Here is a 115,343-nt window from a genome sequence, read left to right on the forward strand (position 1 = left end):
ACCTAACTTTATACATAACAAAAAACCAGAGAAGCTAGCTTCTCTGGTTTAATATTAATAATTTAAAAACTGTCAACCTATTTTAGGACGACTCACATGTTAAAAGCTGAACCTAAACTTCAGGTGCTTTTTTGAGATTGTTGGCGATTGCGGACAGGTGCATGACCTTGTTCGCCTGTGCGAGTCCGATTGTCTTTATTTTTCGCATTCCCATGAACTAGGCAAGTATGAAAATATGAATAGATCAAGGCAATACCACTGCCCACAAGGCACTTGCTCCCTTTAGATTAATAGCATACCTTAGGTATAATAAAGCTGCCGATAATGGGCATATGACGTTAATAAACAATTGTGGTTTTATGCTTGATCTAAAGACTGTTGCAGACTTTATTATATTTAACTTCTAAAAATTATTGAACATAAACCCATAACTGTTCCTATACATAAACGATAACATTCATAAAACAAAAACAATGAAGAATCTACTTTACCTTGTATTTATCTTACTAACATTAAATGCCTGCAATAAAAATTATGACAAGGGAACATTTGGATACGATGTAGACTTCCTAAACAAAAATCTAAAAACAGTTGTTCTTAAAAACAATAATGATAAACGTCAACTAGTAGTGGTTCCTGATTATCAAGGTAGGGTAATGACCAGCACTTCAAATGGTTTAAATGGCAAAAGTTATGGGTGGATTAACTATGATTTAATATCATCTAACAAATTAGAAGAGCATATAAATATTTTTGGAGGAGAGGATAGATTTTGGTTAGGTCCAGAAGGAGGTCAATATTCTATTTTCTTTAAAAAGGGAGATGACTTTACCATAGACAAATGGTTTACTCCCAAACCCATAGATACAGAATCTTTTTCCTTAGTAAAAAATACGGATACTAGTGTAACTTTTAATAAAGAGATGCAATTAACTAATTACCAAGGATATGAATTTGATATTAATGTAGAAAGGACTATATCGCTATTGGAGGTAGATAAAATACAAGAAAATTTACAGATTGATATTAACGACAATATATCGTTTGTAGGGTTCCAATCCGAAAATAAAATGACCAATCTAAGTGAAACTTGGTCTAAAGACAACGGACTTCTATCTATTTGGATATTAGGTATGTTTGTTCCATCTGAAAACACAACCGTTATTATTCCCTACAAAGATTCCTTAGAGTTAAATACTCGTTATTTTGGGGAAATTAGTTCAGATAGACTAGCAATTACCAACAATGCTGTATTATTTAAAGGAGATGGAAAATACAGGTGTAAAATAGGTCTTCCGGCAAAAAATGCCTTATCCGTTTTTGGAAGCTATGATGCCAAAAACAATGTGCTTACCATTGTCAAGTATTCCAGAACAGAAGAAACTTCTTATGTAAATTCATTATGGGAATACCAAGATAATCCATATGAGGGCGATGTCATCAACACCTACAATGACGGAGCCATGAAAAACGGGGAACAGTTAGGTCCTTTTTATGAACTAGAATCTTCCTCTGCCGCCATAGCATTAAAAAGAGGTAATGCTATTAAGCATATTCATCAAACCTATCACTTTGAAGGGGACTTTGAAAGTATCAATAAAATAGCAAAAAAAATATTGGCGATTGATTTAGATGAAATAAGTTTCCAAAAATAAAGCACGAAATTTGGCTCGGCTTATCCGTATTACAAGCTTTTAATTTGAATTATCTACCATCATGGCAAGCCTCTCTACCGGGCTTTTATTATACTACTTTAATAACTGAACGCAAATTTAGAATCTCCTGTAGAAATATTTTCTGGGGTTAAACCCAGCTTTTTTTACAAATGATGCTAAGGCAAGTCTATATCTATAGTGTTAGCTAAAAATAACCAATGCATAATAAACCCGATGAAAAAGCGCATTTTAGTAGTTGCCCGTATTTAAAATTAGCTTTTATAATAACAGCTATACCTTCCCAAAACCAAGTAACAAACACCAGTAATTAAAAGTTTTGACTTAACATACTAACGAAAAATTCATGATAAATGGACCTCTATATGACTCTTATCCAAAACCTTGAATATGTGTTTTAGCATCTCATTAATCATTTAACAAAACATTGACGACCAAAATTAAAAAGGACCTTATTATTTAATATATTTCTACGGAAAATAAATTCTTTGTTTTCTTTTTAATTAACTCAAAATGCAATGGTTACAGATAAACAAAAAAATCTTGTAATCATTTTAGTATCAATTCATTAAACTTTACAAATAGCAACATTTAAAATGAACAAAATTTTCAAAACAACATTATTAATTTTAACTATCGTTTTTATGAATAACATTCAAGGGCAAGAAGCCAAAATACTTGTCTTAATTCATTCGGATAATGGCGGAACGTATACCTTAGCACAGGAAGTCGCAAAAGGAATTGAATCAAAAGGAAATGCTAAAGCCTTTATAAAAAAGGTAAAACCATCAGATAATCCTTCTTTAAAAAACGTACCTCTGGCTACAGTTGAAGAATTGACATCTTATAATGGAATTGCTTTTGGTTCTCCCGTATATTTTGGAAACATTAGCACACCAATGAGTGAGTTTTTTTCCAAAACAGTTGATTTGTGGAGCAAACACGCCTTAGAAGGAATGCCTGCAACGGTATTTATGTCTGCAGGTAGTGGAGCTGGAAAGGAGCTGGCCATACAATCTTTTTGGAACACCTTGGCCGTACACGGCATGGTCCTAGTTTCTAATGGCATTATGGGTAACGATACCATAGATAAAACTGTACCACAAGGCAATACGGTTCTGGGGGTAACTAGTTTAGCATCCTTAAATAACATAAAAAGACCTACCAAAAGCGAGCGTCATCTAGCAAAACTTCAAGGAGAAAATTTTGCCAACGTAGCAAATGCATTAAAGGGCACTTTCCCTACCCATAAAAAATCAATAGAAAAAAAAGAAGAAGTAGATATAAACACGGTGCTAAAAGAAAAGCAAATAAAATTACCCGAAGTCCCTAAACCTGCGGGAAGTTACCAACCCTATGTGCGTTCCGGGAATTTAATATTTATCAACCAAGTAGCGCTTAAAGATGGAAAAATTGTACATCCCGGAAAACTAGGACAGGATATTAATGAGGAGCAAGTAAATGAAGCTACTACAGCTACGATACTTAATGTTTTGTCTGTATTGCAAGACGCTGTTGGGGGAGATTTAAATAAGGTAAAAAAATGTGTGCAGTTAACCGGAATTTTTAATACCAAGGACGACTTCACTAAACACGCAGATTTAATGAATGTAGCATCTAATTTAATGGTTGACATTTTTGGCGAAAAAGGGAAACATGCTAGAGCAACCTATGGGGCTTCCTCTATTCCCGTAAACTCTTCTGTGGAAATTCAAGCAATTTTTGAAGTAGAATAAATATTAAAATATGGATAGTAAAAAACAATAAAATACAGTACTCAATTTAATTAGGATAAAGGCCGGTCACTAACAAAAACAAATTCATATTTTTCTTTAATTAATACCATTCTATTCTTAGCTCATAGATTCTACAACTAGATTCTATGAGCTTTCTTTTTAAATTTTGCCTCATTTATTCAGATAATTTAAATAGGAACTCTTCTTTAGTTATGAAAAGCTTTAATTGGGCTAGAATACATAATTCTCTACAATGGCATTGATAGACCTCATCAAAAAAAGTTACTTTTTAGTAGCTAAATTGTTTAGTCAACCATCTAAAACACATGCTATAGCAAACAAATAAGAAAAAACTATAAGTATTATAACATGTTAAAACAACGTGTGTAGATGTAATCACTTTAAACCTAAACAAATATCCTACGAACTAATACTTATTTTACTACAATTTTACTTCTGGTATTTCACAAATTATCTAAAAATCTAACAGATTCCTGTTAGTTCTCTATGGAAGAAATTTCTAATAATCACTTGATAGAAAAATACACAAAACAAACTTGAAGTACCTAAAGGGTAACCAAAATTATACTCAATTTTTTTAAAAACATATACTTTAAAGTAGTTGCAATCACTAGATTTTTATATCCAATAAATCTAGTTTACATAGGAGACAAAACTGCTTAGACATTCCTTTACTATTATGTAGGTTTCTTTTTCTTAAGAAAATCTTATGTAATTCTCTATTCCGTTTTTATTAGCTAAATTAGTTGTTTAATCCACACAACAAATCATATGCAGCCCCCTAATGCTAAATCTTGTTCTACATATTACCCTACAAGCATATTTATAACTTAATAACGGAAATTAAGAAGATTACACAACCATTTAAAATAGACATCAATTTAAAAATTGACGTGAAAGCAAGCATAAAATAGTTAACCACAATGAACAAACTACTTACCATCCTTTTAATAGTATTTTTAATCTCGTGCCACACAGAAAAAAGTAAACGAGAAATAACCAATGCTCAAAATCGCACTATAAAAAATAGCCTAGATGATACCCCAAAGCCTCCAATTATGGGATGGGCTAGTTGGAATAATTATAGAATACATATCAATGAGGAAATCATAAAATCTCAAGCTGATGCCATGCTAAGTACCGGCCTAAAAGAAGTAGGTTATACCTATATAAATACCGATGATGGCTTCTTTGGCGGTAGAGATGAAAATGGAAATATCTTACCGCATAAAGAACGTTTCCCTAACGGAATGAAATCCCTGGCAGACTATATTCATTCTAAAGGATTAAAAGCAGGCATCTATTCGGATGCTGGAATAAACACATGTGCTTCTTACTGGGACAAAGATACTATTGGTTCCGGCATGGGGCTATATGGTCATGAGAACCAAGATTTAAAATTGTTTCTTAAGGAGTGGGACTATGATTTTATAAAAATAGACTGGTGTGGAGGTGAATGGCTAGGGCTGGATGAGCAAACCCAATATACCGAAATAAGTAGACAAATAAGAGAAATTAAACCTAGCGCAATCTTTAATGTTTGCAGGTGGAAGTTCCCTGGTAAATGGGTTACGCAAGTAGCAGATTCTTGGCGAATATCTGGTGATATCAGCAATGACTTCAATTCAATATTACATATAATAGATTTAAATGCCGATTTATGGAAATATGCTTCGAAGGGCAATTACAATGACATGGATATGCTTCAGGTAGGTAGGGGAATGAGCTATGAAGAAGATAAGACTCACTTTTCTATGTGGAGCATGATGCACTCGCCACTTTTACTTGGCAATGACCTCACAAATATGAGCGACGAAACTATTGATATTATTACCAACAAAGATATTATTGCCTTGAACCAAAGCTCATATGTATATCAAGCTAGAAGATTAATTGATTATGGAGACCTAGAAGTATGGGCAAAACCACTGGTTTCAACAATGAGTGGCGAAATTGCAGTTGCATTATTGAATAGATCCGAAAAAACCGAAAGCATAACATTCAACTTAAAATCAGTAGGCTTAGACGCTTCTAAAGAATATACAATGAAAGATTTATGGACAAAGGAATCTTTTACAGCCTCTACTGAAGAAAAAGTGTCAAAAGAGGTTGCACCACACGGTATAGTTGTGCTTCAAATAAAAGGTAAGTCACTACCATTTAATGTATTTCAATATAAAGACAAAGATTAATCTTAAAAACCCTAATCATCTCATTCTAATTAAAATATACCAAAATGACTTCTCCTATCTATTGATTACAGCAAAACTTTTCTGCCATAGAAATAGTTGTTGTTTATCAAGTGGAGCTCACTTCAAGAATATAGCACATCAAAAACCATTTTATGTAAATGACCAGTCCCATAAAATGGTTTTCTGATTATAGCTAATAGCGTATGCCATGACAAATGCATACCTAAAAGTTAAGGGTTCAGTTATTCAAAAACTTCCTTATGCCTGCCCTAAAAACTGGGTACAAAAAAATAGCTTCTAGCACACAAATTGCATGAAAATTGTGACGATAATTACAATAGATGCAACACGACCAATATATACTTTGAACTTGTGTTTTATATGTACAGTCTGTGTATATTTAGCTTATCTTGATTACAAGAATTAATTTTTACCCTAAACCATTTTTTAAAAAATACATTATCAACTAAACTAAGGAGGCTGAATATTATGAAGATTATTAAATATGCCATTATAACTTTACTGATCTTAACGATGACCAGTGGTTCTAAAATTAAAGATAATAACTTATGGAAAGTTGTACCTTATCCTAACTTGGTTTCTACTACCTCTGGTACATTTAACTTTAATAAAGAAATTAAAATTTCATCAACCGATGAAAGTGTAAAACAAACCATAAAGTTCTTTGAACAAAAATTTAACGATTTAGACATAGCCATTGATAATCAATCTAAAAAAACCATCAAAATTGAGATTTCTCCATCAAGCAACTTAGATCCAGAATCTTATGAGCTGAATATTTCTAAAAAACAAATTACGTTAACTGCGCCAGATTCTAAAGGTGTATTCTATGGCTTAATGACTATTTGGCAACAACTAAAATTTTCAAAACGTAAAACAATACCCTGTGGCACTATAAAAGATGAACCTCGTTTTGCCTATAGAGGCTTTATGCTTGATGAGTCTAGACACTTTTTTGGAAAGAAAAAAGTAATGGAAATTATTGACATGATGGCTACCTTTAAAATGAATAAATTTCATTGGCACTTAACAGATGCCACCGGTTGGCGAATTGAAATTAAAGCGCTCCCTAAGCTTGCTATTATAGGCGGTCAAGGTAACCATACCAATGATAAAGCTGAAGCAAAGTATTATACACAAGAAGAAATAAAAGAAGTTATCACTTATGCAAAAGAACGATTTATAGAGATTATACCTGAAATTGACATGCCAGGACATGCCACTGCTGCCAATAAAGCATATCCTGAATTTTCAGGCGGAGGCAGTGATAAGTATCCTGAGTTTACCTTTAACCCAGGCAAAGAAAGCACATATGATCACTTAAGCAACATCTTAAAAGAGGTAGCAGAACTTTTTCCTTCTCAATATATTCATTTAGGCGGTGATGAAGTTCATTTTGGAAACGAGAGTTGGAATACCGATGATGCTGTACAATCCCTTATGAAAAGAGAAGGTTATGAAACCCTTGTAGAAGTAGAGCACCATTTCATGCGCCGAATGCAAAAAATTCTCAATGATATGGGGAAATCACTAGCTGGTTGGGATGAAATTATCGAATCAGGAATTAATAGTGATAATACCGCAGTGTACTGGTGGCGCCATGATAAAGAAATGCTACTGGAAAAATCGTTAGAAAATAAATTCACCACCATCCTTTGTCCACGTATCCCTCTATATTTTGACTTCCTTCAACATGATATGCACAAAAATGGCAGAACTTGGAATGGTATTGCCGAAATTGAGGGCGTTTATAAATATCCAGACAGCACACATCTATTTTCGGAGAACGAACTACACTTGGTCAAGGGTATTCAGGCCAATTTGTGGACAGAGAAATTTGACAGTGAAGAATGGGTTGATTTTATGACTTTTCCAAGATTGTTGGCTCTTTCAGAAACTGCTTGGACCAAAAAAGACCATAAAGATTTTTCACGTTTCAATAAGAATATGCCTGTATTGTTTGAGTTTCTAGAGGAACAAAATCTATACTATTTTAATCACTTAAACCCAGAACTTAGTGCTGAACCAACTACACACTAACCCTAAATTAAAGGTGTTACATCACCTATATTTAAAATAGGTATTATAAGTAGGCTATTGGAAATCATTGAGCATAAAACGTTCATTTTAATTTTCAATTTAACGAATTGGTTATCCATCCCAAAAACTGTTTATATGTAACAGGCGAGATGTAGGCTCACCCACAAAGGGTATGCTACATTTCGCCCATTACAGTAAAGCGTACGCTGCAACCTCAGTTACCTAACGTACCAAATAAACAAAACCTAAAGTGTATTTCTAAAACATTTTTATTTTTTGTAACAAATTTTAGATTCGACTACTTAACCCGCATAATCTAAAAAAATGAAAATGATATTTTTAAAATTACCTTCTATACTATTACTGTGTGTTCTTGTATGTAGCATAGCTACAGCGCAAGAAAAAATAAACATAGAAAATTCCGTGTTATGGAAAGTAGAACTCCAGGATCTTAATACACCATCATTCATTTTTGGGACTTTGCATATTATGTGCGAAGATGATTTTATGATTCCTGAGAAAATTCAAAATGTTCTTAGCAATGTTAACGCATTAGTTTTAGAAATCAATTTATCTGATTCTAATGAAATACAACAACTTCAAGAAGCTACAAGCAATCCTAAAATATGGCATTAGCGGTATTTGTAATCACATTTACCGTTAGTAAGAATACCCTAAAAATAGTACAGATTCCGAAATCGATACTACTTTAAGAGGGAACTACATTTACACGATAATCAAAAAATTTTAATGCTCCCACGTTTGCTTCAAAATGTCAACTATGCTTTCCATTCAATGCTTCGTAAACCTGCCCCGGGGTTATTACTTAAAAAGGTAAATTGTTCAAAGACCTACCCCACACTCGTCCAATCGCTATTTGGACTTTTGAATGTACCAAGCAAGCGTCTATAAAAAGTAGGATAGCGAAAATGACCTGTGAACTAAACAACCATCTAAAAGGTCTGCTTGTTTTGAACTACCACTATTAAACAAATTAACCTTTCGCTATCCTCTTTTAAAAAACTTCGCGTTTACTTAAATAAACGTATAGATGACTCTTTTAAATTCAATTTTGCCGGTTGCGGAAATTCGGCATGTACTATCAATACATTTTCATGGTGCTGCTCTAGTTCACTCAACACATTTCTGTTCAGTAATAAAATGGTTGAATGACCGTAATGATCTAGTTTATCTAAAATGGTTTTTCCGTTAAATTCACATACCCAATGCGTTTCTGACATATTCTCTTCGTAAAATAACTCAATAGTAGGCACCTGATAATAATTATGTTCCCCAATACCTTCTAAATCAAAAACCAAGCGAAGCAAACCACCTTCTAACTTGGCTCCCTCACTAGAAACCCCTAATTGCTCAAAAGATAACTTACCAGAAGTTGGTTCATTAAATTTTACTTTTATCTCTCCTTGATTTATCTCTACTTTGCTCATCCCTTTTTTTGTTTATATGATCTCATCAAAGCTAGAGAACAAGGCTAATGTATGCTATGACATTTATCAGCATAGCCAAATCATTCCAACCTATACAACCACGTTACAATAACACCATGTTCATCTACAACTCTTAGCAACTCTTGTTCTTCTAAAATTTTTAAATTAAATGGAGGTTCAAGAAGTAAAATGCCGCTGTTCTTTTTTAAACGGGTTCCCTGACCTGAAATAATATCTAAATTGGGTGTAAAATCTTTATTGGGAAGATGCTCTGTAACTATCACGTATTTATAACCGCACAACCTATTGGCTACTTTCTTTACCTCTTCATTAGATATATGCTGTAACACTTGACGAAGAATGGCACAATCTGCGTTAGGTAGTGCCTCTTTGGCGATATCTACACATAGAAATTCTAAATTAGAAATGTTATACTTTTCCTTATTGCGTTCAATAAGTTCCGGAACAATATCTACGGCTATGGTTTTCTTGGTGTAACCAACTAGTTCTTTACCTACATTAAAATCCCCACAACCTAAATCGCATACAGATATTGGATTGTTATGAGAGCTTAAAAATGCAATTATAGCTTGTATATAAGGCGCTACGATCTCTGGATTATGAGAACCCTCACCGGAATAAAAATCTGACCCACCACTACCCCACAGGTTTTTCTCATAGACCTGCTGCATGGCCTCTTTTGTTGGCCATGGTCTTTTATTTCGTTTTGTTTTATTGTCTTTACTATTCACCGCTATTGTATTAAAAAAAACACGTTATAAACTTTCGTTTATAACGTGTTAATATACTTTAAAATGATAAATTCTATTTATTGCTGTGTAGCTACCCAAGCTTTTACCCTACGTTCCAATAGGTGCAAAGGTAAAGCACCACCACCAAGAATAGTATCATGAAAACCTTTAATATCAAACTTATTACCCAATTCGGTCTCAGCCATTTTACGCAATTCTTGAATTTTAAGCATCCCTATTTTGTATGAGGTTGCTTGCCCAGGCATGACCATATAGCGTTGTACTTCTGCCTTAATAGCCCCTTGAGAAATTGAAGAATTTTCAGTGAAATATGTAATGGCATCGGCTTCTGTCCAACCTTTTGCGTGTAAACCTGTATCCACTACCAAGCGAATAGCTCTCCAAATTTCATTTACCAAACGACCAAAATCATAGTACGGATTCTGGTATCCGCCCATTTCTTTTGCCAATGCTTCTGAATACAAACCCCAACCTTCACTATACACACTAAAACCTGCCTGTGTTCTAAACTTAGGCACTGCCTCTAATTCTTGGGCTATAGAGATCTGCATATGGTGACCAGGGTTACCTTCATGATAGGCAACACCCTCCATTGTTGTTTTTGGCATTGCGTTCATATCTGATAAATGCACATAATAGGTCCCTTTTCTAGAGCCGTCTGGCGTACCCGCAGAATAATGTTGTGGCGCACCATCTTGCTCACGAAATGCTTCTACCCTTTTTACCTGCAACTTAGCTTTTGGTAAAATACCAAAGTAGTCCGGCAATTTTTTGATTAAATCATCCAAGTATTTTGTAGACTCATCTAAATACCCCTGTCTACCTTCATCAGTATTTGGAAAGAAAAATTGAGGGTCTGTATTTACAAATTTGAAAAAAGCGTTTAGATCTCCATCAAAACCAACTTTCTCCTTGATCGCCATCATTTCGCCCTTGATTCTAGCTACTTCTTGTAATCCTACTTCATGGATTTCCTCTGCAGTCATATCCGTGGTTGTAAAAACCTTTAACCTATGGTTATAAAATTCCTTTCCATTCTCATGGCGACTAACTCCCGTTGGGGTTTCTTCAGCGTTATCAACTTCGCTTTCTAACCAAGCCAAAAGCTTTTCATAAGATGGTATAAAATAATCACTCAGCGCTTTCTCTGCTTGTACTTTTAGTGATGTAGCCTGTTCTGCCGTTATCTTTTTTGATGTAACTAGGGCATCGATTTTACCAGACATATCATTTAATAATGGCGCACCATCTTCTAATGATTTGGTTTGAGCGATTACCGTATTAAATGCAAATTTTGGAGGAAGATTACCGGCCGCAGCTTGTTCTTTAGCTCTTACTACCAACTGATCTATACCCCTAGATGCTTCTTTAATTCTAGAAATATAAGCGTTCATATCTGACAGACTGTCTACCTTATGAAAATTGATCAAATAACTTGGCAATCGGGTATGCATACCTCGCATCTGGTCAAAGACATAATCTAAATTCTTAAACTTGGAACCTTCTTTTAATGTTTCGTATTGATATACCCATAAATCATAAGACGTTTTATCGGCATCGTTCAGCTTATCATAATCAAACTTCTCTTTTAACTCTTTCGTAGCATTTGCGCTCCAAGCCAACTCTTTTTCTTCTGCAGCTTTACTTAGATCATCAATTTTATCATACTGATCTTTGCGCCCTTGAGCTGTTAAACCTAAAGGACTCATCTGTAATTGTTCTTCGTATTTTTCATTGAACCATTTATTCAATGCCACTGTTTGATCTACCTCAACTTTAGGCTCTTCTTTACAAGAAGCGAGCAGCAAAAAACTAATAAAAAAACTAGTTGCGATACCGGTGGTAATATTTTTTTTCATAATAACTGAATTTGAGTTTAGCATGTTAGAATTCTGCTGTTATTCTTTAACTCAAAACAGCAGTTAGGAAAGAATTAAAGATACTGATTTTACTAAACTAAAACTTCTTTTTATGATTCCCTTTTTACCTGATGCAATACCATAAACGCCTATAATGATTATTATTTCTATGTACTACCAAAAATCATTCGACTTCTAAAAACAGTAACCTGAGCTCATGAAGTTGGTTGGCCTAAAAAATTTCCCTGCGCATAGTTTCTATACATCGTTATCCACTAGAAGTAATGATAAAAACAATTTTGCCCCGCCTTATTACGTGAGCGCTATTTTAATTCCCATTAAAATAAACACTAAGCCACCAAGCTTATTCAACATTTTACCCGTATGCGGATTACTCTTGATCCGATTTGAAAAAACACTGGCAAATAAGGACAAAACTATATACCACACCACGCCTATTACAGCAAAGGTAACACCTAACAAAAGGTATGGTACAGGGTTCATTTTTTCACTACTTGAAATAAACTGTGGAAAAAAAACAATAAAAAATAATGCAACTTTCGGATTTAATGAGTTTGCAAAAAAACCAGACCAAAAATCACTTTTTGTCTTCCTTTTATCTATTTTGTGTTCTTTAAACGCCCCTACATCACTCTTTTTCATAAAGGTAGAAACCCCTAAATAAATAATATAAGCGGCACCTAAATACTTAATTGCGGCAAATGCAAAATTAGATTTTGCCAACAATACAGATAAGCCCAAAGCAGCAAACAAAGTATGCGTTAATACACCGGTATTTATACCCAACGCTGCTTGTATTCCTGCCCTTCTACCTTGACCTATAGCCTTGTTCAAGATAAAAAAGGTATCTAACCCCGGTGTCATTGTAAAAAATAGTGCTGAAACCATAAACGTTATATAATTTTCTATCCCCATAATTTCTAATTATTAAAAAATCATACGGCAAAGAACCTATTTTGACACCTGACCTAAAATACATATTTTTAAGTTTTTAATGCATAAAACGCATTAGTAATGACAACACAACAAATAAAATACTTTTTAGTACTTGCCGGTGAACTTCATTTTTGGAAGGCTTCTGAGAAAGTTTATGTTTCTCAGTCTACTTTAAGTAGACAAATTCAATCACTTGAACAGGAGATAGGAATTAAACTCTTTGAACGAGATAAAAGAAATGTGAAATTAACTGATGCCGGCAAATTTTTACAGGAGAAATGGACAGTTGCCATAAATGAACTTGATCATATTCAAAAGCAAGCAAAAAAAATTGATCAAGGCACATCTGGCTTTATCTCAATTTCTTACCCAGGGTCAATTGCTTTTAGCTATTTACCGCTGTTCTTAAACGTTATAAACGAAGATTTACCGGACTTAAAATTAGAATTGACAGAACCTACAGATGAGCGTCATGAAAAGTTATTACTCAACTATGAAACAGATATTGCCTTTAATAGAGATGTAATTAACAATATACACATCTCATCTTTTAAAATTAATACAGAACCTATCTGTTTAGTTACTTCAGAAAAACATTGGTTAACAGAAAAAACTATCATAAATCTTAAAGACTTAAAAGATGAAAATTTCATAATAGCAGGCTTACATAAAACCACCTACTTCTCCTCCCTTCTAAGAAATCTATTTTTAAAAAACGAATTTGAACCTAAAACAGTTATCGAGTCTGACTTTGGCGGTATGATCTTAAACTTGGTAGCACAAGAATTGGGTATTTCAATACTGCCCTATTCTTACAAGTTCTCAAATGTTCCCGGTGTACAATTTATTGAATTGAATGAGAAAATAGACCTTTTTATAAACTGGAGAAAAACTGACCCTAATAAAACTACACAAAAGGTAATTGAACTAGCAAAAACAATTAATTCTTATAAAAAATATAAATCCAAATAGATCTGGAAAGCCTAAAATTAATAGTACTTAATAACACAGCTATAGCCGCAATTATAGCGTATACTCTTACAGGCGACAAATCTACGAAGTACCAAAAGAGCACCAAGCTAACAATCATTTGCGCCACGGCCAAAGCATAGCTCACGAACATAGCACCGAAAAAGAAACCTGTTTCCTTTTCAAATTTAAAATTGCATTCAGCACACCTTTTATCCATTTTAGGCATTTTAAACAAAAAAATGTTTCCGGCATCACTAAAAACATCTCCTTTTCTACATTGGGGACATTTACACTTTAATACATCTATAATTAAGCTCATGATTACAATTTATGATACCACAAAATTAAGACACAATGAAAGCGTTTCCATTATATCATTAGCTCCATTATTTGTACTTTTAGGACATTAATATGAAAATACCTGCTTTAAATATTCATCAATTTTTAGAAAACAAGCCTTTAGACAGCTTGTACGTGAACTCTTTCTCTACCCATATTGCACTTAATCAAAGTTTAATAAATAGACCACATAGTCATAACTTCTACTTATGTGTGTTATTCACAAAAGGTTCCGGCACCCATGAAATTGATTTTAACAGCTATACTATTGAACCCGGAATAGTTTTTTTCTTAAAACCGGGTCAAACGCATTCTTGGAAATTTGACTCATCACAGCCAGAAGGATTCATTTTTTTCCATTCCCAAGAATTTTATGAACTAAAGTTCTTAGACCATGCACTGAATTCATTTCCTTTCTACTATTCAAATCAAAATCCGCCATTTCTAAAACTATCCGAAGAAAAATTATCTGCTATTTCATTTCATTTTATTGAACTGTTTAAAGAATATCAAGAAAGCAATTTTCTACGTGAAGCCAAAATCACTAATCTTATTAATTGTATTTATATTGAATTGACCCGAGTGTATACGGCTGATACTACGATAGAAAAATTTGGATCTAGCAGCTACTCAAAAATACTTGAACATCTAGAAAAGCTAGTAAACACCCACTTTTACACTGAAAAATTACCTAATTTCTATGCGGACAAACTTAGTATTACCACAAAGCACTTAAATAGAGTAGTCCGCAAGACAATTAATAAAACTACGAGCACATTAATCTCTGAGCGTATTATACTAGAAGCTAAACGATTAATAGTACATTCTGATGACAATTTAGCCGGTATTGCAAATACGTTGGAGTTTTCTGATTATGCCTATTTCTCAAAATTTTTTAAATCAAATACAGGAATGACCCCTATGGAGTTTAGAAAAATGTATTTTCACTAAACCATTCAACTTTACTCAATACTCCCTACTAAATATGGAACAGATAAAAGTTATATTCTTTCTATTAGCATCATTCTTTGGCATTGAAGAAAGTAAAATTGCGGCAGACAAAAACACCGTAACGATTTACCCAAAAGATCATAAAATTGAGATTGTTCAAGAACATCTTTTTACCATCATACAAACAGAAAAAGATACCGCACTGACCTTGGCACAATGGGAACAATTATCAAATTGGAAAGAAAACAAACTACAATGGGCTAAAGAGTTAGAAAATTTCACCAACAAAAATATGACTATTGAAAATAATGAAGGAGTTATTGTCCCACGCATATCTTTCAATTATACTGACGAAAAAGACCTACGTGCCCTGGGTATTTGGTATGACCAAGAGAAAAATCAATATTCAATTAATAATGTGCCAAGAGAGCATACCACTAGTGAAAACGGTAAATTAGAAGGTAATTACTGGTTTTTTGACGGAGACAACACATATAGCTTTACTAATGAGGCTTTTGTTGACCTGCCTAATGAGTATAAAAAATTAAAACTTCCGATTTCTGAAATCTTGAGGGACTAAATTTCAAATTATGGACTTACAGAAAAACAAAGAAAATGCCATTGCTTTTTACAAAACAGCTTATTTAGGACATCCAAAACTAGCTATAGAAAAATATGTAGGTAACGAATATATTCAGCACAACCCGGCAGTAGCGAACGGTACACAAGGTTTTATCGATTACTTTGAACGTATGCAAAAAGAATACCCTGAAAAATCTATTGAATTTGTGCGCAGTATTGCAGAAGGTGACCTTGTTGCCTTACACACGCACCAAACATGGCCTGGTAACGACCAATATATTACTATGGATTTTTTCAGGTTTGATGACAACGGTAAAATTTGCGAACATTGGGATTCTATTCAGCAAATTCCCGAAGAATCAAAGAACCCGAATACGATGTATTAATTTAATATTAAGACCTAATACGTTATTATGAAAGATATTGTAATTCAAGGAATTAATTGGGATGCCAAATCTTCTTTTCAAAGAGGTCCTGCAAAAGCTCCTGACCTCATCAGAAAAGCATTGTACAGCGACTCTATGAACTTGTATACAGAACTTGGGGTATCTATAGAAAATGATGCCATTACCGATAAGGGTGATTTTGCCATTAACGAGTATTTTGATATTGAAACTATTACCAAAAAGAATATTGAATCTGGTTCTAAACTGCTGACACTTGGCGGAGATCACTCGATTACCTTCCCCATTATAAAAGCTTTTAACGAGCACTACCCAAAACTAGACATTTTACATATTGATGCCCACGCAGATCTGTACCATGACTATGAAGGCGACCCCTTCTCTCACGCATGCCCTTTTGCACGTATTATGGAAAATGGTTTCGCCGTAAAATTGGTTCAAGTTGGGATAAGAACTCTGAATCCGCATCAAGCTGCACAAGCAAAAAAGTATAATGTAGATGTTCACGAAATGCGGAATTTAGATTTAAACGCTATTCCTAAATTCGAGAATCCGCTTTATATTTCTTTAGATATGGATGGCTTTGACCCCGCCTTTGCCCCGGGAGTATCTCATCACGAGCCTGGCGGACTCTCATCTAGACAAGTTTTAGACTTAATTCATAGCATAGATACCGAAGTAGTAGGTGCAGACATTGTAGAATATAACCCTGATCGAGACTTTCATGACATGACCGCTTACTTGGCCGCAAAAATGATGAAAGAATTTTTAGGAAAATTGATGGGCAATTGAAATCATTTTTCAATAAAAAACCAGTAAATTGACCTGTTACTAAACCCAAACCCCTAATGCCCATTACCTTTAAAAATTTTCTGAAACTCCACAAAGTTTCCTTGACTTTAGCGGTATTAAGTTTTGTGTTTTATTACACCTTCGCCTATCATTTAGACCGTTCAGATTTTATAAAGTTGCTCTCCCTTTTTGTAGCTCTTTTCTTTTTTTGTTTTAAGCTGATACAATTTGAAAAACTAAATTTCAGGTTCTTATTAAGCATCGGTGTTATTTTTAGACTCATTTTTCTATTTACCGAACCTAACCTTTCTCAAGATTTTTATCGTTTTATATGGGACGGTCATTTGGTCTCTAGCGGTGCCAACCCCTATTTACACACACCCAATCAGTTAATTGAAAACATCGCATCTATAATACCAAATGCCAATATTTTATATGAAGGCATGGGTAGCTTAAGCGCACGCCATTACAGCAATTACCCACCCCTGAACCAGCTCATTTTTGCCTTAGCAGCACTATTAGGCGGCAAAAGTATCTTTGGTTCTCTATTTACCATGCGTGCCATTATTATTCTTGCAGACGTTGGCATATTCTATTTTGGCAGAAAGTTGCTGAAAAACCTGAATAGATCTCCGCATTTAATTTTCTGGTATTTTTTAAATCCGTTAGTTATTGTAGAACTCACGGGCAACCTTCATTTTGAGGGCGTCATGCTGTTTTTCTTCATTCTAGCCCTGTTTTTACTATCCTTGGATAAATGGAAAACTGCCGGTATTGTTTTAGCATGTTCCATATCTATAAAATTGGTTCCACTTCTATTCTTACCACTGTTCTTTAAATATTTAGGCTGGAAAAAGAGTATAGTATTCTATACCATTATAGGCATAACATCCATTATGCTATTTCTACCGTTCAACACCCCAGAATTTATAGCTAATTATAGCAAGACTTTAAAACTATGGTTTTCTAATTTTGAGTTCAATTCTAGTATCTATAACGTCGCTAAAAAAACTGCTATTTATTTTGATGCAAAGCCTTGGGAGTTCATCAAGGAATATGGTAAAATTACACCAATGCTCACTATTGCAACAGTAGGCCTATTTACATTTTTACCTAAAAAATATGACCTAAACAGAGTGCTTTGGTCTATTATGTGGGTTTTGACCATCTATTATTTCATATCTACTACCGTGCACCCATGGTATCCCATATTTCTAGTATTACTTTCCATTTTTACTACCTATAGATATGCCATTATTTGGTCTGCGGCCATTGTATTAAGCTACTTTGCTTATTCTCAGGCAGATTTCAAAGAAAACCTATGGCTTTTGAGTATTGAGTATATTTCAGTGTATGGCTATTTGTTTTATGAAATTGTTTCACATAATAACAAAAAGTGAAGTTTTTGTAAAAATTATACTATGGGTGATGTCAAATAAATATAATTTGTACATTTACCCCATAATGAACGAAAAAAACTACTTTTTATATAGCACCATGAGCCCAGTTGCTCTTGCTCGCCCGTTCACATCTCGCCGTCGTCGCCCGTAAGGGTAAGATATAATTATGGAATTAGGTGAGTCCATTTCCGCACAGAAAATCAAAACTTTTTTTACACTTTTAAATCTAACTGGCAATGAACTTAATTGTTGCTAACGAATCACATTTTAAATACGCTGAGGATATCTGTGATACCATAGCTGAATCTGCCAAAGTACGCGGTACCGGTATTGCAAAACGTACTCCTGAGTATATTCAAAGAAAACTGTCTAACGGCAATGCAATCCTAGCTTTGGACGGAGATAAATTTGCGGGCTTCTGCTACATTGAGGTTTGGGGACATGAAAAATTTGTTGCCAATTCCGGACTCATAGTACACCCAGATTATAGAGGTCAAGGTCTTGCCAAAAGTATTAAGGCAAAGATTTTTGAGCTTAGCAGAGCGAAGTTTCCAGATGCTAAAATTTTTGGTATCACCACTGGTTTAGCTGTTATGAAAATCAACTACGAACTTGGTTATAAGCCCGTTACATTTTCTGAATTAACGGATGACCCAGAATTCTGGAAAGGCTGCCAAACTTGTAAAAACTTCGATGTTCTTACAAGAACGGAGCAAAAAATGTGCTTGTGCACAGGTATGCTATATGATGGGGCTACCAAGAAAAAAGCTGAAGAGACCAAAAAAATGAACGGTAAGGCATTCACAAGATTAAAAAGTATTAAAGAGAGTTTATTTCTGAGAAGAAAAGAAGAAAAAAGTAAACCATAGCAATTAAATATATGGGTTGAATGATGAAAACAACAATCTATTTTCTCTATTCTAGCCCTATCAAACCAAAATAATAATTACCCGGCATCACCGGAATTGAACTTATTACAATGAAAAAATTAGTACTAGCATACAGTGGCGGATTAGATACATCTTATTGCGCTAAACATTTATCAAAAGACAAAGGATTTGAAGTTCATGCTGTAAGTGTAAATACCGGCGGATTTACTTCAGATGAAATAAAGGAAATTGAAAAAAAATCTATAGAACTAGGTGCAACCTCTTACACTTCTATAGATGCTGTACAGATCTTTTATGATAAAGTGGTCAAATACCTTATTTTCGGTAACGTATTAAAAAACAACACCTACCCTCTTTCTGTAAGTGCTGAACGTATTGTACAGGCTATTGAAATTGTAAACTATGCCAAAAAAATAGGTGCTGGTTATATTGCACATGGTAGTACCGGTGCAGGTAACGATCAAGTTCGTTTTGATATGATTTTCCAGATCATTGCCCCAGAAATAGAAATCGTTACGCCAATTAGAGATAACAAACTAGCTAGAGAAGAAGAGATCGCATACCTAAAAGAAAACGGTGTAGACTACCCTTGGGAGAAAGCTAAATACTCTATAAACAGAGGACTTTGGGGAACATCGGTTGGTGGTGAAGAAACCTTAACTTCTGAAAAAGCATTACCTGATACTGCTTACCCAAGCCAATTACAGGAAAAGAACCCAACAGATGTAAAACTTACTTTTGAAAAAGGTGAACTAATTGCTATTGATGGGGAAAAAGATACTGCCGTCGCGAACATTGAAAAACTAGAAGCATTAGCTTCAAAGTACGCTATTGGTAGAGATATTCATGTTGGTGATACAATTATAGGTACAAAAGGTAGAGTTGGTTTTGAGGCACCAGCTTCATTAATCATCATAAAAGCACATCATTTGTTAGAAAAGCATACGCTTACAAAATGGCAACAATACCAGAAAGAACAACAAGGTAACTTTTACGGAATGTTATTGCATGAGGGTAATTACCTAGATGCCGTAATGAGAAATATAGAAACTTTCTTGACCGATACCCAAAAAACCGTTTCTGGAGATGTTTTCGTTGGCTTATATCCTTTTCAGTTTAGATTGCACGGTATTTCATCTAAACACGATTTAATGACCGATGCCTTTGGTAAATACGGAGAAGTAAATAAAGGATGGACCGCTGATGACGCTAAAGGATTTATTAAGATACTATCAAATTCCGGAAAAATATATAACCATGTTAATGGAGATAAATAGATAATTAGGAGTTAGGAAAAATAGTATTAAGTAATGGGTACAAAGTATTAAGTTAAAAGGTTCAAGGCAAGCCTCTGAGCATTAAAATCTAGATTATTGAGTAAACCAAGTACTTCGTACTAATTACACAAAAGAAAATTATGATTAAAACAGGTATTATTGGTGGTTCTGGTTATACGGGCGGGGAGCTTATTCGCATCTTATTGAATCATCCGGCAACGGAAATAGATTTTGTTTTCAGCACCACAAGGGCTGGAAAAAAGGTAACTACTGCACATCCGGATTTATTAGGGATTACTGACCTAGAATTTACGGGAGATGTCAACCTTAATGTTAATGTTGTTTTTCTATGTTTAGGCCATGGAAACTCCACCGCATTTTTAAAGGCTCATGATTTTTCATCCGATACTGTAATCATTGATTTAAGTAATGATTTTAGATTACATGCCGATGCCGATTTTAATGGAAAACAATTTGTGTACGGTTTACCAGAATTATTTAAATCTGATATTGAAAACGCAAAATATATAGCTAATCCCGGTTGCTTTGCTACGGCAATTCAATTAGCGTTATTACCGTTAGCGAAAGAGAACCTTTTAGAAAATGAAGTTCATATCAATGCCGTAACCGGTAGTACCGGCGCAGGTGTTAGTCCGTCTGCAACTTCTCATTTTTCATGGAGAAATAATAATGTGAGTTGGTACAAGCCTTTTACCCATCAACATTTGGGAGAAATTAATGAAAGTCTTCATTCTTTCCAAGAAAATACGGGCAAGCTATTTTTTATGCCCAATAGAGGAAACTTTACGCGTGGAATCCTAGCCACTTCTTACACCAAATTTGATGGTAGTATAGCCGAAGCCAAAAAAACCTATGAAGATTTTTATAAGGATGCTGTATTCACCCATATGTCTCAAGAACCTATAAATCTAAAACAAGTGGTCAATACCAATCAGTGTCACATACATTTACACAAACATGAAGATATATTGTTGATTACATCTGCCATTGACAATTTATTAAAAGGTGCATCTGGACAAGCGGTACAGAATATGAATTTAATATTCGGGCTAGAAGAAAATCTAGGCTTGAATTTAAAGGCAGGTGTCTTTTAGAAAAAAAAGTAAAAAGTACTATGTAATTGGTACAAGAAAAATATAAAAAATGAAAATAGCGATTATAGGTGCAGGTAATTTAGGACTTTCTATTGCAAACGGAATTCTAAAAAGTAATGGTGCCACTAGCATGTACCTTACCAAAAGAGATACAAAATCTATTGCCAATTTTGAAAAATTTGACAAGGTTACGGTTACTGATGATAACCGCTTGGCCGTACAAAATTCAGACATTTTAATTTTTGCAGTGCAACCGGTTCATTTTGTCGCAATTTTAGAAAGCATAAAAGACCTATTGACCGAAAATCACGTGGTAATATCTACCATAACAGGTTTCAGTATCGAAAAAATGGAAGCGGTTATTGGTAAGGACAACTACATTGTTAGAAGTATGCCCAATACTGCTATTTCTGTTGGTAAATCTATGACCTGTATCTGTAGTAATGAAAAAGGGAAAAAACGTATTGACCTAACTAAGGCAATTTTTAATAGAATGGGACATTCTATGGAAATACCCGAAAACCAAATGCAAGCTGCAACTGTTATTTGCGCAAGTGGCGTAGCGTTTTGGATGCGCTTAATACGGGCTACCACCCAAGGCGCTATACAACTTGGCTTCGATGCCAAAGAGGCACAAGAATTAGCGATGCACACTTGTAATGGCGCCGCAGGCTTACTTATAGAATCTGGCAACCACCCAGAAGAGGAGATTGATCGTGTTACCACACCTATGGGCTGTACCATTACCGGATTGAACGAAATGGAACACCAAGGGCTAAGCTCATCATTAATACAAGGTATTATTGCCTCTTACGATAAGATTACCGAATTTAAAACAAAGTAAATAACCTTAGAGAAAGTTCGCGGGGTCTTGAATTGAAAATATAATTATTATTTAGAAGCAACTATCACAGAATTTTAACCTCGATTTTCGAGTAAAACAAGCTACTGAACCCGTTCACTTTTGAACTTGAACCTATTGAATTATGAAATTATTTGACGTTTACCCACTATATAATGTTACTCCCGTTTCTGCGAAAGGAATTGTTGTAACCGACGATAAAGGACAAGATTACTTAGATTTTTACGGTGGGCATGCCGTAATTTCTATTGGTCATACCCACCCACATTATGTACAGCGTTTAAAAGATCAACTGGATAAAATAGGATTTTATAGTAATGCGGTACAAAATCCTTTACAAGTAGAACTTGCCGAAAAATTGGGTGCGGCTTCTGGTTGCGAAGATTACAATTTATTTTTATGTAACTCTGGTGCCGAGGCTAATGAGAATGCACTAAAAATGGCATCTTTTGTTACCGGAAAATCTAAAGTTATTGCCTTTAACAACGGGTTTCATGGGCGTACCTCTGCTGCAGTTGCAGCAACGGACAACCCCTCTATAAACGCTGAACTTAACCAGCAACATGAAGTTGTTTTTCTTGACCTCAACGACATCAAAGGTTTTGAAAGAGAAATTTCAAAAAATGTATGTGCCGTAATTATCGAACCTATACAAGGTGTAGGCGGATTAGATGAACCTACTACCGCATTTATACAGCAAGTAGCATCGCTATGTAAAGAAAATGATGCGCTTTTAATTGCCGATGAGGTACAATGTGGCTTTGGCAGAAGTGGAAAATTCTTCGGATTTCAACATCATAACATTCAACCGGATATTATCAGTATTGCAAAAGGTATGGGTAACGGCTTCCCTGTAGGCGGTGTTCTTATTCAAGAGAACATTAAAGCAAAATACGGAATGTTGGGTACTACTTTTGGCGGAAATCACTTAGCATGTGTTGCCACCATGGCTGTACTTGAAGTTATAGAAAAAGAAAACCTGATTGCCAATGCGCAAGAATTAGGAGTTTACTTTAATGAGAGAGCAAAAGAAATTCCGCAAGTAAAACGTGTAAAAGGAAGAGGTTTGATGTTAGGGTTGGAGTTCGATTTTCAAGTTGCCGATCTACGCAAAAAATTAATTCATGAACACTTCCTTTTTACAGGTGGGGCAAAAGACAAAACCGTTCTTAGAATTTTACCGGCATTAAATATTACCAAACAAGATTTAGATGTGTTTTTCACCGCTCTTAAGACTGCTTTATCATGAAAACAACACTAAGCTTAGCAAAAAGAAATGCCGTATTAAAACGTATGGCAGAATTGGTTCAACAAGAAGAATCAATGCTAATGTCTGCCAACGAGAAAGATTTAAATTCTTTTGAATCTGGGGACATTGCCATGATCGATCGGTTAAAAGTGAATAAAGATAAGGTAGCTGAAATGGTATCTTCCTTAAAAAAATTAGCGGCGCTACCAGATCCTTTGCATGTAGAACGTTTTCAATTTACACATGATAACGGATTAGAAATCAGTAACAAAACGGCTCCGTTTGGCACAATCATGATTATTTATGAATCTAGGCCAGATGTTACTATTGAAGCTGCCGGAATCGCTTTTAAATCTGGAAATAAAATATTACTGAAAGGTGGTAAAGAGTCCCTAAACTCCAACTTAGTTCTGGTCAATCTATGGCATAAAGCATTAGAATCTTGTGACTGTGCTACAGATTGGGTTAGCTACCTAAACTATTCTAGAACAGAAACACAACAGTTTTTAGAAAATCCCACGCAAAAGCTCGATTTAATAGTTCCTCGCGGTGGCGAAAAACTAATTGCTTTTGTTAAGCAACATGCTCAGTGCCCTGTAATTGTAAGTGGTCGTGGCAATAACTTTGTCTATGTTTCTCATGAGGCAGATTTGCAAATGGCTTTAGATGTTATTGTGAACGCAAAGACGACTAAAATATCTGCTTGTAACGCAGTTGATAAAGTAATTATATCTAGAGATTTACCCCGTAAAGCAGAATTTTTAAGTCACTTGATTCAGACTTTAAAAAAACATAATGTAGAAATCTTAACCGATGCCAAATTAGCCGGTATGGATGGTACTTCTGAAATGCAAAACGAATCTGTTTGGTATGAAGAATTTCTAGATTATAAAATAGTACTTGGGCAAGTGCCTGATTTGGATGAAGCCATACAGCTAATCAATACCTACGGTGGCGGACATTCAGCTTCCATCATTACAAAAGACGAGGAAGAGGCAGACATTTTTATGCAGTCAGTAGATACGGCAGCTGTGTACCATAATGCATCTACCCGTTTTACCGATGGCGGACAATTTGGTTTAGGCGGTGAACTTGCTATCAGTACCGATAAATTGCACCAACGCGGACCAATTGGCTTACAACACCTAGTGACCAATAAATGGTATGTAAAAGGGAATGGGCAGGTTAGATAGGTAATTGGTTGTTCGTTTTTCGTAAAATAAATAATAATAGTGTCGGGTTGTGCGCAATCAAAACTTAAAAAAGGGCTAATAGTTAAGACTAAAAGCAAACAAGCATGTTGAAAAAGAGAATTTTATTGAAATTAGGTTCCAATACCTTAACTAAAGACACTGACCATATTTCTCGTGGTAAAATAGAGGATATTGGCAGGCAAATAGCTGCTTTAAAAGATCAATATGAATTTATCATTGTGAGTTCTGGGGCTATTGCTGCTGCTAAACAATTTGTAAAAATTGAACATAACGGAGAGGAAATCAATGTAAAACAGGCATTGGCATCTATTGGCCAGCCACATCTAATGCGTATTTTTCAAGAGAATTTTAGAGAACTAGGGCTTTTTACATCGCAGTGTTTGTTATCCTATTCCGATTTTGAAAATGAACAGACCAGAGTGAATATTAAAAATACGATAAATGTTCTCGTTGCCAATAACTTCATCCCTATCATCAACGAAAACGACACCGTAGCCACTGATGAAATTAAATTTGGAGATAACGATAAACTAGCAGGTTTAACGGCATCGCTTTTATCAGCAGACATCTTAATTATTGCCACCAATACGGACGGAATTTATACAAAAATGTCATTAGCCACTTCTTCTCCTAAAACCATAGTATCGGCATCGGATTTAAGTGAATTACTAAAAGAAATTGGTGCATCTACATCTACCCATGGCACTGGCGGTATGCAATCTAAAATAGACGCAGCCACCATTGCTCAAAAAGCAGGTATTGAAACTTGGATTACCAATGGTTTAAAAGATCACTTTATTACTGACGCCCTTGAAAATAAAAGCACATTTACAAAAATTAAAGCATCATGAATTATCTTTCTATAAATGATATCGACTCTTTATCTACCTGGGTAAAGGAAGCTATATCGCTTAAAAAACAACCTAAAAAACACAAAGCTCTTGGTAGCGATAAAACTATTGGGCTCCTATTTTTTAACAACTCGCTTCGTACACGTTTAAGCACCCAAAAAGCGGCTATGAACTTAGGCATGGAAGTCATTGTTATGAATTTTGGTAGTGAAGGCTGGGCTTTAGAATATGCCGATGGTACCATTATGGACCAAGGTACTTCTGAGCATGTTAAAGAAGCAGCACAAGTAATTTCTCAATATTGTGATATTATTGCCATTCGTGCTTTTGCAGGTTTAAAAAACAAGGCATTAGATGAAGCCGAAGAAGTCTTGAGCGGGTTTAAGACATACGCATCTGTGCCTATCGTTAACATGGAAAGTTCCGTAGGGCACCCGTTACAAGCACTTACAGATGCCATAACTTTAGAGGAACATAATTTTAAAAACAACCCAAAAGTGGTTTTATCATGGGCTCCACACCCAAAAGCTTTGCCACATGCGGTTGCTAATTCTTTCATACAAATGATGCAAAAGCAAAACGCTGAATTTGTGATAACTCATCCCAAAGGATATGAGCTAGACCCAAACATCACAAAAGACTGCACTATTGAGCACGATCAAGAAAAAGCTTTAGAAAATGCAGACTTTGTGTACGTAAAAAACTGGAGTAGTTATACTGATTATGGTCAAATAAAATCTCAAGATTCTAATTGGCAAATGACCCTTGAAAAATTAGGGAATGCTAAATTTATGCACTGCTTACCAGTTCGTAGAAATGTAGTAGTGGCTGATGAAGTTTTAGATAGCGAACAATCATTGGTCATTGAACAGGCGAACAACAGAACCTTTGCCGCACAATTGGTGTTGAAAAAAATTCTGGATAATTTAAAATAGATAGAAGTGCAAAAACTTGAGAATAAAGTAGCCATAATTACAGGTGCAACAAGTGGTATGGGCAAAGCCATTGCCATTAATTTTGTAGCCAATGGCGCAAAGGTTATTCTCTCTGGTCGTGATACCACCAGAGGTAACGCGTTAGTTACGGAACTAGGTGATAATAGTATATTTATAGCCGGTGACATAAGAAGTGCCTCGTATAATGAACTACTAGTGCGCAAAGCAATTGAGCACTTTGACAAGCTAGATATTCTTTCCCTAAATGCCGGTATACTAGGTATTGGCAGTATTACTGATTTACCAGAAGATTTATGGAAAAGTACATTGGACACAAATTTGTCCTCTATTTTCTATTTATCTAAATATGCGATACCCGAGCTTCAGAAAAATGAAGATGCCTCTATATTAATCAATGCTTCGATTGCCGCTTATAAAAGTTTTCCAAATCATCCGGCATATTGTGCATCCAAGGCAGGTTCGTTAGCCTTAATGCGACAAATGGCAGTAGAATATGCTCCTGAAATTAGAGTCAATGCCATTTGCCCAGGACCAGTGGACACTCCCTTGCTTTGGAATTCTGCAAAAGCATTTAACAACCCAGAAAAAGCTGTAGAAGAGGCTGGAGAAAAAACACTATTAAAAAGATTAGGAACTCCTAAAGACATTGCTAGCCTAGCTCTGTTTTTAGTATCGGAAGATGCTTCATGGATTACCGGAACCGCAATGACCATTGATGGTGGTATATTAAATGTTTAATATGAAAGAAAAATTATCCATTATAAAAATTGGCGGCAATGTCATTGAAGATACAAATGCTTTAGATACATTCCTTACCGCTTTTTCCAAAATTGAAGGCTTAAAAATATTAGTACATGGTGGTGGTAAACTAGCAACACAATTAGCTACCAAACTTGGTATTGAATCTAAAATGATAGATGGCAGACGTATTACCGATGCCGAAACAGTAGATATCATTACCATGGTGTATGGCGGATTGGCAAACAAGAAAATTGTTGCACAACTTCAAGCTAAAAATATAAATGCCATTGGATTAAGCGGTGCAGATGGCAATAGTATACAGGCACATAAACGCCCTGTAAAAGAAATTGATTACGGATTTGTTGGTGATATTGATAGTATAAATTCAGAATTGCTAACAACGCTTCTGTCTACCAATTTAACACCTATATTCTGTGCCTTATCTCACGATGGCGCTGGGCAATTATTAAATACCAATGCAGACACTATTGCCTCTGAAATTGCCATTGGCATGGCATCTACCTATGAAACCACTTTGTATTATTGCTTTGAAAAAAAAGGGGTTTTAATGGATATCGCTGACAACAATAATGTAGTTAAGCACATCAACACTAATACATATAAAACACTTTTATCTGACGGAATAATTGCTGACGGAATGCTACCAAAACTTCATAATTGCTTTCATGCATTGAACAATAGTGTTGCAAAAGTATGCTTGGGCGATGTTACCATGCTCGATAAAAAAACAGAACTGTTCACTACAATACAACTTTAAGATGACCCAAACAGAACTTACAAAAAGTGCCATAGCCTTATTAAAAGAACTCATTTCAATAGAGTCCTTTTCTAAAGAAGAAGATAAAACCGCTGATGCCATACAAGCCTGGCTGGCAAAATATAACATACCGACCAAAAGGGACGGTAATAATGTTATCGCGAAGAATAAATTTTGGGACGATGCTAAACCTACCTTATTATTAAACTCGCACCACGATACGGTAAAACCAAATTCTGCATATACCAAAGACCCTTTTCATCCACACGTGGAAGATGGTAAATTATTTGGATTAGGAAGTAATGATGCTGGTGGACCATTGGTATCACTGCTTGCTACCTTTGTTCACTATTATAATGCTGAAGATAATAATCATAATATTTTAATGGTGGCATCAGCTGAAGAAGAAAATGCCGGTGAAAATAGTTTACGCGGATTATTACCAAGACTTCCGCATATAGATGTTGCCATTGTAGGCGAGCCCACACTTATGTTGCTCGCTATTGCAGAAAAAGGATTGGTTGTTTTTGATGCGGTTGTTAAAGGTACTCCCTCTCACGCTGCACACCCTAATGATAATAATTCCATTTATAATACTATTCAGGTTTTAGAATGGTTCAAGAATTATACCTTTGAAAAAACTTCTGACGCATTAGGCGATGTCAAAATGACCGTTACTCAAATTAGTGCAGGAACGCAACACAATGTAGTACCGGCACAAGTAGATTTGGTAGTAGATGTTCGTGTTAATGACTGCTATAGTAATAAAGAAATTGCAGATTTACTGAAGAAGGATGCGCCATGCGAATTAAAGGAACGATCTTTACGTTTAAATTCATCGAAAATAGATAAAGACCATCCGTTGGTAAAATCCGGTATTGCCTTGGGCAGAACCACATATGGCTCTCCTACACTATCAGATCAAGCGGCATTAAGCTGCCAATCATTGAAATTAGGACCAGGAGACAGCACACGCTCCCACTCCGCCAACGAGTTTATCTATGTTCATGAAATTGAAGAAGGCATAGATTTGTATATTAAACTATTAAAAGGCTTCCTTTCAATTAACAATTAACAATAACCAATTACCAATAAGCATTGTTCATTACTTAATTGATAATTGATAACTGACAACATATGAAACTCTGGGATAAAGGATTTAGCACTGATAAAAAAATTGACCATTTCACGGTTGGTAATGATAGGGAATTGGATCTGCATTTGGCAAAATATGATGTAATAGCATCTAAAGCACATGCCAAAATGCTAGGTGAAATTGGTTTAATAACTCCTAAAGAAACCAAAGAACTGGTTAATGAGTTGAACAATATTGGGGCGCGTATAGAAAAAGGAACTTTTTCTATCGAAAATTCTTTTGAAGACATGCATTCTAAAATTGAATACATGCTGACCTTAAGCTTAGGTGATACGGGTAAAAAAATACATACGGCACGTTCAAGAAACGACCAAGTTCTTGTAGCAATGCATTTATATTTAAAGGATGAATTGACCGAGATCAAGTCCATGACAAAATCACTTTTCAACCTCTTAATTCTTAAAGCACAGGAGCATAAAGATGTATTACTACCAGGTTATACGCATTTACAAATTGCCATGCCATCTTCATTTGGGTTATGGTTTTCCGCCTATGCCGAGAGTTTAATAGATGACTTATACTTTATAGAAGCTGCATATAAAGTTGCAGATCAAAACCCTTTAGGAAGTGCAGCAGGTTATGGAAGTTCATTTGCAATTGACCGTAGATTTACAACGAAAGAAATGGGCTTTAGTACACTAAAATACAATGTGGTCGCCGCACAAATGAGTAGAGGAAAAGCAGAAAAAGCAACTGCCTTTGGTATTGCTAATATTGCCGCTACCCTTTCTAAAATGGCCATGGATATCTGCCTGTACATGAGTCAGAATTTTGATTTTATCTCATTCCCAGATGAGTTGACCACAGGTTCTAGCATTATGCCACATAAGAAAAACCCTGATGTGTTTGAGTTGGTTCGTGGTAAGTGCAACAAGCTACAGTCTATTCCTAATCAATTGACTTTAGTGATCAATAATTTGCCAAGTGGATATCACCGAGATTTACAATTAGTGAAAGAAATTATTGTACCTGCAATTCAGGATATGAAAGCTTGTTTAGAGATTTTAACTTTTAGCCTAAAAGAAATTAAGGTCAACAAAAACATTCTAGATGATCCAAAGTATGATTATCTATTCAGTGTAGACACCTTAAATGAATTGGTACAAAATGGAATGCCTTTTAGAGATGCCTATAAAAAAATGGGTATGGAAATTAACGAAGGTACGTTTACACCAAAAAGAGATATTCACCACTCTCATGAAGGTAGCTTAGGTAATTTATGTTTGAAGGAAATTAACGATAAGATGAAAAAGCTTAACTAATCTTCACATACTTATCCGAATAAATCTTGGTAAACTGCGCCCCAAAGGTGACAATTAAGCTAGAATAGGACACCCAAAGCATTACTAAAATAATACTCCCGGCCGCGCCATACGTTGAGCCGGGCTCTGCCTTACCAAAATAGAAAGCTAAAGCATATTTACCAATTAAAAATAGTAGTGCAGTAAGTGCTGCGCCAACCTTAACCGCTTTCCAGCGTACATGGGTACTAGGTAAATACTTAAACATAGCCCCAAATAACAAGTAAATAAATCCTAGGGATAATAGTAGATCCAATACAAAACTAAGTTCTAACATTCCTTCTGGCAATAAGCTAGAAAGTTGGGTTGAGAATGCAGACAATAATGAGGTCAACACAAAACTTACCAATAACAAAAAACCTAATATTAAAATAAATCCGAAGCCTTTTAAACGCATAAATAATGTTGAAAGAAACTCATTTGAGTATTTCGGTTTTGCCTCCCAAACATCGTTCAATGCATTTTGTAATTGATAAAACACCCCTGTTGCACCATAAATTAGCACTCCTACTCCTAATAATGTAGCCACCAAAGAAGTTTGTTCATTCCCCTGATTTTTAATAATATCTTGGATAGATTGTGCTGTATCCGGACCCATTGCTGATGAAATTTCAGCATACAATTCTCCCTGAACAATCTCTTTTCCCCATATACCACCAACCAACTCTAAAATTAAAATCAACAAACCAGGTAAGGAAAGGATAGCATAGTAAGCAATTACAGCACTAATTTGAAATGGCTCTTTATCTATCCATATATTAAAGGTTTTTCCCAATAATTTAGGTAGATGCGTAAGCTTGAATTTATGATGCTGTTTATTTTCCGTTGTTTTAGTCATACGTACCCGAAATAGATTCGAATAAAATTACCCGTACATCCTTTAACTTAATAGTTCTAAACCTTAAAATACTAGCTCTTTTCTCAAGTTAAGATTGAAATACAATTAAAAATCTCTAAATAAATTGTGTATGAATTCTAAATTCTTCTTTACTGATTTAGAAATTATAAATGAACAAAGCTCTGTTTCTAACATAAAGCGAAACTATTCCATGCAAATAATAAAGGAATACCAGTATTCATAATTTTCTTGAACTTGATTTCTTTGTAAGGGTCAAAAACCGCACTGATCTTCAGATTTTTCTTAACAGTGATTTTTAGACTGATTAAAGTTGAAAATTACGGACCCAACACCACTTAGCTAATCTTAAAAGTCAATGCCAAACTTCATGCCTAAAATGACCCAGAAAGGCTCTATAACGCTCTGCCGTTCGTTGTTAGATCTGCTCAAATAGACTCTGCCACTAGTGGTGTACTTACAACATTGGCATGCCAACTTTTTAAATAATTGAAACAAGAATCTTATGATTCGTTTAACTTTTCTTCCTGCAATGTAACGATTAAAAAGCCCTCTGCTAATTTAGCCTAGGACATTCTAATATGCTACAATTATTCTAATTTGTCTTTATCTAAAGTTCTGGAATTGTTCAGTTCAGCCTATATGCCAAACAAAATATTTTTCTATTACTTCATCTATCCTACACTAGTAGCATGTTTAAGGTTTTTGAAAGATTTGCTTGTTATGACAACACGCATTGTAAATCCCCGTATTCTTAAACTTCATGTGCTGAAATACCTTCTTGTTCTACAGTTTTGAAAGTAGCCAGAAACAATATATTACTTGATCATCTTAAGATTTATAACCTCTTGATCTGTTAAATACCTCCAGTGCCCCCTTGGTAAATCTTTTTTAGTAAGACCACCATAAACAACCCTATCCATTTTTTGGATCTTGTACCCTAAACTTTCAAAAATACGTTCAACAATCTTATTTCTAGAACTATATATTTCAATACCGACTTCTCTTTTTGGAGCATCAGCTATAAAACTTACATCTTGTACACGAACTGCCTTTTCATCAATGACTACACCTTCTTGTATCTTCTTGAGATCAGCACTTCTTAATTCTTGATCTAAAACCAAATGATAGATCTTACGCATACCGTTTATAGGGCTTTTCAAAACCTTGGTCATGCTACCGTCATTGGTAAATAATAGCAAACCTGTATGCTCTTTTTCTAATTTATCTACTGGTAATAATTTTGACTTGGATGCACTAGATATTAATCCGGAAACATGTCTTTTACCCCGTTCATCTCTTATCGTCGTCACAAAATCTTTGGGCTTGTTCAGCAATACATACTCTCTCTTGACAGGATTTAATAATTGACCATCGAATTTAACCTCATCGCTCAATTTTACCTTATAACCCATTTCTGTAATTGGCTTTCCATTTACAGTTACATTACCGGCAGCAATGTATATATCTGCATCTCTACGAGAACATACTCCAGAGTTGGCAACATATTTATTTAATCTAATAGAATTTGGATCTTGGGGTTTGGCGGGCGTCACATTTTTCTTAATGGGCGCATTACCACGAGCATAGCTCTTCTTCTTGAAATTACCACCTTGCCTACCTGAAGCATTTTTTCCTCTACTAGAATCATCCCTACTCATAACTGTACTAATTTTGTGCAAAGGTAGCAAATTGCATTGCGCTTCAAATAGTTATATGTAACATATTACGAACAACTATAATATTCTGTTTAAAACCAGGTGCACGTCTATAAGAAGAATACTAAAAACACCCATTACTATGATCAGTTTAAGAATATTATGAAGCCAAACATAATCTTTTCGGACATTTGCCTTAAAAAGTAGCACTATAAACAAGACCATTAATAATATGGAAAGCATAAAATAATAGTTCATGTAGCCTACATCAAACTTAAAAATCAACAATAATGAGGGCACAAGGGTCAAAAAAACCAATAAACTAATAATAAGTTTAGAAGTTTGTGCACCATATAGTATTGGGATAGTCCTATAATTTTGAGCTAAATCTCCAGAGATATTCTCCAAATCCTTGATCATTTCACGTGCAAGTATTAACAGGAACAGAAATACCGCATGAACAAATATGACCGTCTGAATATTCTTGTAGTATATAAATACTACAAAAAACGGTGTAATGGCCAATGTAGCAGAAATGAAATTGCCTAAGAATGGAATTTTCTTCAGTTTATGTGAATAGATCCAAATACCGAAAATATAAGATGAGAAAAAGAAAACTGCTTTAAAAGAAACATAGCTTGCAACGACTACTGCTAAAAAATTAAGCACAAAATAGGTCGTTAACTTAAACCGTTGACTTACCAAACGATCTAACATACTTTTTCGTGGTTTATTAATAAGATCTTTCTCTGCGTCGTAGAAATTATTAATAATATAACCTCCGGCAATAACCAAAGCAGATGCCAACACAATAACAAAAAGACTAATATCAAATACTACTTTACGCACCGGAAGCTCTGGCGCAAGGATATAAATAGACGCTAGATATTGAGCTAGAGCGATAACTAAAATATTATACCCTCTAACCACGGAAAACAGACTCAGCACTTTTAAAAGTAAGAGTTTATTTCTTCTACTAAGCATTTATGAAAATTACCTAAAAATTATAGACTACTTCTAGTTTATAGTCTTTTAACGCAGTTTTAGCTTTTTCAAAATCTTCTGTAAAACCTAAAATATAACCACCTCCACCTGAGCCACAAAGCTTTAGATAGTAATCATTAGTATCTATTCCGTTTTTCCATAAGGCATGGAATTTTGCAGGAATCATAGGTTTAAAATTATCTAAAACAACGTGTGATAGTTGTTTTAAATTGCCAAACAAAGATTGAATATTACCATTTACAAAATCTTCTACACAAGCGTCTGTATGCTTTATGAATTGATTTTTCAGCATTTTACGGAACCCGTCATTTTTCATTTGTTCCATGAAAATCTGAACCATAGGTGCAGTTTCTCCAATAATACCACTATCTAATAAAAATACAGCTCCTTTACCTTCTGCATTTTGAGAAGGAATACTGGTAGATTCAATACTGTCTTTTGAATTTATAAGAATAGGAAGACTTAAATAGCTATTTAAAGGGTCTAAACCAGATGATTTACCGTGAAAAAACGATTCCATTTTACCGAATATCGTTTTAAGTTTTAATAGTTTTTCTCTGGTTAAATTCTCAAGGACCGTTATTTTATCTTGTGCATATTTATCATAAATAGCCGCAACTAAAGCACCACTACTACCTACACCATACCCTTGCGGTATAGAACTATCAAAATACATACCCTCTGAAACGTCTGCTTTTAAAAGGTCTAAGTCAAAAGAAACCAAGCTTGGTTCTTTTGTGGTAAGCTCTTCTAGGTAAATGGCAAATGACCCTAGACTTTCATTAGATTTTGTCGCCTCTTTAGAAACGCTGGCATTAGATTTCAAAGCTCCCTTATAAAAATTATAGGGTATTGATAATCCTTTGGAATCTTTGATGATACCATACTCTCCGAAGAGAAGAATTTTTGAATAAAAAAGAGGTCCTTTCATTTTAAAAACTAAGCTAACATTGAAACTTATATAAATATAGTCAAAGATCTACATAAAGTTGAACGTTTAACCCTAAAAGGTTAAACAAATTACATAAATCACTCCTTTATAAACGTTTATTATAAAGAAATAGTACCTAAATCACCTACAACTTCTTAGCACCCAGACCAATTCGATCACAAATATACTGCCCATTTTGACAAAAAGGAACCAACTTCTCTTTTATAAATGGAAAAACGACATCTTTTTCATTTTCAGGGTATAACACATGTACATTGGCTCCTGCATCTAAAGTAAAGCAAACATGAGTTTTAGATGCCTCCCTAAATTTCCATATCTCATTGATAATAGAAAGCGTATTTGGCTTCATTAATATAAAATACGGATTGCTTGTCATCATCATAGCATGCAATGTAAGCGCCTCACTTTCAATTACACGAATAAAAGCATCTAAATCACCTTCTAATAAAACCGATTTCAACTTCTCTAAATTGTTATGTGCCTGATCAAATCTTTGAGTTGCGAACGGGTGCCCGTACATTAACTCATGACCAACCGTACTACTCACCTGCTTTTCTCCCTTATCTACTAATAATATGGTATCATGAAAATTATTGAATACATTATGTACTGCATAAGGATATTTGATCCCGAACAGGTTAGAACTTCCTTCAATAGAATTGGTTTCTCCCCATTGCACTAAAGGTCCTTCAATACTGCGACAAGCACTACCTGAACCCAAGCGGGCTAAAAACGAGGCTTTTCTTTTGAAATCTTCATCAGAAACAAACTCTGAGAATGACCTTTCCATCTGCATAAAACACAATGCCAAAGCAGACATACCACTCGCTGATGATGCTATACCACTACTATGCGGAAAAGAATTTGATGTATTTATAACAAAATGATACTCTTTTAGAAACGGGAGATAAGTCTCTATCCTTTTTAGAAATGTACTTATTTTTGGCTTGAACTCTTCCTTTGCCTCGCCTTCAAACAAAAGATCAAATGAAAACTCATTACTTTTTTGATTCCTTTTTTTATACTGAACACTGGTTTTAGTAACACATGCCGCCAAAGTAAAACTAATAGATGGGTTTGCAGGAATCTGATTCTCCCTCTTTCCCCAATACTTTACCAAGGCAATATTACTGGGCGAAGCATACGATACCGTACCTTCTTCTTTCAATGTGGTATATGCTTCTGGAATAAAATCTTTTTCTGACATTGAATTTTCAATTTGTGCAAATATAGTTTTTAGGGCAATCAATTAAAATAAATCCTTATTTTAGGGTTAAACACCTAGCAATTGAAAAGAAAGCTTACATATATAATTATTGGTATTTTCATATGCTCTACCATAGGATTTTTAAGCAGTGTAGTTACTCAAAACTCAGTAAATGATTGGTATTTGACATTGCACAAGCCAAATTTTAATCCCCCAAACTGGATTTTTGCCCCTGTTTGGACCGTATTATATATTTTGATGGGTGTTTCTGTTGGTTGGGTGTGGGCTAAAGGTTTTCATCATAAATGGGTAAAAACCGGATTGTATCATTTTGGGCTTCAGCTGCTTTTAAATGCACTTTGGAGTATTATTTTTTTTGGACTCAAACAACCCTTCTTCGCACTGCTAATTATAATTACTCTAGTAATAGTGCTTTCATTGACCATTAAGTGGTTTAAGGTAGTTAGCAAATTTGCTGCTTACTTATTAATCCCTTATTTAATTTGGGTGTGCTTTGCCACAGTTTTAAATTTCAAAATTTGGGAGTTGAATTAACTCCCCATTTCTAACAATTTATTCAGTGTCCTATAATTTCTGGTAGTTGCCAAAACCTTTAGCTTTCGCTCAATGAGGTTATTGTTCAATTTTGCTTTACCATACCCAATAGTACACTTTAAGTATATACAATTGTCTGAAACCGAAAACTCTTCATTTTCAAAAGATTCGGTTTTAAAGGTATTCAGCATCTCGGTATTAGGAAGGTGAGCAATTAGAACAAAATAGAGCTGCTTTCTAATGGTTTCATCACTTGTTGCAAACGGATTACCATGTAATACCTCAGCCACTTGATCAATAGTTTTTATAAGTACAGGTATCTGAAAACCAAATTGCTTTAAAATAGCCTTAGACAATAATTCTTCTAATTTGGAAGTATTGTGAACTGCGCTTTTAAAAACTATATTACCGCTTTGAATGTATGTTTCAGCATCTTTCAGATGTATACTTTCACATAATTCTCGCAGTTCAGCCATTGGAATTTTATTTTTTCCGCTGACATTTATCCCTCTTAAGAATGCAATGTATGTTAGCATTTTAATACGTGTTTGCGTTCAACTCGTCTACCACTCCGTTGGCAGCAATATAACCACCTGTCCAGGCATTTTGAAAATTGAATCCGCCCGTTATGGCATCTACATTTATAATCTCACCTGCAAAATACAGGTTAGGTAGCATTTTGCTTTGGTAAGTTTTAAAGTTGATTTCTTTTAAATCTACACCACCGGCAGTTACAAACTCCTCTTTAAAAGTACTTTTTCCATTTACTTGAAAAATACCCGCAGTTAATTGCTCTGCCAAAGATGTTAATTGTGGTTTTGATACTTCTGGCCATGTTATTGTATCATCTATACCAGCTGCTTTTACCAAATTTGCCCATAAACGTTTTGGAATATCCAACACCTTGGTTCTTAGAACAGTTTTCTTTTCAACTTGCTTTACCTTTAAAAACAACTCCAATAATCCGTTTTGGTGATAATCCGGAACCCAATTCACTTGAATTTTAAATTGATAGTTATAGGCTTCTAGGCTTCTTGCTCCCCATGCAGAGAGCTTTAAAATAGCTGGTCCGCTCATTCCCCAATGCGTAACCAACAGTGGCCCTTCCGAAAACAAACCCGAAACATCTGATTTTGTTTTTGAAGATTTTTTACCAAAATTCTTTTTCGGTATTACCTTTACCTCGGCATGTGTAGCTACACCCGGTATTTCAGAAATACGCTCATCTTTTATATTGAACGTAAATAAGGATGGTACTGGCGAAACAATGGTATGTCCTAGTTCTTCAATATATTTCCACATTTTAGGATTGCTTCCAGTGGCCAAAATGAGTTTTTTGCAGTACATAAAACTCTCGCCTACGGCAACCTTCCACTTTTTTATTCCTTCTTCATCAATTTGCTCAATTCCCGCTACAGCACAAAGTGTCTTTATCTGAATTCCCAATCTATCTGCCTCTGAAATAAAACAATCTATTATGGTCTGAGAAGAATTACTAACAGGGAACATTCTGCCATCTTCCTCTATTTTTAAAGCAACACCACGTTCTTCAAAAAAACCCACGGTATCACCACTTGCATAGGTATGAAATGGACCTAAAAGTTCTTTTTCTCCTCTTGGATAGTTCTTGCTTAAATCTGCAGGGTTAAATTCTGCGTGGGTAACATTACAACGTCCTCCTCCAGATATTTTTACCTTGTTAAGCACATCTTTTCCTCGTTCTAAAATTGCAATCTTTGTGTTTGGTCTCTTCTCTGCTATATGTATTGCGGCATAGAAACCCGCTGCACCGCCACCAATTACTAAAACGTCATACATTAGTTTACCCGTTCAGGAAAGTTTGTAATAATACCATCTACAGAAATACGTTTCATAGCTTCTATATCTGCAGGTTCATTAACCGTCCATGTATATATTTTAAATCCCGCATCTTTAATCGCATTTGCCTTCTCTACATCTAGGTTTTTAAAATACGGATTAATGGCTACGGCATTCAATTCTTTGGCTACAGGTATAGCATCAACAGGATTTTTATCTGTTAACACTGCAATAGCCACATTTGGGTTATGCTTGCGCATTTCCTTAAGCTCGTCCCAATTAAAGCTAGAAATGATAAAGTTTTCTGGTGACCAGTTTCTTTGTTCGATATAGTAATTCATGATATGATTTACCTTATCTGCTGTTCCGGCACCTTTCAACTCTATGTTTAGGGCTACTTTATTATCAATTAATTTTAAGACATCTTGTAGCATCGGTATTTTATGACCACCTTCAACAATGACCTTCATTAAATCAACTATGTAATAACCTTCAATATTACCGGGTGCATTGGTTAATCTATCAAGTGTATCATCATGGAAAACAACAATCTCACCACTCTTAATTTTAAAAACATCGACCTCTATCATATCTACACCAAGATCCATTGCCTTCTGTATAGACGGCAAGGTGTTTTCAGTTTCATGCCCCATAGCTCCTCTATGACCAATTACTAAGGGTTCTTCTTTCATATGACAAGATGCTAGGGTGAGACAAATAATGACTAAGGTAATTCTGCTAAACATAGGCTATATATTTAATTCAAAAATAAAGGATTCTAAAGGATTTAAGGTGATGGCAATATGACCTTCTCCGTTTACTACCCTCAAAGTAGCATCATGACCATATAGCGCATCATTCAATAAATAACTACCATCTTTTAATTTCCACAAATTCACTAAATCTACCGGTATTTTTAAATCGAATGAAAAGTGGTCGTTGACATCAAAATTTGAAACTATAATCAGTTTTTGATGCTCGGACCAGCGAACGTATGACAACACCCGGTGATTGTAATTTTCAGTAATTTCTTTATTATAAAAATGAATCTCCCTATAAGCCCCCATTAAAGCTTCACTACTAATGGTGAAATTCAACAATCGCTTATAGAAATCTCGTAAAGATGCTTCTTCTTGGGTAGATTGACCGCCATCGAATTTTTTGTCATTTACCCATCTTTGGTGATGGGGAACACCTATATAATCGAAAATGGACGTTCTTGACGGACTCCCAAATCCTGCATGTTCTGCAGCAGGCTCACCTACTTCTTGCCCAAAATATATCATGGTCGGTGATGTACTGATCGTAGCAGAAACCACCATTGCAGGCCTACCAATCTCGGCATTGCCTACAAACTCCGGACTGGCAATACGCTGCTCATCATGATTCTCTAAAAAGTGAAGCATGTTATGCTCAATATCTTTTAAATTATTCTGGACAACCGGCAAATGATCAGACCAACCATAGCCTTTCATAATATGCTTTATACCATCATAAAAATCTACCTTATCATATAAATAATCCATTTTACCTTTATGGATATAGGTTCTATATAAATCTGGATTATACACTTCTGCCATGATAAAAGCATTGGGGTTTTTCATTTTGATGGATGAATTCATAAAGCTCCAGAACTCTACAGGAACCATTTCTGCCATATCATATCTAAAACCGTCAACCCCCATTGCCAACCAATACAAGGCAATATCCCTGAATTTACGCCAAGAACTAGGCACCACTCTTTTTTTCCAAAAATTAAAATGCTCTTTGTAATCTTTATCACCAAAATCATTTGGTAGCATATCAAAATCTAACCTACCATCTGGTCTTACCCCGTAATTTATTCTAACGGTTTCATACCAATCATTCATATCTGGTTGCGGGCTACGAGAACCATTACCGGTCCACTTTGCAGGAATCTCTTTTAATTCAGCATATGAAAAATCTGGAACATCCCCACCTAACGGAACATAACCATGTCGCCATATTGGAGTTTGAAATTCCGTTCCCGGGATGTAATAAAAATTATTATCTTTTTGATATTCTACTGAAGTATCATCGCCATACCCAAAATCAGAAACACCCTTTGGGTTTGTCTTACCTTCATACTTTCTAGCTACATGATTAGGTACAATATCTATAAGTACCTTCATACCCGCTTCATGCGTGCGATCAATCAACGATTTGAATTCCTTTAACCTTTTTGAAGGGTCTTTAGCCAAATCTGGGTTAACATTGTAATAATCCTTAACCGCATATGGCGATCCCGCCCTACCTTTAACCACTGCCGGATCATCATTAGAAATACCAATTTCAGTATAATCATTGATAACCGCATGATGCGGAATACCGGTAAACCAAATATGGGTAATACCCAAATCTTTAATTTCTGCGAGTGCCTTTTTATTAAAATCGGCAAATTTACCTACTCCGTTTTCCTCAATAGTGCCCCACGGCTTGTTATTAGTATTCGTATTACCAAAAAGCCTGGTAAAAACATGATAAATTACAATCTTACTATTCATGAGGCAATCAGATTTTAAACTTTAAAGTACTAAACTAAAGACTTATTACACAGTAGTCAATTCATCTGGTAATAAAGCTACTTTCTTTCCATTTACTCGAATGGTCACTTCTTCGGTTCCTTTCAAATGAAAAGTAGTCTCCTTGGCAGTGACATTTACTTTAATAATTCTATTTCTAAAATTGACCTTAAATGAATATGCCTTCCACTGATTTGGTATTTGAGGCTTGAACGATAATTTATCATTAACAACTCGCATGCCACCAAAGCCTTCAACAATACTCATCCAAGTACCGGCCATAGATGTAATATGCAAACCTTCTTCTACCTCTTTATTATAATCATCTAAATCTAATCTAGATGTTCTTAAGTAAAAATTATAAGCCTGTTCCATTCTACCCAATTTAGCCGCCTGAATACTATGCACGCATGGCGACAATGAGGATTCATGAACGGTGAAAGGTTCGTAAAAATCGAAATGCTTTTCTAAATCTTCCGTAGAGAAATCTTCTTCAAAAAAGTAAAAGCCCTGCAGAACATCAGCTTGTTTTATATACGGAGATCTTAAAATTCTATCCCAACTCCATTTTTGGTTAATTGGTCTTTCTGACTTTGGCAGTTCATCTACCCGTACCAAATCTTTATCTAAAAAGCCATCTTGCTGTAAGAACACCCCATGTTCTTTGGAATATGGAAAGTACATTTTATTGGCTACTTTCTTCCATTTATCACACTCCCTATCCGTAAGTTTTGTTTTACCTATTATTCTATGATAATCATCTGGATATCCGTTTTTAACCTTATCTAATTGCGTTAGCGTATAATTAATACACCATTTCGCCAAATAGTTGGTATACCAGTTGTTGTTGACATTATTCTCATATTCATTAGGTCCCGTAACCCCAAGCATTACATATTTGTTCTTATCCTTGGATAAGTTTACACGCTGATGCCAAAATCTAGAAATACCAATAAGCACCTCTAACCCCATTTCTGGTATGTAGCTATAATCACCTGTGTACCTAAAGTAATTGTGAATTGCAAAAGCAATGGCTCCGTTTCTATGAATCTCTTCAAAGGTGATTTCCCACTCGTTATGGCACTCTTCACCATTCATGGTTACCATGGGGTACAATGCCGCACCATTAGAAAATCCTAATTTCTTTGCGTTTTCTATAGCCTTTTCCAAATGGTTGTATCGATATTTCAACAACTTTCTAGCTACCTTATCATCCTTGGTAGCCATGTAAAAGGGTATACAATATGCTTCGGTATCCCAATAGGTACTACCACCATACTTTTCACCGGTAAAACCTTTAGGACCAATATTTAGTCTAGAGTCTGTTCCTAAATAGGTCTGGTTTAATTGGAAAATATTAAAACGAATACCTTGTTGCGCCTTTGTATCGCCTTCAATAACAATATCGCTCATTTCCCATATAGCAGCCCAAGCATCTTTTTGTTTTTGCATTAATCCATCAAAACCAATAGCACTAACTTCACTTAAGCTATTTTTGGCAACCTGTACCAATTCTTCATTTGGGTGATTTCTTGAAACTACATAACCACCAAACTTCGTTAAGGTAATAGAAGTATTGGCTTTAACGTTTTGCTCAAATTTTAAAGACACAAAATTATCTGTCTTTTCTAAAGGCACACCCGTTACTTCATGGCCATCATACTCCAAAGAGGCCTGCATAAACGTACAGGTCTTAAATTCAGTTTTCATGGTATGCGCCTCTATAAAGGCACGATTATCATCAGCATTAACCTTTGTGGTGTTCCAGAATTTATCATCCCAGTTGCTATCCTCATTGGTTATACCACTATCCAAATAAGGCTCAAATACTACAGAAGCATCTGAATTTAAAACCTTTACAGAATATGAAATGGCACCTACGGCATCAATATCTAAACTTAAAAATCGTTTTACTACTACATCGATTTCAACATTGTTTGCCGATACCGCTTGAAAGCTACGGGTATAAATACCCTCTTGCATATTCAACTCCCTTCTAAATTTGGATACTTTTTTACACGTAGCTAAATCGAATTCTTCTTCATTTAAATAAATCTTGATTCCAATCCAATTTGGAGCGTTCAACACCTTTGCGAAATACTCTGGATATCCATTTTTCCACCAACCCACACGGGTTTTATCCGGATAGTAAACACCCGCAATATAACTACCTTGAAAAGTCTCTCCTGTATAGGTTTCCTCAAAATTGGCTCTTTGCCCCATGGCACCGTTACCAATACTAAAAATACTTTCAGAAGATTTCATGTTTTCACTGTCAAAGCCTTCTTCAATAATGGACCAGTTATCTGGTTTTATATAATCTTGATTCATTAATTTAATATTGAGTTGAAATCAAAAATAGAATAAGAATAAATAGGTATCCTTATTTATTTTTTATGATTTTTATTAAGTAATAATTCTAAAAAACTATCGTCTATTTCTGTAAAATCCTTGAAATTATAATCGGCCTCATATAGTATCTCGGCATCACCAATACCAATACTTACCATACCTGCGGCATTGGCTGCTTGTATACCCGCAACCGCATCTTCAAAAACCACACATGAAATTGGCGTAACACCTAAATTTTCAGCTGCAATTAAAAACACCTCTGGATCCGGCTTTGCTTTTGTAACATTATTACCATCCACAATACTATCAAAATATGGTAATAAGTCAACTTTCTTTAAAATAGGTTTTGCATTTTTACTTGCAGACCCCAATGCAATAGGCATATTCTTTTTCCTTAAATACTCTAGCACTCGTGGAACATCTGGCAGAATTTCACTGGCATCCATCTTTTCAATGTAAGCAAGGTAATCTACGTTTTTCTCTACCATCCAAGTATTAAACTGCTCTTGGGTCGCTTTTACATTGCCTATATCTAAAAGAATTTCCAAGCACCTTTTTCTACTTACTCCTTTAAAAAGTTCATTTTGTTCTTTTGTAAATTCAAAACCTAATTCGTTGGCTAGTTTACGCCATGCTAAATAATGGTATTTTGCGGTATCGACGATGACACCGTCCAAATCAAATATAAATCCTACTTTATTCATTTTCTTACTCCTATTAATTAATTGTAGAACCGCGTTTTATTAAAGTAGCATTGATAACCTCGGTTCTAAAAGGTTCTTCTTCCATTTCTGCAGATTCTATTCTATCTATTAACAATTTTGCAGCTTTTTCTCCCATTTTTTCACCATGTTGGGCTACCGTACTTAATTTAGGCGAAGAATTTTGCGAGAGTATGCCATCTGTAAAACCAATTATAGATATATCATCTGGAACAGTATACCCTAAATGCTGAATTATACCCATACATTGAACGGCAAAAATTTCATTAACACACAATACCGCTTCAACCTCATTATTTTGAAAAAATTTGGTAATAAGATCCGTATTGTCTTTATTATGGGGCAATGTCAATATTAAATTATCATCTGCCTTTAAGTTATTTAATTTCAACCCTTCTAAATAACCATTTTTTCTATTCTCACTAACATTGAAATACCTTTCTGTGGTTATTAACGCTATTTTTTTAGCTCCAGATAGTACAAAGTGACTTACCGCTTCACTTGCTATTTCAAAATCATTCAGTATTACTTTATCACAAGCTATTTCCTGGGTTATACGATCAAAAAGGACAATAGGTATACCCTGATCTAACAATTCTTTCAAATGGGTAAAGTCATTCTTTTTTTGTGTTTCAGCACTTAAGGAAAGTATAAACCCGTCTATACTACCGTTAGCCAACATTTCCATATTAATAACCTCTTTATCAAAAGACTCATCAGAAATACAAATAATAACATTGTATCCCATACTATTGGCATACTTCTCTATACCCCTAAACACGGTGGTAAAAAAATGGTGTACAATATCAGGTATTACTACGCCAATATTTTTGGTTCTCCTGTTCTTAAGACTAAGTGCTATATTATTAGGACGGTAGTTATAGAATTTGGCAAATGCTTTTATTCTATCTTTAGTTTCCTTACTAATTTCCTTACTATTTTTTAAGGCTTTTGAGACCGTAGAAATAGATACATCTAGTTCTTTAGCAATATCTTTTAATGTTATTTTAGATTTCAATAAAGAGGTTTTAAGTTTTAAGATATGAACTTAAATTATTCAAAAAGTTAAAGTTCCGTAAAGACCGGTAATTGGTAAATATATAGAAAAAAGTATTTTTTATATATTTGCTATATTATTATATATTCATATTTAATCCTGTACTTAATTGAGAATATAATAAAATCACCCTGTATCATTCAGTATACTCTCAAAATTAAAAGTTATTAACACGAAACCGTTTTCGTAACTTTTTAACATTGCTTAAACGACCTTCGACACGCCTTTTTACATATTTTTAACAATTGAAATTAAATTAACTCAACTTAAATTAACAATTTATGAAGATTACATTCCTAAAAAGTTTGTTTGTTCTAGGAGCATTTTTGTGCTTTGGGGCCATACAGGCACAAGAAGTATCTGGAACGGTTTCAGATGCAAGTGGACCTTTACCAGGAGCTAGCGTTCTTGAAAAAGGGACAACGAACGGTACCCAAACCGATTTCGATGGTAATTATATATTATCAACGGAAGAAGGAGCCGTACTTATAGTAAGTTACATTGGCTACAAAACCCAAGAGGTAGCGGTAAACGGTAGAACTTCAATTAATTTTACCTTAGAAGAAGATGCACAGGCACTGGAAGAAGTAGTCATAATTGGTTATGGTACTACCACAATCAAAGATGCTACTGGCTCTGTATCTGCAGTTACTTCAGAAGAATTTAACAGTGGTGTTATTTCTTCTCCTGAACAATTGATTCAAGGTAAGACTGCCGGTGTTAATATAGCCCAGACCAGCGGTGAACCGGGTGCAGGGGTGAATATAAGAATTAGAGGTTCTAGCTCTGTTCGATCAAACAATACTCCGTTATTCGTAGTTGATGGTGTTCCTTTAGGAGGTGAAAGTTCTTCTGCAGGTGGCGCAAATGTTGGTTTCGGTTCTACGGCAACAAAGAACCCGTTAAACTTCTTGAACCCATCTGATATTGAGAGTATGAGTATTCTTAAAGATGCATCGGCAACGGCTATCTACGGTTCTCGTGGTGCAAATGGGGTTGTAATAATTACGACTAAAAGCGGTAAAGGAAGTCAAGGCGGTACATTTGATTTTAGCTCAACATTGAGCATATCTTCACCAGCAGACGAATATGATCTATTAAATAGAGAACAGTATTTAAGCGCGGTAGCACAATACGGGAATGATCCTGCAACGGCAGATTTTGGCAACGACACCGATTGGCAAGATTTTATAACTCGTACAACTGCTTCTCAGAATCAAAACCTATCTTACTCGAACAACTATGGCTCTGGTAACGTTAGAGCTACATTTGGCTATGGAAAGCAATTTGGTATTATTGAAAAGTCTGAACTTGAAAGAATAACAGGAAGACTTAACTGGAATCAACGATTTTTAGATGATAAGCTGTTATTAGGGTTACAAACAACAATATCTAGAGTCAATGATGCTTCTCCTCCTATTGGTGGACAAGCAGGCTCAAGAGGAGATATTTTAGGAGCTGCTTATTTTGCAAATCCTACATGGCCTACTAGTTCTGAATTTAATTTATCAGGAAACATTAACCCTGCTAATATGTTAGCCTTTACCCAGAATGAAAGCCATACGGATAGAGTGCTATTAAACGGTTCTGCAGAATACAAATTCACCAGTGAATTTAGCGGAAAGGTTAATTTGGGTTATGATAAATCTGATGCAGCAAATACTGCGGTTGTTTCCTCAAATGCCGATAACTTAGGTAGAGGAGCACAAGGTAATGGTGTTGGTGCTTATTACACGTTAGAAACCGTAAACAAATTATTCGAAACTACAGTGAACTACAAGAAAGATTTTGACACTTGGAACATAGATGCTCTTGTAGGATACTCATACCAAGAATTCAATAGATCTGGCCGTAATGTTGATGCCTACGGATTTTCAACTACAGATTTAAATGCTATGGGTTTAGCTATGGAAAATTCGGTAAATGCCATTGAAAGCAATATTTCAGGTTCTTACCAACAATATGGTTATGATAGTAGTTCAAACAATCTTACCATAAATAGAATATTGCCGGCATCAAATACAGAAACTGTTGCTCGCCCAGATGGTACATCTGTACGTACCTTGGTTGCTAACAAGTATGACTTTACAGACGAGCTACAATCGTATTTTGGTAGAGTTCAACTTAGCTTTCAAAACAAATATCTATTTACAGGAACATTAAGAGCAGATGGTTCGTCTAGATTTGGACCAGAAAATCAGTACGGATACTTCCCTTCTGGAGCTTTTGCATGGAAAATTGCCGAAGAAGATTTTATAGGTGATGCTTTCTCTACCCTTAAGTTGAGACTAGGTGCTGGTATAACCGGTAACCAAGAAGGATTAGGACATGCGCAATTCTTGAGAAGAACAAGATTTGGAGACCCATCAATTTCAGACGGTGGCGACTTAAACTTGGCAGGTACAACACCAGTTGCAACAGCTAACCCTTTACTAAAATGGGAAGAAACCGTTGATTATAACTTAGGTATTGATTTTGGTTTTAATGCTGATCGTTTAAGTGGTAGTGTTGACGTGTATAGAAAAGCGACTAATGACTTGTTAATTAGAACGGCAGCGCCTTCACCTTCTACCGATCCTTTCTTTTTCCGTAATTTAAGTGATGGTACGGTAATAAACCAAGGTATAGAATTTGCCATTAATTATGATTGGATACAAACTGAAGACGTAACATTCTCTAGTTCATTCAACATTGCATATAATAGTAATGAAGTTAAAGATTTTGCTGGCTTTATCGATACAGGCCAAATTAGAGGTCAAGGTTTGTCAAATGCTTTTGCACAAAGATTATCAGGAGGACAATCATTATTCTCATATTACATGGCAGTGTATACTGGTCTTGATGCAGACGGGCAGCCAACATATGAAGATGTTGATGGTAATGGTTCAGTAGACACAAGTTTAGATAAGAAATTTGTAGGCGAAGATGCTTTACCGGACATTACTTCTGGGCTTTCCTTAAACCTTTCTGTGAAGAACTGGGATCTATCTACATTCCTTTCAGGACAATTTGGATTTTCGGTATACAACAACACAGCAAATGCTTATTTCACTTCTGGTGCAATTACCGGTTCACGTAACGTAACAACAGATGTTATCACAAGTGGAGAGGCAGTTGGTACTGGAGCCGCAGTTTCAACAAGATATTTAGAAAAAGGAGATTTCGTTAGATTACAGAATGCTTCTGTTGGCTATAATGTACCGTTAAGCGGTGAAGGCGTTCTAAATTCATTAAGATTTTCATTAACTGGCCAGAATTTGTTTTTAATAACAGGTTATTCAGGTCTTGATCCTGAAGTTTCAACGAACACAGGAGATTTAGGCTCAGGAATACCATCTGCCGGTATTGATTATGGTGCTTTTCCTAGAGCAAGAACTTTCACTCTTGGTATTAATGCTTCATTTTAAAAAAAAATTATGAGAAAAAATAAATATAAATTTTTATTAGCTGCATCTGCACTAGTAATAGCCTCATGTACAAACCTTGAGGTTTCAGAAACAGATTCAATAATTACACCTACCAATGCAGACGGAACCACTTTTAACGGAGTGGAAAATACGGAATCGGCATTAGACGAGGCATACAACAGAATACGTAGTTATTGGGATACACAAGAAAACCAATACGCCCTTAGCGAGGTAACTACAGATGAATTTATAATCCCTACAAGAGGAACGGACTGGGGCGACAACGGTTTATGGAGGGTATTACACCAACATTCATGGACATTTGAACACCAGTTTATCAATAACACATGGAATAACTGGAACACCCTACAACTGTTAGCTACTGAAATTATAGACCCTAAAAGTTCAGCGTCTGTACAACAAATTGCCGAAGCAAAATTTATTAGAGCTTATGCGCAGTGGTATATTCTAGATTTTTGGGGAATTGTACCTGTTAGAGATTTAAGTTTACCTCCTTCAGTATTACCAGAAGTTTTAGATTCTCAAACTGCTATGGAAAATATAATTGCAGATTTAAACGCTGCAATTTCAGATTTACCTTCAGTTAGCCCTGGTGCAGATACAGAAAGAGCAAATAAAGCAGTGGCTCGATTTATGCTTGCAAAAGTTTTACTTAATAAGCACATCTATACTAACTCTGGCTCTGCGGCTACAGCTGATATGGACCAAGTAATATCTTTGGTAGACGCTATTACAGATGAAGGGTATGCACTACAGGAAGGCTATTTTGATCTTTTCAGAAATCAAGCAAACAATGAGACTATCTTCTCAACACCTGCCTCTAATGGGTCAAGAATCTGGAATACATTACACTACAATTTAGCTAACGAAGTTGGTGAAGGCGGTGGCTGGAACGGATTTAGTACACTTGCTGAATTTTATGACCTTTTTGAAGGTGATGAAAACTTAAATACGCCAGGATCAGGCCAAGAGGAGCGTAGAGGAGCTGTGCCATTAAAAGCGTTGGATGCTGGTGCTGAAGGTACTACCGATGCCAATAATGATGGCTTTGCCGATAAAACCAATGTTGGTTTCGGTTTTCTAATTGGCCAACAATATGCTGTAGACGGTACAGCATTGAATGACAGAAACGGTGCCCCATTAGACTTTAAAAGGGATTTCACCGATGCTTCAGGACAATTGAATCTACAAAACAATAGTGAAACTACTGGGATTAGAGTTTTAAAATACCATCCAAGATACGGTGATTTTGTGCCTCATCAAGTATTGTTTAGATATGCCGATGCCTATTTGATGAAAGCAGAAGCAATGATGAGAAACGGTAGCGATATTACATCAATGGTAAATGAATTGAGAACCTTAAGAGGCGCAACTGCATTAGCTGCTGTTACAGAAGCTGACCTTTTAGCAGAAAGAGGTAGAGAACTTTATGCAGAAGGTTGGAGAAGAAATGATTTGATACGTTTTGGACAATACACAAGAGACTGGGTATTTAAGGAGTCTACTTCAGTAGGTAATGAAACAAAACACTTATTTCCTATACCTGCCGCTCAATTGATTACAAATCCTAACTTGGTACAGAATCCAGGGTACTAAGTAGAAATAAGTTTAAGTTTAAGTTGAAAGGCCTCCAATGTTTTATTGGGGGCCTTTTTTCTTTGTAATAATATGAATACTATTACAAATTTTTATACATCATACACGTATCTACATAACCTAATTCTAGGTAAATAAATCCTTAAGATGTGGTTCCTATAATTTCAAAACCATACCTTTTTCCGAAGTTTAAACGTGCTAATATTGGTACATATAGCCATACTAAATTAAATTCCAATACTTTTTTCTCGTACAAATTAGATGACACGTTCAGATAGGTTTTTACAGCTACCCGCACCTTGTGCCACAAAGGGTACCCTGTAGCTAAAATTTAGGATGTGACTTCCTAAATCTATTTGATTTGACTTTATAATAATATAACCTATAACCTTGCTCACCCAAACCAATGTATCTTAAGATTACCTTGATGATATTTGCACTAAATACAAAGGAATCTTCTTTCTTTATTACCCTAATAAATACATCCAAGACCGCGTCATAATCTTAAATAGTAAACCTAGTACACCCCACTACCTAGAGCAAATTAAAGTCAAAAAAAAAGCCGCATCAAATAATTGACCCGGCTCAAAAGATTTTAAATATATTTTTTATTTATTTGGCAAAATACACATAGATACCGATTACAATACAACAAATTATTAAACCTGCCTGGTTAACATATTTATATGGCGTAATAGACACTTGATCCGTATACTCCAAAACAAAAGGTTCTTTTCTTGGTCTAATAGCTCCAATAACCAACATGATGACAATATTGGTTACAAATAATATTGCCATAATATGTAAGAAATGAGGGTATGCTTCCGCTTCTATTAATTTCAACTGTACAGGATCGGTAATCCCCTTAGCATTTGCATCTGCCAAAGCAGCATCAACAAACTTATTCTTTAACCAAAACTGACTTATAATATACAATGCAGAACCTGAAAGTATGCCCACTTTCGCAGCAATTGCCGGCACTCTTTTTGTTAAATAACCCACTACGATTATAGTAAATATAGGAATGCTATAAATTCCATTAATCTCTTGTAGGTAATTAAACAAACTACCTGCATTGGCTATAAGTGGCGCAATGAACATTGCGGCTAAGGCTAAGCAAATTCCAAATATCTTACCATATTTCACCACTGTTGTTTCTGGCGCATCAGGATTAATATGTTGTTTATAAATATCAATACCGAACAGGGTTACAGAGCTATTTAAAACACTATTGAAAGAACTTAAGATTGCCCCGAACAATACAGCCGCAAAAAAACCGACCAATGGTTTTGGTAATACTGCACGTACCAATTCTGGATACGCCAAATCACTAGAATCTAATCCACCATCAAAATAATGGTAAGCAATCATACCAGGTAAGACCAAAATCAATGGTCCTAATATCTTTAAAAATGAAGCCAACAAAAGTCCTTTTTGACCTTCTGCCAGGTTTTTTGCACCTAGAGCTCTTTGTATAATCTGCTGGTTAGTTCCCCAATAAAATAACTGTACCAACATCATTCCCGTAAAAATAGTTGCAAAAGGAACTTCTTGTCCGGCATTACCGGTAGAATCAAATCGTTCCGGATTTGAACTAATCAAAATATCCAAACCTTCAAAAACACTACCATCTCCAATGGCCATTAATCCAAAAACCGGTATCAACAAACCACCAATCAACAATCCAACTGCATTAATAGAATCTGAAACCGCTACTGCTTTCAATCCTCCAAAAACAGCGTATACCGAACCAATAAGTCCAATACCCCAAATGCAAATTACCAAAGCCGTACTATCAGAAACCCCTAATAAAGTTGGTACATCAAACATACCGCTAATAGCAACAGACCCAGAATAAAGAATTACAGGGAGTAATACTACCACATAGCCTGTTAAAAACAACCCTGAAGTAATGGTTTTTGTAGTAACATCAAATCGTTTCGCCAAAAATTGGGGTATGGTAGTCAACCCACCCTTTAAATACCTTGGCAACAGAAAGATAGCAGTGACCACTATAGCAATGGCCGCTAAAGTCTCCCAAGCCATTACAGACAACCCATCTGTATATGCACTTCCATTTAAACCTACAATTTGCTCCGTGGACAAATTTGTCAATAGTAACGACCCAGCAATAACCCCTGCCGTTAAACTACGCCCACCAAGAAAATAACCATCAGAGGTTTGCTCATTGGTTGTTCTTGTCGCAAAATATGAAACTACGGCCACTAAAATAGTAAAGCCTAAAAAAGATAAAATCCCTATCATTTGTTGAGTTGTTTGTTACTTAGTCAATGATAAATATATTAGATTATTTTCATTACTTCTAAAAAGAAGCAGCAAAATCTTATAATTCATATTTTTCTACAGTTCCTACAACGATTTCTTTAAATTTTAACGTTGACTTTTGAGCAAAAAGCCTAGCAAATAGTAGGTATTTGGCTATATTGCAAACTAATTTTGAACGCCCTTAAGAATAGGTTATCAACTCAACCCTAATAGTTTACAAAAGAACTCAAAGTACTATTTCAAATATACTCAAGAATGAACTTCAATTTGTTTAAACTAAGCTGTATCGGCTTATTTTTATCCCTACTATATTCCTGTGGCTCTAACGAAGAATCGCACTCTTCAAATAAAAAGGAAACACCTACATTGTTCACCTTATTAACCTCTGAAGAAACAGGTATCTCTTTTGTGAATAAAGTAGCAAACTCAAAACAATTCAACATCTTCAAATACCGAAATTTTTATAACGGAGGCGGTGTGGCTATTGGTGATATTAACAACGACGGATTATCAGATGTTTTCCTGACGGGAAACATGGAGCCAAATAAACTATTCTTGAACAAAGGTGATTTGAAATTTGAAGATATTTCTGAAACTGCTGGAATTAAAGGTAATAAACCGTGGTCTACAGGTGTTGTGATGGCAGACATCAATAATGATGGTTTTCTTGATATCTATGTCAGTAATGCCGGTAATATGAAAGGTAACAACCATGACAACGACCTGTATATTAATAATGGTGATGGTACTTTTACAGAAAAAGCTCATGAATTTAATTTGGCAGAAACAGGGTTTTCTACACACGCCTCTTTCTTTGATTATGACAAAGACGGCGATTTGGATGCTTATATTTTAAACAATAGCAACATTCCCGTAAGCAGTCTTGGTTATGCAGAACAGCGCGAAGTAAGAGCACAAGATTGGGAAGGCGTTCCTAAAATTTTTAGAGGTGTAGGCGATATGCTTTTGAGGAACGATAATGGCAAATTTATAGATGTCAGTGAAGATGCAGGTATTTATGGTAGTCTTATTGGTTTTGGCCTTGGTGTTATGGTTGTAGATATTAATAATGATCTATACCCAGACATTTATGTTTCTAATGACTTTTACGAAAGGGATTACCTATACATTAACAACCAAGACGGAACGTTTAGAGAAGAAGTTCAAAAATGGACAAATCATTTAAGTTTATCTGCCATGGGTGTAGATATGGCAGACATCAATAACGACGGACTTACAGATATTTTCATTACAGATATGCTCCCTGAACCTGATCAACGTGTAAAATCCGTTATGGAATTTGAAGGTTATAATATTTTTAAACTTAAACAGAGTAAAGATTTTCACCAACAATATATACAGAACACACTGCAACTTAACAACGGCAATGGTTCTTTTTCTGAAATTGCCTATTACAGTGGTGTAGAGGCTACTGATTGGAGTTGGTCCGGACTTTTGTTCGATATGGATAATGACGGACTAAAAGATATCTACGTTACCAATGGTATTAATCATGATCTTACAGATTTGGATTTCGTTGATTTCTTTGCCAACGAAATCATTCAAAAAATGGCTTTAACGGGTAGAAAAGAATCTATAGATTCTATCATAAATAAAATGCCAGTTACACCACTACCAAATTACGCATACCGTAACAATGGTGATATTACCTTTAGCAAATACAATAAAGAATGGGGATTTGAAATCCCTAGTCGTTCTAATGGATCTGCATACGGCGATCTAGATAATGATGGTGACTTAGATCTGATCGTGAACAATGTGAACATGGAGACTTTCGTATACCGAAACAATTCTGAATCACAGTCTAAAAATAACTCCATCACCCTAAAATTTAATGGTACTGACGGGAACAAGTTTGGTATTGGCACTATTGCTCGCCTATATTACCCAGATAACATTATAGACCAGACTTTAATGCCATCTAGAGGTTTTCAATCTTCGGTAGATTACCCTATGACTATTGGTTTAGGTACAACCAAAATTTTAGATTCCATTCGTATTATATGGCCAAACGACGCTACTGTTAAACTAGATAAGGTAAAAGCAAACCAGACGCTTACATTTATTCAAGATGAAGCTACCGAAATATTCAAAATTAAAAAGACTGAAACCCCTACTCTTTTAAAATCAATAGACAACAATACATTATTAGCCCATAAAGAAAACAACTATATGGACTTTGACAATGAAGGATTGATTGCCAAATCTTTGGCGGAAGAAGGACCTGGCTTAGCCGTTGGCGATGTTAATGGTGATGGTAACGATGATATTTTTATTGGTGGCGCTAAAAAACAAGCTGGCGCTTTATACTTACATAGTGGCAATGGTTCCCTTTCAAAACCCATTATAAGGTTTTTTGAGGCTGAAGCACTATTGGAAGATACTACCGCTTCCTTTTTAGATGCTGACCAAGATGGGGACCTTGATCTTATGGTAGGTACCGGTGGCAATGAAATAGGAATGCAAAGTTCTTACGGAGTTAGATTATACATAAATGACGGTAAGGGTAATTTCTCATTGAGCTCTAACAAACTACCTAGTGTAAATAAGAACGTTGCCGTAATTGCTCCCTCTGATTTTGATGGAGATGGTGATGTAGATGTTTTTGTAGGCTCTAGAAGTGTTGTAGGCACCTATGGAATTAACCCTGACCACCTATTTCTACTAAACAACGGTGATGGTTCTTTTACAGATGTTACAGAACGTTCCGCTTACGATCTCAAAGATGCAGGGATGGTAACCGATGCCAAGTGGATAGATATGGATGGTGATGGCAAAGACGACCTAGTAACCGTTTCTGATTGGGGAAGCCCTAAAATTTATAAAAACTCCGGTAGAAGACTTAGTAATTCTAAAAGCTCCTTAGACAGTTTAAATGGTTGGTGGGGTGCCGTTGAAGGTTATGATTTGGACAATGATGGCGACCAAGATTTAATTCTTGGTAACATGGGCAGCAATCTTCATTACAAACCTGCTCCGGGCAAACCAATGAAAATGTGGGTGAACGATTTTGACAATAATGGTACCATTGAGCAAATTACCACACAATATTATGACAATGGTGATTACCCCTTGCATCAGAAAAAAGAAATAACCACACAAATATTGGCATTAAAAAAGAAGAACATAAAAGCTTCGGAATATGCAACAAAGACAATTCAAGAACTATTTCCAAAAAATGTTATTGAAAACTCTATTCAAAAGCAAGCAAATATTTCTGAATCTATTATTGCCATTAACGATGGTAATGGCAATTACACAATTAAATTGCTACCACCACAAGTACAATTCTCTTGCATTTGCGGTATTCAATGCCTGGACGTCAATAAAGACGGTAACCTAGACCTTGTCATGGCAGGTAATAATTTTGAATTTAAACCCCAATACTCTAGGTTAGATGCCAATTATGGAAATGTACTTTTGGGTGATGGTAATCTAAATTTTGAATGGCAAAATTATTCTGACAGTGGTTTTTTCATTCGCAATGAGGTAAAGCAATTACAAATAATTAAGGATAAAAATGGAAATGAGTTCATCATTGCCGCTATTAACGATGATACTCCAAAATTGTATAAACTAAATGAAAAATAGCATACTTTATATATGTGCTTTGGTATTTGCTTTTAGTTGCAAACAAAACTCTGGGGAGTTATTTGTAAAACGTTCTGCTGATGATACCGGTATTGTTTTTGAAAATACACTCACAGAAACCAAAGATTTAAGCATCTTAGACTACCTCTATTTTTATAACGGTGGTGGTGTTGCCATTGGCGATATTAACAACGATAGCTTACCTGATATTTATTTTTCAGGCAATCAAGTAAAGAACAAACTATACCTCAATAAAGGGAACCTTAAATTTGAAGAAATTACTAAAAATGCAGGTGTTGAGGGTAATAGTTCATGGAATACCGGTGCTGTTATGGGTGATGTTAATGGTGACGGACTTTTAGATATTTATGTATGTGCTGTTGTTGGCCTTAACGGTTTCAATGGCTATAATGAACTTTTTATAAATCAAGGAGATGCTACCTTTAAAGAAAGTGCCGCGGAATATGGATTGGATTTTGAATCCTATAGTTCTTCTGCCGCTTTTTTAGATTATGACCTTGACGGTGATTTAGACATGTACCTACTTAACCACGCCATACATACCCAAGATTCTTATGGCAATGCACAAATTCGCCTTAAACGTAATTATGAAACTGGTGACAAATTGCTACGTAATGACAATGGAAAATTTATAGATGTTAGTGAAGAGGCTGGTATTTATGGTGGTGTAAATGGTTATGGATTAGGTATCGCTGTTTCTGATTTTAACCAAGATGGCTACCCCGATCTTTATATTGGTAATGATTTTCATGAGGATGATTATTACTACCTAAATAATGGCGACGGAACGTTCAAGGAAAGTTTAAAGGAAGCTTTTGGTCATACTACTCGTTTCTCTATGGGTAGTGATGTTGCGGATATAAACCATGATGGCTTGCCAGACTTAATCTCCTTAGATATGTTGGGCAAAGATGAAATTGTCTTAAAATCTTCTGAAGGTGACGATGACATTCAAATTCAAAAAATGAAGACCAAGACATTTGGTTATCACAATCAGTACACTAGAAATATGCTCTTTATAAACCAACCTAATGGAAAGTTTTTAGAAACCGCATTACAAAGTGGTGTGGCAGCCACAGATTGGAGTTGGAGCGCCCTTTTTGGGGATTTCAACCAAGACGGAGAACAGGATCTATATATAAGTAACGGTATTCCTAAACGACCTGATGACCTTGATTATATCAACTATATATCTAATGAGAATATTAAGTCTAAAATAAATAACACCAACCTTGTCGATCAAAAAGCACTAAAAATGATGCCTTCTGGTTTTATTGGAAACATGATTTTTAAAGGGGCTAAAGACCTTCAATTTAAGGACGAATCCAGATCTTGGATTTCACAAGACACTATTATTTCTGGTGCTACAGCCTATAGTGACTTAGATAATGATGGTGACTTAGACCTGGTTACCAACAATTTATACAGTAAAGCAGAAATTCAAGAAAACACTACCAACAGTCAACGCAATTGGTTAAAAATAAAATTGAACTATAACGAAAAAAACAAATTGGGTATTGGCACCAAAGTATTCTCATACGCCAACGGTATGCAACAATTTAAAGAAATGTATACCGTACGTGGATTTCAGGCTTCTTCTGAACCTGTTATCCATTTTGGATATGGTGAACTTAAAAACATTGATTCCTTAAAAATTATATGGCCTGACAAAAGCTCTCAATTGGTGAAAAATATTGCAACTAACCAAATGCTTTATATCAGTCCTAAAAACACCAAACCTTATAATTATAACGCTCTAAGAGAGCATAAAAATATTCTGTTTGAAAAAACCTCAGATAACCTAGGTATTAATTATTTGCATATTGAAGATGCCTACAGTGATTATTTACGTCAGAAACTAATCCCATATCAAATGTCAGATAGAGGTCCTGCAGTTAGTATAGGGGATTTAAATGACGATGGAAAAGACGATATATTCTTTGGTGGCGCCAAATTCATTCCTTCACAAATATACATTCAGGGCGACACTACTTTTCAATTAAAAAACTACCTAGAGATTAAAAAAGATAGCATCAAGGAAGATATCGCTTCCATAATTGGCGATTTTAATTTGGATGGTAAAAATGATCTCATACTAGGTACAGGTGGTGCAGATTTCTTTAATGAAATGAAGCCACTTACCGATTCTTATTATGTAAGGAACGATAGCACTTTCATTCACAAAGAATTTCCAGAAATGTTCGAGAATGCATCCGTTCTTTTAAAACTAGATTATGACCATGATAATGATTTAGATGTTATTGTTAGCAACCAATCTATAAGTGCAGATTATGGAAATGCACCAAACAGCTATCTTTTAAATAATACAAATGGTAATTTTAAGGTAGCCTCCAGTCCGTTTGAGAAACTAGGCATGGTAACAGACGCCATTGTTACCGATTTTAACAATGACGGTTGGGAAGACCTTCTTTTTGTTGGAGAATGGATGTCTCCTAGATTCTTTCAAAATAACAAAGGCACATTTATAGAAATCTATCCGTTAGAAAATGAAAAAATAAATGGTTTATGGCAATCCGTTATCAATTTTGATATTGACGGTGACGGTGACCAAGATTACCTTTTAGGCAACTGGGGATTGAATACCAAATTTAATGCATCAGAAAACCACCCTATGAAAATGTTCTATGGTGATCTTGATAAAAACGGGGCAACAGAAACTATTGTCAGCACTAACAAAGATGGCAAAGATTACCCCGTAGACGGTTTAAAAGAATTATCTAGCCAACTGGTGTCTCTTCGTAAAAACTTCAATACTTATAGTTCTTTCGCAGGGAAATCAATGGAAGAGATCTTAGGAGAGAATATGCTATCAAACGCAGCGGTTCTAGAAGTTCACACTTTAAGTTCTGGCTATTTACAAAACAACGATGGCGAATTTACTTATGTGCCTTTTAATTATAAATTACAGCTGGCGCCCATTATGGCGTTCTTGGAATTTGATTTTAATGGGGATAATAAAACAGAAGTTTTAGCTACAGGAAATTATTTTGGTGTTAAACCATACCATGGTCGTTTTGATTCTTTTCCCGGGGTATTGATCGAAGACAGTACCAAGTTCACCTTGGCGAACAAACTTGGCTTAGACCTCACAGGAAAATCAATTAGAGGCATGAACATCATTAACTTTAACAACAACAAATATCTTTTACTCACCTTTAATAACGAGGCAGCAGAAGTATATAAAATTCTTAAACCATAATACAATGAAGAGGTATATTTTAATTCTAATAGCAGGTGTTTTTTTAATGAACTGTACCGCTAAAAAAGAAGAACCCATAGTGGTATCACCTGATCAGTTACATAACGTTATTGATCATGTAATAGATATTATGATTCATGATATTTTCTCACCACCGGTAGCGAGTAGAATTTTTGCTTATCCAAATATTGCCGCTTACGAAATAGTAGCTCAAACAAATCCTGATTATCAAACCTTGGCAGGTCAGCTTCCAGATTTGAAACCTATTCCGGAAATGGATACCATCTCTGGCATTAACCCTCAATTATCGGCTTTGATCGCACATATGAATATCAGCAAACAGCTTATTTTCTCTGAGGATAAATTCGATGTTTTACAAGATAGCTTGTTCACAAAGTGGAAAAAAATGAACGAGCCAGAATTTGAAGCTTCTAAAACCTACGGATTAAAAGTTGCCGACCACATAAAGGAATGGATGAACAAAGACAATTATAGTCAAACACGCTCCATGCCTAAATTTACGGTAGATACAGATGACCAAGCCAGATGGCAGCCAACACCGCCAGCTTATATGGATGGTATTGAACCACATTGGAGTAAAATTCGTCCATTTATTATTGACTCCGCATCACAATTTAAACCAATTCCGCCACCAGCCTTTTCACTAGAAAAGGACTCTGATTTTTACAAAGAACTAATAGAGGTCTATAACATCAGCAATGATATTACTAAAAATGGTGACGAATCTGATGAAATAGCTATCGCTAAATTTTGGGACTGCAACCCGTATGTCTCTGTAACAAGAGGCCATCTTATGTTCGCCACTAAAAAAATTACACCAGGCGCGCATTGGATCGGAATTACAAAAATTGCCAGTAAAAAAATCAATAGTAATTTTGACGATACTATTTTTGCCTACACCAAAGTTTCCATGGCCATTGCTGACGGATTCATTAGTTGTTGGGATGAAAAGTATCGCAGTAATTTAATTAGACCAGAGACCTTGATCAACCAACACATTGATGAAAACTGGAAACCTATTTTACAAACACCTCCTTTCCCAGAATACACTAGTGGCCACAGTGTAGTATCCGGTGCCGCAGCAACCGCCTTGACCAGTATTTATGAAGAAGACTTCAGCTTTGAAGACGACACCGAAACACCATACGGTCTACCTATTAGAAAATTCAATTCTTTTAGTGAAGCTGCAGATGAAGCTGCTATTAGTAGAATGTATGGTGGTATTCACTATAGATCTGCAATAGAAGTTGGGGTTGATCAAGGGCGTAAAATTGGTGCACTTTTGAATACTAAAATTAAGATGAAAAACAATTAGATTTTAGTATATAATTAGATTTTATGAAGAAAGTCAGTTCCCTCATTATAGCAGCTATATCTATTGCAATTTTATGGTATTTTTTCATAAAACCACAAGATTATCAAATAAGAGTCATTGCCAAATCTAACACTGGCATTGTCAACCAATCATTAAAATTGTGGAACAAAACGTTACCAAAAGCTTCTATACGCCAAATAGAGGACCTTACACATCTAGAACAAGTAATCATCACCGGCGATTCTACACATATGTACAAGTGGAACATTGCCCCCATCACCGATTCAACATCTCAATTAGTGATAGATGTAAAAGACCTAAACCACAGTTTTGCAAATAAACTCACCATTCCTTTTACAGACACTAACTTTGAAAAGCAAGCTAGAAAAACCGTTACCGATTTTATAGAAAAATTAAACACCCATAGAAAAGAATTTAAAGTTACGTTTGTTGGAGAAGACCAATTGCCATCTACCTATTGTGCTTGTGTAGAACATAACACCGTTCAAAGTAAAAAAGCACTTGGTATGATGGAAAGTTATCCATTTTTAAATTCTGTAATTGTCAGTAATGGTATTCAATTGAATGGTGTTCCTTTTATTGAAACTACAAATTGGAATATGCAAAATGATAGCATCTCCTTTAACTTTTGCTATCCTATAATTAAAACCGATTCATTACCAACCATAAAGCATTTAGTTTACAAACAATTTACAGGTAGAAAATCCTTAAAGGCTATTTATAATGGTAATTATATAACTTCTGATAGAGCGTGGTACACACTATTAGATTATGCTAACCAGAACAATATAGGCATCGTTAAAGAACCAATAGAGTTCTTTTTTAACAACCCAAATATGGGTGGAGACGCATTACGTTGGAAAGCAGAAGTATTCATGCCCTTAACAGATCAAGATGAGTAAAATAACCCTTACCATCATATTAATCATTTCTACACTTAACTCTTGTTCCAACCACGGTCAACTGAAGGTAATTGCAGACCTTCCCGGCAGTTTAAATGAGAATTCCGGTATTGCTAGCTATGGAGATTCAACGGTGTGGTTCATTGAAGATAGCGGCAATAAAGATGAAATTTACCAAGTTAACCTCAAGGGAGATATTCTTAAAAGCTTAGAGGTTAAAAACGGAAAAAACCATGACTGGGAAGACCTTGCAACAGACGTATCTGGCAATCTTTATATAGCTGATATTGGTAATAATGATAACGACCGTAAGAATTTGATGATTCTGAAACTACCAAACCCAACTATTGAACCCGGAGACAAAATAGACGCAGAAAAGATTGAGCTTTATTACCCTGACCAAAAGAAATTCCCTCCAAAGAAAGATGCTTTTTTCTATGATTCTGAAGCCATATTTCACCATGGCAACAAAATTTATATTGTAACTAAGAATAGATCAAAGTCATTTACGGGCGAAGCTCATATTTACTCTGTACCAGATACGAAAGGAAAATACGAAGCTACACTAGTTGGTTCCTTTATACCTTGTACAGATTGGAAAATATGTCAAATTACTTCCATAGATATCTCTCCAAGAGGAGATAAAATTGTAGCCCTTAGCTATGGAAAACTCTTTGTTTTTACAGATTTTACTTGGGATAATTTCACCAAGGGTAACATGCAAGAAATTGATTTAGGAGCACGCTCTCAATTAGAATCCGTTTGTTTTCTTAATGATGACACCTTACTGATTTCCGATGAAAAAGCTCATGGTGAAGGTGGAAACCTGTACACCTTTTCTTTAAAATAATTCACTTTATTAAAAACCGAAACCTAGTCCAAATGTAAATCGTGGTCCGTCTTCACTTGCAAATATTGCCGTGTTCACAGAGATAATATCCGAAGCATTTAAAAAGAACCCACCACCATAAGAAGTATGCCAACTACCAGAACTCATTTCCGGCACCCATACTCTACCATAATCAAATCCGGCAAAAAGACCCATTGCCGTTGGCAGCAATCTTGTACGTTTCTTTTTTAAGCTAAATCTAATATCCGTGTTTTGATAATATGATGTTTTTCCTGTAAAACGTTGGTTTCTAAATCCACGAAGACCATCTAAACCACCAATACTTGCTGCTTGGTAAAACTCATATTCATCACCAATATTAAAATGTGCTTTCCATTTAGTTGCCAAAACCAATCTACCATTTGATATCAATTTATAATCAAAACTTAAGCTTGGTATGATATATCCAAAACTACCGCCCTCTTTAGATAGATTTTCTTTATACCCAGCTTCTAATGACGTACCCATCCCTAAAGTAGGGAATGCTTTATTATCCCTATTTTCATAAGTATAAGCAGCATGCGCACCTACAAAATCACTATTGGTTTCCTCTCCGTTTTGCTGATAGAATGTATTTATAAATCTGTCATTGGTTTCTTCAACGCTGATATTCTCATAAGACAATCCTAATTTAACCTTAGCGCCCAACTGACCTCTCCATACCAATGAAGGAGAAAAATCTATCTGTCTTAATTTTACCCTGTTATAGTCCAAGTCTAATTCATCATCAAAGTTATCTGTATCGTTTCCAAACCCAAAAAAGTTAACAGCGAAATTAGGGCTGGTAAATCTCGCTTTCAATTCTGCATTCCAATTCTCGAATATATGTGCAAATTCTCCTTCATACTTAAAGTCAAAACCACTTGTAGCAAAATAATAAGATGCAGCAAATGTGTGCTGTTGCGTAAAAGGGTTTTGTCTAAAACCGTTATACGTATAGGTATTTACAAAACCTATTCGCATACCATCATCTGGGTTAAAGCCTATAGTAGGTATAATTTGATTAAAACTATTTCTCAATTTTAGCGGCTGGTAGGTGTTCAGCTCATAATCATCTGACAATTTTACCTTTGCTCCTCCTGTTTCTTCAAAAGTGTTCTTCTTACTTTTAAAATCATATAAGGCAACATTTCTACCCTCTTCTATCCTATAAATATCATTATTATGACCACCAACGATACGAACCTTTACACCAGAAAAATTAGACGGATTTTTTACCTCAAAAATATCGTCATCATCTAATCCAAAAACCCAAAGTTCTTTCGTATCTTCTTTTGTAAATACTTTATAATAGAACAATCGTTTTTTCTTATCGCCTATATTTCTAAACACTTTTACTTCGGTCTCTTCATTGTTCAACCTATTAATTTCAAACCAATCGTCTTTATCAGTCCCTGCAACTACCGCGTATTTATTCAAAATTTGATAATATTCAATTGCAGTTTCTTCAATATGGCTTAAACGCGCTAAAAGAATCTTTTTAATCTCATCAACAGTTTCATCACGCACTTCTTCAGGGAAAGCCTTGAAAGCCTCGTCTATGTCTCCAGGAGTTAAATGTTCTTGTAAGTATCTTGCCTGCTCTAACCACTGACTTTTTTCCGTTTCTCCCAATAATGTCAAATCTAAAACATAGGTCATTGGAGAAGAATTGAATCCTTTTACGCTTCTCATTTCTTCGTTAAAACCTTCCATTAGCCTTAACCCTGGTATAATACGAGTAGCCACTTTCATTAATGCGCCGTCTCCCATTTTAGAAAACACTTGATCACGATCCCTAGGTACCGGTCTGTATATAACCTTCCCTTTCTTCTTATCTTTAAATTCTGCCCAACGCCACTGATCTACATGACGATCCCAGTCACCTAAAACCATATCAAAAAGGCGTGCTCTTAAATATATGTCTTTATCTACTTCATACTTTTCATCATCACGTAGGTCCTCTAACATGCCATCGGTACTCGTTAAATTATTGGAGTACCCAAAGCTTTCCAAATCTCCATGACCATCGCCTGTATGCTCTTCGATCATATATAGTTCATCACCAAAAGTGTCATTATATCCCTTTAAAGCTGGTTGTTTAGGCACATAATATAAAACCGGATTGGTATGATAAATACCTACCGCATCTGACAACTTAGCTGTTGTAAACGGACCATAAGGGTGTGACCCCGTATAAAAATCTTGTAATATTTCTTGCGTATAGGTTTCTTTTAAATCATCTAATACATACTGATCTTGAAAAGCCATGGACTGTAAATATAATTCTGCACTTTTCCTTAAGGCACGCATTACATATTCTCTCCCATCTTTAGCCCGAAGACGTAAAGATTTAGATTGGTGTCCGCCGCCTTTTTTTACTGGCTCCAAACCTCCCATAAGAGAATCTAAATTTACGGTCGGCACTTTCACCTCGGTCCCGTAGTACTTGCGATACCGCTCTCCCCAAATTCCTTTATAAAACCGGCTTTTATCAATTTCATTTTTTGCATATACCGATGCCTTTACACTATCGGGAAACTGAGTTGTAAATTGACCCACATACTCTTTTTGCGTTGGCGGCAACACCTCATTAGTGAACAAAAACTCTTCCTCATTATCATTACCTACACCATAAAAACGAACTCTAGAAGAGCCATCTTTATACACCTCTAAAGTGGCATAGCCCATTTTACCCGTATTAAACTGAGAACCGTTAAGCAAACGTGTAAAACCTTCTTTTGCCCCAGAACCACTTACAATCTGCGGGGTATTATTTTCTACAAAATATTGTAATGTATGCTCATGACCAGATGCAAAGATTACCCGGTCAGAATACTGTGCCAAAGTAGTTACCCTATTCATTAATTCCCTATAGCGCTTATTGTTCGCGTCTTCTACAGATGCACCAGAAGTACTTCTAAGTACATTAATAAATGTACCCAAAACAGGTAAAGGCACTGCCATTTTCTTAGGGTAAAAATGTTTTCTTATGGAATATTGCCCCCCGTGCTCTCCATAACTTTTACTAGGATGATGCATTGCAATAACCGTTGTACGATCACGATTATCTTTTATTGCATCTTCAAGTTCCAAGAAAAACTTTGCCCTACTCTTAATATCACACTTATCATTAATATCTGGACGCTTATTCCAATTGGTCAAATACCATTCTGTATCTATGGTAATTATAGCAACATCATCCCCAATTTCTACAACATCTATAGGGCATCCGTTTTCTGGTAAAAAAGGATCCTTTTCTTTCTCCTTTAACGCTTTTTTAATATAATTTTCTTCTCGTTCAAGACCTACCAACCCTTCAGTATACCAATCATGATTACCGGGTATAAAAAGTGGTCTTCCCTTAAAATCATTCAATGTATTTATCTGGGCATCTAAATGGTTAATAGCTGTTCTATAGGCAGCGGTAGAATCTTTAGGGTCTGGTAAACCAGCAGGGTAAATATTATCTCCTAAAAAAATAGCTGTACTATTCTTCTCTGCCTTATCTAATCTATTTTTAAAAATCTTTAATGCAGGATTCATACCTCCCATAGGTGATAAACCCGCATCACCAATCAAATAAAAGGTATGGGATACTTCTTTTGAATCGTTTACATCTATAGCATACTTTTCATCAGAGTATTTAGAATTAAACGTGGCACAGCTGGTAATGAACATAAAAACCAATAGATATGCATATAATTTTTTCATAATAACGTTCCCTCTTTAAATTTTTGTAATTTGGATATTTCAAACCCATTTTTTCTATGTCAGAAATCCTAGACAACACACAAAAGTTTGTAGTACAATTACTTACCAATCATTTGGATAAGAAATTTTTATACCATAATCTAAGACATACACAAAGAGTCGTTAAAAGTACTAAACAATTACTTGAATCTTGTTCTCTATCTGATCAGGACAAGGAACTTCTTGTAATAGTAGCCTGGTTACATGATACCGGATATACAAAAGGAACTGCTAATCATGAAGAAAGCAGCTGTGAAATAGCAGAGGATTTTTTAACTAAAGAAGGATACGATAAGGAAGCATTGGAGAAGGTGAAGTCCTGCATACTTGCCACAAAATGGAATACAAAGCCAACTAATTTAATGGAAGAAATTATTCGCGATGCAGATTCTTCTCATTTTGCCCAAAGCAGTTACCTTGAAACTTCTGACCTTCTTCGTGAAGAATTGAAGCTGCTTGGCTTAAAAGATTACAACCAAAAAGATTGGTTAGAACTTAATATACAGGTATTTAGAACAGATCATCAATATTATACGGATTACGCCAAAGAGCACTGGTTAGAGAAAAAAGATAAAAACTTAAGAAAACTCATAAAAGACAAAAAGTCTGAAAAGAAACTTGCTAAAAAAGAAAAACTAAAAGCTCAGTTTAAAAGTGAGAGTCCGGATCGTGGCATACAGACCCTTTACCGCGTTACCTTAAAAAATCATATTACCCTTAGTGATATTGCAGATACAAAAGCGAACATATTACTTTCTGTAAATGCCATCATTATTTCATTAGCCCTATCTAACCTTATACCAAAGTTAGACAACCCATCTAACGACTACCTTATTTACCCCACCGTAATATTCGTATTTTTTAGTGTAGTATCTATGGTTTTAGCAGTATTGGCTACCAGACCTAATGTTACTAGCGGTGAATTTACCAAAGAAGATGTAGCCAACAAAAATGTAAATCTCTTGTTTTTCGGTAACTTTCATAAAATGGCATTAAGCGAGTATGAATGGGCCATTCAAGAAATGCTCAAAGACAAAGATTATATTTATAATTCTTTGACCAAGGACCTTTACTTTCTTGGAATAGTGTTGAACAGAAAGTATTCTTTATTACGTTGGACCTATACCATATTTATGATAGGTATGATTTTATCTGTAATAGCATTTGCCATTTCATTTAAATTCTTTGGACCAGATCGTAAATTAGAACTTCTGAGCCAAGTACTACTCTTTTAGCGCATCCATTAAATCTTGATACGTATACGTCTTTTCCGGCTCTTGCTCTCTTTTATAAAGAATCTCTGCACGAATGGCCTTAAGACCAGACACTCCTTGCAGACCTTCTAACTCAACAATTTCTATATTGTTGGTAAAACAGCCTTTAGACTTTAAGAACTTAATATATCTTAAATATTCTAACTCATCTTTTTTCTGGGAGTATACAATGGACAGTACTCCTTTTTGAGTTAATCGTTGTTCTGTACCTTTTATATAAGATTTATCAATTCTCTTTTTTATTACCTCATAACGCGCATTATAAGTGCCGTCAACATCAAATTGTTTTTCATCCATTCTAAAACGAATAGACAACGATGTATTATACACCAGTATTAACGATGCGGCATCTAATGGAACCGGTAATTTTGGCTTTAGCGCATAATGTGCATTTTCCATTTCACACATTACCTGTAATTGCCACAATCTTAGATTATTAAGATATAAAGAGTTGTATTCCTTGGTTTCTGATATTGATGACCCCACATACAAATTATGCTCAACACCGTCTGTTTTATAACGCTCGTAATAATGAGGAAACATAGCTTGTGCCCTTTCTTGCCTTTTATCTATAACCGAGGAAAGTTTTTTATTGATCAATGTTACACTTTCATCGTAGTTTTTTCTATGATCATAGTATGAGCCGGTACCCATGTCAATTTTTGACTCATATTTTAAAATATACTTCTCTATATCCTTGTCAGATTTTTTAAGATGTTCAAAAACAGGTGATATTTCTTCCTGGACAAAATCAAAAATAGCTTGCTCACTATTCGTATAAAGAACTTCCTTTATACTTTCTAGATGATTATTTACCCTAAAAATTAATTCCTCATATATGGGAAGATCCCACTTTTTTACCGCAATATTCAGCACATTATCTATCTCTGAAAGCTGAATCATTAAATCTCGTTGAATTGCTAAATTTCGAGCTTGTGAAGAATCTTTTATATCAATTTGACCAAATAAGGGATAAACATCCTTAAAAACGATTTCTTTAAATGATGGCGATTTTCCTTCAATCTCCTCTATCATAAACTTTTTCGCCTCTTCTTTAAACTTCCAATATACAGATGAATGTACAGAAGTGCATTCATTCTGAATTATAGCGTCTATTCTGTTATTCTCTTCACTTTTAGCACGTACAACGGCAGACACTATAAAAGGCAAAACATCATTTAATTTTTGTGCATTTACACCATTTAGTACTCGTTTCTTTTCTGATACGATTTCTAATACCCCTAACAGGTTATTTTCATAAGCTATTGGAGCAAAAATGGCACTTTGTACTCCCTGCTCCTTTAATCCCTTATACGGATTCATATTACCAGACTGCTTTACCTTACGATCCATATCGGTAATGGTAAAATAAGAATTGTGATCTATGAGCTTATCATAAGAATCTTCACACAAGGCACTTTTACAGTTCATATGGTGCTGACTACCCAAAAGAAAGCTATCAAAGCCCATACCTGCTACCACTTCAAACTCATCTTTCTTAGCATCAAAAAAGGCAAAGCCTACTTTAATATTTGGCAAACTAAAAAAGGACTTAAAAGTTTCCTGCAAATCATGCATGAAATTCGTAGGCTGTATGGTATCCTTAGAAATTAATTTTGTCTTAATATTAGAAATTGCCTGTTCCATAGTAACATCGAACAGGTTGGCAATTACAAATCCTTTAGAAATAAAACTCTCTGGAGGAATTTTCTCCATCCAAAGCTTCACATCATTTGGGTTGGCCAATAATTCATCTACATCTTCTTGCGAAACTTCTTTGGCCTTCTCCGTAGGAATAATATCTATAAAATCTGCATTATATAAAATACGGTAATGGCGCATTACCCCGTTGGCATCTGGAATATCGTAAAAATAGGGGCGACTAAAATCTAAATGATATCCATAATAATAATTTAAAACTACCACACAGCTCATGATATAATCCATATCATCGCCAATGTTTCTTAATTGTGGTACATAGCCATCGCCTGCCTCTTCAATTATTTTCTGAAAACGTGTAGACGACTTTATGAGCATATCTTGATAAGGCATGGTCGCTACCTTTATCTCGTTACCACTTAAAGTTTCTGTAAATGTATCTTGTAGAATACGATTAATAAGATCTTTGTTCTTTTCTAATAAACTAAAATCTGAAAAACCATCACGCAGTTCGGGAAATCCTTTTTCAACAGATAAAATCCGTTCAGCGGTAGCCGCTAAAAAAGCATCATCACCTTTCAAGTGTTTGTCATACCTCTCAAGGAGTTTTTCAAAACTTATGAGGTGCTTGACCGGCATTATCTTTCTCTCGTGCTTTCCCATAGTATAGTTAGTCTACTAATTTGCGGCAAAGTTACAAAACATCCCATATTTTTAAGTGCCCTAAACCCTATGGTTGACCTGTTTTTCGGATATTTAACGAAAAATAACCTATGTCATCTGATAGTAGACTTACCAGAGCTTACAAAAACGCTAAAGTTATTACGTTTGATGACACCTCTAAATTCATTCTTTTTAGCGACTGTCACAGGGGAGACAACAGTTTTGCCGATGATTTTGCCAACAATAGAAACATTTATTTTCACGCATTAAAATTCTACTTTTCAGAAGGGTTTCAATATTGCGAACTTGGTGATGGTGATGAACTTTGGGAGAACGTTCATTTTGAATCTATTTTTGAGGCGCACAAGAATGTCTTTAAACTTTTAAAACAGTTTCATTTAGAGCATAGATTACATATGATCTGGGGAAATCATGATATGGTATACAAAGACGAAGCCTATGTCAAAAAAAATCTATCCAGTTATTTTGAACCTATTGACGATAAGGACAAATCTCTTTTTGAAGGCATCAAATATCATGAAGCTCTTATTTTAAAACATACAGAAACACAACAAGAGGTTTTTCTAACCCACGGGCACCAGGCAGATTGGTGGAACTACACATTTTGGCGTTGGGGCAGATTTTTAGTGAGGGTACTCTGGAAACCATTGCAGGTATGGGGTATTGCAGATCCTACTTCGCCTGCTAAAAATTATACGGAACTCATAAAAGTTGAGCGGCGTATTAAAAAGTGGATTTTAAAAAACAACCTAAAAGTTACCGTAGTTGGCCACACCCACAGACCTAGATTTCCAGAACCTGGAGATATTCCACTTTTTAATGATGGTAGTTGTGTTCACCCAAGAAGTATAACCGGTATAGAAATAGAAAAAGGAAATATTTCTTTGATTAAATGGCAAATAAACACTACTGATGATGGCACCCTTCGTGTAGTCCGTATTTTATTGGAAGGCCCACAGAAACTGAAAGATTATCTAAATAAAAAATAAGATGGAAACGTCTTTCCTTTTTAAAGTTAATTTTATGTCAGCAAATAAATAGATGCTAATTATTCATGTAATTTTCAGCAATATTCTTTCTAAAACTTAATTTCACTTTTAATATCCCAAAAAAATAGCTAAAAAATTGTGACTTATACAAGGTTTTGGTTTCTAAACTAATACAAATCAATTAAACCTTATAAAAATGAAAAAATTTATTGCAGAATTTATTGGTACGTTTTGGCTGGTATTAGGTGGTTGCGGCAGTGCCGTGCTTGCCGCAGGATTTCCGGAATTAGGTATTGGCTTTGTCGGGGTTTCTTTAGCTTTCGGCTTAACCGTGGTAACCATGGCATACGCCATTGGTCATATTTCTGGCTGTCATTTAAACCCCGCCGTAACAATTGGTGTTTGGATAGGTGGTCGTTTTAAAGGCAAAGACGTTTTACCGTATATTGGAGCACAAGTTATGGGCGGTATTGCCGGCGCAGCCATTCTATTTCTTATTGCTTCGGGGAGATCAGATTTTGTTCTTGGCGGATTTGCTTCTAACGGATTTGGAGAACACTCGCCCGGAGGTTACAGTATGTCTTCCGCTTTGATTACGGAAGTTGCCATGACATTCTTTTTCTTGTTCGTGATTTTAGGATCCACATACACAAAAGCACCTAGAGGATTTGCAGGTTTAGCGATCGGACTTTGCCTTACCTTAATTCACCTGATCAGTATACCTATAACAAATACATCGGTAAACCCTGCCCGCAGTACAAGTCAAGCCCTTTTTGTGGGCGATTGGGCAATGGACCAACTTTGGCTGTTCTGGCTAGCACCTGTAGTAGGGGCTATTTTGGCAGGATTGGTTTATAAAGCAATCTCACCAGAGGCAACAGATAAATTATAGCATCCTATTGTTTAAGCTCATCATAATAAGATAAAATATGATGAGCTTTTTTTTTATGGTATATTTAAGGAGTCAACTCAACCAACGCTACTCAACATATGCCTTTAATTATTGTCATTCTGGGAATTCTGCTTCTGTTCATTCTCATTGCAAAATTTAAACTTAATGCCTTTATCACCTTTATCATCGTTTCTTTATTCGTTGGTATCGCTGAGGGTATGGAACCTGTTAGTGTGGTTGATTCCATCCAAAAAGGCATCGGGAACATTCTAGGTTTTCTTGTCATTATATTAGGGCTTGGCGCTATGCTGGGCAAATTGGTTGCCGATAGTGGTGCCGCACAAAAAATCACCACTCAGTTAGTACAGAAATTCGGCAAAAAGAACATTCAATGGGCGGTTGTCCTAACTGGTTTTATTGTTGGTATCCCCATGTTCTATTCTGTAGGTTTCGTAATATTGGTGCCGCTGGTATTTACAATTGCAGCAGCTACAGGATTGCCTTTGTTATATGTAGGGTTACCTATGCTAGCCTCCCTTTCCGTAACACATGGTTACCTGCCGCCACACCCTGCGCCTACCGCACTGGCATCCATGTTCAATGCTGATATTGGCAAAACATTGTTATACGGAATCATTGTTGCCATACCGGCAATAATTGTTGCGGGACCTCTATTTTCAAGAACTTTGAAAAAGATTGATGCCACTCCGCTAAAAGAGTTTCTGAATCCTGTGGTGCTAAAAGAGCATGAAATGCCAAGTATGGCAAATAGTATTATTAGCGCACTATTACCCGTTATTCTGATAGCCGTAGCTGCACTGGCACAACTCTTATTACCTGCCCATTTATTTATCACCAAGATTTTGGTGTTTATGGGCAACCCGGCCATTGCAATGCTAATTGCGGTCTTGGTTGCTATATACACTCTAGGTTTAGGTCGCGGAAAAAGTATGAAAGAAGTTATGGGTTCTGTAGGTAGCGCTATTACAGGCATTACTATGGTTTTATTAATTATTGCTGGATCTGGCGCCTTAAAACAAGTTTTGATCGATAGTGGTGTAAGTGAATATATTGGCGGAATTTTAGAGCAATCGTCCATTTCTCCTCTTATATTGGCTTGGCTGATCGCTACCGTAATTCGTGTTTGTGTAGGCTCCGCAACCGTTGCCGGTTTAACCGCTGCGGGCATTGTCTTGCCTCTTGTTCAAGGTTCTGGTGTTAGTCCAGAATTAATGGTGTTGGCCATTGGATCAGGTAGTTTAATGTTATCTCATGTAAACGACAGTGGCTTTTGGCTGTTCAAAGAATATTTTAACTTGTCCGTAAATGACACGTTAAAAAGCTGGACGGTTATGGAAACTACCGTAGGTATTATGGGACTCATTGCCGTTCTAGTGATAAATATGTTCATCTAAAAAATAAATATGCAAAAGAAACCATCTGAAAGAATTAAGGAATTAGGGCTAGTTTTACCTCCCGCTCCACCGCCTGCCGGGTTATATAAACCCGTTATGGTCGTTGATCACTTTTTATATATATCCGGTCAAGGTCCTATGCAAAATGACAGTTCACTAATAGTGGGCAGAGTAGGTCATGATATGACTATGGAAGAAGCTAAGGTTGCCGCTAGGCAAGTGGCACTAACTATGCTTTCTACCATACAGACCCATTTTGGTGATATTGATAAAATTAAAAGAATTGTAAAGACCTTGGGAATGGTGAATTCCACTCCTGATTTTGGTCAGCAGCCTTTGGTCATAAACGGATTCAGTGAACTTATGGCTGATATTTTTGGACCTGATAACGGCGTTGGAGTTCGTAGCGCTGTGGGAATGATTTTACCCGGTGGAATTCCCGTTGAAATTGAAGCTCATTTTGAACTCCATCATTAACGACTATGGCAAACGAAATTTGGTACTCCATACATCGTCCTGAGAATGTAATTTCTCCTTCTTTATTGGTATATCCGGATAGGATTCAGCATAATATTGATTTGATGATTTCTATGGTTGGCGATGTAACTAGACTACGCCCACATGTAAAAACATATAAAAATGCCAATATTATTAACCTGCAAATGGCAGCCGGAATTCAAAAATTTAAATGTGCCACTATCGCTGAAGCAGAATTGCTTGGCGGCTGTAATGCTAAAGATGTTTTGCTGGCCATGCAACCCGTTGGGGTAAATGCATATCGTTTTATCAAGTTGATAGAAAAATACCCGAACACCACGTTTTCTACACTTATTGACAATGCTAAAACACTTAATATTCTCAGTGAAATAGCCGCAGTCAATAAAACTAAATTGTCACTTTGGGTAGATATCAACAATGGCATGAATCGTACAGGAATTATTCCTGATGAAGAAGCACTTGCTTTGTATAGTGAATTGCATAAAAACAAACATTTAATTGCCGCAGGCTTACATGTATACGATGGGCATTTAAGAAATACAGATCCGGCTCTAAGAGAATCTGAATGCGATGCAGCTTTTGAGCCAGTTATTTCTCTAAAGAAAAGTATTGAAAACCTTTCTATTCCTAGTCCAAAAATAGTAGCTGGCGGTTCCCCTACGTTTCCTTTTCATTGCAAACGTACAGATGTAGATGCCAGCCCAGGTACTACGCTTCTTTGGGATTCTGGTTATGGTAAACTATTTCCAGAAATGGGATTTTTACCAGCTGCAGTACTGTTTACAAGAATTATAAGCAAACCAACAACCGGAATTCTATGTTTTGATCTTGGTCATAAATCTATTGCTCCAGAAATGCCCTTTCCCCGAATTGAATTTTTGGACTTAAAACACAGTAAACAAATAAGTCAGTCAGAAGAACATTTGGTGGTTGAATATGATGACCTTACCATCCCAGAGGTAGGCGATATCCATTATGCCATACCAAAGCATATTTGCCCAACCGTAGCAAAATATGACACCCTGACCGTAATAAAAGATAATGCCGTTGCCGATTATTGGCCGGTTACCGCAAGAACTCAAAAATCTACTATTTAAGCATGTTTATATTTGATGCCCATTTAGACCTTTCTATGAATGCCATGGACTGGAATCGTGATCTCACTTGGTCTATTGAAGAAATTAGAAAAAGTGAACTGGGTTTAACCGATAAGCCTGGTCGTGGCAACAATACGGTTTCTTTAGAAGCGATGCGAAAAGGGAATATTGGCCTCTGTATGGCAACTCAAATTGCGCGTTATGTGCATAAAGACAATACGCTGCCGGGATGGAAATCTTCACACCAGGCATGGGCACACACCCAAGGGCAACTAGCATGGTACAAAAGTATGGAAGAGGCCGGTGAAATGGTTCAGATTACCAACAAAACCCAACTTGATGCTCATTTAGCGCTGTGGAAAACAGATAAAGAAAAGAAACCCATAGGTTATTTACTTAGTCTTGAAGGTGCAGATTCTATCGTTGACATCTCATACCTACAGAAAGCGTATGATTCTGGCTTAAGAGCTATTGGTCCCGCTCATTATGGTCCCGGAACTTATGCCCATGGCACCAATTCAATAGGTGGTATTGGAGCTAAAGGAAGAGAACTTCTTAAAGAAATTGAACGACTGGGAATCATACTTGATGTTACCCATTTATGTGACTTAAGTTTTTGGGAAACCATGGTAAATTATGATGGTCCCCTTTGGGCAAGCCATAATAATTGTAGAGCATTAGTAAATCATCACAGACAATTTACTGATGAGCAATTAAAGGAAATTATTGACAGGAAAGGGGTAATTGGTGTTGTTCTAGATGCTTGGATGATGTCACCCACTTGGGAGAGAGGTGTTTCTACTCCGCAATCAGCAAATGTAAGCCTACAACAAATCATAGATAATATAGATCATATCTGTCAATTGGCAGGAAACGCCAATCATGTAGGCATTGGTTCTGACCTTGATGGCGGATTTGGAACAGAACAAGGCCCGGCAGATGTAGATACTATTGCAGATCTACAGAAAATAACCCGATTATTAGAATATAGAGGGTATACACAACCCGATATAGAAAATATTATGAACGGAAACTTTATTAATTTCTTAAAAAGAAACCTAAAGTAGAAAACTTCATTCATCGAAAAAACTACATTGCAAAGAGAATTTAACGAAGCCTTAAGGACGCATGGCAGGGTATTTGTTATCTTTAATTCATCAATAGTTAAGATTCGATGAGAAAAGTTATTTTTCTTTTTATTGTATTGTTCTCCTTTTCTGCGGTTCAGGTTTCTGCGCAAACAGATTTACCTACGTCAAAACCGCTTAAAATTGATAAAGTACAGCCTATTAAATCTACTGGCACTCCAAATAAGGGGTCTGTTCTGAACATGCCTAATTTGATCAAAGAACAGCCCAGTGTAGATATGACAGCTCCTTACCCGGTAAAAATGCTGCCAGACGAAGAGTTGGTACAGGCAGGTGCCGGTTTAAAAATAGACCCACGTATTGGTCCAGGAGAACGCTTGGGTGGTTCCGGTCAGTATTTTGCCGACCAATATTTAGGGGATGTAAAGAGTAGCGGAAAATTCATAGGTATTGTTTGTAGAGATCATGAATATGTAGATGGCGATCGTGTAAAGATATACATGAACGATATGGTAGTGGAGCCCAACCTTTTATTGACAGGAGGTTTTAAAGGTATTAATGTTGATTTGCAAGACGGATTTAACCGTTTAGATTTTGAAGCTCTAAACCACGGATCATCTGCACCAAATACAGCACAGGTAGATGTGTACAATGATAAAGGGGAATTAATCTATTCTAATAAATGGTTACTATCCGCAGGCTCTAAGGCTACGTTGATCGTTACCAAAGACTCTATGTAGTACTTCTACATTACCTTACTTGCCAAATAGCGCTGTACTTCATAAACATCAATACTCTTATTAAATTTCTTACTTACACTAGGTGCGTTTTCACTAGATATCCATATTTTTAACTCGGCATCCAAATCAAAAGTTCCAGAAGTCTCTAAAGAAAATCTAGAGATATTCTTGTAAGGCAAAGATTTGTATTCAACCTTACTACCTGTTATCCCCTGTATATCAATAAGAATTAACCGTTTATTGGTAAACATAAAAACATCACGTAATAAAGAAAAACCCAACTCAATCTGCTCGTCCTCTACCAATAATCTACCATATTTTTTCAGTAATTGTTCCGACGAAACTTCACTTGCATTTCCTAATATTTTATTCAATAACCCCATAATGTATGTTCTATATTAATTTATCTTTTTCCAGGAGTATACGTCTCTTCTGCCCTTTTTAAAACATCTTCGCGGTAAAAAGGAACTTCTTTCCAATTTACATTTTTATATCTAATAATTTGATCATCAAAATGTGGTGAAGCTGGATCTCCACTTTGCCCGCCTGCCAATATACTTTTAGCTTTTACGGTATCCCCAAATTCTACGACCGCTACAAAACTATTACCTCTGGTACCATATATTTTCTTTGCTCCTTCTGTGGTATAACGAGCGCCATAAGCTGCTAATGCCCCCCATCTACCAGAAGCAAATCCAATTGGGATACTTGGTTTAGTGTCATCAAAATATTGTTTTATATCTCCTGTGATTCGTTGATATCTGTTGACTTCGCCCCAAGGCATTTTCCACGTTACAAAATCCGTCGTTAGCTGATCAATTACTTCTTCGAATATTTTCAAAGCTTCTTCTGTATGCGTACCAAAATAGATAATGCGTTCCATATCACTGATATTATCTGGATGTTTGGCGCTACTCCCCATTGCGGTACCATAAAAATGTGCCAATGTCATGGCTACCTGATCTTCGCCGGCTGTATAATCCCATTCTTCAAGAATTTTAATTGGCTCTTTCAATTTAGGATTCTTATCATCTTGGGCGTAATAAGCTTTTACCAAACCAGGAATCAATGCCTTAAATGCTGGTAAATAGGGATCATGCGCTAATTGAATTAAGCTATCTATAGTATAGCCTTTTCTATCTGACAACAATTCTATGGCATGTACTCCTCTAAAATTCTCTTGATCTCTAGACATATAAATAGGATAATCTCCTTTCTTAGGACTGAATTCTAAAGCAGATGTGTACGGCGTAGAATTACAGTTTTGGATCCACCCATTTTTTGGATTCAACACTAGAATATTTTCGTCCACAGAATGTAACCCTTGCCAATCTGTTTTAGGATCACTACCATCAACTGGCTCGGTATAGTCAAATTGAACATCTCGTTTTGGAACGTAATTACCATGAAAATAAGCAATGTTTCCTTCCGCATCTGCATACACGGTATTGTTACTTGAATTGGTACGGATATCCATCATTTCACGAAAACCTTTGTAACCGTTTTGTTTGGTACGGATGAATGACTGCGCTAACGCATTCACCGGTTCCCACATCATGGCAGATGCCGTCCATTGCCCATCGGCAACGTGTGTTATTGGACCGTGGTGCGTTCTATATGCCGGGTATTTTTTCTCTTTCAGTTTTTTACCGTCAAGGTATTTCAATACGATCTCAGACGATGCTACCGGTCGCAATTCTTCTCCGTATTGATAAAATAAATTATCATCGTTCCTAACTATTGTCTCCTTGAATTCATCCATAACATCAGTATATGTTGATGTATGCATCCATCCGGTTTTTTCATTAAACCCTTGGTAGACGAAAAACTGACCCCAAGTTACCGCTCCATAGGCATTTAACCCTTCCTCAGAAACTACATGAACTTCTCCCCTAAAATAAAATGAAGTATGCGGATTTATCAATAATAACGGATTACCCGACTGGGTTAATTTACCCGATATAGCTATACCATTAGATCCTTGTGGTTCTTCTGCTTCTTTCTCCTTCTTCAATTGAATTGCTTCCATTTCTGGCAATGCCATATCACTTTCATAAAAAGCAGCGATTTTCTTTGTAGAAATTCGCTCAATATCACCACCTATTGACCCTTCACTGAAATACATAGGCATCCATGGTTTAAAGTGGGTCAACAATTTTGGTTTTACTTTTGGGTGCGTATATAAGTAGTAATTGATACCATCGGCAAAGGCATCACATAATTCCTTTAACCAAGCGGGACTGTTTTCGTAATTCGCTTTCGCCTCTTCTTCTGTCATGAACAGTTTTGCACGTAAATCACTATATATCGCCTCTTCTCCATCTACTTCTGCCAACCTCCCTGTTGCCCAAATATAGTTTTGTTCTACCCTATTAAAATCATCTTCGCATTGGGCATATAACAATCCGAACACGGCATCGGCATCGGTTTTACCATAAATATGGGGCACTCCAAAATCATCTCTTATTATTTCTACATTAGCAGCTTGGGCTTCCCATTTTTCTATTTCATCCTTCTCTGGTTTATCTGTCTTACATGATAAAACCAATACAAATGCCAACAAATAAACAATTCTGTTCATGGATACAATTTTTATGATTTTTTGCGGTATATAAATGTACTTGATTTTTACCAACTTCCACTTGATCCACCACCGCCAGAACTTCCTCCGCCTCCTGAAAAAGAGCTGCTACCACCTGATGAACTACCGCCGGATCCAAAAGAGTGCGTACCTGATGAGGAAAATGTTTTTCTGTAATACGTTTTATCATTCTTGACCCAAGATATATTCAAATCCTCATCGCCAATTAGTTTTAGCTTTATGAACGCAATGACCGCAGCTATTCCAAAAAACGGTAGTAGCAGCCATAACAGCAAGCTTGGCTGATCAGTAACGTAAAAGATAGGATTTAAATTTTTATACTTAAAATTAAAAAAAATGACAAATGGTACTATCATAAAAACAAGCCCTAACACACCAGAAAATGCCCCAGATATTAGCAAGAAAATGCCTGGCAACACCCCAAGTTTCCCAAGAAACACCCCCTTAAAAACTTCAATAACATTTAAGTAATTTTTATAAAAAATAAATCCGCCCGACCCTGAAAAAGCCAAGAAAAACAAACCCATTATAACATAAATTGCCCGTTCATCATTTTCTTCCTCATCTACAATTTCCTGTTTAAACTCGTCAAGTACTTCTGGATTATTAAGAAATTCTATAAGCTGATTTGTAGCTTCGTCCATGCCTGCGAAATAAGCTTTTTCCTTAAACTTCGGAATCATTGTATTTCGTATAATTCTCGAAGCAACGGCATCTGTAATGTACGGTTCCAATCCGTAACCAACCTCAATTCTAACTTCCTTGTCCAACTCTGAAAATAGAATCAATAGTCCGTTGTCCTTTCCTTCTTGACCAATTCCGTTCTGCATAAAGAGACCATTGGCGTAAGATTCAATAGTATCAAAATCCAATTCTTCTATGGTTACCACTACCAACTGATTAGTAGTAGCGTCTTCAAAAGCAACCATACGCTGATTTAAAGCAGTCTCTTGAGCTGGCGTAAAAATGTTGGCACTATCGGTTACAAAATCACGCAAATCATAGTATTGTTCTTGTGCGTTTACATAAAACGTAACAAATAGAAAAAGGAATATGGTTTTTTTAAGCATGGGTCGGTAATCAGGTTATTCAAATATAAAGACCTTTATTGATACGCTTAGCCAATATCAAAACCTATTCTAGATTCGGTAAAACTTTAGAATTGAAGTAACTTGCAACTCATTACCGGTAGGTCCCGACTGTGTTCGACCGGACAACAGAATATTTAAACAGTAAATAGCAAGTACAGACACCTATGGCAGAGAAAAAAATAAGTATCCTAACCGCTTTCAAAACTATTATTTGGCCACGTAGAAAACTGGTTTTATTGGGCTTATTACTCATTGTCATCAGCAAAGCGGCAAGTTTTGTTGCACCGGTGTCGCTACGTTACTTCTTAGATGATATTATCCCTAATAAAAATTATGACCTATTAAAAATATTGGTCGCGGTTGTAATTTTTGCGTTTTTAGTGCAGGCAGTTATGTCGTTCTTGCTCACAAAGGTATTGAGTATACAAGCGCAGTTTATGATTTCTGAACTACGATCTCAAGTACAGAAACAAGTTCTTTCTCTTCCAATCCGTTTTTTTGACAACACTAAATCCGGCTCTTTGGTTTCTAGAATTATGAGTGATGTTGAAGGGGTGAGAAACTTAATTGGCACCGGACTCGTACAATTGGTTGGTGGTACAATTACGGCTGTGGTGTCTCTTATTTTACTATTGAGAATTAGCCCTACCATGACACTTCTAACCTTTGTTCCTTTAATATTGTTTGCATTTATCGCTTTAAAGGCATTTAAAATCATTAGACCTGTTTTTAGAGAACGTGGTAAAATCAATGCCGAAGTAAAAGGAAGATTAACAGAAACCCTGGGCGGTATTCGTGTTATCAAAGGCTTCAACGCCGAAGAACAAGAGAGCAAGGTTTTTGAAGAAGGCGTAGATAGATTATACCAGAATGTAAAGAAAAGTTTAACGGCTACCGCATTTATGACAAGTGCCTCAACCTTTTTGTTAGGATTAGCCACTACAGGTATTATGATGGGCTTTGGTGGATACAAAATGATGCAAGGCGAACTTACGACCGGAGAGTATTTTGAGTTTACTTTTCTTCTTGCCCTAATGGTAGCACCTATTGTACAGATGAGCAACATAGGAAGCCAATTGACCGAAGCTTTAGCCGGTTTAGACCGTACCGAGGAGTTAATGAACAAGGTTGCAGAATCTGACGAAAAAGACAGAACCATTACGCTTTCAAATATTAAAGGTGATATGGTTTTTAATGATGTATCATTTGCCTACGAAGAAGATAAAGATGTATTACACAATATCAGTTTTGAAGCAAAATCTGGTGATGTCATTGCCCTTGTAGGTAGTTCTGGATCCGGAAAATCTACCATTGCAGGTCTAGCAGCTAGTTTCTTAAATCCCGATTCTGGAGAAATTTCTATTGATGGAACCGATTTGTCAAAAGTTGACCTTACCAGTTTTAGGCAGCATTTAGGTGTTGTACTACAAGATGATTTTCTATTTGAAGGTACGATAAGAGAGAACATCCTTTTCCCAAGACCAGATGCTTCTGAAGAAGAATTGCAATCCGCAATCAAAGCAGCGTATGTTGATGAATTTACCGATAGATTTGAAGACGGATTAAATACCATAATTGGAGAGCGTGGCGTAAAATTATCTGGCGGTCAACGACAACGTATTGCCATTGCAAGAGCAGTGTTGGCAAATCCAAGAATATTAATTCTTGATGAAGCTACCTCTAACCTTGATACAGAAAGTGAAGCCCTAATTCAAAAGAGTTTGGCTGAACTTACAAAAGGAAGAACCACTTTTGTCATTGCACACCGCTTAAGTACCATCAGGAAAGCCAACCAAATATTAGTTATTGAAAACGGACGTATTGCCGAGCAAGGAACCCATGAAGAGCTGATTGCAAAAGAAGGCAGATATCACAATCTGTTTACGTATCAGGCTAGGATATAGGTTGGTTGTTGGTTGTTGGTTGTTGGTTGTTGGTTGTTGGAAAATAAAAAATATGCCAATTCGAATGAATTTTCGAAGTATTTGAAAATTTGTATCGAGAACCCTCGCTAGTATCCAAACGATATTTAATTCTACACTGTCGCTCAGCAGGTAAACAAAAAACTATTTGGCTAGTTAGAGCACAGTCGAAAAACCTAGGAACACAAATTCAACAGATTGCTTCGTCCGTCTCGATTACATCTCGTTTTCTCGCAATGACCAGACTCTTATAATTCCTCTGGGGCTAACGCTACTTCTAATCCCTCCATATCTTCTGAGATATGTAATTGACAGCCTAAACGTGAGTTATCTTTTACATTAAAAGCCTCGGACAACATGGCTTCTTCATCGTCACTCATTTCTGGCAGTTCAGTATCTGACAACACATAACATTGACAAGAAGCGCACATAGCCATACCTCCACAAATACCAATTGTACCTTCTGGAGCAAGTTCATAAGAACGTACTACTTCCATTAAGTTCATATTCATATCTGTTGGTGCGTCTATTTCGTGTAACACTCCGTCGCGGTCAGTAATTTTTATTTTGATATCAGTCATAAATCATTGGGTTAGTGGGTTAGTGGGTTAGTGGGTTAGTGGGTTAGTGGGTTAGTGAAAAATATTATTTCATTGATTTAATAAAGGCATATAACATTTTTGACACTTGATTAGTTTTATTTATTAATTCTGATGCCAATTCTTTTTAAACATATTATAAACTTTGCGCAAGATAAAACATGGATCTTAGTTCACTATTAGAAGCTAAAGAAAAGTATAAAAAACGTTTGAAATCTGCATTGGAACTTCTTTCGAATCCTTCTGCTATATTGTTGGAGATAGATACTGATGCCCTAGTAATTTGTTCACGAAAACCAAAGTCTTTTGAATCTCTAAATTGTTTATAAATAAGAACAGCTAAATCCTGAGATTTCTGCCAAACCTTTAAGTCTTCAAATCGTTGTATAGTCATCTTACTAATTCACTATTTCACCAACAAACCAATTCACTACTTTACTCAATCTTCTTCACCACCGCCTTAGGCGCTTCCTTTTTTGTTCCGTCAAAACCGTTCACACCACCTACTGTGGTATATTTCATTACGTATTTTTTATCAGGATGAATTTTTTGAAAGGCACTTTGGCACATTAGCGTTGCTTCGTGAAAACCACAAAGGATCAGTTTTAATTTACCAGGATAAGTATTTACATCGCCTATGGCATAAATACCAGGTATGTTTGTTTGGTAGTCAAACGTATCTACTTTTATAGCATTTTTTTCAATCTCCAATCCCCAGTCACCAATTGGACCAAGTTTAGGCGATAGTCCAAATAAAGGGATGAAATTATCAACCTCTAAGACTTGTTCTTCCTTTGCGTCAGAGATTTTTCTGATCAATACAGATTCTAGTGTATCATCTCCATTTAAGGCTATAATTTCTGCGGGGGTAATTAGATTTAGCTTCCCTTGATTCTTTAATTCTTGAACTTTTTCAACCGAGTCTAAAGCTCCCCTGAACTCATTTCTTCTATGTACCAAAGTTACTTGAGATGCTACATCTGCCAAAAAGATACTCCAATCTAGGGCAGAATCTCCACCACCAGCAATAACCACTTTTTTATCGCGATATACTTCTGGATCTTTGATCATGTAAGCAATACCGTTATCTTCAAATTTTTTCAAATTATCCAACAATGGTTTTCTTGGCTCAAAACTACCCAATCCGCCAGCTATGGCAACTACTGGTGCATGGTGTTCCGTTCCTTTATTTGTTGTTACTATAAAAGTACCATCATCTAATTTTTTAATGGTCTCTGCACGTTCGCCTAAAGTAAAACCTGGTTGAAAAGATTTGATTTGCTCCATGAGATTATCTACCAAATCGCCCGCCAATACTTCTGGAAAACCAGGAATATCATAAATGGGTTTTTTAGGGTAGATTTCTGAACACTGCCCCCCAGCTTGTGGTAAAGCGTCTATTAGGTGGCATTTAAGTTTTAGGAGTCCGGCTTCAAAAACGGCAAAAAGACCTGTTGGTCCCGCGCCAATTATTAATATATCGGTTTTAATCATTACTGAAATTCTTTGCAATTTCCTTCAAAATTATCAATCTATCGTTTCAAATATCATGACAATTATCAGGCTTTATCCTTCTATATTAATTACATTTTGAATTTGTGGAGCGTACTTTTTAATCGTCATTTCAACACCACTTTTTAAGGTCATTTGATTGACACTGCAACCTACACACGCCCCTTCTAAGCGCACCGTTACAGATTCATCTTCAATAGAAATAAGACTGATATCTCCACCATCGCTCTGTAAGAAAGGTCTAATTTCTTCCAATGCTTTTTCCACATTTACTTTTAGCTCTGTTGCAGTCATATCTATTTTTTATTAACCGGCGAACAACCCGCCATTGTTGTAATCTTTATTGCTTCTGTAGGTGGCATTGTTTTGTTTCTAGCGACTACCTCACTCACAACCTCTTTTGTCAATTCTTCAAATGCCTTTTCAACAAGGGTTTCTGTTTGTAGTGCCGCCGGTCTACCTACATCACCAGCTTCACGTATACTTTGCACCAATGGCATTTCTCCAAGGAAAGGTACATTTAAATCTTCTGCCAAATTCTTAGCCCCATTCTTACCAAAAATATGGTATTTATTATCAGGTAATTCTGCCGGTGTAAAGTATGCCATATTCTCAATGATACCTAAAACAGGTACATTTATAGAATCTTGTTGAAACATGGCAACTCCTTTTCTAGCATCTGCCAAAGCAATTTCTTGCGGCGTACTTACCACAACAGCTCCTGTTATAGGCAATGATTGCATAATACTTAAATGAATATCTCCAGTACCCGGCGGTAAATCGATCAACATAAAATCCAACTCGCCCCAGTGTGCATCAAAAATCATTTGGTTCAATGCTTTAGATGCCATTGGTCCTCTCCATATTACCGCCTGATCACGTTGGGTAAAAAAGCCTATAGACAATAATTTTACACCATAACTCTCTACTGGTTTCATTTTAGACTTGCCCTCAATATTTACCGCTAACGGTTTCTCATTGGCAACATCAAACATAATAGGCATTGATGGCCCATAAATATCTGCATCTAAAAGTCCGACTTTAAAGCCCATTTTAGCCAAGGTCACCGCAAGGTTTGCAGTTACCGTAGATTTACCAACACCACCTTTACCAGAGGCTACAGCTATAATATTGGTAATACCAGGAATAGGTTTCCCCTTTATCTCATTTGTCTTAGGCTTAGCCGCAGGGGCGTCTACCTTAATATTTATTTTAATCTTCGCTTTTTCGTAAACTTCTTTGTGGATGATTTTTAAAATCTCTACTTCTGTCTTTTTACGTGCTTGTAAACTTGGATTGGTAATGGTAATATCTACCTCTACCTCATCACCAAAAATTTGAATATTGGTAACGGCACCACTTTCTACCATGTTCTTACCTTCACCAGGTACGGTAATATGTTCCAATGCCTTTAAAACGTCCTTCTTATCTATTTTCATTATATAAATTCATTCTAAACCTGCTTGTTGGCAGGTAGGTTACAAAGATAATCCTTAGTTGTTAGAATATGAAGCTAGCGTATTGAAAATGAATATGCCATTATAAGGAGAACTTCTTATTAACAGACATTTAATTCTAAGGTATTTATGAAATCTAGGTAAAAAGAAACTATCTAAAAGCCGTAAATTAGAATCTACTTTTAAAATCTAACTCATGTACCAACCCATTAAAAATACACTGTCACTCTTCATTTTTAGTCTCTTTGCATGGCTCATCATTACATCTTGCTCTAGTTCTAAAAATGAATTTTCTAAAAAAGATGTAAAACGTTCACAGAAACTAATAGGTTTAAATTTTGATAAAAAATACATTGACACACTTTACCCATATTTAAAAAGAAATAAAGAGGGATTTGATTCCTTACGAAAATATACGTTGGACAATGATGTAATTCCTGCGGTTCGGTTTGATCCTTTGCCGTTGAACTTCTCACAAAAAGCACAAACAGGATTCCCAATATGGGAAATTCCGGATGATGTACAGCTACCAAATAAAAAATCCGATCTTGCTTTTTACGCTATACCTCAGCTTGCATCGCTCATCAAAAACAAAAAAATAAGTGCTCTAGAATTGACCGAGTTCTTCATTGATCGATTAAAAAAATACAATCCTGTTTTACAATGTACTATTACCATCACCGAAGAAATGGCGTTGGAACATGCTAAAAAAATGGATGCTGAACTAGCTGCAGGAAACTACCGCGGAATTCTACATGGGATTCCTTACGGAGTAAAAGACCTAATGGCAGTGGAAGGCTACAAAACGACCTGGGGCGCCGAACCTTACCGTGACCAGCAAATTGACAAAACCGCTAGTGTGGTCCAAAAATTACAGGATGCAGGCGGAGTGTTAGTAGCAAAATTAGTTTCTGGTTCTTTGGCCCGTGGTGATGTTTGGTTTGATGGAAAAACTAAAAACCCTTGGGACACCAAACAAGGTGCTACGGGTTCATCTGCCGGTTCTGGATCGGCAACCGCTGCAGGATTAGTGCCTTTTGCTTTGGGTACAGAAACACTTGGCTCTATTACTTCCCCTAGTACAAGAAATGGAATTACAGGTTTACGACCCACATACGGTAGAATTAGTAGACACGGCGTAATGAGCCTAAGTTGGTCTATGGATAAAGTGGGACCTATGGCGAGAAGTGCCGAAGATTGTGCTATTGTATACAGCGTAATTACCGGTAAGGACCCAAAAGACGGAATGACCACTGATTACCCTGATGGATTTGACCCTACTAAAGATTATAAAACGTTACGTATTGGGTATTTGAAAAAGGATATTGATAAAGACACTTCTTTAAGTAAAGAAAATCTTGAAAAAGCCTTGAAAACTTTCAGGGGAATGGGACTTACCCTGAATGAAGTGGAACTCCCAAAAGATGTTCCCTACAACAGTTTTGATGTGATACTAAGAGCAGAAGCGGGAGCATTTTTTGATGATATGGTTCGCGCAGAAGAAGTGGATAAAATGGTAGAACAAGACCAACGATCTCGTGCAAACTCTTTGCGACAAGCTCGTTTTATACCTGCCGTTGAGTATATACAAGCGAACCGCCACCGACAAGTGCTTATCGAGAAAATGCAGATGATAATGAAAAACTACGATGTACTCATTTCTCCGACTTTTGGCAACAGACAATTGATTATTACAAACTTGACGGGGCATCCGGTAATTGCTATACCCACAGGGTTAGATAAAAAGAAACACCCTACAAGTATTACCCTAGTTGGTAATCTGTACGATGAAGCAAGTATTCTTTTATTAGCAAAGGCTTTTCAAGATCAAACAGAATTTGATGAAATGCACCCTAAAGGGTATACGGATTAGTAGTTGGTTGTTGGTTGTTAGTTGTTAGTTGTTAGTTGTTAGTTGTTAGAATACTATAATTTTTAATTAAGTCGGAAATTATTTATTTGACGATTTATCCTAATTTTTAAAAAAAAATTAGGATAAATCGTCATTTCAAGACTAAATCTTTCTGCCGTCTAGTAGGTTGATGGTTCTTGAACCATACGCAGCATTTTTTTCTGAGTGCGTTACTTGAATGATGGTTACACCTTCTTCTTCATTTAGCTTCTTAAACAGCTGCATAATTTCTTCGCTTTGTTGAGAGTTCAGATTTCCGGTTGGTTCATCTGCTAGAATTAATTTGGGCTTACCTATCAGTGCACGGGCAACACCTACCAATTGTTGTTGACCTCCACTTAATTGTGTGGGAAATAAATCTTTTTTACCTACAATATTGAATCTATCTAACATATCGGCAACCAATGCATTTCTTTCTGAGCTTTTAATCTTTTTGTATAACAAAGGCATTTCTTAGTTTTCTTCTACCGTTAAATCATCTAATAAATGATACGATTGAAAAACAAAACCTATATACTCTTTATACAGATTAGAGCGGTGTTTTTCTTTTAAGGTATGTACCGATTCGCTCAAGAAATCATACTCCCCTTCATCAAACGTATCTAGCATTCCTATTACATTCAATAATGTAGATTTTCCCGAACCTGACGGCCCCATAATAGATATGAACTCGCCTTCTTGCACTTCTAGGTTTATATCCTTCAACAAGAAAACACGTTGACCGCCTTGTTGTACCCATTTGAAAATATTTCTTAATTGTAATAACATCTCTTTATAGTGAATTAGTTGGTTAGTGAAATAGTGTATTAGTGGTTGTTAGTTAAATGTCTTAATTATTACTCAGTTCGTAAGCTCTTCACCGGGTTTGCTTTTGCTGCTTTTATGGCTTGAAAACTGACGGTCGCTATAGTTACGAACATTGCACCTAGCATGGCTAAGGCAAAAATCCACCATTTTAATATGACCCTATATGGGTATTCTTGCAACCATCCGTTCATGACGAAATAAGCGATTGGTACTGCTATAAAACAAGAGATAACCACCAGTTTTAAAAAGTCTTTTGAAAGCATGTTCCACACATTAAATATGGTAGCTCCCAATACTTTTCTAACTCCAATTTCTTTCTTTCTTTGCTCAGCTACAAAAGATGTCAACCCAAACAATCCCAAACAACTAATTAAAATGGCGAGTGCTGTAAATACCCCGGAAAGAGTTCCTATGCGTTCTTCCGATGCAAATTTTTCCCCATATTCACCATCTATAAAATCATACTCAAAAGGGATATCCGGAAAATGCTCCTTAAACACATTTTCAATAGTGGTAATATTCTGAGTAGCGCTTTGGTTTGGATTTAATCTCATGTTATAATAGCTCGCATTATCATGCCTATCATACACATATACTCCTTGTTTTACGGGTTCGTATGGTGATTGTGTAATCATATCTTGCACTACACCAATAATTTTTAAAGGCGGATCAGGGTTTTCCTCACTATCATCTCGAATTAATTGACCAATTGGGTTCTCCATGCCTAAATATTTTTTTGCTGTTTCATTGATGAGCACACCCAAAGAATCTGAAGCGAATTCTCTTGAAAAATCTCGCCCTTCCACTATTTTAAGGTTCAGTGACTTTGCATACTCCGGAGAAACTTCAGTCCACGCCAAATCTTCTTGAAATCCTTCTGGTTTTCCTTCCCAAATGAAACCACCTCTATTAGACCATATACTTGTGGTAGGACTACTAGACATAGACATTTCTACCACTGCACCAGAACCTATAAATTCAGCTCGCATTAAATCATACTTACCCACAAAATCTTGACTGAACGTAGGAACCTGAATTAAGCCCTCTTTGTCATACCCAACGGGTCTATTCTTGGCATAATTTATCTGCTGCATTACAATTACAGTACCAATGATAAATGCTACGGAAACGGTAAACTGCACTACCACCAATATTTTTCTTGGCAAGCCTGCATACTTTCCCGTTTTAAATGTGCCTTTTAAAACATCAACCGGTCTAAAAGAGGAAAGGTATAATGCCGGGTAGCTACCAGCCAACAATGCTGTAAATACAATAAAGATGAATGATACGCCCCAGAACAAACCGTTACTCCAAGGAAAGGAAATTTCTTTTCTAGACAGTTCATTAAATCCGTTTATGGAGAGCAGTACAAGTAAAATAGCCACTACAAATGCAAATAATACTACAATAAAAGATTCACTTAAAAATTGATAAATCAACTGACCTCTCTGTGACCCTATAGATTTACGAATACCCACTTCTTTACCGCGTTTCTCTGATCTTGCAGTACTTAAATTCATAAAATTAATGCACGCCAGTAGCAATACAAAAGCACCAATAATACCAAACAGCCAAACATATTTTATACGCCCACCAACTTGTTTTCCATTCTCAAAACTGCTACGCAAATACCAATCTTTCATAGGAAACAAGAATATCTGAGGATTATATTGCGCCGTATCTTCGTTTAAGTCTTTTTTTACATTTTTTATCCTATCCGTTACTTGTTCAATAGTCGTATTATCCGCCAATTGCACCAACATTTGAAACGAGTTGTTGCCCCACTGATCTTCGGCATTTTTTATCCATTCGTTTACTGCCAAATACTTTTCCCACGGAATAATAAAATCGGTATCGTTAAAAGAATTATTTACCGGAATATCGCTATACACGGCACTTACGTTCAACTTATGTTCGTTACTAACCGTTACCGTTTTACCAATAGGGTCTTCACTACCAAACAAAGCATCTGCAGTTGACTGAGAAAGCATAATGGAATTAATTTCTCTTAGCCCGTCTTTTTCCCCTTTTACAATGTTTAACCCAAAAAGTTCAGGACCTTCTTGTTGCATATAATTACCGGGTCTGGATATGCTTTTATCTCCATATTTAAGATAGTGATTATTGGTCCATGAGCACATGATTAGATGCTTAAAGTTATCGCCATAACCATCTCTTAAGGCTTTTTCCAAAGGTCTTGGTATGGCAGGACCAGTACCGGTTTCTCCATTAAATGTTTGCGATTGAAATACCTGAGCAATACGATCCTTATTTTTATAATATTTGTTATAGGTAAGTTCATCTTGTATCCAAAGTCCTATGATTAAGGTTACCGCCATTCCTAAGGCAAGCCCCCCGACATTTATAAACGTGTATCCTTTATTCTTTAGAAGATTTCGCCAGGCTATTTTTAGATAGTTTTTAAACATGATGGTTCGTTTTTTGATTGATGCTTAGTTGGTACTAAACTGTGATTGATGACTACACATTCAAGTCTAAATTCATGCCAAATTGATAAACAACTACGTATCAATGTTTTACAAATTTTCCAAAAAATGAATGTGTAAAATATATAGACAAATAATGTACAATATATTTACAAAGACTACTTAAAAATCAGAATGTTACACCTAATAAAGCATCATAACAATAAAATGAAACAACTGAATTAACTATTCTGACCGTAAACTCTTTACCGGGTTTGCAGCGGCTGATTTTAAAGATTGTAAACCAACTGTTAAAAATGTAATGACCATAGCAAAAGTGCCGCTTAACAAGAAAACCCACCACTTAATCTCTATACGATATGTAAAACCTTCTAACCATCTAGAAATAAAATAATAAGCAATTGGTGATGCTATTACAAAGGCAATGAGAACCAGTTTTATAAAGTCTTTGGTTAATAATTTAATTACAGATTGCACGCTAGCTCCCAACACTTTACGCACGCCTATTTCTTTTTTCTTTTGCTCAGCTACATAAGAGATAAGACCAAACAAGCCTAGGCAGCTAATAAATATGGCTAAGATGGTAAACCCTACAGAGATAATTCCTAATCGTTTTTCTTCTTCGTATAACTTTTCTACTTCTTTCTCTACAAAGCGATAATCAAAAGGAATATTATTTACCGCAGATTTCCATTGCTGCTCTAAACCTTGTAACAACTGGCCATAATTTTCTGTGCTTGTTTTTATAAATAACCAATTTGGCTCGGTTTCCTTATGCAAAAACAATGGTTGAATCTCTTCCTTTAACGATGCAAAATGATAGTCTTTTACTACACCTATAATACGTAGTTCATCTATTTCATCACCATAACTTTGTATCAATGTAGCACTCAGTGCGTTTTCTATAGCTATATTAAAAGCTTTTAGCGTAGCCTCGTTAACTATAATCTGGTCTACGGTATCTGCGGCGTTAAAATCTCTACCCTTTAGTAATTCTATGCCCATGGTATTAAAATAACCATCACTAACACCATTGCGTTTTACTATCGTTTTAACCTCTTTATTTCCGCCAGGTAAGTAGAATCCATTATCGGCCAACACTATTTCCGATGGTGTATAATTTCCGCTAGAAACCTGTAATACTCCAGGTACTTTTAAAAAAGATGCTTTTAAAGACTCAAACTTGCTAGAGGCTTCTTCCGTACCGATCCGTAAGGCTAAAAGATTATCTTTTTTATACCCTAAATCTTTTGTTTGTGCATACTTAAACTGTTGTCCAATAATTATAACCGTACTTACTAAACATATAGAAACTACAAATTGAAATACCACTAATGCTTTTCTAAATGTACCATTTCCCGATTGTAAAATCGCGGAACTTTTTAAAGCTTTTACAGGTTTTATGGAAGATAGAACAATGGCAGGATAAATACCAGATGCCAAGCCCGTAACCACACCTATGGAAATTAGAACAACAACAATTTGCCACTGATAAAGGTTCACATAACTTAAACTTTCTTGTGTTAAATCATTAACCAACGGCAATAATAAAATAACAATAGGAATGCTTATAAGCATGGCGAAAATGGAAAGTAATAGCGATTCACCTAAAAACTGCCTCATTAAAGCATTTTTACCCGCACCAACTACTTTTCTAACTCCAATTTCACGTGCTCTTTTGCTTGCTCTAGCCGTACTTAGATTAATAAAATTAATACATGCTACCAATTGTATAAAAAATGCCAAACTCAGTAAAAAGTATAGGTATGAACTGTTAGATACACGGTCTAGTTGATTATTTCTCCCTTCAGAATGCAAGTGTATGTCCGTGACTTTTTTTAGTTCAAGTCGCTTATGACTCATACCGGCATCTTTTAAGTCTTGTGCTCCCCTATCCTCCATAAATTGAGGCATTTTCTCTTGTAAACTTATTCCACTACTGTTAGAGGTTAACTTCACGTAGCTATGCACAAAATTATTGGTGGCGAAACTTGGAAAATTCTGTACAAAGGTTCCCATTCCAGGGGTACTCATACTTACAATATAATTGGGGTTTAAATGTGTTTTATTTGCCTTTTCATCATATACACCTTTTACGGTAAGGGTAAGCGCATCATCACTACTGCCCCAGACAACCGCTTTTCCCAAGGGACTATTATCTCCAAACAATTTATGGGACAAATAAGACGATAATACAACAGCATTTGGTTCATCTAAAGCTGTTTTTACATCGCCCTCTAGTATTTTAAAATTAAAAACTTTAAAAAAGGTAGAGTCTGCCAAGTACACTCTTGGTTCGTAATACGCATCTTCAGATTTGGCAGCTCTAATTAAGGGACTATAAAAAACATCCGTAAGTACCACCCTAGTAGCCTCTTCAACCTCAGCAAAATCTTCTTTAAGAGCAAATGCTGTAGGTGGGGACGAGGTGGCAGAATTAAAACCTTCTTGATCATTGCGCTCAATTACCGTTTCTACACGGTATATAGATTCCGCCTCGTAATGGTGTTTATCATACCCCAACTGTGCAAACACATAAAGTAGAATAACCAAACAACTTACGGTCCCCAGGGTAAGTCCCAATAAATTAATTATTGTTTGCTGTTTGTTCTTTAATAAGTTACGCCAAGCTATTTTAATATAGTTTTTTAACATGATGCTTTTTTTGATTGATGTAGATTGAATGAACGTTACTATTTTTTACTCTGACCGTAAACTCTTCACCGGATTAACAATAGCTGCTTTTATACTTTGGTAACTAACCGTTACAATGGCAACCAAAATGGCGAGTACGGCGGCTAAAACAAATATGCCTATTCCTATTTCTATGCGGTACGAGAAATCTTCTAGCCATTTGTTCATGGCAAACCAGCCTAAAGGCAATGACACCAAAATTGCCACTCCAACCAATTTTAGGAAATCTACCGTAAGTCGGTAAGAAATTTGACTTACAGTAGCTCCCAACACTTTTCTAACACCGATTTCCTTTGTTCGTTTTTCGGCATTAAAGGCAGCTAATCCAAATAATCCCAAACAAGCAATAAAAATGGACAGCATAGTAAAAATGAAAAATATCTGACTCAGTTTTTGTTCCGCTTCGTAGGTGGTATTGAAAGCTTCGTCCATAAAGCGATAATCGAATGGTTGACCGGGAGCCATCGCATTCCATGTGCTTTCAATAGCGGTAATGGTATTTGCATAATCTCCACCATTTATGCGTACCGCCATATTCTCGGCGTCTGTATTCAGAGACATCCCCAAGGCTCTAATATTATTACGTAACGATGAATAATGAAAGTCTTTGATTACCCCAATTATAGTATAGTACCTAGGGTTTTCTTGCTCTATTTCTTCAGAAATTCGAACACCTAAAGCCTCTTCTGCAGACATATTTAAAATAGGCAACGTAGCTTCATTGATAAGTATCGCCGTAGAATCTGATGCATACTGCGGATTAAAATTACGCCCAGCAACCAATTCCATTTCCATGGTTTTCAGGTAATCGGTATCTACCGCCCATTCTTGCATTTGTATGGCACTTTCTTGGTCTCTGGCACCTTCTTGAAAATAAGAGGTATCTGAACGCCACGAAGGTGTTGGGTAATAGTTGCTCAACGTAGCACTTTCTACAGTAGCCATACCTGTAATTTGTTCTTTAAACGCTTTGGTTTTAGGACCTAATGCACCCATTTCGTTTATTAATAGTACCTGATCTTTTGTAAAGCCTAAATCTTTGCTTTGTATGTAGTTCAGTTGCTGAAACACCACCAATGTGCTTACAATGAGAAATACCGAAATTGAAAATTGAAATATAACCAATGCATTACGCACCCTGCCGTTACCTACACTTTCCGGACTACTACCTTTTAAGGTTTTAACAGGTGTAAATCTGGACATGAAAAATGCAGGATAACATCCTGATAATAATCCAAGTAATAGTGTAGCTGCCAATAACACCAGCCAGAATAAGGGCTGAGTGAACGGAATTGCAATAGATTTTCCCGTGAAGCTATTGAAAAATGGTAATGCTACCAGCGTAAGTATGAGTGCGGCTATTAGTGATACAAATGCAATTAATCCCGATTCGGTTAAAAACTGAAATACCAAATTCACTTTGTTCGAACCCAAGGTTTTTCTAACCCCCACTTCTTTGGCTCTTTTTAAGGAATGTGCCGTAGACAAGTTCATAAAATTTACACTTGCCAGTATTATTAAAAACAATCCAATAAAAGAAAGAATATAAATATTTTGGATACTACTTGTTGCATTCATTTCATTGACTCTATCTGAATGTAAATGAATAGCTGTTAGTGGTATTGTATGATATCGGATATAATTACCAGATGCCGCAAAGGACTCCGCCGTCATACCCGGAAAATACTTTTGTGCCCATGGTAACATGTAGCGCTCTAACATGTCTTGCAAGGGCTCTTGAAAATCTTCTACCGATGCTCCCGGTATTAGTTTCACAAACGTAAAATAATTATTACCGCCCCAATTATCTTCTCTAGATGCTACGTTGCCCGCCATTGCCAAAAACACATTATAATCATTGAAATAAGAATTCTTGGGCATGTCTTCTATTACTCCGGTTACCGTATACGTATCTGTATTATCCAATAGTAGATTCTGACCAATGACATCTGTAGCACCAAAATGTTTCTTTGCTGCAGTTTTAGTAAGTACTAACGAGTTGGTACCCGTTAATGCTGTTTTAGCATTACCTGCGAGCAACTCTATCCTAAAGAATTCAAACATTGTAGAATCGGCATAAGTGATATGGTTTTCTTTGGCACTTCTGTTTCCACCTTCTTTTTTCACATACGCACTTCCTATGGTTCTGAATCGAACAGTTGATTCTACTTGCGGATAATCTCTTTTTAAGGTTTCTGCCATTGGTGCGGCAGCTTCACCTGCCTTGATTTCCGCTCCACCAAATTTGATATCAGCATCTATGCGATAAATCCTATCTGCATCGGCAAACATTTTATCGTAACTAAGTTCGTCGTAGATGTACAGCGATATAATTAATGCCCCAGCCATACCAATGGCTAATCCGAATGTATTTAAGAAGGTAAAAAACGCTTGCTTCTTTAAGCTTCTCCAGGCGATTTTTAGATAGTTTTTGAACATGATTCTCGTTTTTTAGTCCTCCCCCTAACCCCCTCCAAAGGAGGGGGATTGGCTTGGTGATTATTATTTACTCCCTTCCCTTCGGGAAGGGTTGGGGATGGGATTTTACTCCGACCGTAAGCTTTTTACCGGATTAGCCCTTGCAGATTTCACTGCGTGATAACTTACTGTAAGTATAGCAACCGTCACTGCAATTAGACCCGCCAAAGCAAACACCCACCAACTAATATCAATTTTATAGGCATACACATTCAGCCATTTATTCATGGCGTACCACGCAAAAGGTGTTGCAATTACTATGGATATCAATACTAATCTTATAAAATCTTTTGATAACAGTGTTACGATACTGGAAACCTCAGCACCTAATACTTTTCGTATTCCTATTTCTTTAGTGCGCAACATAGCGCTATACGTAGCTAAACCAAACAGACCCAAACATGCTATTAAAATTGCTAAAAATGAGAAAATGGTAAAAAGCTTTTTAAACCTAAAATCGGCTTGATACTGTTCATTGAAACTATCATCTAAAAAACTATATAAAAATGGTCTATGCGGTGCTAACTCCGCCCATTTTTGTTCAATACTGGCAATAGCCTGTTGCATATTATCCGTCTTTACTTTTAAAGATATATACCTTCCGAATCGTGAGTATCGCATGGACAATGGTGCTACTTCTTGATGAAGCGATAAATAATTAAAATCTTTTACAACACCTACAACAGTACCTTCTCTACCCCATTGCTGAAACTTTTTTCCAATGATATCGGCTGGGTCAGCATAGCCAAACGCTTTAACGGCAGCTTCATTCACAATCATTGCCTGTACCGAATCTGTCACAAATTCTCTTGAGTAAGGTCTACCCGCCACTACTTCTATTTCATAGTGAGGAATAAAATCAAAATCAATTTCATACAGAAAGGGTTCAAAGTGCTTCATACTCCCTTCAAAAGTTTCTATTTCTGTTCCTGCTGCCGGAAAATGACCACCAGGTACCGTTCTTGACCCTGCAACCGAAATGACTTCCGGTATACTTTTAAGTTCATCTTTTACCGTTTCAATGTTGTCAAGTATTTGACCATCCCAATTGAAATCTAGCACTACTTGTTGCTCATTGTCAAAACCTAAATTTTTGTTTAGCATAAACCCTAATTGAAAATACACGATAACCGTACTCGCGATCAAAGCAATAGACAAACTGAATTGAAATATCACCAAGCCTTTTCTAAGGTTCACTCCTTGTGGCGATGAGCTTATTAATCCTTTTAAGACACTGGCAGGCTTAAAGCTTGATAAAATAAACGCGGGATAACTACCTGCAAATAAACCGGTAATGATGGCTGTACCAAAATACAATGGCAACATGTAAGAGTTAAAAATTTCGTTGATATTAAATTGCTTTCCCGTAATGCTAGACAACCATGGTATACACAAAAAAACCAATACCAAACCTATAATGGCAGATATTATCACCATGACCAAAGACTCACCTAAGAATTGGTAAACAAGTCCTTTTTTATCCGCACCAATAACTTTTCTGACCCCTACTTCTTTTGCCCGCTCCATAGATCTTGCGGTAGCCAAATTCATAAAATTTATACTCGCTATTACAAGTATAAAAAGTCCGATTATGGCAAAAATGTAAATATTTGGCAGACTACCTACGATACCAGGTTGACGAACGGCACTAGATTTTAAATAGGCATCTTTTAATGGTTCAAAACTAAGATTATAGAAATACTCTTTTTCCTCTTCATCTCGGCGTTTATCTAAAAAATCTAGCATTTTTGATTGAAAGGCATCGACATTAAAATTTTCGCCTACCAAAAAATAGGTGTAAAAATCTACGTAGCCCCAAGCATCAAATATCTCGGGTCTAGATTGATAAAATGAACTCATAGAAAGCAATACATCAAAACTAAAATGTGAATTCTGAGGTACGTCTTTCATAATACCGGTAACCGTGTACTGCCCATCATTGGCCCTACCGCCAACACCTTCAATGACTTTACCCATAGGGTCCTCATTACCAAAATATTTTTTCGCAGTGGTTTCGGTCAGTACGATGGAATATGGCGCCTCTAATGCCGTTTCAGGATTTCCAGAAATCAAAGGCCAAGTAAATACATTAAAAACAGAAGCATCTACATAAAAGCAATCACTCTCTTGAAATGAATTGGAGTTGTACTCTAACAATACATCTGATCTTCCCGAAAATTGTACTTTCTCAATAACCTCTGAAAAATCTTCTTTGAGTGCTGGACCAACAGGGGCATTTCCCCAAATCCATTTATCTTTAGCATTACCAGAATCCATGTGATGCACAACCCTATAGATGTTATCTCCCTTTTCATGATAGCCATCATATGAAAGTTCGTTATTAATGAACATCAAAATCATTAGAAAACAAGCCATACCAATTGCTAGCCCGCCAATATTAATAATTGAATAGCCTTTATTCTTAGTTAGGTTACGCCAAGCGATTTTTAGATAGTTTTTGAACATGATTCTCGTTTTTTAGTCCTCCCCCTAACCCCCTCCAAAGGAGGGAGATTGGCTTGGTGATTATTATTTACTCCGTACGCAAACTCTTTACAGGATTTACCCTTGCTGCATTGATAGCTTGAAAACTGATAGTAAATAAAGCTATTACTATAGCTACTGCCCCAGCTATAACAAATGCCCAAGCATTAATGGTTACACGATATGCATACCCTTCTAACCAGTTTTGCATCAGTAGCCATGCAATGGGTATGGCGATGATAATTGCTATAAATACCAATTGCATAAAATCTTTTGACAATAAACCTACAATACCTGTAATGCTAGACCCTAATACCTTACGCACTCCTATTTCTTTTCTGCGTTGATCTGCTGTAAAGGCTGATAAGCCGAACAACCCTAAACAAGATATTAGAATGGCAAGCAATGCGAATACTTGAGAGAGATTACCTATCAACTTTTCACTTTTAAACTTGGCATCATAGGTGTCATCTACAAATTTATATTCGAAAGGAAATGCGGGGTTAAATTTTTTCAACGATGCCTCCATTGTTGACAATGCCGCTGTTGTTGCTACGCCCGGCTTCGCTTTTACATACATAAAACGTGCTTGACTAGGATCATTAAAAAATATGACGGGGTCACTAGAGCCATACATATCGTCATAGACATAATCTTTTACTACGCCTATTACTGGGTAATCCTCTTCTATAGTTTTACCAATAGCGCTGCCGCTGCCCATTAATTTTGCGAACGATTCACTTACAATAATGTTGACACTGTCTTGAGCGGGATTATTACTAAATCCTCGTCCTTCAATAATTTCCAATCCTGCAGTATTGAAAAAATCTGCAGTAATATCACGTACAGATACCAATACATCTTCGGTATCTACACCGCCTTGCCAACTTAATCCCGATGTATTATTTCCCCCGGATAAAATATCGGAATTTATGAGTCCGATACTTTCTATCATCCCCGCAGCTTTCATGTCTGCTTCTATAGGATTGAAGTTTTTAATCATATCTCCGGTAACGGGAATCTTCACTAGATTTTCTTTATTGTAACCCAAATCGCGCCCTTTTACATGTTGCACTTGTTGGTAGACGATAATGGTACATATGATAAATACGATGGATACTACAAATTGTGTCGTTACCAATCCTTTCCTAATAAACGATGCGCTGCCTTTAGTTCTACGTGCTCCTTTCAACACATCTACAGGTTTAAAAGAAGACAAATAGAACGCCGGATACCAACCCGCGACAATACCACATAGCAATGTAATGCCAACCAAGGTCAACATATGGGTAGGGTTGAACAAACTAAAATCTAGCTGTTTATCTATCATCATATTAAACTGTGGCACCAACAATTTTAACAAGACTACACTAAGTACAGCAGATAATGTTGCCGTAATTACAGCTTCTGCCATAAACTGAGATATTAAACCATTTCTTCCTGAGCCCAATACCTTACGTACACCCACCTCGTTTGCTCTTTTTTCACTTCTAGCAGTAGCCAAGTTCATAAAGTTGATACAGGCTATCAATAAAATAATGATAGCAATTAGGCTGAACAGTCTTACATAAGTTATTTGCCCTCCTATATTTTTACCGCCTTCAAATACCGACCTTAAATGCCAATCTTTCATAGAAAACAAAAAGGCTATGGTTTCATCATCTTCCGTTTTCATAGGAAGTATTGCTTTTACTTTATTATTGACAACTTCAAAATTTGCCTCTGGAGAAAGTTCAACAAAAGTGTCTGAAAAATTGGCTCCATACTCCTTTACCCATTCATTATCTTTTGCAAACCGCTCAAAAGGAACAACCCAGTCAAAACTATAGGTTACATTATGTGGTAAATCTTCATAAACTCCTGAAACGGTATAACTTGTTTCGTTGTTTATTTTAATTACTTTGTTAATGGCTGAAGTATTTTCTCCAAATAATTGGGTAGCCGTTTCTTGTGAGATGACCATGGCATCTACATCATTAAAAGCTGTTTCAATATTACCTTCTACAAATAAGAGACTGAACATGCTCAAAAAATCTGGGTCGGCATATCTTCCAAATTTATTAATGGATGTTTCTCCTACTTGAAATAAAAAATCTTCTCCTTTTGTTCGTGCAGACCCAACAATGCCTGGCACTTCATCTTTTAAAACTTCTACTAACGGACCGGGAGTCGCCTGAAAAAATGTTCGCCATTCCCCTTCGTACTCTTGATTGGTCGGTACATAATACACTACATCTTGCTTCTCAAAATTAGCATCATAACCAACCTCATCTTCTACCCAAAGCAAAATCATTGCAGCACAGGTAATGCCTATTGCCAAACCAAATATGTTCAGCATGCTATAGCCTTTGTTCTTCCAAAGGTTTCTCCAAGCGATTTTTATATAGTTCTTTATCATAATGTTCTTTTTACTCCCTTAAGAGAAGGAATGAGAATTAGACAATTATTCTTTGCGTAAACTTTTCAATGGTTGAATCAATGCTGCACCAATAGATTGATAACTGATAGTCAATATGGCAATAGTCAACGCTATACAGGCAGCAACAAAAAATATGCTCCAACTGATAGTGATATGATAGGCGAAATCTTCTAACCATCGGCTCATCATATACCAACCCACAGGAATGGCAATTACGATTGACACCAATATAAGCTTCATAAAATCTAGCGTTAGCAACTGGTAAATACTTTTGAAAGGCGCACCTAATACCAAGCGGATACTGATTTCCTTTTTTCGTTGTTCTACCATAAAGGCGGACAATGCAAACAGCCCCAAACAGGCTACCAATATGGCGAATAGTGCAAAGCTGTTGAATATTTTTCCCATGCGTTCAACATCATCATGCATGCGACTGAATTCTTGGTCTAAAAAACTATAGTTGATAGATTGACTAGGAACATTTTTATCCCAAACCGATGCTATAGATGCCAATGCTTCGTTCACATTTCCTTTCTCCAATTTAAGCGATATAGCTCCTAAATCTTTACCGATTACCAATGACAATGAGGAAATATCTTCTTTTAAAGATTTGAAATGAAAATCATCCACGACCCCGATTATCGTAAATAATTGACCATTATTATTAATCTCTTTACCGACAGCATTATCCAAGCCAAGCTCTCGCTGCATGTTGGTATTAATAATAATGGAATTCAAAGAATCTGAAGCAAACTGCCTAGAAAAATCCCTGCCCGATTTTACCGTAATTCCCAAGGTTTTAATATAATCGTAATCTACTCGCCAAATTTGAGCAGGTATGCCTCTACCTTCCTGCCCTTCATCTTTTCGTCTAAATGTATTACCGTTTCTACTGCCGCCATCTACCGGTAAATAATTAGATATGGTCGCCGATTTTACCTGTGGTAATTGCAGTAACTGTTCTTTAAAATTTTCGGCGCTATTTCCTAAAACTCCAGTTCCTTCTAAAACAACCACCTGTTCTTTATCGTAGCCCAATTCCTTTTCAAGAATGAAATTCATCTGCTGATAAATAATCAATGTTGCAATGATTAAAATTACCGATGTTGTAAATTGAAAAATAACGAGTCCGCTTCTTAATTTCCCGCTTTTACTACCAATACTTAAACTTCCTTTTAAGACATTAACCGGTTTAAAGGCTGATAAATAAAATGCCGGATACAAGCCCGCCAACGACCCTACTAAGAGTGCGGCAACCAAAATAATAGGTATAAACCACCCTGCCGACCATGGCATTTCTATAGTTTTTGATGCGATGGTATTAAAAGAAGGCAACAACGCCCATGCTAGTAACACACCGAGTATAAATGACACAAAACTGAATAAGATAGATTCTGTCATGAACTGGGTTACCAAATTGCTTTTATATGCGCCTATAGTTTTTCTAAGCCCCACTTCTTTTGCCCTGTTGGCAGATTTTGCAGTAGAAAGGTTTATGAAATTGATAACCGCCAATAGCAACACAAAGCCGGCAACGGCTGCAAAAAGCCAAACAAAACGTATATCGCCATGCTTTAGACCATCTGCCATTTTAATGTCTGAATACAGATGAATATCTGTAATCGGCTGCAATTTATATTCCATGGTTCTTAGCACATCAATAAAATCAGGGGCACGCCCTCGTTCTCTTTGTGCAGGAATAATATAATCTTCAACAATGGAAACCATTTTTTGCTCCAGTTGTTGAATATCGGTATTCGGGTCAACCAAAACATAGGTAAAGTAATTCTGGTTGGTCCAGCTGGCATTGGTGTCTTCTATAGGAAGTAAAAAATCGTACGTTATATGTGAATTTATTGGTGCGTCTTTCATGACGCCGGTTATGGTATAGGGCGTACTTGCATCATTATCCAAAATAATGGTTTCCCCTATAATTTTCCCTCCTTTAAAATACTTCGCTGCTTTTGATTCCGAGATTATAATTGTTTTCGGATTTGCTAATGCCGTTGCCGGATTACCCTGTAGTAATTGCACTTCTAAAATTTCAAAAGCTTCTTGGTCTGCGAGAAGAAATCCGTCCTCTAAGTTGTTTTGGGTTTCTCCCGCTAAGCGAATTCCACGTTTACCAGCTCCAAAAATACCCGTAGTATTAATTTTTCCAGCTTTGGTAATTTCTGGAAAATCGCTTTGCAAAGCATCGGCAAAAGGCAATTGAAAGTGCGTACTTTTCATCACTTCACCTTTGTACATTCCCTGCAACACTACACGATACAACTGGTCTTTTTTCTCGTAATGCTGATCATAACCCACCTCATTACGAATGAATAAGGCAATTAAAAGACAAGCTGCTATACCTACTGCAAAGCCACCAATTTTAATGGCAGCAAAGAGCTTATCCTTTTTTATACTTCTCCAAGCAATTTTAAGATGGTTTCTGAACATGATTTTTGATTTAAACCCTCCTCATTTCCCTCCGCAATTAGGATTACGCTAAGTATAAGCGAAGGAGAATGATTTGGTGATTGATTGATGATATTCTATTATCCGTGATTAAGGGATAAGTTTGGTTTTTTGGTTGATTATTCTTCGGCTCCGCTCAATGAACGGAATTGATAATTGATTGATGAATAAACTCCACTACATCATAGCTCCGATTGCCCTATTGGTGCTTTCGGTTACTATTTGACCATCGAATAGATTTACTACTCTGTGGGCATAATGCGAATCTCTATCCGAGTGAGTTACCATAACTATTGTGGTTCCCTCTTGGTTTAATTCGGTTAATAAATTCATTACCTCTATTCCGTTTTTGGAATCTAGGTTACCTGTTGGCTCATCGGCTAATATTAGTTTAGGATTTGTTACTACCGCCCTAGAAATGGCTACACGTTGCTGTTGACCACCCGATAATTGCTGCGGAAAATGCTTTTCTCTATGCGCTATTTTCATACGCTCTAACACTTTCATTACTTTTTCTTTGCGCTCTGCCTTACCCATTTTCAAGTAAATTAATGGCAGTTCTACATTTTCATATACCGTAAGTTCATCAATAAGATTAAAGCTTTGGAATACAAACCCTAGATTTCCCTTACGTAATTGGGTACGCTGACTTTCTTTTAATCCGCCCACTTCATTACCCGCAAAATTGTAGCTACCATCCGTTGGGTTATCTAGCATGCCAACAATATTCAATAAGGTAGATTTACCACAACCAGACGGACCCATAATTGCGACAAACTCGCCATCTTCCACTTTTAGGTTGACATTGTTCAACGCCAAGGTTTCTACTTCTTCTGTTCTAAAGCTCTTTTTTAGGTTTGTAATGGTTATCATATTCCTACTTTTTTGATTGTTATAAAGACACTGAGTTTCCCCAAATGTGACAGTTTAATTTATTTTAATACTATTCTTTCGGCTTCCCCGAAATTATCATAGTTACTTGTAATTACTTTTTCCCCAGGCTCTAAGCCTTCTAAAACTTCATAGAATCTAGAATTCTGCTTTCCTATTCTAATGTTTCTTTTGATGGCTTCCCCTCCATCTGGGTTTACTACAAAAATCCATTGTCCACCAGTGCTTTGAAAGAAACTTCCTTTTGGCAATAAAAGTGCGTCGTTAGATTCTCCCAATTGTAATTTAATATTGTAGCTCTGTCCCGAACGGATGGTTTCTGGTTTGTTATCCGTAAACACTAAATCTACCTTGAACCTACCATTTCTTACCTCTGGATATACTTTTCGTAATCGCAATGGAAATTCGGTACCGTTACGTTCCAAAACTGCCACTAAATCTCTTTTTACCCGGTCTATATAATGCTCGTCAATATCTGCTTCAATCTTATAATCAGTAAGTACATTTATCTGCCCTATTCGCTGACCCTGTGAAATACTCTGACCAATTTCGGCATCTAAAAATCCTAATTGACCATCTGCAGGAGCGCGAACATTTAAGTGGTCTAACCTTTGGTACACCATACCCAAAGTTTTTTGCATACGCGCCAAATCTGAATCTAAACCTCTTAATGATGTTTCTCTTAATTCATCATCTTGCTCGGTCTGTAGCTTTACAATCTCGTGTTGTTTCTGAGACAATTCATAGTTTTCTTTAGACAACTGAAATGCTTCTCTAGAAATTAGTTCATCATCGAACAAGGCTTTGTTCTGCTCATAATTTCGCTTTAATCGCTGTAAATCTGTACTTGCCGTTGCTAATGATTTTCTACCTTCAACCTGTCTAGAATCGAAATTCAATTTTGTAGAACGTAAATCGTTTTGCTTTAAAGCCAAGTTACTTTCGCTAGCCAAAATTTGCTCATACAAATTCATGTTTTCCAACTTCAAGATGATGTCTCCTTTCTTCACCATCGCGCCTTCTTCTATCAATTTCTCACTTACCCGACCACCTTCATAGGCATCCATATAAATAGTGGCTATTGGCGCTACATTACCATTAATAGTAATGTAGTCATCAAATTTACCTGCAGAAACCTCAGCAACTGACAACTTATCTTTTTCTGTTCTAAAAGTTGATACAGAACTGGCAAATAACAATTGGTAGCCAACAAATAGTAGCAATACACCTAATGCTATGTAGCCGTAGTGTTTTGGCTTCAATCCTTTTTTCTTTTCTAATTTTATATCCATCGTAATCTTAATTCGTTTGTTCTTTGTTGGTTGTTCGTGCTAATCTATATTGAATACTGGTAATCCTCGGTAAAAATCTAATGTGCTTTTATTGATTTCTGAACGAAGCTTTACTTGTAAATTTTCATTCTGTGCGCTGGCAAATAAATTCTTGGCGGTAAAAAGTTCTAAGGCATTTATAAGACCTTTTTCATATCGCTTTTGAGCTATGGTGAAAGCCAAGTTTTGTGCCTCCACCTTTTGGTTACTCTGCACCAACTCTACCAATAAAGAATTATAGTCCTGTACTAATTTCTGGATTGCTTGAAACAATTCTTGCTCTTGTGTCTTTAAGTTATTTTCGGCTCTTAATTTTTCAATTTTAGATTGCTTCACCCTAGATCTTACAGACCAGCCATTACTAATAGGCACATTCAAGTTTACACCAATATACTGTGATGTATTATCCCTAAACTGCTCTCTAAATGGTAACGTATTGCCCAAAGTATCTCGCGTGGTCTCAAAATAACCGGTACCTATTCCTGCGAAGAAAGAAAGCGAAGGGTATAAAGCTCCCCTTGAAACCGCTACTTGTTTTTTAGCTGCTTTAGCTCTTAATTCCTGCGCCTTTATCATGGGTAAAAATTCCCTTGCCTCTGAATAAACAGCATCAGATTTCATTTCATCGGTATCAAATTCAGATGCTAAGTCTTCAAAGTCTTTTTGAATGTTAATTTCTGATGTATGCTCCAAATTCATTTCTTGAATCAAAGTCAATTTTGCAGCCGCCAATTGATTGTTACTTTGGGTAACATTCAATTTATCCGTCAACAATAAAGACTCTGCTTCGTATAAATCCGCTCCAGCTTTTAGCCCTAGTTCTACTTGTCTTTCTACCAAGTTGTAATTAGATTGTGATACGGTTAACTGTTCATGTGATATGGCTACCAAACCTTCAAAAAATTGAATATCGTAAAAGGCTTGCATCACCCTAAATGCCAATAAATATTTTTGTTGTAACACTTCTTCTTCGGTTGCCTTGAACAACAACTTTGATGCTATAATGGAATTAATTTTCTGAAAACCCCGAAACAAATCTATAGACGATTCTAAGGAATAGTTATTGGAGTAAAAATCTTGATTTACGAACGTACCCGTATTTGGATCTTCTGCCCTACCATAATTAATACGATAACTTGAAGATGCATTTACCGATGGCAACAAATTACGAACCGATTGGCGGTAGGTTTCTCTATTAGCTTGGTTGGTATATTTAAAATCGTTCAACTGTAAATTATGCTCTAAGGCATAGGCAACACATTCATCTAATGTCCAACTATCTTGAGCCGTGATAGAACTCCAAATAAAGAGCAATAAAAGTGTCGTTATTTTAATTTTTTTGTTCATTTCTTAATTGGTATGCCATTCTCTACACCACATGTATGCCACAAACATAATGTGTTAATTTACAATGAGTTACATCTAAATACAAATCTAAATTAAATTATCAGTGTAAAAATGTTGTACAGATAATGTCAAAAATTTTTACAGTACTATGAAAATACAAATTGCTATATGTAGATTTAAAACAGTTAATAGCTAGTTGTTATGATAGATGCAAATATTCTTGTAGTTGACGATACCAAAAGTGTTCTAAGTGCTTTAGAGATTTTATTACAGTTTGAATATAAAAGTGTACAGACCATTTCTAACCCCAACCTACTGACTTCTTTTCCCAACCTAAAGGCCATTGATATCATATTATTGGATATGAATTTTTCTGCGGGAGTAAATACCGGCAATGAAGGTTTGTTTTGGTTACGCGAGATTAAAAAGAAGGCACCGCACATATCGGTCATCATGATGACAGCTTACGGTGCCGTTGAACTTGCCGTGGAAGCCATAAAAGAAGGTGCTACCGATTTTGTTCTAAAACCCTGGAACAATGAGCGACTTTTAACCACGGTAAAATCTGCCTATGAACTTAGAAAATCGCAAAAGGAGGTACAGCATTTAAAACAGAAAGAGAGTAACCTTAAACAGGTAATTAACCAGAATTCTAATTACATTATCGGCAATTCTAAAGCATTGAACAGTGTGCTTAGTCTAGTACAAAAAGTTGCCAAAACAGATGTCAATATTTTGGTTACCGGTGAAAATGGTACAGGTAAAGAACTCATTGCACGTGAGCTTCATAAATCTTCCGCTAGAAATAACGAGGTATTTATTTCGGTAGATATGGGGTCTATCTCCGAGAATTTATTCGAAAGTGAACTTTTTGGTCATGTAAAAGGTTCCTTTACAGATGCCAAAGATGATCGTGCAGGTAAGTTTGAAGCCGCCAATGGAGGTACGCTTTTCTTAGATGAAATAGGAAACCTTTCGTTACAAATGCAAGCAAAACTTTTATCTGTCATTCAAAACAGAGTGGTGGTACGTGTGGGATCCAACAAGCCCATTTCCGTTGATATTAGATTGGTATGTGCTACCAATTGTAATTTGGACCAAATGGTTGCGGACGGATTATTTCGTGAAGACCTTTTATATAGAATAAATACCATTCAAGTTCAAGTACCTGCATTACGGGATAGAGCTAATGATGTACTGGTGCTTTCAGACTTTTTCTTAAAAAAATTCGCCAATAAATACGGCAAACCTAGCTTAAAAATCAATCAATCTGCACAAGAGAAATTAATGAGCTACCCCTGGCCAGGTAATGTTAGAGAGCTTTTACATACCATGGAACGTGCGGTTATATTATCTGAAGGCAATGTGTTGAAACCAACCGATTTTCTTTTGGACACCAAAACAACCGTTACTGTAGAAGGCGGACCAAAAACTCTAGAAGAAATGGAACTGGTCATGATTACCAAAGCCCTAAACGACCATGATGGAAATTATAGTGCGGCTGCCGACCAATTGGGAATTTCTAGACAAACATTGTACAATAAACTTAAAAAATCTAGTAAATAATGGTCAGCAAAAGCATATACTACCAACTGGTTTTCAGGATTATTCTTATTGCCGTTTGTGCCCTATTCACCGCATTTTTATTTGCTAAAGAACATTATCTTCTTGGCGGCATTTTAGCATTGGTATTTATAGGACAGACCTACGGACTCATACACTACGTAAACCAGACCAATAGGAAAATAGCCTATTTTTTTGATGCCATAAAAAATGAGGATTTCACCTTACGTTTTCCTGAAAAATTGAGTGTAAAATCTATTGAAGAATTGAACCAAAGCCTGAATATGTTGAATAACATGATTCAAGACATTCATCTTAAAAAGCAAGCGCAAGAGCAATATTATCAAGAGATTTTACGCCAGGCAGATATTGGTATATTCACCGTAAACGACAAGGGACATATTTTATACGCCAACCCTACTGTGCAAGATCTACTGAATTACCGACCTTTAAATCATGTAAAGCAATTAAAACAAATAGACTCAAAGCTTTATAATTTGTTTGCGTCCCTTGAACCTTTTCCAAGTACCATTTATTCGCTGGGCAATGAACGCGGTAAAAAAGAACTTACATTAAAATGTACACCCATTTCTATTGAAGGAAAGCAACTCTTATTGGTCGTAATTCATGATATTCAAAAAGAATTGGACGATAGAGAAACCGACTCTTGGGCGAAGCTTATACGTGTACTCACTCACGAAATCATGAATACCATAACACCCATTACTTCTATCTCTGAATCTATTTTAAAATACTTTAAAAAAGGAAACGAGCTTGCTACTCCAGAAGAATTTGGAGAACTACAGATAAAAAACTCTGCCAAAGGCTTAGAAGTAATTAAGGAACAAGGGAATGATTTAATGAGTTTTGTACAGTCTTATAGAACATTTTTAAGTGTACCAGAACCAGATAGAGAATTAATACCCGCTGCCAAGATTTTAGAAAGAGTACGTCTATTGTTACATGAATACACCAACGGTCATAATATTGGTTTGGAAGTATCTTCCGAGCCTGAAAATCTAGAGCTCTATATTGATGAAAAACAAATCACACAAATATTACTGAACTTGGGCAAAAATGCCCAACAAGCATTGGCAGAACATAATAACGGAAAAATTACAATTAAAGCGGGAATAGGATCTCAAGGAAAAAAATACATAACCGTTACAGATAATGGACCGGGAATTTCCCCTGAAATGCTAGATGAAGTATTTGTACCCTTTTTTACCACTAAAAGTACAGGTACCGGAATTGGACTTAGTTTAAGCAAGCAAATCATGAGAATGCATGGAGGATCTATTCGTGTAGCATCAAATGAAAACACGACATTTACACTTGCTTTTCAGTAGTATTATAATTCTGCTTTAAGCTCTGTAAAAGGATCCCAAAAATATTTTTCAAGGTCTACTATTTGAAGCTCTTTTATGATTACCCCCTCAGATTCTAGAAGCTGTTGCATGAGGTTTGTACCATCAAAATGGTGCTTTCCGGTAAGTAATCCGGCTTTGTTGACTACTCTATGTGCAGGAATATCATCCATATTGTGCGATGCGTTCATTGCCCAACCTACCATTCTTGCACTACGGGCCGCCCCTAAATATTTGGCAATTGCCCCGTAGGAGGTTACCCGACCTTCAGGAATTAACCGTGCTACCTGATATACTCTTTCAAAGAAATTCTCATTTTCAGGTTTCATCGTATCCTAACATTTAATTAAACAATCTAAAAGCAGTGATCACAAATAACAATACCATTAATCCGCTTAAAATAAAATTACTGTTCTTGGAGAACGAGGTTGTTTTATGCTCCCATTTATTGAAATAGAATACATATAAATACATGGCAAGAAAAGTGCCGCCACCTGCTGCAATTATAAATAAGACCTCATCGATAATTCTGTAACTCATGACACCCTGAGAATGAAAAACAGTGTTTAAGCCACTGTAATAAGGTATTGCCAAAAGATTAATAAGTGCTAATAAAACGCCCTTAGAAAAGCTATTTCTCTTTTTGGCCTCAGTAAGTATCAACGGTTTATTCTCTTGCTTGCTACCTTTAATAAAAAAGACGATTGCCAATACAAAAAAGATACCTAATGCCAATTGCAGTAGTACTTCTATTACATGTTGGTTTCTTGAAATCAGTTTTGCGATCCTGACAGCCACATATGTTTGCAGCATTACGGCAAGTGCTACACCCAACCCAAATATTATTCCGTTTGCCTTCCCTTTTTCAACACTGGTCTTAGCAGCATTTAAATTAAGTAGTCCCGGTGGCAATGAGGCAAAAAAAGCAGCACCAAAAGTAAAAACAAATAAGGTTGGTAATTGTTGCATTGAATCAGTTTACCTTGAACCTAATAAAGGTAATAGGTTTTCCCTTTTCAAGATACTGATTTTCGTAGAAAGTCTGTATTTCTAACACTTCTTTTGGACTACCTTCATTTTTATACACATCATGATTGGCATAAAGCACCTCTAGACCAAGTCCGTGCAACAAGCCTAACGTATACCCGTGCATGAACTCGCTATCCGTTTTTAGATTCACGGTTCCTTCAGGTTTAAGTACTTGTTTATAGCGCTCTAAAAATACCGCATTGGTCATACGGTGTTTGGTTCGTTTATATTTTATCTGCGGATCAGGGAAGGTAATCCAAATTTCAGACACCTCTTCTTTACCAAAAAGATGGTCTACCAATTCTATTTGTGTTCGTATAAAACAAACATTGGGCAAATCTCTTTCCACAGCTTCTTTTGCACCTTTCCAAAAACGAGCGCCTTTGATATCGATACCAATAAAATTCTTGTTCGGAAATTTCCTTGCCAAGCCAACGGTATACTCTCCTTTTCCACAACCCAATTCTAGCACAATCGGGTTATCATTTTTAAAGTGTGTATTCCACTTACCCTTTAAAGGGAAACCGTCTACCACTTCTTCTCTTGTTGGTTGAATTACGTTTGAAAACGTTTCGTTTTCCTGAAATCTTTTTAGCTTATTCTTACTTCCCACAATTATCACATCTAAACAGCCGCAAATTTAAGAAAAAAAGACAGGGTTAGCGATTATTGAACTTCCTCTATTTGAACAATACTTTTCTCTAGGGTAAAAGAAAACTCAGACCCTACCTCTACCGCACTTTCTATATAAATTTTTTCTCCGTGTGCTTCGATCACATGTTTTACAATGGCAAGACCTAAGCCTGAGCCACCTTCACGGCGACTACCACTTTGATCAACCCTATAAAAACGTTCAAAAAGACGAGGAATATGCACCGCAGGTATGCCTTCACCATTATCCGTTACCCTAACAATAACCTTATTCTTGACCAAGTTTTCTACACTCACCTCGGTAGTACCGTTATCATTACCATATTTGATGGAGTTGACCAATAAATTAGTAAGTACCTGCTGAATTTTTTCTTTATCGGCAAAAACAAATATGGGGTCTACATATTCCATATCGAAAGTCAGGGTTATATTCTTTTTTGCCGCCTTCATCTCTAACAGGTCAAATACGCTTTGTATTAAGTCTATAACATCAAAAGAGCGCTTTTCAAGATTAAGATGACCAACCTCTAACTTTGTAATAAGATCTAAATCTTTTACAATGTAGATTAAACGATCTACCGCTTTGTTGGCCCTGATCAAATATTTCTTACGAACACTTTTATCATCAATAGCACCATCTAGCAAAGTTTCTAGATACCCTTGAACAGTAAATAGCGGCGTTTTAAGTTCATGAGATACATTACCTAAAAAGTCTTTACGGTATTCTTCACGGATTTTTAAGGTGTCTATTTCAATCTTCTTATCCTTAGCAAATTTTTCAATTTCTGCGGTTAAGGTTCTCATATCCGTAGTAACAGGGTACGACAGTATGGTACTAGATTCTAACAACTCTACATCGTCATATATTTTCTTGATACGCTTATAGATGAATTTTTCAATTCTTAATTGTAAAGTGATAAAAGAAATACTAAAAAAGCATAAGGCTGCAAATAACAAAATAGTCCAATTTATGGTACTAAATCGCCATTGCAATATAGCTAGCGCAGCAATGCTGATTATTACTATATAAAGCGATGAGCGAAGAGCAAAACGATATGATTTTTTTGAACGAACTTTAGCTCCCATTTAAAGTACAAACTTATATCCTACTCCCTTTACGGTTTTAAAATGATCCTCACCAATTTTTTCACGTAACTTTCTAATGTGTACGTCTATGGTACGACCTCCTACAACTACTTCATTACCCCATACCTTATCAAGAATTACTTCTCTTTTAAATACTTTACTAGGTTTAGAAGTTAACAGAGCTAAAAGTTCAAATTCTTTTCTTGGCAGAATGATCTCTTTCCCTTTTTTAATGATTTTATACTCCTCTCTATTAATAACGATGTCACCTACCTTGGTAATATCTTCTTGAGTATTTTCGTTATTTTTAAGTCGCCTAAGAAGTGCATTCACCTTACTTACCAAAACTTTTGGCTTTATAGGCTTGGTAATATAATCATCTGCACCTGCATCAAAGCCTGCTACTTGAGAATAATCTTCTCCTCTAGCCGTTAAGAAAGTAATAATAGTATTCTCCATACCGGGAGTTCTTCTTAGAATCTCACATGCTTCAATACCATCCATTTCTGGCATCATAACATCTAGTAAAATAAGATGTGGCATTTTCTTTTTTGCCTTAGCAACACCATCGGCACCATTTTTAGCAGTATACACATCATACCCTTCGGCAGATAAATTATAGGCCACTATCTCTAAGATATCTGGTTCATCATCAACTAAGAGTATCTTAATGTCCTTCTTTTTCATGGTCTTTAAATTAGATTGATTCGCTCAAAAGTAAAGATAATACTATTACTGCGACGTCAGTTAACATTGATTTAATGTAGTAACGTTTACATAACATTAACAAAATAAATGTTTAACATGTACCTAACCCCAACATTACAACCTCTCTCTTTCTTTGCCGCTGATTAAAGAATCAATATATCTAATGAACAAATTACTATTTTTTACATTCCTTTTTATTGCTATTATTTCTAACGGTCAAGATACGGGAAGCATTGTTGGGACACTTACCGACAAAGAATTGAACAACGAGCCATTACCATTTGCAAACGTATTATTAAAAGGTACAACAAAAGGAACCACTTCTGATTTTGATGGTTTATATGAGATATCAGCTATTGAGCCTGGTACGTATACCGTAACCTTTAGCTACCTAGGTTACGAAACAGTTGAAATACCAAATGTAGAAATTATAGCCGGCAAGGTAACTACTATTGATGTTCCTTTAAGTGCATCGCAAGGTGTATCTTTAGATGAGGTTACAGTAACTACCGTTGCTCGTAAAGATTCTGAAACAGCATTATTGCTAGATCAGAAGAGAGCTATTGAAATAAAAGAAAGTATAGGTGCTGTAGAGCTCGCCAAAATTGGTGTATCTGACGCTGCAACGGCAACTACAAAAATATCCGGTGTTTCTAGCAGTGAAGCTTCTGGAGATGTTTTTGTAAGAGGATTAGGAGATAGATATTTATCTTCTACATTAAACGGTCTTCCAGTACCTTCCGATGATATTGACAAAAAAAACATTAACCTTTCTTTGTTTCCAACACGTGTTCTTCAAAATGTTAGTATCAGCAAAACTTACGGTGCTGAAGGATCTGCCGATCAAGCTTCTGGGAATGTAAACATTACTTCTAGAGAATTATCCGGTTCAAGCGAACTTGCCATTGGAGTGTCTGGTGGAGTAAACTCTAATGTAGCAAAAAGTGGAGTATATGACAACTTTAGAATATCCCAGAACTCTAAGAATACTACATTAGGGTTCTACGATCAAAGTCTTTCTACCCAACAGTTAATCACCAACCAAGGATGGAATACTTTAAGACAAGAAAACCCTATGGATTATTCTATGTCTATTGCAGCTGGTAAAAAAATAGCTGACAAACTTGCTGTATTCTTTACAGCATCTCATTCAAGATCTTTTGAACATAGAGAAGGTTTGTTCAGACAATACCGTTCTAATTTCATCGATGACACCATTACCGATGCAACTACATATCAAAAGAAAATAGTGAATACGGGATTATTGGATATTACGTATTTGGCCAACTCTAAACATAAAATAAAATCTAGCACTTTTTTCGTAAACAAACTAGATGAAAATGTGTTTGAAGGTGGACGTAACGGTGAGGCTACAATCTTTGAAGAAACTAGCCCAAGCGAAGGTTTGTTTCAATTTATTAGAGATCAAAACACAAAACAAACTAGATTATTAGTTACTCAGTTGATTGGTAGACACCAAATTGGTGAGAAAAATACATTACAATGGGCAGCTGGATATAACCTATTAAATGCCAATGAACCAAATAGAATTAGAAACGAGGTAAACTTTGACCCAGACGGAACTCTTGTGCAACTTGGTAGAAATGGCGGATTTCAACAACGTAAATCAAGCCAAAAAATTGAAGACAACGAATTCAGTGCCTACTTAAAAGACGAATTAATAATAATCGAAGAAGATACTAAAAAGTTCAAATTAAATTTTGGTCTTTCTTATAGAAATAAAGAACGTGATTTTAGTTCTGAATTTGTTGGTGTTGAAGAAGTAAATACAAATGCAGTAAACCCATCATCTATTGATGATTTGGGTGCCA

Annotated in this window: 86 protein-coding genes and 2 pseudogenes (1 of these 88 running past the window's edge); 44 read left to right on the forward strand and 44 right to left on the reverse strand. The window is 36.0% G+C overall.

What is annotated here, in order from left to right:
• Positions 1–127 precede the first annotated feature (127 nt).
• A pseudogene (locus BW936_RS20200) lies at positions 128–217 on the reverse strand (transposase); the annotation flags it as partial.
• 256 nt (positions 218–473) lie between these two features.
• Here BW936_RS20200 and BW936_RS00005 point away from each other — a divergent pair.
• From BW936_RS00005 to BW936_RS00025, 5 genes are all read left to right on the forward strand, one after another.
• Complete coding sequence (locus tag BW936_RS00005) at positions 474–1,655, forward strand: DUF6786 family protein (RefSeq protein ID WP_076546282.1); 1,182 nt, start codon at positions 474–476, stop codon at positions 1,653–1,655.
• Between the two features lie 614 nt (positions 1,656–2,269).
• Complete coding sequence (locus BW936_RS00010) at positions 2,270–3,409, forward strand: Atu1372/SO_1960 family protein (protein WP_076546283.1); 1,140 nt, start codon at positions 2,270–2,272, stop codon at positions 3,407–3,409.
• A 944-nt stretch (positions 3,410–4,353) separates the two neighbouring features.
• A complete protein-coding gene (locus tag BW936_RS00015) occupies positions 4,354–5,622 on the forward strand; it encodes a glycoside hydrolase family 27 protein (protein WP_076546284.1) in 1,269 nt (422 codons plus the stop codon).
• A 489-nt stretch (positions 5,623–6,111) separates the two neighbouring features.
• Positions 6,112–7,683, forward strand: a complete 1,572-nt coding sequence (locus BW936_RS00020; protein WP_076546285.1) for a beta-N-acetylhexosaminidase — start codon at positions 6,112–6,114, stop codon at positions 7,681–7,683.
• A gap of 330 nt (positions 7,684–8,013) precedes the next feature.
• A complete protein-coding gene (locus BW936_RS00025; protein WP_159438989.1) occupies positions 8,014–8,319 on the forward strand; it encodes a TraB/GumN family protein in 306 nt (101 codons plus the stop codon).
• A gap of 395 nt (positions 8,320–8,714) precedes the next feature.
• On the opposite strand, the gene BW936_RS00030 is transcribed toward BW936_RS00025, so the two are convergent.
• The 4 genes from BW936_RS00030 to BW936_RS00045 all read right to left on the reverse strand — a co-directional run bounded on the left by BW936_RS00030 (position 8,715) and on the right by BW936_RS00045 (position 12,699).
• The gene (locus BW936_RS00030) at positions 8,715–9,131 is read right to left on the reverse strand and encodes a hypothetical protein (RefSeq protein ID WP_076546287.1); all 417 of its coding nucleotides are present in this window, start codon (positions 9,129–9,131) and stop codon (positions 8,715–8,717) included.
• 80 nt (positions 9,132–9,211) lie between these two features.
• A complete protein-coding gene (locus BW936_RS00035) occupies positions 9,212–9,883 on the reverse strand; it encodes a class I SAM-dependent methyltransferase (protein WP_244156151.1) in 672 nt (223 codons plus the stop codon).
• Positions 9,884–9,960: 77 nt separating this feature from the next.
• Positions 9,961–11,763, reverse strand: a complete 1,803-nt coding sequence (locus BW936_RS00040; RefSeq protein WP_076547916.1) for a DUF885 domain-containing protein — start codon at positions 11,761–11,763, stop codon at positions 9,961–9,963.
• Between the two features lie 312 nt (positions 11,764–12,075).
• On the reverse strand, positions 12,076–12,699 hold the full coding sequence (locus tag BW936_RS00045) for a LysE family translocator (protein WP_084181940.1): 624 nt from the start codon (positions 12,697–12,699) through the stop codon (positions 12,076–12,078).
• Positions 12,700–12,798: 99 nt separating this feature from the next.
• On the opposite strand from BW936_RS00045, the gene BW936_RS00050 reads away from it, so the two are divergent.
• The gene (locus tag BW936_RS00050; RefSeq protein WP_076546289.1) at positions 12,799–13,692 is read left to right on the forward strand and encodes a LysR substrate-binding domain-containing protein; all 894 of its coding nucleotides are present in this window, start codon (positions 12,799–12,801) and stop codon (positions 13,690–13,692) included.
• Here BW936_RS00050 and BW936_RS00055 read toward each other — a convergent pair.
• Positions 13,661–14,011 carry a DUF983 domain-containing protein gene (locus tag BW936_RS00055; RefSeq protein WP_076546290.1) on the reverse strand — a complete coding sequence of 117 codons (351 nt, stop codon included), beginning with the start codon at positions 14,009–14,011 and terminating at the stop codon, positions 13,661–13,663. The two genes, BW936_RS00050 and BW936_RS00055, sit on opposite strands and share 32 nt — an antisense overlap.
• Before the next feature lie 92 nt (positions 14,012–14,103).
• Here BW936_RS00055 and BW936_RS00060 point away from each other — a divergent pair, with 92 nt between their 5' ends.
• The 17 genes from BW936_RS00060 (at position 14,104) to argH (ending at position 30,511) form a co-directional block, all read left to right on the forward strand.
• Positions 14,104–14,982, forward strand: coding sequence for an AraC family transcriptional regulator (locus BW936_RS00060; protein ID WP_076546291.1), 879 nt, complete (start codon positions 14,104–14,106; stop codon positions 14,980–14,982).
• 34 nt (positions 14,983–15,016) lie between these two features.
• The gene (locus BW936_RS00065; RefSeq protein WP_076546292.1) at positions 15,017–15,562 is read left to right on the forward strand and encodes a hypothetical protein; all 546 of its coding nucleotides are present in this window, start codon (positions 15,017–15,019) and stop codon (positions 15,560–15,562) included.
• Positions 15,563–15,572: 10 nt separating this feature from the next.
• Positions 15,573–15,950, forward strand: coding sequence for a nuclear transport factor 2 family protein (locus BW936_RS00070; protein ID WP_076546293.1), 378 nt, complete (start codon positions 15,573–15,575; stop codon positions 15,948–15,950).
• 27 nt (positions 15,951–15,977) lie between these two features.
• A complete protein-coding gene (gene speB, locus BW936_RS00075; RefSeq protein WP_076546294.1) occupies positions 15,978–16,760 on the forward strand; it encodes an agmatinase in 783 nt (260 codons plus the stop codon).
• Between the two features lie 56 nt (positions 16,761–16,816).
• On the forward strand, positions 16,817–18,160 hold the full coding sequence (locus tag BW936_RS00080) for an MptA/MptB family glycosyltransferase (RefSeq protein WP_076546295.1): 1,344 nt from the start codon (positions 16,817–16,819) through the stop codon (positions 18,158–18,160).
• A 236-nt stretch (positions 18,161–18,396) separates the two neighbouring features.
• On the forward strand, positions 18,397–19,029 hold the full coding sequence (locus BW936_RS00085; RefSeq protein ID WP_076546296.1) for a GNAT family N-acetyltransferase: 633 nt from the start codon (positions 18,397–18,399) through the stop codon (positions 19,027–19,029).
• Positions 19,030–19,139: 110 nt separating this feature from the next.
• Positions 19,140–20,327 (forward strand): argininosuccinate synthase, encoded by a 1,188-nt coding sequence (locus tag BW936_RS00090; RefSeq protein WP_076546297.1) that lies wholly within the window; start codon positions 19,140–19,142, stop codon positions 20,325–20,327.
• Positions 20,328–20,467: 140 nt separating this feature from the next.
• A complete protein-coding gene (gene argC, locus BW936_RS00095) occupies positions 20,468–21,442 on the forward strand; it encodes an N-acetyl-gamma-glutamyl-phosphate reductase (RefSeq protein WP_076546298.1) in 975 nt (324 codons plus the stop codon).
• A 49-nt stretch (positions 21,443–21,491) separates the two neighbouring features.
• Complete coding sequence (proC, locus tag BW936_RS00100; RefSeq protein WP_076546299.1) at positions 21,492–22,286, forward strand: pyrroline-5-carboxylate reductase; 795 nt, start codon at positions 21,492–21,494, stop codon at positions 22,284–22,286.
• A gap of 142 nt (positions 22,287–22,428) precedes the next feature.
• Positions 22,429–23,553, forward strand: a complete 1,125-nt coding sequence (locus BW936_RS00105) for an aspartate aminotransferase family protein (RefSeq protein WP_076546300.1) — start codon at positions 22,429–22,431, stop codon at positions 23,551–23,553.
• A complete protein-coding gene (locus BW936_RS00110) occupies positions 23,550–24,746 on the forward strand; it encodes a glutamate-5-semialdehyde dehydrogenase (RefSeq protein ID WP_076546301.1) in 1,197 nt (398 codons plus the stop codon). Before BW936_RS00105 ends, BW936_RS00110 begins: the two co-directional genes overlap by 4 nt.
• A gap of 104 nt (positions 24,747–24,850) precedes the next feature.
• Complete coding sequence (proB, locus tag BW936_RS00115; protein WP_076546302.1) at positions 24,851–25,618, forward strand: glutamate 5-kinase; 768 nt, start codon at positions 24,851–24,853, stop codon at positions 25,616–25,618.
• Positions 25,612–26,553, forward strand: a complete 942-nt coding sequence (locus BW936_RS00120) for a Rossmann-fold NAD(P)-binding domain-containing protein (protein ID WP_076546303.1) — start codon at positions 25,612–25,614, stop codon at positions 26,551–26,553. Before proB ends, BW936_RS00120 begins: the two co-directional genes overlap by 7 nt.
• Before the next feature lie 6 nt (positions 26,554–26,559).
• Positions 26,560–27,312, forward strand: coding sequence for an SDR family NAD(P)-dependent oxidoreductase (locus BW936_RS00125; protein WP_076546304.1), 753 nt, complete (start codon positions 26,560–26,562; stop codon positions 27,310–27,312).
• Between the two features lies 1 nt (position 27,313).
• Positions 27,314–28,093, forward strand: coding sequence for an acetylglutamate kinase (gene argB, locus BW936_RS00130; RefSeq protein WP_076547917.1), 780 nt, complete (start codon positions 27,314–27,316; stop codon positions 28,091–28,093).
• 1 nt (position 28,094) lies between these two features.
• Entirely contained in the window at positions 28,095–29,168 is a 1,074-nt protein-coding gene (locus BW936_RS00135) for a M20 family metallo-hydrolase (protein ID WP_076546305.1), read from the forward strand.
• A gap of 62 nt (positions 29,169–29,230) precedes the next feature.
• Positions 29,231–30,511 carry an argininosuccinate lyase gene (gene argH, locus BW936_RS00140; RefSeq protein WP_076546306.1) on the forward strand — a complete coding sequence of 427 codons (1,281 nt, stop codon included), beginning with the start codon at positions 29,231–29,233 and terminating at the stop codon, positions 30,509–30,511.
• Here the strand turns inward: argH and BW936_RS00145 are convergent.
• From BW936_RS00145 to BW936_RS00165, 5 genes are all read right to left on the reverse strand, one after another.
• Entirely contained in the window at positions 30,504–31,388 is an 885-nt protein-coding gene (locus tag BW936_RS00145) for a YihY/virulence factor BrkB family protein (protein ID WP_076546307.1), read from the reverse strand. The genes argH and BW936_RS00145 overlap by 8 nt on opposite strands.
• 836 nt (positions 31,389–32,224) lie before the next feature.
• Positions 32,225–33,067 carry a pseudouridine synthase gene (locus BW936_RS00150; protein ID WP_076546308.1) on the reverse strand — a complete coding sequence of 281 codons (843 nt, stop codon included), beginning with the start codon at positions 33,065–33,067 and terminating at the stop codon, positions 32,225–32,227.
• 75 nt (positions 33,068–33,142) lie between these two features.
• Positions 33,143–34,048 carry a geranylgeranylglycerol-phosphate geranylgeranyltransferase gene (locus tag BW936_RS00155; protein WP_076546309.1) on the reverse strand — a complete coding sequence of 302 codons (906 nt, stop codon included), beginning with the start codon at positions 34,046–34,048 and terminating at the stop codon, positions 33,143–33,145.
• Between the two features lie 13 nt (positions 34,049–34,061).
• A complete protein-coding gene (locus tag BW936_RS00160) occupies positions 34,062–35,000 on the reverse strand; it encodes a mevalonate kinase family protein (RefSeq protein ID WP_076546310.1) in 939 nt (312 codons plus the stop codon).
• 145 nt (positions 35,001–35,145) lie between these two features.
• Positions 35,146–36,228, reverse strand: a complete 1,083-nt coding sequence (locus BW936_RS00165; protein WP_076546311.1) for a diphosphomevalonate decarboxylase — start codon at positions 36,226–36,228, stop codon at positions 35,146–35,148.
• 81 nt (positions 36,229–36,309) lie between these two features.
• Between BW936_RS00165 and BW936_RS00170 the strand changes: the two genes are divergently transcribed.
• Positions 36,310–36,783 carry a TspO/MBR family protein gene (locus BW936_RS00170; RefSeq protein ID WP_076546312.1) on the forward strand — a complete coding sequence of 158 codons (474 nt, stop codon included), beginning with the start codon at positions 36,310–36,312 and terminating at the stop codon, positions 36,781–36,783.
• Here BW936_RS00170 and BW936_RS00175 read toward each other — a convergent pair.
• The 7 genes from BW936_RS00175 to BW936_RS00205 are packed head-to-tail and all read right to left on the reverse strand — an operon-like array spanning position 36,780 to position 45,236.
• A complete protein-coding gene (locus BW936_RS00175) occupies positions 36,780–37,319 on the reverse strand; it encodes a DUF1697 domain-containing protein (protein WP_076546313.1) in 540 nt (179 codons plus the stop codon). The two genes, BW936_RS00170 and BW936_RS00175, sit on opposite strands and share 4 nt — an antisense overlap.
• Position 37,320: 1 nt before the next feature.
• Positions 37,321–38,601, reverse strand: coding sequence for a BaiN/RdsA family NAD(P)/FAD-dependent oxidoreductase (locus tag BW936_RS00180; protein WP_076546314.1), 1,281 nt, complete (start codon positions 38,599–38,601; stop codon positions 37,321–37,323).
• Positions 38,601–39,347, reverse strand: a complete 747-nt coding sequence (locus BW936_RS00185) for a glycerophosphodiester phosphodiesterase (protein WP_076546315.1) — start codon at positions 39,345–39,347, stop codon at positions 38,601–38,603. The genes BW936_RS00180 and BW936_RS00185 overlap by 1 nt, the downstream gene beginning before the upstream one ends.
• Before the next feature lie 3 nt (positions 39,348–39,350).
• On the reverse strand, positions 39,351–41,126 hold the full coding sequence (locus tag BW936_RS00190) for an alpha-amylase family glycosyl hydrolase (protein WP_076546316.1): 1,776 nt from the start codon (positions 41,124–41,126) through the stop codon (positions 39,351–39,353).
• Between the two features lie 45 nt (positions 41,127–41,171).
• The gene (locus BW936_RS00195; RefSeq protein ID WP_076546317.1) at positions 41,172–43,475 is read right to left on the reverse strand and encodes a glycoside hydrolase family 65 protein; all 2,304 of its coding nucleotides are present in this window, start codon (positions 43,473–43,475) and stop codon (positions 41,172–41,174) included.
• Positions 43,476–43,531: 56 nt separating this feature from the next.
• Positions 43,532–44,200 (reverse strand): beta-phosphoglucomutase, encoded by a 669-nt coding sequence (gene pgmB, locus BW936_RS00200; protein ID WP_076546318.1) that lies wholly within the window; start codon positions 44,198–44,200, stop codon positions 43,532–43,534.
• Between the two features lie 13 nt (positions 44,201–44,213).
• Positions 44,214–45,236: a LacI family DNA-binding transcriptional regulator gene (locus tag BW936_RS00205; RefSeq protein WP_076546319.1), complete on the reverse strand. Its 1,023-nt coding sequence runs from the start codon at positions 45,234–45,236 to the stop codon at positions 44,214–44,216.
• A 320-nt stretch (positions 45,237–45,556) separates the two neighbouring features.
• Between BW936_RS00205 and BW936_RS00210 the strand changes: the two genes are divergently transcribed.
• Both BW936_RS00210 and BW936_RS00215 read left to right on the forward strand, forming a co-directional pair.
• The gene (locus BW936_RS00210; RefSeq protein WP_076546320.1) at positions 45,557–48,682 is read left to right on the forward strand and encodes a SusC/RagA family TonB-linked outer membrane protein; all 3,126 of its coding nucleotides are present in this window, start codon (positions 45,557–45,559) and stop codon (positions 48,680–48,682) included.
• A gap of 9 nt (positions 48,683–48,691) precedes the next feature.
• The gene (locus BW936_RS00215) at positions 48,692–50,299 is read left to right on the forward strand and encodes a RagB/SusD family nutrient uptake outer membrane protein (RefSeq protein ID WP_076546321.1); all 1,608 of its coding nucleotides are present in this window, start codon (positions 48,692–48,694) and stop codon (positions 50,297–50,299) included.
• A gap of 612 nt (positions 50,300–50,911) precedes the next feature.
• Here the strand turns inward: BW936_RS00215 and BW936_RS00220 are convergent.
• Positions 50,912–52,564, reverse strand: coding sequence for a solute:sodium symporter family transporter (locus BW936_RS00220; RefSeq protein ID WP_076546322.1), 1,653 nt, complete (start codon positions 52,562–52,564; stop codon positions 50,912–50,914).
• Between the two features lie 276 nt (positions 52,565–52,840).
• Between BW936_RS00220 and BW936_RS00225 the strand changes: the two genes are divergently transcribed.
• Genes BW936_RS00225 through BW936_RS00245 form a run of 5 tightly spaced genes read left to right on the forward strand, consistent with a single transcriptional unit; the run spans position 52,841 to position 62,547 of the window.
• Positions 52,841–56,197, forward strand: a complete 3,357-nt coding sequence (locus BW936_RS00225) for a VCBS repeat-containing protein (RefSeq protein WP_076546323.1) — start codon at positions 52,841–52,843, stop codon at positions 56,195–56,197.
• On the forward strand, positions 56,187–59,438 hold the full coding sequence (locus BW936_RS00230; RefSeq protein ID WP_076546324.1) for a VCBS repeat-containing protein: 3,252 nt from the start codon (positions 56,187–56,189) through the stop codon (positions 59,436–59,438). Before BW936_RS00225 ends, BW936_RS00230 begins: the two co-directional genes overlap by 11 nt.
• Positions 59,439–59,442: 4 nt before the next feature.
• Complete coding sequence (locus BW936_RS00235; RefSeq protein ID WP_076546325.1) at positions 59,443–60,774, forward strand: vanadium-dependent haloperoxidase; 1,332 nt, start codon at positions 59,443–59,445, stop codon at positions 60,772–60,774.
• A 23-nt stretch (positions 60,775–60,797) separates the two neighbouring features.
• A complete protein-coding gene (locus BW936_RS00240; protein WP_076546326.1) occupies positions 60,798–61,697 on the forward strand; it encodes a GyrI-like domain-containing protein in 900 nt (299 codons plus the stop codon).
• Positions 61,690–62,547, forward strand: a complete 858-nt coding sequence (locus BW936_RS00245) for a hypothetical protein (protein ID WP_076546327.1) — start codon at positions 61,690–61,692, stop codon at positions 62,545–62,547. Before BW936_RS00240 ends, BW936_RS00245 begins: the two co-directional genes overlap by 8 nt.
• Before the next feature lie 9 nt (positions 62,548–62,556).
• On the opposite strand, the gene BW936_RS00250 is transcribed toward BW936_RS00245, so the two are convergent.
• Positions 62,557–66,279 (reverse strand): metallophosphoesterase, encoded by a 3,723-nt coding sequence (locus BW936_RS00250; protein ID WP_076546328.1) that lies wholly within the window; start codon positions 66,277–66,279, stop codon positions 62,557–62,559.
• A 56-nt stretch (positions 66,280–66,335) separates the two neighbouring features.
• Between BW936_RS00250 and BW936_RS00255 the strand changes: the two genes are divergently transcribed.
• Positions 66,336–67,553, forward strand: a complete 1,218-nt coding sequence (locus BW936_RS00255; protein ID WP_076546329.1) for a Pycsar system effector family protein — start codon at positions 66,336–66,338, stop codon at positions 67,551–67,553.
• Here the strand turns inward: BW936_RS00255 and BW936_RS00260 are convergent.
• Entirely contained in the window at positions 67,542–69,914 is a 2,373-nt protein-coding gene (locus BW936_RS00260) for a GAF domain-containing protein (protein WP_076546330.1), read from the reverse strand. The two genes, BW936_RS00255 and BW936_RS00260, sit on opposite strands and share 12 nt — an antisense overlap.
• Before the next feature lie 110 nt (positions 69,915–70,024).
• Between BW936_RS00260 and BW936_RS00265 the strand changes: the two genes are divergently transcribed.
• The 7 genes from BW936_RS00265 (at position 70,025) to BW936_RS00295 (ending at position 76,654) form a co-directional block, all read left to right on the forward strand.
• Positions 70,025–70,924, forward strand: a complete 900-nt coding sequence (locus BW936_RS00265) for a metallophosphoesterase (RefSeq protein WP_076546331.1) — start codon at positions 70,025–70,027, stop codon at positions 70,922–70,924.
• Between the two features lie 196 nt (positions 70,925–71,120).
• Positions 71,121–71,816 carry an aquaporin Z gene (gene aqpZ / locus BW936_RS00270; protein WP_076546332.1) on the forward strand — a complete coding sequence of 232 codons (696 nt, stop codon included), beginning with the start codon at positions 71,121–71,123 and terminating at the stop codon, positions 71,814–71,816.
• A 98-nt stretch (positions 71,817–71,914) separates the two neighbouring features.
• A complete protein-coding gene (locus tag BW936_RS00275) occupies positions 71,915–73,231 on the forward strand; it encodes a gluconate:H+ symporter (protein ID WP_076546333.1) in 1,317 nt (438 codons plus the stop codon).
• A gap of 9 nt (positions 73,232–73,240) precedes the next feature.
• On the forward strand, positions 73,241–73,708 hold the full coding sequence (locus BW936_RS00280) for a RidA family protein (RefSeq protein WP_076546334.1): 468 nt from the start codon (positions 73,241–73,243) through the stop codon (positions 73,706–73,708).
• 5 nt (positions 73,709–73,713) lie between these two features.
• The gene (locus BW936_RS00285) at positions 73,714–74,826 is read left to right on the forward strand and encodes a D-TA family PLP-dependent enzyme (RefSeq protein WP_076546335.1); all 1,113 of its coding nucleotides are present in this window, start codon (positions 73,714–73,716) and stop codon (positions 74,824–74,826) included.
• A 2-nt stretch (positions 74,827–74,828) separates the two neighbouring features.
• Positions 74,829–75,893 (forward strand): dipeptidase, encoded by a 1,065-nt coding sequence (locus BW936_RS00290; RefSeq protein WP_076546336.1) that lies wholly within the window; start codon positions 74,829–74,831, stop codon positions 75,891–75,893.
• 107 nt (positions 75,894–76,000) lie between these two features.
• Positions 76,001–76,654, forward strand: coding sequence for a hypothetical protein (locus BW936_RS00295; RefSeq protein WP_076546337.1), 654 nt, complete (start codon positions 76,001–76,003; stop codon positions 76,652–76,654).
• Positions 76,655–76,659: 5 nt separating this feature from the next.
• Here BW936_RS00295 and BW936_RS00300 read toward each other — a convergent pair whose 3' ends face one another.
• Genes BW936_RS00300 through BW936_RS00310 form a run of 3 tightly spaced genes read right to left on the reverse strand, consistent with a single transcriptional unit; the run spans position 76,660 to position 80,326 of the window.
• A complete protein-coding gene (locus BW936_RS00300; RefSeq protein WP_076546338.1) occupies positions 76,660–77,037 on the reverse strand; it encodes a PH domain-containing protein in 378 nt (125 codons plus the stop codon).
• A gap of 20 nt (positions 77,038–77,057) precedes the next feature.
• Positions 77,058–79,235, reverse strand: coding sequence for an acylase (locus BW936_RS00305; RefSeq protein WP_076546339.1), 2,178 nt, complete (start codon positions 79,233–79,235; stop codon positions 77,058–77,060).
• Positions 79,236–79,282: 47 nt separating this feature from the next.
• Positions 79,283–80,326, reverse strand: a complete 1,044-nt coding sequence (locus BW936_RS00310; protein WP_076546340.1) for a TPM domain-containing protein — start codon at positions 80,324–80,326, stop codon at positions 79,283–79,285.
• A 185-nt stretch (positions 80,327–80,511) separates the two neighbouring features.
• Between BW936_RS00310 and BW936_RS00315 the strand changes: the two genes are divergently transcribed.
• The gene (locus BW936_RS00315; protein WP_076546341.1) at positions 80,512–82,251 is read left to right on the forward strand and encodes an ABC transporter ATP-binding protein; all 1,740 of its coding nucleotides are present in this window, start codon (positions 80,512–80,514) and stop codon (positions 82,249–82,251) included.
• A gap of 266 nt (positions 82,252–82,517) precedes the next feature.
• Here the strand turns inward: BW936_RS00315 and BW936_RS00320 are convergent, their stop codons facing one another.
• From BW936_RS00320 to BW936_RS00340, 5 genes are all read right to left on the reverse strand, one after another.
• Entirely contained in the window at positions 82,518–82,850 is a 333-nt protein-coding gene (locus BW936_RS00320) for a 2Fe-2S iron-sulfur cluster-binding family protein (protein ID WP_076546342.1), read from the reverse strand.
• Positions 82,851–83,004: 154 nt separating this feature from the next.
• Entirely contained in the window at positions 83,005–83,262 is a 258-nt protein-coding gene (locus BW936_RS00325; protein WP_208611101.1) for a four helix bundle protein, read from the reverse strand.
• A gap of 41 nt (positions 83,263–83,303) precedes the next feature.
• Positions 83,304–84,362, reverse strand: coding sequence for an NAD(P)/FAD-dependent oxidoreductase (locus BW936_RS00330; protein ID WP_076546343.1), 1,059 nt, complete (start codon positions 84,360–84,362; stop codon positions 83,304–83,306).
• 72 nt (positions 84,363–84,434) lie between these two features.
• Positions 84,435–84,674 (reverse strand): NifU family protein, encoded by a 240-nt coding sequence (locus tag BW936_RS00335; RefSeq protein WP_036156981.1) that lies wholly within the window; start codon positions 84,672–84,674, stop codon positions 84,435–84,437.
• 2 nt (positions 84,675–84,676) lie between these two features.
• Positions 84,677–85,819, reverse strand: coding sequence for an Mrp/NBP35 family ATP-binding protein (locus tag BW936_RS00340; protein ID WP_076546344.1), 1,143 nt, complete (start codon positions 85,817–85,819; stop codon positions 84,677–84,679).
• A gap of 214 nt (positions 85,820–86,033) precedes the next feature.
• On the opposite strand from BW936_RS00340, the gene BW936_RS00345 reads away from it, so the two are divergent.
• A complete protein-coding gene (locus BW936_RS00345) occupies positions 86,034–87,710 on the forward strand; it encodes an amidase (protein ID WP_084181942.1) in 1,677 nt (558 codons plus the stop codon).
• A gap of 141 nt (positions 87,711–87,851) precedes the next feature.
• Here BW936_RS00345 and BW936_RS00350 read toward each other — a convergent pair.
• The 10 genes and pseudogenes from BW936_RS00350 to BW936_RS00395 all read right to left on the reverse strand — a co-directional run bounded on the left by BW936_RS00350 (position 87,852) and on the right by BW936_RS00395 (position 107,107).
• Positions 87,852–88,517 (reverse strand): annotated as a pseudogene (locus BW936_RS00350) (ABC transporter ATP-binding protein).
• 68 nt (positions 88,518–88,585) lie between these two features.
• On the reverse strand, positions 88,586–90,985 hold the full coding sequence (locus tag BW936_RS00355) for an ABC transporter permease (protein WP_076546345.1): 2,400 nt from the start codon (positions 90,983–90,985) through the stop codon (positions 88,586–88,588).
• A gap of 243 nt (positions 90,986–91,228) precedes the next feature.
• Positions 91,229–93,658 (reverse strand): ABC transporter permease, encoded by a 2,430-nt coding sequence (locus BW936_RS00360; RefSeq protein ID WP_076546346.1) that lies wholly within the window; start codon positions 93,656–93,658, stop codon positions 91,229–91,231.
• A 45-nt stretch (positions 93,659–93,703) separates the two neighbouring features.
• On the reverse strand, positions 93,704–96,136 hold the full coding sequence (locus BW936_RS00365) for an ABC transporter permease (RefSeq protein WP_076546347.1): 2,433 nt from the start codon (positions 96,134–96,136) through the stop codon (positions 93,704–93,706).
• Between the two features lie 105 nt (positions 96,137–96,241).
• Positions 96,242–98,641, reverse strand: a complete 2,400-nt coding sequence (locus tag BW936_RS00370) for an ABC transporter permease (protein ID WP_076546348.1) — start codon at positions 98,639–98,641, stop codon at positions 96,242–96,244.
• A gap of 67 nt (positions 98,642–98,708) precedes the next feature.
• Positions 98,709–101,057, reverse strand: a complete 2,349-nt coding sequence (locus tag BW936_RS00375; RefSeq protein WP_076546349.1) for an ABC transporter permease — start codon at positions 101,055–101,057, stop codon at positions 98,709–98,711.
• Positions 101,058–101,102: 45 nt separating this feature from the next.
• Entirely contained in the window at positions 101,103–103,520 is a 2,418-nt protein-coding gene (locus BW936_RS00380; RefSeq protein ID WP_076546350.1) for an ABC transporter permease, read from the reverse strand.
• Positions 103,521–103,715: 195 nt separating this feature from the next.
• On the reverse strand, positions 103,716–104,411 hold the full coding sequence (locus BW936_RS00385; RefSeq protein WP_076546351.1) for an ABC transporter ATP-binding protein: 696 nt from the start codon (positions 104,409–104,411) through the stop codon (positions 103,716–103,718).
• Between the two features lie 59 nt (positions 104,412–104,470).
• Complete coding sequence (locus BW936_RS00390; RefSeq protein WP_076546352.1) at positions 104,471–105,721, reverse strand: efflux RND transporter periplasmic adaptor subunit; 1,251 nt, start codon at positions 105,719–105,721, stop codon at positions 104,471–104,473.
• Between the two features lie 39 nt (positions 105,722–105,760).
• Positions 105,761–107,107 (reverse strand): TolC family protein, encoded by a 1,347-nt coding sequence (locus BW936_RS00395; protein WP_076546353.1) that lies wholly within the window; start codon positions 107,105–107,107, stop codon positions 105,761–105,763.
• Between the two features lie 201 nt (positions 107,108–107,308).
• Between BW936_RS00395 and BW936_RS00400 the strand changes: the two genes are divergently transcribed.
• Together BW936_RS00400 and BW936_RS00405 are read left to right on the forward strand one after the other, a co-directional pair.
• Positions 107,309–108,673, forward strand: coding sequence for a sigma-54-dependent transcriptional regulator (locus tag BW936_RS00400; RefSeq protein WP_076546354.1), 1,365 nt, complete (start codon positions 107,309–107,311; stop codon positions 108,671–108,673).
• Complete coding sequence (locus tag BW936_RS00405; protein WP_076546355.1) at positions 108,673–110,019, forward strand: sensor histidine kinase; 1,347 nt, start codon at positions 108,673–108,675, stop codon at positions 110,017–110,019. Before BW936_RS00400 ends, BW936_RS00405 begins: the two co-directional genes overlap by 1 nt.
• Before the next feature lie 2 nt (positions 110,020–110,021).
• Here BW936_RS00405 and BW936_RS00410 read toward each other — a convergent pair whose 3' ends face one another.
• From BW936_RS00410 to BW936_RS00430, 5 genes are read right to left on the reverse strand one after another with little or no spacing between them, the layout of a single operon-like run.
• Positions 110,022–110,366 (reverse strand): MGMT family protein, encoded by a 345-nt coding sequence (locus BW936_RS00410; protein WP_076546356.1) that lies wholly within the window; start codon positions 110,364–110,366, stop codon positions 110,022–110,024.
• A 13-nt stretch (positions 110,367–110,379) separates the two neighbouring features.
• Complete coding sequence (locus tag BW936_RS00415; RefSeq protein WP_076546357.1) at positions 110,380–111,006, reverse strand: LysE family transporter; 627 nt, start codon at positions 111,004–111,006, stop codon at positions 110,380–110,382.
• Between the two features lie 4 nt (positions 111,007–111,010).
• Complete coding sequence (gene trmB / locus BW936_RS00420) at positions 111,011–111,679, reverse strand: tRNA (guanosine(46)-N7)-methyltransferase TrmB (protein WP_076546358.1); 669 nt, start codon at positions 111,677–111,679, stop codon at positions 111,011–111,013.
• A 53-nt stretch (positions 111,680–111,732) separates the two neighbouring features.
• Positions 111,733–112,803, reverse strand: a complete 1,071-nt coding sequence (locus tag BW936_RS00425) for a sensor histidine kinase (protein WP_076546359.1) — start codon at positions 112,801–112,803, stop codon at positions 111,733–111,735.
• Positions 112,804–113,490 (reverse strand): response regulator transcription factor, encoded by a 687-nt coding sequence (locus tag BW936_RS00430; protein WP_076546360.1) that lies wholly within the window; start codon positions 113,488–113,490, stop codon positions 112,804–112,806.
• 184 nt (positions 113,491–113,674) lie between these two features.
• Between BW936_RS00430 and BW936_RS00435 the strand changes: the two genes are divergently transcribed.
• Positions 113,675–115,343, forward strand: the 5' portion of a protein-coding gene (locus tag BW936_RS00435) for a TonB-dependent receptor (RefSeq protein ID WP_076546361.1). 1,160 nt of this gene lie beyond the right edge of the window; 1,669 of the gene's 2,829 nt are visible here — the first part of the coding sequence; the start codon lies at positions 113,675–113,677; the stop codon falls past the right edge of the window.

The organism is Maribacter ulvicola (genome assembly GCF_900155985.1).
GTDB classification, from domain to species: Bacteria; Bacteroidota; Bacteroidia; order Flavobacteriales; family Flavobacteriaceae; genus Maribacter; species Maribacter ulvicola.

Bases quoted from the DNA above. Each gene is read 5' to 3' on its own strand.
- BW936_RS00375 (WP_076546349.1), bottom strand. From the start codon at position 101,057: ATGATAAAGAACTATATAAAAATCGCTTGGAGAAACCTTTGGAAGAAC.
- BW936_RS00400 (WP_076546354.1), top strand. From the start codon at position 107,309: ATGATAGATGCAAATATTCTTGTAGTTGACGATACCAAAAGTGTTCTA.
- BW936_RS00345 (WP_084181942.1), top strand. From the start codon at position 86,034: ATGTACCAACCCATTAAAAATACACTGTCACTCTTCATTTTTAGTCTC.
- BW936_RS00135 (WP_076546305.1), top strand. From the start codon at position 28,095: ATGACCCAAACAGAACTTACAAAAAGTGCCATAGCCTTATTAAAAGAA.
- BW936_RS00230 (WP_076546324.1), top strand. From the start codon at position 56,187: ATGAAAAATAGCATACTTTATATATGTGCTTTGGTATTTGCTTTTAGT.
- BW936_RS00015 (WP_076546284.1), top strand. From the start codon at position 4,354: ATGAACAAACTACTTACCATCCTTTTAATAGTATTTTTAATCTCGTGC.
- BW936_RS00360 (WP_076546346.1), bottom strand. From the start codon at position 93,658: ATGTTAAAAAACTATATTAAAATAGCTTGGCGTAACTTATTAAAGAAC.
- pgmB (WP_076546318.1), bottom strand. From the start codon at position 44,200: ATGAATAAAGTAGGATTTATATTTGATTTGGACGGTGTCATCGTCGAT.
- BW936_RS00175 (WP_076546313.1), bottom strand. From the start codon at position 37,319: ATGCTAACATACATTGCATTCTTAAGAGGGATAAATGTCAGCGGAAAA.
- BW936_RS00030 (WP_076546287.1), bottom strand. From the start codon at position 9,131: ATGAGCAAAGTAGAGATAAATCAAGGAGAGATAAAAGTAAAATTTAAT.
- BW936_RS00245 (WP_076546327.1), top strand. From the start codon at position 61,690: ATGAGTAAAATAACCCTTACCATCATATTAATCATTTCTACACTTAAC.
- BW936_RS00070 (WP_076546293.1), top strand. From the start codon at position 15,573: ATGGACTTACAGAAAAACAAAGAAAATGCCATTGCTTTTTACAAAACA.
- BW936_RS00390 (WP_076546352.1), bottom strand. From the start codon at position 105,721: ATGGATATAAAATTAGAAAAGAAAAAAGGATTGAAGCCAAAACACTAC.
- BW936_RS00340 (WP_076546344.1), bottom strand. From the start codon at position 85,819: ATGAAAATAGATAAGAAGGACGTTTTAAAGGCATTGGAACATATTACC.
- proC (WP_076546299.1), top strand. From the start codon at position 21,492: ATGAAAATAGCGATTATAGGTGCAGGTAATTTAGGACTTTCTATTGCA.
- aqpZ (WP_076546332.1), top strand. From the start codon at position 71,121: ATGAAAAAATTTATTGCAGAATTTATTGGTACGTTTTGGCTGGTATTA.
- BW936_RS00085 (WP_076546296.1), top strand. From the start codon at position 18,397: ATGAACTTAATTGTTGCTAACGAATCACATTTTAAATACGCTGAGGAT.
- BW936_RS00105 (WP_076546300.1), top strand. From the start codon at position 22,429: ATGAAATTATTTGACGTTTACCCACTATATAATGTTACTCCCGTTTCT.
- BW936_RS00025 (WP_159438989.1), top strand. From the start codon at position 8,014: ATGATATTTTTAAAATTACCTTCTATACTATTACTGTGTGTTCTTGTA.
- BW936_RS00240 (WP_076546326.1), top strand. From the start codon at position 60,798: ATGAAGAAAGTCAGTTCCCTCATTATAGCAGCTATATCTATTGCAATT.
- BW936_RS00425 (WP_076546359.1), bottom strand. From the start codon at position 112,803: ATGGGAGCTAAAGTTCGTTCAAAAAAATCATATCGTTTTGCTCTTCGC.
- BW936_RS00155 (WP_076546309.1), bottom strand. From the start codon at position 34,048: ATGCTTAGTAGAAGAAATAAACTCTTACTTTTAAAAGTGCTGAGTCTG.
- BW936_RS00290 (WP_076546336.1), top strand. From the start codon at position 74,829: ATGTTTATATTTGATGCCCATTTAGACCTTTCTATGAATGCCATGGAC.
- BW936_RS00325 (WP_208611101.1), bottom strand. From the start codon at position 83,262: ATGACTATACAACGATTTGAAGACTTAAAGGTTTGGCAGAAATCTCAG.
- BW936_RS00180 (WP_076546314.1), bottom strand. From the start codon at position 38,601: ATGTATGACGTTTTAGTAATTGGTGGCGGTGCAGCGGGTTTCTATGCC.
- BW936_RS00005 (WP_076546282.1), top strand. From the start codon at position 474: ATGAAGAATCTACTTTACCTTGTATTTATCTTACTAACATTAAATGCC.
- BW936_RS00405 (WP_076546355.1), top strand. From the start codon at position 108,673: ATGGTCAGCAAAAGCATATACTACCAACTGGTTTTCAGGATTATTCTT.
- argC (WP_076546298.1), top strand. From the start codon at position 20,468: ATGATTAAAACAGGTATTATTGGTGGTTCTGGTTATACGGGCGGGGAG.
- BW936_RS00190 (WP_076546316.1), bottom strand. From the start codon at position 41,126: ATGAATAGTAAGATTGTAATTTATCATGTTTTTACCAGGCTTTTTGGT.
- BW936_RS00165 (WP_076546311.1), bottom strand. From the start codon at position 36,228: ATGTCAGAAAAAGATTTTATTCCAGAAGCATATACCACATTGAAAGAA.
- BW936_RS00055 (WP_076546290.1), bottom strand. From the start codon at position 14,011: ATGAGCTTAATTATAGATGTATTAAAGTGTAAATGTCCCCAATGTAGA.
- BW936_RS00010 (WP_076546283.1), top strand. From the start codon at position 2,270: ATGAACAAAATTTTCAAAACAACATTATTAATTTTAACTATCGTTTTT.
- BW936_RS00260 (WP_076546330.1), bottom strand. From the start codon at position 69,914: ATGGGAAAGCACGAGAGAAAGATAATGCCGGTCAAGCACCTCATAAGT.
- BW936_RS00410 (WP_076546356.1), bottom strand. From the start codon at position 110,366: ATGAAACCTGAAAATGAGAATTTCTTTGAAAGAGTATATCAGGTAGCA.
- BW936_RS00065 (WP_076546292.1), top strand. From the start codon at position 15,017: ATGGAACAGATAAAAGTTATATTCTTTCTATTAGCATCATTCTTTGGC.
- BW936_RS00415 (WP_076546357.1), bottom strand. From the start codon at position 111,006: ATGCAACAATTACCAACCTTATTTGTTTTTACTTTTGGTGCTGCTTTT.
- BW936_RS00255 (WP_076546329.1), top strand. From the start codon at position 66,336: ATGTCAGAAATCCTAGACAACACACAAAAGTTTGTAGTACAATTACTT.
- BW936_RS00045 (WP_084181940.1), bottom strand. From the start codon at position 12,699: ATGGGGATAGAAAATTATATAACGTTTATGGTTTCAGCACTATTTTTT.
- BW936_RS00320 (WP_076546342.1), bottom strand. From the start codon at position 82,850: ATGACTGATATCAAAATAAAAATTACTGACCGCGACGGAGTGTTACAC.
- BW936_RS00235 (WP_076546325.1), top strand. From the start codon at position 59,443: ATGAAGAGGTATATTTTAATTCTAATAGCAGGTGTTTTTTTAATGAAC.
- BW936_RS00080 (WP_076546295.1), top strand. From the start codon at position 16,817: ATGCCCATTACCTTTAAAAATTTTCTGAAACTCCACAAAGTTTCCTTG.
- BW936_RS00395 (WP_076546353.1), bottom strand. From the start codon at position 107,107: ATGAACAAAAAAATTAAAATAACGACACTTTTATTGCTCTTTATTTGG.
- BW936_RS00300 (WP_076546338.1), bottom strand. From the start codon at position 77,037: ATGGGGTTATTGAATAAAATATTAGGAAATGCAAGTGAAGTTTCGTCG.
- BW936_RS00160 (WP_076546310.1), bottom strand. From the start codon at position 35,000: ATGAAAGGACCTCTTTTTTATTCAAAAATTCTTCTCTTCGGAGAGTAT.
- BW936_RS00295 (WP_076546337.1), top strand. From the start codon at position 76,001: ATGAGAAAAGTTATTTTTCTTTTTATTGTATTGTTCTCCTTTTCTGCG.
- BW936_RS00020 (WP_076546285.1), top strand. From the start codon at position 6,112: ATGAAGATTATTAAATATGCCATTATAACTTTACTGATCTTAACGATG.
- BW936_RS00315 (WP_076546341.1), top strand. From the start codon at position 80,512: ATGGCAGAGAAAAAAATAAGTATCCTAACCGCTTTCAAAACTATTATT.
- BW936_RS00275 (WP_076546333.1), top strand. From the start codon at position 71,915: ATGCCTTTAATTATTGTCATTCTGGGAATTCTGCTTCTGTTCATTCTC.
- argH (WP_076546306.1), top strand. From the start codon at position 29,231: ATGAAACTCTGGGATAAAGGATTTAGCACTGATAAAAAAATTGACCAT.
- BW936_RS00150 (WP_076546308.1), bottom strand. From the start codon at position 33,067: ATGAGTAGGGATGATTCTAGTAGAGGAAAAAATGCTTCAGGTAGGCAA.
- BW936_RS00310 (WP_076546340.1), bottom strand. From the start codon at position 80,326: ATGCTTAAAAAAACCATATTCCTTTTTCTATTTGTTACGTTTTATGTA.
- BW936_RS00110 (WP_076546301.1), top strand. From the start codon at position 23,550: ATGAAAACAACACTAAGCTTAGCAAAAAGAAATGCCGTATTAAAACGT.
- BW936_RS00090 (WP_076546297.1), top strand. From the start codon at position 19,140: ATGAAAAAATTAGTACTAGCATACAGTGGCGGATTAGATACATCTTAT.
- proB (WP_076546302.1), top strand. From the start codon at position 24,851: ATGTTGAAAAAGAGAATTTTATTGAAATTAGGTTCCAATACCTTAACT.
- BW936_RS00280 (WP_076546334.1), top strand. From the start codon at position 73,241: ATGCAAAAGAAACCATCTGAAAGAATTAAGGAATTAGGGCTAGTTTTA.
- BW936_RS00225 (WP_076546323.1), top strand. From the start codon at position 52,841: ATGAACTTCAATTTGTTTAAACTAAGCTGTATCGGCTTATTTTTATCC.
- BW936_RS00210 (WP_076546320.1), top strand. From the start codon at position 45,557: ATGAAGATTACATTCCTAAAAAGTTTGTTTGTTCTAGGAGCATTTTTG.
- BW936_RS00040 (WP_076547916.1), bottom strand. From the start codon at position 11,763: ATGAAAAAAAATATTACCACCGGTATCGCAACTAGTTTTTTTATTAGT.
- BW936_RS00145 (WP_076546307.1), bottom strand. From the start codon at position 31,388: ATGACTAAAACAACGGAAAATAAACAGCATCATAAATTCAAGCTTACG.
- argB (WP_076547917.1), top strand. From the start codon at position 27,314: ATGAAAGAAAAATTATCCATTATAAAAATTGGCGGCAATGTCATTGAA.
- BW936_RS00060 (WP_076546291.1), top strand. From the start codon at position 14,104: ATGAAAATACCTGCTTTAAATATTCATCAATTTTTAGAAAACAAGCCT.
- BW936_RS00335 (WP_036156981.1), bottom strand. From the start codon at position 84,674: ATGACTGCAACAGAGCTAAAAGTAAATGTGGAAAAAGCATTGGAAGAA.
- BW936_RS00355 (WP_076546345.1), bottom strand. From the start codon at position 90,985: ATGTTTAAAAACTATCTAAAAATAGCCTGGCGAAATCTTCTAAAGAAT.
- BW936_RS00365 (WP_076546347.1), bottom strand. From the start codon at position 96,136: ATGTTCAAAAACTATCTAAAAATCGCCTGGAGAAGCTTAAAGAAGCAA.
- BW936_RS00195 (WP_076546317.1), bottom strand. From the start codon at position 43,475: ATGAATCAAGATTATATAAAACCAGATAACTGGTCCATTATTGAAGAA.
- BW936_RS00185 (WP_076546315.1), bottom strand. From the start codon at position 39,347: ATGTTTAGCAGAATTACCTTAGTCATTATTTGTCTCACCCTAGCATCT.
- BW936_RS00220 (WP_076546322.1), bottom strand. From the start codon at position 52,564: ATGATAGGGATTTTATCTTTTTTAGGCTTTACTATTTTAGTGGCCGTA.
- BW936_RS00330 (WP_076546343.1), bottom strand. From the start codon at position 84,362: ATGATTAAAACCGATATATTAATAATTGGCGCGGGACCAACAGGTCTT.
- BW936_RS00385 (WP_076546351.1), bottom strand. From the start codon at position 104,411: ATGATAACCATTACAAACCTAAAAAAGAGCTTTAGAACAGAAGAAGTA.
- BW936_RS00370 (WP_076546348.1), bottom strand. From the start codon at position 98,641: ATGTTCAAAAACTATCTAAAAATCGCTTGGCGTAACCTAACTAAGAAT.
- BW936_RS00215 (WP_076546321.1), top strand. From the start codon at position 48,692: ATGAGAAAAAATAAATATAAATTTTTATTAGCTGCATCTGCACTAGTA.
- speB (WP_076546294.1), top strand. From the start codon at position 15,978: ATGAAAGATATTGTAATTCAAGGAATTAATTGGGATGCCAAATCTTCT.
- BW936_RS00285 (WP_076546335.1), top strand. From the start codon at position 73,714: ATGGCAAACGAAATTTGGTACTCCATACATCGTCCTGAGAATGTAATT.
- BW936_RS00430 (WP_076546360.1), bottom strand. From the start codon at position 113,490: ATGAAAAAGAAGGACATTAAGATACTCTTAGTTGATGATGAACCAGAT.
- BW936_RS00250 (WP_076546328.1), bottom strand. From the start codon at position 66,279: ATGAAAAAATTATATGCATATCTATTGGTTTTTATGTTCATTACCAGC.
- BW936_RS00305 (WP_076546339.1), bottom strand. From the start codon at position 79,235: ATGAACAGAATTGTTTATTTGTTGGCATTTGTATTGGTTTTATCATGT.
- BW936_RS00380 (WP_076546350.1), bottom strand. From the start codon at position 103,520: ATGTTCAGAAACCATCTTAAAATTGCTTGGAGAAGTATAAAAAAGGAT.
- BW936_RS00265 (WP_076546331.1), top strand. From the start codon at position 70,025: ATGTCATCTGATAGTAGACTTACCAGAGCTTACAAAAACGCTAAAGTT.
- BW936_RS00050 (WP_076546289.1), top strand. From the start codon at position 12,799: ATGACAACACAACAAATAAAATACTTTTTAGTACTTGCCGGTGAACTT.